At 62.7% G+C, this 101,959-nt stretch carries 97 protein-coding genes, 2 tRNA genes, 1 pseudogene and 1 riboswitch; of the genes and pseudogenes, 40 read left to right on the top strand and 60 right to left on the bottom strand.

The genetic code is table 11. From position 1 onward, the window contains the following. Positions 1–433 precede the first annotated feature (433 nt). Complete coding sequence (gene murA, locus ACFQ6Y_RS29380; RefSeq protein WP_095971611.1) at positions 434–1,693, bottom strand: UDP-N-acetylglucosamine 1-carboxyvinyltransferase; 1,260 nt, start codon at positions 1,691–1,693, stop codon at positions 434–436. A 54-nt stretch (positions 1,694–1,747) separates the two neighbouring features. Between murA and ACFQ6Y_RS29375 the strand changes: the two genes are divergently transcribed. Next, positions 1,748–2,320 (top strand): cob(I)yrinic acid a,c-diamide adenosyltransferase, encoded by a 573-nt coding sequence (locus tag ACFQ6Y_RS29375; RefSeq protein WP_019749169.1) that lies wholly within the window; start codon positions 1,748–1,750, stop codon positions 2,318–2,320. 10 nt (positions 2,321–2,330) lie between these two features. Here the strand turns inward: ACFQ6Y_RS29375 and ACFQ6Y_RS29370 are convergent, their stop codons facing one another. From ACFQ6Y_RS29370 to argS, 22 genes are all read right to left on the bottom strand, one after another. Then, positions 2,331–2,753: a DUF2550 domain-containing protein gene (locus ACFQ6Y_RS29370; RefSeq protein ID WP_276117342.1), complete on the bottom strand. Its 423-nt coding sequence runs from the start codon at positions 2,751–2,753 to the stop codon at positions 2,331–2,333. A gap of 49 nt (positions 2,754–2,802) precedes the next feature. Beyond that, positions 2,803–3,171: a F0F1 ATP synthase subunit epsilon gene (locus ACFQ6Y_RS29365; RefSeq protein WP_003941287.1), complete on the bottom strand. Its 369-nt coding sequence runs from the start codon at positions 3,169–3,171 to the stop codon at positions 2,803–2,805. 6 nt (positions 3,172–3,177) lie between these two features. Continuing rightward, positions 3,178–4,629: a F0F1 ATP synthase subunit beta gene (atpD, locus tag ACFQ6Y_RS29360; RefSeq protein ID WP_003941349.1), complete on the bottom strand. Its 1,452-nt coding sequence runs from the start codon at positions 4,627–4,629 to the stop codon at positions 3,178–3,180. A gap of 3 nt (positions 4,630–4,632) precedes the next feature. Then, complete coding sequence (locus ACFQ6Y_RS29355; RefSeq protein WP_003941320.1) at positions 4,633–5,616, bottom strand: F0F1 ATP synthase subunit gamma; 984 nt, start codon at positions 5,614–5,616, stop codon at positions 4,633–4,635. A 48-nt stretch (positions 5,617–5,664) separates the two neighbouring features. After that, positions 5,665–7,308, bottom strand: coding sequence for a F0F1 ATP synthase subunit alpha (atpA, locus tag ACFQ6Y_RS29350; RefSeq protein WP_007726218.1), 1,644 nt, complete (start codon positions 7,306–7,308; stop codon positions 5,665–5,667). Between the two features lie 62 nt (positions 7,309–7,370). After that, on the bottom strand, positions 7,371–8,195 hold the full coding sequence (locus tag ACFQ6Y_RS29345) for a F0F1 ATP synthase subunit delta (protein ID WP_003941304.1): 825 nt from the start codon (positions 8,193–8,195) through the stop codon (positions 7,371–7,373). A 5-nt stretch (positions 8,196–8,200) separates the two neighbouring features. Next, entirely contained in the window at positions 8,201–8,761 is a 561-nt protein-coding gene (locus ACFQ6Y_RS29340) for a F0F1 ATP synthase subunit B (RefSeq protein ID WP_378640227.1), read from the bottom strand. Positions 8,762–8,768: 7 nt separating this feature from the next. Continuing rightward, positions 8,769–9,011: an ATP synthase F0 subunit C gene (locus ACFQ6Y_RS29335; RefSeq protein ID WP_317555859.1), complete on the bottom strand. Its 243-nt coding sequence runs from the start codon at positions 9,009–9,011 to the stop codon at positions 8,769–8,771. A gap of 83 nt (positions 9,012–9,094) precedes the next feature. Next, a complete protein-coding gene (atpB, locus tag ACFQ6Y_RS29330) occupies positions 9,095–9,922 on the bottom strand; it encodes a F0F1 ATP synthase subunit A (protein WP_042445557.1) in 828 nt (275 codons plus the stop codon). Between the two features lie 280 nt (positions 9,923–10,202). Then, positions 10,203–10,673, bottom strand: coding sequence for a hypothetical protein (locus ACFQ6Y_RS29325; RefSeq protein WP_378449328.1), 471 nt, complete (start codon positions 10,671–10,673; stop codon positions 10,203–10,205). Between the two features lie 32 nt (positions 10,674–10,705). Continuing rightward, positions 10,706–11,893 carry a glycosyltransferase family 4 protein gene (locus ACFQ6Y_RS29320; RefSeq protein WP_378640224.1) on the bottom strand — a complete coding sequence of 396 codons (1,188 nt, stop codon included), beginning with the start codon at positions 11,891–11,893 and terminating at the stop codon, positions 10,706–10,708. Then, positions 11,890–13,215, bottom strand: a complete 1,326-nt coding sequence (gene glyA / locus ACFQ6Y_RS29315) for a serine hydroxymethyltransferase (RefSeq protein ID WP_378640222.1) — start codon at positions 13,213–13,215, stop codon at positions 11,890–11,892. The genes ACFQ6Y_RS29320 and glyA overlap by 4 nt, the downstream gene beginning before the upstream one ends. Positions 13,216–13,217: 2 nt before the next feature. After that, the gene (locus ACFQ6Y_RS29310; RefSeq protein WP_230817059.1) at positions 13,218–13,880 is read right to left on the bottom strand and encodes an L-threonylcarbamoyladenylate synthase; all 663 of its coding nucleotides are present in this window, start codon (positions 13,878–13,880) and stop codon (positions 13,218–13,220) included. Further along, positions 13,877–14,809 (bottom strand): peptide chain release factor N(5)-glutamine methyltransferase, encoded by a 933-nt coding sequence (gene prmC, locus ACFQ6Y_RS29305; protein ID WP_317555854.1) that lies wholly within the window; start codon positions 14,807–14,809, stop codon positions 13,877–13,879. The genes ACFQ6Y_RS29310 and prmC overlap by 4 nt, the downstream gene beginning before the upstream one ends. Positions 14,810–14,886: 77 nt before the next feature. Beyond that, the gene (prfA, locus tag ACFQ6Y_RS29300; protein WP_003941341.1) at positions 14,887–15,966 is read right to left on the bottom strand and encodes a peptide chain release factor 1; all 1,080 of its coding nucleotides are present in this window, start codon (positions 15,964–15,966) and stop codon (positions 14,887–14,889) included. Positions 15,967–16,112: 146 nt separating this feature from the next. Continuing rightward, complete coding sequence (gene rpmE, locus ACFQ6Y_RS29295) at positions 16,113–16,349, bottom strand: 50S ribosomal protein L31 (RefSeq protein WP_003941310.1); 237 nt, start codon at positions 16,347–16,349, stop codon at positions 16,113–16,115. A 226-nt stretch (positions 16,350–16,575) separates the two neighbouring features. Then, positions 16,576–18,732: a transcription termination factor Rho gene (rho, locus tag ACFQ6Y_RS29290; RefSeq protein WP_378539447.1), complete on the bottom strand. Its 2,157-nt coding sequence runs from the start codon at positions 18,730–18,732 to the stop codon at positions 16,576–16,578. A 503-nt stretch (positions 18,733–19,235) separates the two neighbouring features. Next, a complete protein-coding gene (thrB, locus tag ACFQ6Y_RS29285) occupies positions 19,236–20,180 on the bottom strand; it encodes a homoserine kinase (protein ID WP_007726194.1) in 945 nt (314 codons plus the stop codon). 44 nt (positions 20,181–20,224) lie between these two features. Then, complete coding sequence (gene thrC, locus ACFQ6Y_RS29280) at positions 20,225–21,307, bottom strand: threonine synthase (protein ID WP_003941280.1); 1,083 nt, start codon at positions 21,305–21,307, stop codon at positions 20,225–20,227. Next, positions 21,304–22,617 (bottom strand): homoserine dehydrogenase, encoded by a 1,314-nt coding sequence (locus ACFQ6Y_RS29275; RefSeq protein WP_007726192.1) that lies wholly within the window; start codon positions 22,615–22,617, stop codon positions 21,304–21,306. Before ACFQ6Y_RS29275 ends, thrC begins: the two co-directional genes overlap by 4 nt. Continuing rightward, positions 22,614–24,035, bottom strand: a complete 1,422-nt coding sequence (gene lysA / locus ACFQ6Y_RS29270) for a diaminopimelate decarboxylase (protein WP_378449322.1) — start codon at positions 24,033–24,035, stop codon at positions 22,614–22,616. The genes ACFQ6Y_RS29275 and lysA overlap by 4 nt, the downstream gene beginning before the upstream one ends. Further along, positions 24,032–25,684, bottom strand: a complete 1,653-nt coding sequence (gene argS, locus ACFQ6Y_RS29265; protein ID WP_378539446.1) for an arginine--tRNA ligase — start codon at positions 25,682–25,684, stop codon at positions 24,032–24,034. Before argS ends, lysA begins: the two co-directional genes overlap by 4 nt. Before the next feature lie 216 nt (positions 25,685–25,900). Between argS and ACFQ6Y_RS29260 the strand changes: the two genes are divergently transcribed. Together ACFQ6Y_RS29260 and ACFQ6Y_RS29255 are read left to right on the top strand one after the other, a co-directional pair. Beyond that, positions 25,901–26,728 carry a DUF3105 domain-containing protein gene (locus ACFQ6Y_RS29260; RefSeq protein ID WP_378539445.1) on the top strand — a complete coding sequence of 276 codons (828 nt, stop codon included), beginning with the start codon at positions 25,901–25,903 and terminating at the stop codon, positions 26,726–26,728. Further along, complete coding sequence (locus ACFQ6Y_RS29255; protein WP_378539444.1) at positions 26,721–27,440, top strand: DUF305 domain-containing protein; 720 nt, start codon at positions 26,721–26,723, stop codon at positions 27,438–27,440. Before ACFQ6Y_RS29260 ends, ACFQ6Y_RS29255 begins: the two co-directional genes overlap by 8 nt. A 52-nt stretch (positions 27,441–27,492) precedes the next feature. Here ACFQ6Y_RS29255 and ACFQ6Y_RS29250 read toward each other — a convergent pair whose 3' ends face one another. Then, on the bottom strand, positions 27,493–29,862 hold the full coding sequence (locus ACFQ6Y_RS29250; RefSeq protein WP_378640237.1) for a phosphoketolase: 2,370 nt from the start codon (positions 29,860–29,862) through the stop codon (positions 27,493–27,495). A 243-nt stretch (positions 29,863–30,105) separates the two neighbouring features. Between ACFQ6Y_RS29250 and ACFQ6Y_RS29245 the strand changes: the two genes are divergently transcribed. Together ACFQ6Y_RS29245 and ACFQ6Y_RS29240 are read left to right on the top strand one after the other, a co-directional pair. Next, positions 30,106–30,181, top strand: a tRNA-Arg gene (locus ACFQ6Y_RS29245). 122 nt (positions 30,182–30,303) lie between these two features. Next, positions 30,304–30,476: pseudogene (locus tag ACFQ6Y_RS29240) on the top strand (LysR family transcriptional regulator); the annotation flags it as partial. 67 nt (positions 30,477–30,543) lie between these two features. Here the strand turns inward: ACFQ6Y_RS29240 and ACFQ6Y_RS29235 are convergent. Beyond that, positions 30,544–32,073, bottom strand: a complete 1,530-nt coding sequence (locus tag ACFQ6Y_RS29235; RefSeq protein WP_378449319.1) for an MFS transporter — start codon at positions 32,071–32,073, stop codon at positions 30,544–30,546. 85 nt (positions 32,074–32,158) lie between these two features. Between ACFQ6Y_RS29235 and ACFQ6Y_RS29230 the strand changes: the two genes are divergently transcribed. Then, positions 32,159–32,536: a MarR family winged helix-turn-helix transcriptional regulator gene (locus ACFQ6Y_RS29230; protein WP_003941367.1), complete on the top strand. Its 378-nt coding sequence runs from the start codon at positions 32,159–32,161 to the stop codon at positions 32,534–32,536. Between the two features lie 233 nt (positions 32,537–32,769). Further along, the gene (locus tag ACFQ6Y_RS29225; protein ID WP_378640219.1) at positions 32,770–33,921 is read left to right on the top strand and encodes a N(5)-(carboxyethyl)ornithine synthase; all 1,152 of its coding nucleotides are present in this window, start codon (positions 32,770–32,772) and stop codon (positions 33,919–33,921) included. A 9-nt stretch (positions 33,922–33,930) separates the two neighbouring features. Here ACFQ6Y_RS29225 and ACFQ6Y_RS29220 read toward each other — a convergent pair whose 3' ends face one another. The 5 genes from ACFQ6Y_RS29220 to ACFQ6Y_RS29200 all read right to left on the bottom strand — a co-directional run bounded on the left by ACFQ6Y_RS29220 (position 33,931) and on the right by ACFQ6Y_RS29200 (position 39,299). Beyond that, entirely contained in the window at positions 33,931–34,302 is a 372-nt protein-coding gene (locus tag ACFQ6Y_RS29220; RefSeq protein WP_378640216.1) for a limonene-1,2-epoxide hydrolase family protein, read from the bottom strand. After that, positions 34,299–35,453 (bottom strand): 3'(2'),5'-bisphosphate nucleotidase CysQ, encoded by a 1,155-nt coding sequence (locus tag ACFQ6Y_RS29215; RefSeq protein ID WP_378640213.1) that lies wholly within the window; start codon positions 35,451–35,453, stop codon positions 34,299–34,301. The genes ACFQ6Y_RS29220 and ACFQ6Y_RS29215 overlap by 4 nt, the downstream gene beginning before the upstream one ends. Further along, positions 35,450–37,294, bottom strand: a complete 1,845-nt coding sequence (gene cysC, locus ACFQ6Y_RS29210; RefSeq protein ID WP_378640211.1) for an adenylyl-sulfate kinase — start codon at positions 37,292–37,294, stop codon at positions 35,450–35,452. Before cysC ends, ACFQ6Y_RS29215 begins: the two co-directional genes overlap by 4 nt. Continuing rightward, entirely contained in the window at positions 37,294–38,220 is a 927-nt protein-coding gene (gene cysD, locus ACFQ6Y_RS29205) for a sulfate adenylyltransferase subunit CysD (protein ID WP_378640208.1), read from the bottom strand. Before cysD ends, cysC begins: the two co-directional genes overlap by 1 nt. A 143-nt stretch (positions 38,221–38,363) precedes the next feature. Continuing rightward, positions 38,364–39,299, bottom strand: a complete 936-nt coding sequence (locus ACFQ6Y_RS29200) for a helix-turn-helix domain-containing protein (RefSeq protein ID WP_047270168.1) — start codon at positions 39,297–39,299, stop codon at positions 38,364–38,366. Positions 39,300–39,415: 116 nt separating this feature from the next. Here ACFQ6Y_RS29200 and ACFQ6Y_RS29195 point away from each other — a divergent pair, with 116 nt between their 5' ends. Genes ACFQ6Y_RS29195 through ACFQ6Y_RS29185 form a run of 3 tightly spaced genes read left to right on the top strand, consistent with a single transcriptional unit; the run spans position 39,416 to position 42,514 of the window. Continuing rightward, the gene (locus ACFQ6Y_RS29195; protein ID WP_378640206.1) at positions 39,416–40,582 is read left to right on the top strand and encodes a hypothetical protein; all 1,167 of its coding nucleotides are present in this window, start codon (positions 39,416–39,418) and stop codon (positions 40,580–40,582) included. A gap of 2 nt (positions 40,583–40,584) precedes the next feature. Then, positions 40,585–41,367 carry an SDR family oxidoreductase gene (locus tag ACFQ6Y_RS29190; RefSeq protein WP_007726165.1) on the top strand — a complete coding sequence of 261 codons (783 nt, stop codon included), beginning with the start codon at positions 40,585–40,587 and terminating at the stop codon, positions 41,365–41,367. Between the two features lie 7 nt (positions 41,368–41,374). Further along, positions 41,375–42,514 carry a sulfotransferase gene (locus ACFQ6Y_RS29185; RefSeq protein ID WP_020908307.1) on the top strand — a complete coding sequence of 380 codons (1,140 nt, stop codon included), beginning with the start codon at positions 41,375–41,377 and terminating at the stop codon, positions 42,512–42,514. A gap of 73 nt (positions 42,515–42,587) precedes the next feature. On the opposite strand, the gene ACFQ6Y_RS29180 is transcribed toward ACFQ6Y_RS29185, so the two are convergent. Further along, the gene (locus ACFQ6Y_RS29180) at positions 42,588–43,433 is read right to left on the bottom strand and encodes an alpha/beta fold hydrolase (RefSeq protein WP_064113028.1); all 846 of its coding nucleotides are present in this window, start codon (positions 43,431–43,433) and stop codon (positions 42,588–42,590) included. Next, the gene (locus ACFQ6Y_RS29175; RefSeq protein WP_378640202.1) at positions 43,430–45,220 is read right to left on the bottom strand and encodes an amidohydrolase family protein; all 1,791 of its coding nucleotides are present in this window, start codon (positions 45,218–45,220) and stop codon (positions 43,430–43,432) included. Before ACFQ6Y_RS29175 ends, ACFQ6Y_RS29180 begins: the two co-directional genes overlap by 4 nt. Positions 45,221–45,317: 97 nt before the next feature. Here ACFQ6Y_RS29175 and ACFQ6Y_RS29170 point away from each other — a divergent pair, with 97 nt between their 5' ends. Together ACFQ6Y_RS29170 and ACFQ6Y_RS29165 are read left to right on the top strand one after the other, a co-directional pair. After that, positions 45,318–45,965, top strand: coding sequence for a TetR/AcrR family transcriptional regulator (locus ACFQ6Y_RS29170; protein WP_378449308.1), 648 nt, complete (start codon positions 45,318–45,320; stop codon positions 45,963–45,965). A gap of 394 nt (positions 45,966–46,359) precedes the next feature. Further along, positions 46,360–46,485, top strand: a complete 126-nt coding sequence (locus ACFQ6Y_RS29165) for a hypothetical protein (RefSeq protein ID WP_003941303.1) — start codon at positions 46,360–46,362, stop codon at positions 46,483–46,485. A gap of 82 nt (positions 46,486–46,567) precedes the next feature. Here the strand turns inward: ACFQ6Y_RS29165 and dcm are convergent, their stop codons facing one another. Both dcm and ACFQ6Y_RS29155 read right to left on the bottom strand, forming a co-directional pair. Next, positions 46,568–47,863, bottom strand: a complete 1,296-nt coding sequence (gene dcm / locus ACFQ6Y_RS29160; RefSeq protein WP_378640199.1) for a DNA (cytosine-5-)-methyltransferase — start codon at positions 47,861–47,863, stop codon at positions 46,568–46,570. 159 nt (positions 47,864–48,022) lie between these two features. Then, positions 48,023–48,093, bottom strand: a tRNA-Cys gene (locus ACFQ6Y_RS29155). A 233-nt stretch (positions 48,094–48,326) separates the two neighbouring features. Here ACFQ6Y_RS29155 and ACFQ6Y_RS29150 point away from each other — a divergent pair. Beyond that, the gene (locus ACFQ6Y_RS29150; RefSeq protein WP_378539433.1) at positions 48,327–49,613 is read left to right on the top strand and encodes a multidrug effflux MFS transporter; all 1,287 of its coding nucleotides are present in this window, start codon (positions 48,327–48,329) and stop codon (positions 49,611–49,613) included. Here ACFQ6Y_RS29150 and mraY read toward each other — a convergent pair. Next, positions 49,610–50,686 carry a phospho-N-acetylmuramoyl-pentapeptide-transferase gene (gene mraY, locus ACFQ6Y_RS29145; RefSeq protein WP_003941316.1) on the bottom strand — a complete coding sequence of 359 codons (1,077 nt, stop codon included), beginning with the start codon at positions 50,684–50,686 and terminating at the stop codon, positions 49,610–49,612. The genes ACFQ6Y_RS29150 and mraY overlap by 4 nt on opposite strands. 85 nt (positions 50,687–50,771) lie before the next feature. On the opposite strand from mraY, the gene ACFQ6Y_RS29140 reads away from it, so the two are divergent. Next, entirely contained in the window at positions 50,772–51,305 is a 534-nt protein-coding gene (locus ACFQ6Y_RS29140; RefSeq protein WP_054825961.1) for a MarR family winged helix-turn-helix transcriptional regulator, read from the top strand. A 91-nt stretch (positions 51,306–51,396) separates the two neighbouring features. Here the strand turns inward: ACFQ6Y_RS29140 and ACFQ6Y_RS29135 are convergent, their stop codons facing one another. The 11 genes from ACFQ6Y_RS29135 to ACFQ6Y_RS29085 form a co-directional block, all read right to left on the bottom strand. Continuing rightward, the gene (locus ACFQ6Y_RS29135) at positions 51,397–52,173 is read right to left on the bottom strand and encodes an enoyl-CoA hydratase (RefSeq protein WP_003941374.1); all 777 of its coding nucleotides are present in this window, start codon (positions 52,171–52,173) and stop codon (positions 51,397–51,399) included. Next, on the bottom strand, positions 52,173–53,066 hold the full coding sequence (gene mmsB / locus ACFQ6Y_RS29130) for a 3-hydroxyisobutyrate dehydrogenase (RefSeq protein WP_003941308.1): 894 nt from the start codon (positions 53,064–53,066) through the stop codon (positions 52,173–52,175). Before mmsB ends, ACFQ6Y_RS29135 begins: the two co-directional genes overlap by 1 nt. Before the next feature lie 23 nt (positions 53,067–53,089). Beyond that, a complete protein-coding gene (locus ACFQ6Y_RS29125) occupies positions 53,090–54,148 on the bottom strand; it encodes an enoyl-CoA hydratase/isomerase family protein (protein ID WP_378640195.1) in 1,059 nt (352 codons plus the stop codon). Next, entirely contained in the window at positions 54,145–55,305 is a 1,161-nt protein-coding gene (locus tag ACFQ6Y_RS29120) for an isobutyryl-CoA dehydrogenase (protein WP_378539430.1), read from the bottom strand. The genes ACFQ6Y_RS29125 and ACFQ6Y_RS29120 overlap by 4 nt, the downstream gene beginning before the upstream one ends. 14 nt (positions 55,306–55,319) lie before the next feature. Beyond that, the gene (locus ACFQ6Y_RS29115) at positions 55,320–56,870 is read right to left on the bottom strand and encodes a CoA-acylating methylmalonate-semialdehyde dehydrogenase (protein WP_214888709.1); all 1,551 of its coding nucleotides are present in this window, start codon (positions 56,868–56,870) and stop codon (positions 55,320–55,322) included. Between the two features lie 132 nt (positions 56,871–57,002). Continuing rightward, entirely contained in the window at positions 57,003–57,722 is a 720-nt protein-coding gene (locus ACFQ6Y_RS29110) for a copper homeostasis protein CutC (RefSeq protein WP_378640192.1), read from the bottom strand. Position 57,723: 1 nt separating this feature from the next. Further along, positions 57,724–58,503, bottom strand: coding sequence for a glucosamine-6-phosphate deaminase (gene nagB / locus ACFQ6Y_RS29105; RefSeq protein WP_378449301.1), 780 nt, complete (start codon positions 58,501–58,503; stop codon positions 57,724–57,726). Beyond that, complete coding sequence (locus tag ACFQ6Y_RS29100; protein WP_378640189.1) at positions 58,491–59,732, bottom strand: N-acetylglucosamine-6-phosphate deacetylase; 1,242 nt, start codon at positions 59,730–59,732, stop codon at positions 58,491–58,493. The genes nagB and ACFQ6Y_RS29100 overlap by 13 nt, the downstream gene beginning before the upstream one ends. Further along, positions 59,729–61,402 (bottom strand): phosphoenolpyruvate--protein phosphotransferase, encoded by a 1,674-nt coding sequence (ptsP, locus tag ACFQ6Y_RS29095; protein ID WP_378640187.1) that lies wholly within the window; start codon positions 61,400–61,402, stop codon positions 59,729–59,731. The genes ACFQ6Y_RS29100 and ptsP overlap by 4 nt, the downstream gene beginning before the upstream one ends. Then, positions 61,402–61,671, bottom strand: coding sequence for an HPr family phosphocarrier protein (locus ACFQ6Y_RS29090; RefSeq protein WP_019749212.1), 270 nt, complete (start codon positions 61,669–61,671; stop codon positions 61,402–61,404). The genes ptsP and ACFQ6Y_RS29090 overlap by 1 nt, the downstream gene beginning before the upstream one ends. Positions 61,672–61,673: 2 nt before the next feature. Continuing rightward, entirely contained in the window at positions 61,674–63,017 is a 1,344-nt protein-coding gene (locus ACFQ6Y_RS29085) for a PTS transporter subunit EIIC (protein ID WP_378539426.1), read from the bottom strand. A 328-nt stretch (positions 63,018–63,345) separates the two neighbouring features. On the opposite strand from ACFQ6Y_RS29085, the gene ACFQ6Y_RS29080 reads away from it, so the two are divergent. Together ACFQ6Y_RS29080 and ACFQ6Y_RS29075 are read left to right on the top strand one after the other, a co-directional pair. Further along, entirely contained in the window at positions 63,346–63,576 is a 231-nt protein-coding gene (locus tag ACFQ6Y_RS29080) for a PTS glucose/sucrose transporter subunit IIB (RefSeq protein WP_283307394.1), read from the top strand. Next, the gene (locus ACFQ6Y_RS29075) at positions 63,573–64,031 is read left to right on the top strand and encodes a PTS glucose transporter subunit IIA (protein WP_378640182.1); all 459 of its coding nucleotides are present in this window, start codon (positions 63,573–63,575) and stop codon (positions 64,029–64,031) included. Before ACFQ6Y_RS29080 ends, ACFQ6Y_RS29075 begins: the two co-directional genes overlap by 4 nt. Before the next feature lie 54 nt (positions 64,032–64,085). Here the strand turns inward: ACFQ6Y_RS29075 and ACFQ6Y_RS29070 are convergent, their stop codons facing one another. The 3 genes from ACFQ6Y_RS29070 to ACFQ6Y_RS29060 all read right to left on the bottom strand — a co-directional run bounded on the left by ACFQ6Y_RS29070 (position 64,086) and on the right by ACFQ6Y_RS29060 (position 68,571). Further along, positions 64,086–64,835, bottom strand: a complete 750-nt coding sequence (locus ACFQ6Y_RS29070) for a GntR family transcriptional regulator (protein WP_019749216.1) — start codon at positions 64,833–64,835, stop codon at positions 64,086–64,088. A 149-nt stretch (positions 64,836–64,984) separates the two neighbouring features. Continuing rightward, the gene (locus ACFQ6Y_RS29065) at positions 64,985–65,758 is read right to left on the bottom strand and encodes an SWIM zinc finger family protein (RefSeq protein WP_378640180.1); all 774 of its coding nucleotides are present in this window, start codon (positions 65,756–65,758) and stop codon (positions 64,985–64,987) included. Then, a complete protein-coding gene (locus ACFQ6Y_RS29060; RefSeq protein ID WP_378640179.1) occupies positions 65,755–68,571 on the bottom strand; it encodes a DEAD/DEAH box helicase in 2,817 nt (938 codons plus the stop codon). Before ACFQ6Y_RS29060 ends, ACFQ6Y_RS29065 begins: the two co-directional genes overlap by 4 nt. A gap of 63 nt (positions 68,572–68,634) precedes the next feature. On the opposite strand from ACFQ6Y_RS29060, the gene ACFQ6Y_RS29055 reads away from it, so the two are divergent. Then, positions 68,635–69,555: an NADP-dependent oxidoreductase gene (locus tag ACFQ6Y_RS29055; protein ID WP_378640177.1), complete on the top strand. Its 921-nt coding sequence runs from the start codon at positions 68,635–68,637 to the stop codon at positions 69,553–69,555. Positions 69,556–69,635: 80 nt separating this feature from the next. Further along, positions 69,636–70,337, top strand: coding sequence for an HNH endonuclease family protein (locus tag ACFQ6Y_RS29050; protein WP_378640174.1), 702 nt, complete (start codon positions 69,636–69,638; stop codon positions 70,335–70,337). Between the two features lies 1 nt (position 70,338). Here ACFQ6Y_RS29050 and ACFQ6Y_RS29045 read toward each other — a convergent pair whose 3' ends face one another. Then, the gene (locus ACFQ6Y_RS29045) at positions 70,339–71,571 is read right to left on the bottom strand and encodes an amidohydrolase family protein (RefSeq protein WP_378640172.1); all 1,233 of its coding nucleotides are present in this window, start codon (positions 71,569–71,571) and stop codon (positions 70,339–70,341) included. 158 nt (positions 71,572–71,729) lie between these two features. On the opposite strand from ACFQ6Y_RS29045, the gene ACFQ6Y_RS29040 reads away from it, so the two are divergent. Beyond that, positions 71,730–72,365 (top strand): TetR/AcrR family transcriptional regulator C-terminal domain-containing protein, encoded by a 636-nt coding sequence (locus ACFQ6Y_RS29040; RefSeq protein ID WP_378539419.1) that lies wholly within the window; start codon positions 71,730–71,732, stop codon positions 72,363–72,365. On the opposite strand, the gene ACFQ6Y_RS29035 is transcribed toward ACFQ6Y_RS29040, so the two are convergent. After that, positions 72,352–73,926 (bottom strand): molybdopterin-dependent oxidoreductase, encoded by a 1,575-nt coding sequence (locus ACFQ6Y_RS29035; protein ID WP_378549325.1) that lies wholly within the window; start codon positions 73,924–73,926, stop codon positions 72,352–72,354. The genes ACFQ6Y_RS29040 and ACFQ6Y_RS29035 overlap by 14 nt on opposite strands. A gap of 128 nt (positions 73,927–74,054) precedes the next feature. Between ACFQ6Y_RS29035 and ACFQ6Y_RS29030 the strand changes: the two genes are divergently transcribed. Both ACFQ6Y_RS29030 and ACFQ6Y_RS29025 read left to right on the top strand, forming a co-directional pair. Continuing rightward, positions 74,055–74,873, top strand: coding sequence for a shikimate 5-dehydrogenase (locus ACFQ6Y_RS29030; protein ID WP_378640170.1), 819 nt, complete (start codon positions 74,055–74,057; stop codon positions 74,871–74,873). Between the two features lie 12 nt (positions 74,874–74,885). After that, positions 74,886–75,347 (top strand): DUF6328 family protein, encoded by a 462-nt coding sequence (locus tag ACFQ6Y_RS29025; RefSeq protein WP_003941357.1) that lies wholly within the window; start codon positions 74,886–74,888, stop codon positions 75,345–75,347. Position 75,348: 1 nt separating this feature from the next. Here the strand turns inward: ACFQ6Y_RS29025 and ACFQ6Y_RS29020 are convergent, their stop codons facing one another. Both ACFQ6Y_RS29020 and ACFQ6Y_RS29015 read right to left on the bottom strand, forming a co-directional pair. Beyond that, entirely contained in the window at positions 75,349–76,185 is an 837-nt protein-coding gene (locus ACFQ6Y_RS29020) for a sulfurtransferase (protein WP_378640168.1), read from the bottom strand. Positions 76,186–76,207: 22 nt separating this feature from the next. Beyond that, positions 76,208–76,831 (bottom strand): LysE family translocator, encoded by a 624-nt coding sequence (locus ACFQ6Y_RS29015; RefSeq protein ID WP_378539414.1) that lies wholly within the window; start codon positions 76,829–76,831, stop codon positions 76,208–76,210. A gap of 102 nt (positions 76,832–76,933) precedes the next feature. Between ACFQ6Y_RS29015 and ACFQ6Y_RS29010 the strand changes: the two genes are divergently transcribed. The 3 genes from ACFQ6Y_RS29010 to ACFQ6Y_RS29000 are packed head-to-tail and all read left to right on the top strand — an operon-like array spanning position 76,934 to position 79,128. Further along, positions 76,934–77,407, top strand: coding sequence for an Lrp/AsnC family transcriptional regulator (locus ACFQ6Y_RS29010; RefSeq protein WP_003941284.1), 474 nt, complete (start codon positions 76,934–76,936; stop codon positions 77,405–77,407). A gap of 36 nt (positions 77,408–77,443) precedes the next feature. Continuing rightward, positions 77,444–78,682 carry a benzoate/H(+) symporter BenE family transporter gene (locus tag ACFQ6Y_RS29005; protein WP_378549337.1) on the top strand — a complete coding sequence of 413 codons (1,239 nt, stop codon included), beginning with the start codon at positions 77,444–77,446 and terminating at the stop codon, positions 78,680–78,682. Continuing rightward, the gene (locus tag ACFQ6Y_RS29000) at positions 78,679–79,128 is read left to right on the top strand and encodes an acyl-CoA thioesterase (protein ID WP_378549340.1); all 450 of its coding nucleotides are present in this window, start codon (positions 78,679–78,681) and stop codon (positions 79,126–79,128) included. Before ACFQ6Y_RS29005 ends, ACFQ6Y_RS29000 begins: the two co-directional genes overlap by 4 nt. Here the strand turns inward: ACFQ6Y_RS29000 and ACFQ6Y_RS28995 are convergent. After that, positions 79,125–80,153: a phosphotransferase family protein gene (locus ACFQ6Y_RS28995; protein ID WP_378640166.1), complete on the bottom strand. Its 1,029-nt coding sequence runs from the start codon at positions 80,151–80,153 to the stop codon at positions 79,125–79,127. The two genes, ACFQ6Y_RS29000 and ACFQ6Y_RS28995, sit on opposite strands and share 4 nt — an antisense overlap. A 221-nt stretch (positions 80,154–80,374) precedes the next feature. On the opposite strand from ACFQ6Y_RS28995, the gene pdhA reads away from it, so the two are divergent. The 5 genes from pdhA to ACFQ6Y_RS28970 are packed head-to-tail and all read left to right on the top strand — an operon-like array spanning position 80,375 to position 85,532. Next, entirely contained in the window at positions 80,375–81,463 is a 1,089-nt protein-coding gene (pdhA, locus tag ACFQ6Y_RS28990) for a pyruvate dehydrogenase (acetyl-transferring) E1 component subunit alpha (RefSeq protein ID WP_378640164.1), read from the top strand. Continuing rightward, complete coding sequence (locus tag ACFQ6Y_RS28985; RefSeq protein ID WP_378640161.1) at positions 81,460–82,437, top strand: alpha-ketoacid dehydrogenase subunit beta; 978 nt, start codon at positions 81,460–81,462, stop codon at positions 82,435–82,437. The genes pdhA and ACFQ6Y_RS28985 overlap by 4 nt, the downstream gene beginning before the upstream one ends. Next, positions 82,434–83,633, top strand: coding sequence for a dihydrolipoamide acetyltransferase family protein (locus ACFQ6Y_RS28980; RefSeq protein WP_378640158.1), 1,200 nt, complete (start codon positions 82,434–82,436; stop codon positions 83,631–83,633). The genes ACFQ6Y_RS28985 and ACFQ6Y_RS28980 overlap by 4 nt, the downstream gene beginning before the upstream one ends. A 10-nt stretch (positions 83,634–83,643) precedes the next feature. Continuing rightward, positions 83,644–84,849: an MFS transporter gene (locus ACFQ6Y_RS28975; protein WP_378640156.1), complete on the top strand. Its 1,206-nt coding sequence runs from the start codon at positions 83,644–83,646 to the stop codon at positions 84,847–84,849. 29 nt (positions 84,850–84,878) lie between these two features. After that, positions 84,879–85,532, top strand: coding sequence for a hypothetical protein (locus ACFQ6Y_RS28970; protein WP_378539406.1), 654 nt, complete (start codon positions 84,879–84,881; stop codon positions 85,530–85,532). A 359-nt stretch (positions 85,533–85,891) separates the two neighbouring features. Here ACFQ6Y_RS28970 and ACFQ6Y_RS28965 read toward each other — a convergent pair whose 3' ends face one another. The 3 genes from ACFQ6Y_RS28965 to ACFQ6Y_RS28955 are packed head-to-tail and all read right to left on the bottom strand — an operon-like array spanning position 85,892 to position 88,754. Next, on the bottom strand, positions 85,892–87,322 hold the full coding sequence (locus ACFQ6Y_RS28965; protein WP_230817005.1) for an NAD(P)(+) transhydrogenase (Re/Si-specific) subunit beta: 1,431 nt from the start codon (positions 87,320–87,322) through the stop codon (positions 85,892–85,894). Continuing rightward, complete coding sequence (locus tag ACFQ6Y_RS28960) at positions 87,322–87,645, bottom strand: NAD(P) transhydrogenase subunit alpha (RefSeq protein WP_003941319.1); 324 nt, start codon at positions 87,643–87,645, stop codon at positions 87,322–87,324. The genes ACFQ6Y_RS28965 and ACFQ6Y_RS28960 overlap by 1 nt, the downstream gene beginning before the upstream one ends. Then, positions 87,645–88,754 (bottom strand): Re/Si-specific NAD(P)(+) transhydrogenase subunit alpha, encoded by a 1,110-nt coding sequence (locus ACFQ6Y_RS28955; RefSeq protein WP_003941381.1) that lies wholly within the window; start codon positions 88,752–88,754, stop codon positions 87,645–87,647. Before ACFQ6Y_RS28955 ends, ACFQ6Y_RS28960 begins: the two co-directional genes overlap by 1 nt. A gap of 202 nt (positions 88,755–88,956) precedes the next feature. Here ACFQ6Y_RS28955 and ACFQ6Y_RS28950 point away from each other — a divergent pair, with 202 nt between their 5' ends. Then, positions 88,957–89,394 carry a DUF488 domain-containing protein gene (locus ACFQ6Y_RS28950; protein WP_378640153.1) on the top strand — a complete coding sequence of 146 codons (438 nt, stop codon included), beginning with the start codon at positions 88,957–88,959 and terminating at the stop codon, positions 89,392–89,394. A gap of 23 nt (positions 89,395–89,417) precedes the next feature. On the opposite strand, the gene ACFQ6Y_RS28945 is transcribed toward ACFQ6Y_RS28950, so the two are convergent. Then, positions 89,418–90,956, bottom strand: a complete 1,539-nt coding sequence (locus ACFQ6Y_RS28945) for an AMP-binding protein (RefSeq protein ID WP_378640150.1) — start codon at positions 90,954–90,956, stop codon at positions 89,418–89,420. A gap of 191 nt (positions 90,957–91,147) precedes the next feature. Here ACFQ6Y_RS28945 and ACFQ6Y_RS28940 point away from each other — a divergent pair, with 191 nt between their 5' ends. Beyond that, positions 91,148–91,966 carry a maleylpyruvate isomerase family mycothiol-dependent enzyme gene (locus tag ACFQ6Y_RS28940; protein WP_378640148.1) on the top strand — a complete coding sequence of 273 codons (819 nt, stop codon included), beginning with the start codon at positions 91,148–91,150 and terminating at the stop codon, positions 91,964–91,966. 43 nt (positions 91,967–92,009) lie between these two features. Beyond that, positions 92,010–92,633: a Type 1 glutamine amidotransferase-like domain-containing protein gene (locus ACFQ6Y_RS28935; RefSeq protein ID WP_378640145.1), complete on the top strand. Its 624-nt coding sequence runs from the start codon at positions 92,010–92,012 to the stop codon at positions 92,631–92,633. Positions 92,634–92,659: 26 nt separating this feature from the next. Here the strand turns inward: ACFQ6Y_RS28935 and ACFQ6Y_RS28930 are convergent, their stop codons facing one another. Then, entirely contained in the window at positions 92,660–92,986 is a 327-nt protein-coding gene (locus ACFQ6Y_RS28930) for a hypothetical protein (RefSeq protein ID WP_003941297.1), read from the bottom strand. Positions 92,987–93,561: 575 nt separating this feature from the next. On the opposite strand from ACFQ6Y_RS28930, the gene ACFQ6Y_RS28925 reads away from it, so the two are divergent. Both ACFQ6Y_RS28925 and ACFQ6Y_RS28920 read left to right on the top strand, forming a co-directional pair. Next, positions 93,562–93,831, top strand: coding sequence for a GNAT family N-acetyltransferase (locus tag ACFQ6Y_RS28925; protein ID WP_007726096.1), 270 nt, complete (start codon positions 93,562–93,564; stop codon positions 93,829–93,831). A gap of 182 nt (positions 93,832–94,013) precedes the next feature. Beyond that, on the top strand, positions 94,014–95,240 hold the full coding sequence (locus ACFQ6Y_RS28920) for an MFS transporter (protein ID WP_378549480.1): 1,227 nt from the start codon (positions 94,014–94,016) through the stop codon (positions 95,238–95,240). On the opposite strand, the gene ACFQ6Y_RS28915 is transcribed toward ACFQ6Y_RS28920, so the two are convergent. Continuing rightward, on the bottom strand, positions 95,233–96,801 hold the full coding sequence (locus tag ACFQ6Y_RS28915; RefSeq protein ID WP_378640142.1) for a carboxylesterase/lipase family protein: 1,569 nt from the start codon (positions 96,799–96,801) through the stop codon (positions 95,233–95,235). The genes ACFQ6Y_RS28920 and ACFQ6Y_RS28915 overlap by 8 nt on opposite strands. A 130-nt stretch (positions 96,802–96,931) precedes the next feature. Continuing rightward, positions 96,932–97,027, top strand: a riboswitch (TPP riboswitch). Between ACFQ6Y_RS28915 and ACFQ6Y_RS28910 the strand changes: the two genes are divergently transcribed. The 6 genes from ACFQ6Y_RS28910 (at position 97,015) to ACFQ6Y_RS28885 (ending at position 101,849) form a co-directional block, all read left to right on the top strand. Further along, positions 97,015–97,758: a TenA family protein gene (locus tag ACFQ6Y_RS28910; RefSeq protein ID WP_378640140.1), complete on the top strand. Its 744-nt coding sequence runs from the start codon at positions 97,015–97,017 to the stop codon at positions 97,756–97,758. Its footprint overlaps the riboswitch before it by 13 nt. After that, a complete protein-coding gene (locus ACFQ6Y_RS28905; protein WP_378640138.1) occupies positions 97,758–98,786 on the top strand; it encodes an ABC transporter substrate-binding protein in 1,029 nt (342 codons plus the stop codon). The genes ACFQ6Y_RS28910 and ACFQ6Y_RS28905 overlap by 1 nt, the downstream gene beginning before the upstream one ends. Next, entirely contained in the window at positions 98,764–99,567 is an 804-nt protein-coding gene (locus ACFQ6Y_RS28900) for an ABC transporter permease (protein ID WP_378640137.1), read from the top strand. Before ACFQ6Y_RS28905 ends, ACFQ6Y_RS28900 begins: the two co-directional genes overlap by 23 nt. Then, positions 99,564–100,355 carry an ABC transporter ATP-binding protein gene (locus tag ACFQ6Y_RS28895; protein ID WP_378640135.1) on the top strand — a complete coding sequence of 264 codons (792 nt, stop codon included), beginning with the start codon at positions 99,564–99,566 and terminating at the stop codon, positions 100,353–100,355. The genes ACFQ6Y_RS28900 and ACFQ6Y_RS28895 overlap by 4 nt, the downstream gene beginning before the upstream one ends. 288 nt (positions 100,356–100,643) lie before the next feature. Beyond that, a complete protein-coding gene (locus ACFQ6Y_RS28890; protein ID WP_378539397.1) occupies positions 100,644–101,201 on the top strand; it encodes a LysM peptidoglycan-binding domain-containing protein in 558 nt (185 codons plus the stop codon). 165 nt (positions 101,202–101,366) lie between these two features. After that, positions 101,367–101,849, top strand: a complete 483-nt coding sequence (locus ACFQ6Y_RS28885; RefSeq protein ID WP_378640133.1) for a hypothetical protein — start codon at positions 101,367–101,369, stop codon at positions 101,847–101,849. Positions 101,850–101,959 lie beyond the last annotated feature (110 nt).

Below are 101,959 nucleotides of genomic sequence, written 5' to 3'. Positions count from 1 at the left end.
TTCGCGGATGTGAAGTACCAAAAAATTTTGGCACTGACATTCATCGACACACTGTTGAGTTCTCAAAGAACACGCACACACCATCACCACGACCCAATGGCCGCCGCTCCGGGGCAACTTTTCCAGCCTATCCCATCATGATCATCGGCGCAAACCGCTAAACATTCAGGGAAGAACTGGAGGTGAAGCACAACCATACACGATGGAAACTACTTCGAAATTTGGTCAGGCACTTCGTACAACCTCGTGTCACTCGCCGTGAAGCGGGAGTCGGTGTCCGTGTCGCTCTGACTTGGAATAAGTTACGCGAACCTTCAATCAATTCACAAATCGCCTGGTCACTACAGCGAATTGGTCAGCCAAGGCCAGGTCAGACAGTTTTGTCATTCCACCAACGACGACTAGGCCCAAGTGTGACGCCGAGCACCGATACCTATTCGGTGCCCACCCGCTCGATCACTCCCCCGAGTCCACGGAGATTCTCGACGAATCGCGGGTACCCACGGTCGATGTGGAAGATGTCGTGAACTTCGGTGGTTCCGTCCGCGACCAAGCCGGCAAGCACGAGCCCGGCGCCGGCCCGAATGTCCGAGGACCACACCGGCGCACTCGACAACACTGGAACGCCGCGGATCACAGCATGGTGACCATCAGTACGAGCGTCGGCGCCGAGTCGGATCATTTCCTCGACAAATCGGAAGCGTGATTCGAACACGTTCTCGGTGATCATCGACGTGCCCTCGGCAACCGCTGCCAAACCGATTGCCATCGGCTGCAGGTCAGTGGGGAATCCGGGGTAAGGCAAGGTTGCGAAATTGACCGCCTTAGGCCGTTCTCGCTGGATGACACGGAAGCCGTCGACCTCGGGCGTCACCTCCGCGCCGGCTGTCCGAAGCTTGTCGAGGACCAGTCCGAGATGCTTGTGGTTCACCCCGCGAACGCGGACGTCACCCCTGGTCATAGAGGCTGCGACGCCCCACGTTGCAGCGACGATCCGATCACCGATGACACGGTGCGTAGTCGGTTCCAACTTGCGGACGCCTTGAATGGTGAGCGTCGAACTTCCGCCGCCAGATACCTTGGCGCCCATCTCGTTGAGCATGTTGCACAGATCCACGATCTCGGGCTCACGTGCAGCGTTGTCGATCACGGTCTCACCACGGGCAAGGACCGCTGCCATCAAGATGTTCTCGGTTGCACCCACCGACGGGAACACCAGGCGAATGTTAGCGCCGTGCAGGTCATCTGCCTCGGCAACTACACATCCATGTTCGATCTCGCTGCGCGCACCCAACAGGCGGAGCCCGGATTGGTGCATGTCGAGGGGCCTCGAACCGATGGCGTCGCCACCAGGCAAGGCGACAACAGCGCGGCGACAGCGCGCGACCAGCGGACCGAGAACACACACCGACGCTCGGAACTGTTTCACCGCATCGAAGTCAGCGTGATACTTCGGCTCGGCCGGCGTCGTGATCCGCACTTCGGAGTCTTCGAGTTCAACTTCGCAGCCCAGACCTCGCAAGACGTCCGCCATCAGGGGTACGTCGAGAATGTCCGGGCAGTTGGTCACGACAGTTGTGCCTTCGGCCAACAGCGCAGCGGCCATCAGCTTCAACACACTGTTCTTGGCCCCTCCCACCAGTACTTCACCTTCGAGGCGGTTACCCCCGGTCACAAGAAAGTGCTCACTCACGGTTCACAGCCTAGAGCCACAACCTCGTCGGCACCGCGCCGGTACCGTAGCCCTATGTCTGTTCACCTGACGAAGATCTACACCCGGACCGGCGACGACGGGACCACGGGCCTCAGCGATTTTTCCCGCGTGTCCAAGAACGATCCGCGTCTGATCGCCTACGCGGATTGCGACGAGACCAATGCAGCGATCGGTGTGGCCGTTGCCCTCGGTACTCCCCCGGAGAATCTCCTCGCGATGCTGCGCCAGATCCAGAACGACCTCTTCGACGCAGGGGCCGACTTGTCCACCCCTGTAGTCGAGAATCCGAAGTACCCACCACTGCGAGTGACTCAGGCTTACATCGATCGACTCGAAGGATGGTGCGATGAGCTCAATGAGCAACTGGCACCGTTGAATTCGTTCATTCTGCCGGGCGGAACTGCCCTGGGTGCCTTGCTTCACGTAGCAAGAACCGTCTCACGGCGTGCGGAGCGTGCGGCCTGGTCCGCCATCGATGCGAACCCGGAAGACACAAGCGTCCTCCCCGCGAAATACCTCAACAGGTTGTCGGATCTGCTCTTCATCATGGGAAGAGTGGCAAACCCTGAAGGCGATGTGCTCTGGAAGCCCGGCGCCGGGGCTTGAGCGGGACCGGTCAGGCGGTGCGTCGCCTACGGGCGCGCCCGTCCGGCCGCGACTCGACCCAGGACAGGAAAGCTGTCAATGCCCCACTGTCCAAGGCGATTTCGTAGGCCGACGATCCGTCGTTGACCTTCACGACGACAATGTCGTCGCTCATGATGTCGAATTCGGTGCCGGAGGGAGAGCGACGGCTCTCGACCTCGATACCTTGACGATCAATTCTGGAGTCCGGGCCGGGCCGCAGACTCGACAGCTTGAAGAAAACGAAAGTGGTTTCGCCGTAGCGAATGATTCCGTGCCGCCACCCGCTGTCCCCCGGGGATGGCAAAACACGAAGCAGTGCAGCAGTACCGCCTCGGCGCAAAACTACAAGGCGATACAGAAAAGCCGCGACGAGAACCGCGAGCAGCACAACCAGAATGATCAATACAGTCATTCCGAATGTCACTGTTCGTCGGCTCCCGTCGCGGCTTTACTCGAGTAACTTACGCGCGCTCGACGGCCCGGAGCTGACCCTTGGCGACCGCAATCGCTTCGAGGTCGCCCGAGTTCTCGGCCAAGACAGCCTTGGCTGCCTCGACGTCGATGTCCTGTGCCATGTCCGCGGACTCGGCAAGGATCGTCACCGTCGTCGCAGTGACGGAGAGGAATCCTCCGTGTACTGCAGCAACGATACGCTCGCCGTCGACCGAGGTGATCGACACGGTTCCGCCTTCGATCAGCTGACCGAGGACCGGCTCATGCCCAGGCATGATTCCGATTTCACCCTCGGTGGTCTGAGCGCTGACCAGCGTCGCCGAACCAGACCACAAGCGCTGCTCGACGGCAACGAGTTCTACGGTCATCTCAGCCATCGTGGACTACTTCCCGGCCATCTTCTTGGCTGCAGCCTCGACGTCGTCGAGTCCACCGCAGCTGTTGAATGCCTGCTCGGGCAGGTGGTCGAACTCGCCCTTGCAGACGCGGTCGAAGGCTTCGATCGTGTCGCGGAGCGGCACGACGGAGCCGGGCTCACCGGTGAACTTCTCGGCAACGATGAAGTTCTGGCCGAGGAACTTCTGGATACGACGGGCGCGGCCGACGAGGACCTTGTCCTCTTCCTGAAGCTCGTCCATACCAAGGATGGCGATGATGTCCTGCAGTTCCTTGTACTTCTGCAGGATGCGCTTGACCTCGTTGGCAACGCGGAAGTGCTCGGCACCGACGATGCCGGGCTCCAGGATGCGGGAGGTCGAGCTCAGTGGATCCACAGCGGGGTAGATACCCATCTGCGAAATCGGGCGCGAGAGCTCGGTTGTGGCATCGAGGTGCGCGAACGTCGTAGCCGGCGCGGGGTCGGTGTAGTCGTCGGCGGGCACGTAAATAGCCTGCAGCGAGGTGATCGAGCGACCACGGGTCGAGGTGATGCGCTCCTGGAGCTCACCCATCTCGTCCGCCAGCGTGGGCTGGTAGCCCACTGCCGAAGGCATACGGCCGAGGAGGGTGGAAACCTCGGAGCCTGCCTGCGTGAAGCGGAAGATGTTGTCGATGAACAGCAGAACGTCCTGGCCCTGAACGTCGCGGAAGTACTCCGCCATCGTCAGTGCGGACAGGGCGACGCGCATACGCGTTCCGGGCGGCTCGTCCATCTGGCCGAAGACAAGGGCGGTGTCCTGGAGGACGCCCATCTCTTCCATTTCCAGGTGGAGGTCGGTGCCCTCACGGGTACGCTCGCCGACGCCTGCGAACACCGAGGTGCCCGAGAACTCGCGAGCGATACGCGTGATCATTTCCTGGATCAGAACGGTCTTGCCGACGCCGGCGCCACCGAACAGGCCGATCTTTCCACCCTTGACGTACGGGGTGAGGAGGTCGATGACCTTGATGCCGGTCTCGAGGATCTCGGTCTTACCTTCGAGCTGATCGAAGGCTGGTGGCTTGCGGTGGATGCCCCACTGCTCGCCGTCGCGGCCGAGGCCCGGGGTGTCGAGGCAATCGCCCAGTGCGTTGAACACGTGGCCCTTGACGACGTCACCGACGGGAACCGAGATCGGCTTGCCCGAGTCGGTCACTGCAGTGCCGCGGACGAGGCCGTCGGTGGGCTGCATGGAGACGGTGCGGACCAGGTTGTCACCGAGGTGCTGTGCAACCTCGAGCGTCAGCGTCTTGGCGACCGAGGGAAGCGTGATCTCGGCGTTCAGGGCGTTGAACAGTTCAGGAACAGCGCCACGCGGGAATTCAACGTCCACGACGGGACCGATGACCCGCACGACGCGGCCGGCTACGGCCGAAGCCGAACCTGCCCCGTTGTTTTCGGTTACTGCTGCGGTCATGTGCTAGTCACTTCCTGCGCTCGAGGCGAGCGCGTTGGCGCCGCCGACGATCTCGCTGATTTCCTGGGTGATCTGGGCCTGGCGAGCCTGGTTGGCCTGACGGCTCAACGTGTTCACCAGTTCGTTTGCGTTGTCCGTCGCGGCCTTCATAGCTGTACGACGGGCTGCCGACTCCGATGCCGCAGCATCGAGAAGCGACGAGAAGATACGAGTGCTGACGTACTTCGGGAGAAGAGCGCCGAGAAGCTTCTCGGGCTCGGGCTCGAAGCTGAAGTCCGCGACGGGGCCATTGTCATGGTCGTCGTCGTGGCCGTTGGTCAGCATGTCGTCACCGAGTTCGATGCGCTCTTCCGACACGAAGACCTCGAGAGGAGCCATGCGGCGAACCTCGGGAGTCTGCGTCAGCATCGACACGAAACGGGTATAGACGATATGGAGTTCGTCGACGCCCTCGATCGTGCCTTCACCGTTCGGAGCGGCAACCTGGTTACCCGAACCAGCCATGAACAGCTCCACCAGGTGGCGGCTGGCCTTCGCTGCATCCGAGTAACCCGGATCCTGCGAGAAGCCCGTCCACGCAGCACCGATGTCGCGGCCGCGGAACGTGTAGTAGCCGAGCCCCTTGGAACCGAGCACGTAGACGACCGGCTCCTTGCCCTCGCTGCGGAGGAGAGCCATGAGCTCTTCTGCCTGCTTGAGGACGTTGGAGTTGTAGCCGCCACACATGCCGCGGTCACTGGTGACAACAAGCACGGCAGCCCGCTTGGGCTCCGGACGCTCGTTGAGCAACGGGTGATCGAGCGAAGCAGACGCACTCGCCAATTCGGTGAGTACCTTCGTGATCTCCTCGGCATACGGCTTGGACGCGGCGACGCGAATCTGAGCCTTGGTGATACGCGAAGTCGCGATCAGTTCCTGTGCCTTGGTGATCTTCTTGGTCGAGTTGACCGACTTGATACGAGACCGCAATTCGAGAATGCTCGCCATCGATCAATCACTCTCCCTTCGGAATTCGCAGTGTCATGGGCGCGTACGTCACTTGCTGACGGTCTTGCGCTTGACGTTGATCTGCTCGTTCGCGACCTCGTCGGCGCCCAAAGCGTCAGCCTCGGCTTCGTTCACGACCCGGCTTCCGTCGGATGCGATGAAGCCTTCCTTGAACTTGTTCGTTGCAGCGATCAGCTCAGCAGCGTTGTCGGCATCGAGTGCCTTACCGCCGTTGATGCTGGAGTAGACGCCTGCAGCCGAGTGCTTGAGGTCTTCGAGCAGTTCCTTCTCGAAGCGACGGACGTCGCCGATCGGAACGCTGTCGAAGATGCCTTCGCCGGCGAGGTAGATCGAGACGATCTGGTCCTCGACGGGGATCGGGCTGTACTGATCCTGCTTGAGCAGCTCGACCAGACGGGCACCGCGCTCGAGCTGAGCCTTGGAGGCAGCGTCGAGGTCGGATGCGAAGGCGGAGAACGCTTCGAGCTCACGGAACTGAGCCAGTTCCAGACGCAGCGAACCGGAAACCTTCTTCATGCCCTTGGTCTGTGCAGCGCCACCGACGCGGGAGACCGAGATACCGACGTTGATCGCGGGGCGAACGCCCTTGTTGAACAGGTCGGACTCGAGGAACACCTGACCGTCGGTGATCGAGATGACGTTGGTCGGGATGTAAGCCGAGACGTCGTTCGCCTTGGTCTCGATGATCGGCAGAGCCGTCAGCGAGCCACCGCCGAGTGCGTCGGACAGCTTCGCCGAACGCTCCAGCAGACGGGAGTGCAAGTAGAAGACGTCACCGGGGTAAGCCTCGCGTCCCGGCGGGCGACGCAGCAGGAGCGAGATGGCGCGGTACGCCTCTGCCTGCTTGGTCAGGTCGTCGAACACGACCAGAACGTGCTTGCCCTGGTACATCCAGTGCTGGCCGATGGCCGAGCCGGTGTACGGTGCGAGCCACTTGAAGCCTGCGGAATCAGATGCCGGAGCAGCAACGATGGTGGTGTACTCCATCGCGCCCTTCTCCTCGAGGGCAGCCTTGACGCCCGCGATGGTGGAACCCTTCTGACCGATGGCAACGTAGATGCAGCGCACCTGCTTGTTGACATCGCCGGAATCCCAGTTGGCCTTCTGGTTCAGGATGGCGTCGATGCAGACCGCGGTCTTGCCGGTCTTGCGGTCGCCGATGATGAGCTGGCGCTGGCCGCGGCCGATCGGGGTCATGGCGTCGATAGCCTTGATACCGGTCTGGAGCGGCTCTTCGACCGGCTGACGCTCGAGCACCGAAGCAGCCTGCAGTTCGAGTGCGCGGTTTTCGGTGCTCTCGATCTCGCCGAGGCCGTCGATGGGCGCACCCAGCGGGTCGATGACGCGGCCGAGGAAAGCATCGCCGACGGGAACCGACAGAACGTCGCCCGTGCGCTTTACTTCCTGGCCTTCTTGGATGTTCTGGTAATCGCCAAGGATGACGGCACCGATTTCGGTGGCATCCAGGTTGAGCGCGACGCCGACGATTCCACCGGGGAACTCCAACAGCTCGTTGGACATAGCCGAAGGCAGGCCAGAGACGTGCGCAATGCCGTCACTGGTGTCGGTCACTGTGCCGACCTCCTCACGGGAGGCCTCCGGGGAGTAGCTCGCGGTGTAGTTGTCGATCGCGCTACGGATCTCGTCGGAGGAGATCGTCAGCTCCGCCATGTTTTTCCTGCTCTCGGTGTCTGGTCTTCGAAAAGATCTGGAGTATGTGTTCGGCTGAAGGACTACTTGAGGTTCTTCCGCAGTGCTGCGAGTCGACCCGCTGCGCTGCCGTCGATAACCTCGTCGCCCACCCGGACGACCAAGCCGCTGAGGAGTTCTGGATCGACCTCGACGTGTACTGCTACCGGCTTCCCGTAGGTGCGGGTAAGAGTGCTGGCCAAGCGATCCGACTGCTCCGAGCTCAACGCCGAGGCGCTGCGAACGTGAGCAACGGTGGTATCGCGCTGCGCTGCGGCAAGATTCGACAGCTGATCGAAAGTGTCTGCGGGCGCAGACTTCAACCGGCCGACGGCCTGTCCGGCGAGTGCCTCGGTGACCGCGGTGACCTTGCCGTAGAGCAAGCGGGAGAGGAACTCACGCTTGCGGGCTGCGGGAACCGACAGATCCGAGAGCGTCTGCTCCAGGCTGGGATCCCCTGCCACGATGCGGCCGAGACGGAAGAGCTCGTCCTCAACGGTGTCCAACTGGCTCTGATCGGCTGCGGCGCGGAGCAGAGCTTCGCGTCCGAGCAGTTCGAGCGAGTTGACCAAGTCGCGGGCCGCAGACCAGTCCTGGCCTGCAGCTGCCTTCACGGTGGCGAGCGCCTCGGCGCCGACCTTTCCGGAGAACAACTGCTCTGCCAAAGCCTGGCGACCAGCGGCCGGTGCCGAAGCGTCAGCCAGCGCGCTGCGAAGAGCGCGCTGGCCGTCGAGTACCTCGACCACCGAGAAGAGCTCGGACCCAGCCTGAGCAGAAGCAGCAGTTGCGGCTCCTGCAGAGACGGCGCCCAGGGCACTGCTCAGCGCAGAACGAGTCTGCGCCAAGGCTTCACGGCTCGCTGCGTACATGTTGCTCACTTCCTGGCTGAATCAGCGCTGACGGTGTCGAGCTCGTTGAGGAATCGATCAACCGTTCCGGCGCGCTTCACGTCGTCGGCGAGGGACTCACCGATGACCTTCTCGGCCAGGTCTACAGCGGTCTTGCCGAGATCCGAGCGGAGCTCAGCGACGATCTGCTGGCGCTGGGCAACGAGCTGGCTGTGGCCTGCGGCCACGATGCGGTCGCTCTCGTCCTGCGCCTGAACCTTCATGTCAGCGATGATCTGCTGACCCTGGGTACGCGCTTCCTCACGGATCTGCGCTGCCTCGGTACGAGCTTCGGCGAGCTGTGCGCGGTACTGCTCGAGCGCTGCTGCCGCCTCTGCCTGTGCGTCTTCGGCCTTCTTGATGCCGCCCTCGATCTGCTCGGTGCGTTCGGCCAAGACCTTCTGGAACTTCGGAAGAACGAGCTTCCAGAAGACAAAACCGACTACGACGAGCGCAACCGCGGACCACACGATGTCGTATGTCTCGGGCACGAGAGGATTGTGTGTCGTCTCCTCTGTTGCCGCGAGCACTGCGAAGGTGGCTCCCATGTCTGTCTTAGAAAATGAAACCGGCGACAAGGCCGATCAATGCGAGGGCCTCGGTGAATGCAATACCGAGGAACATGGTGGTACGAACCTGGCCGGCCATCTCGGGCTGGCGGACCATGCCTTCGATTGCCTTGCCCACAACGATGCCCACGCCGATGCCGGGGCCGATTGCTGCGAGGCCGTAGCCGATGGCTCCGTAGCCGCGCGCCTTGGTCTCGACAACTTCCTGAGCGAGGTAAGCGATGCTCATGGTGTTCCATTCCCTTTCTGTTGACCTCCGCCGGATTCGGCAAGAGGCTCAGTTCTTGGTGTAGCTGGTGAGGAGGTAAAAGGTCAGTGCTCGTCGGCGTGGAGCGCCAGATCGATGTACACCGCGGTCAGCAGCGCGAACACGTAAGCCTGCAGGAAGATGACCAGCAGCTCGAAGAACGTGAATGCGATACCGGCAATGATCGACGGAACACCGAAGATTGCCTGGAATCCGCCGGACACGAAGAAGAAGTAGTTCGTCGCGCTGAAGAACAGCACCAGCAGGATGTGGCCGGCCAACATGTTGGCCATAAGACGAACCATCAGCGTGAACGGACGCAGGATGAAGGTCGAGATGAACTCGATGGGCACCAACAGGAAGTGCAAGGGCAACGGGACGCCGGGAACGACGATGCTGCTCTTGACGTACTTGAAGAAGCCGTACTTCTTGATTCCCACGTAGTTGAACACGATGTAGGCGAGCGCTGCGAGTACCAGCGGCATACCGATTCGCGCGTTCGGCGAGATGTTCAGGAAAGGAATGATGCTGGCCAGGTTGCTGGCAACCACGATGAAGAAGATCGTCGTGATGACCGGCAGGAAGCGCTTGCCCTGTTCCTTGCCCAGGATCTCCTCGGCGATGTTGATGCGAACGAAGTCGAGCGCAAGCTCAGCTGCGTTCTGAAGTCCGCGGGGAACCAGTCGAGGGCTGCGCATCGCGATCACGAAGAACGCTGCGACCAGCACCGACATCAGCAGACGGATCAGCATCAGACGGTCGAGCTCGAAGGGGCCCGCGTGAATCAACACGGAGGGCGGGAAAAAATCGTCTAGTGACGGCGCATGGAATTCATCCGCGGCCAGGGTGGTGACGCTCAGCGTTCTCTCCCGTAGTCGGTCCGCAGCCATCATTGACTGCGGTTCGATCGGACATTGACGATCTACAAGTCGACAAGTTCGACTCGCGCATTCGTCAGCAGCTGGAGAACCCTAGAGGGGCCTGGCGTCTGTCGGTGTCGGCGACTCTCGTCGACTCAGCGGTCAGAATTTCGACCACCTGCGAGCACATGGCATCGTCGGCTGAGTGTTACTCGGCCCACCATTGCTCTCGCTTGAACCGAACCTTATCAAGTCATCTACGACATTGTGTAGATGGGGTACCTGGAAGTCCGATTAGTTACGTCTTGTAGTACTACTCAGCGTCGTCGACGTTGCTGCTGGGAGTGGGATCGACGTACGGAGTTTTGGTTCCCAGAACACCGTAGGTCTCCGCTCCGAGCACCACGACCAGCGACATGATGATGACCAGGACGAGGGCGGTCTTGTTGTAGAAATCCATGTCCGAAAGGACAAACAGAACCACCATCGCGAGAATCATCTTCAGCAGCCAGGTACCGAGCAGAACTGCGCCGGCCGTGAGCGCGGGTAGCTTTGCCGTGAGCAGCACGCCCAGCGCCGTGAACAGGATGAACCCGCCGCCGACAGCTGCGCCGATCAAAGCGCCGTAGACGCCTTCCTTACCGGCGAAGAGCCCGCCCAGGAGCGCGCCGACCACGGCCAGCGCGATCAGCCCCATGACACCCCACTTCACGGCCGACTTCATGGCTGCGGTCGAATCAGGGATGGGTTGCGAGGCAGGTACAGGCTGCGGCGTGTTCGTCACGATGCCCAAGGGTAATGGATCGGAAAAAGTGGCTAGCGCCGCTGCTGCTTGCGATCGATCAAAGACGGCACAGCGGTGAAGAACAGTGCAAGGACCAAACCTGCCGCAACGAGTACGACGACCAGTTGCCGATTGAGCAGCGACGATCCGACCGCGCCGAAGGCCAGAACGCTGACCCACAGGTAGATGACCAGCACGACTCGTCGGTGCGAGTGTCCGATCTGCAAGAGTCGATGATGCAGGTGCATCTTGTCCGGACTGAACGGACTGACGCCCGCTTTCGTCCGGCGGATCACGGCCAGGAGCATGTCCAGCATCGGGATGAACATCACAGCCCCGACCAGCAACAACGGCGCAAGAAGGCCGACCAGATCCCGGGTTCCGTAGGCAGCAAGCGGAATACGTCCGGACGCGCTGGTGGAGATCGCAGCCAGCATCAGACCGATCAACATCGACCCGGAATCGCCCATGAAAATTCGCGCCGGGTTGAAGTTGTGTGGAAGAAAACCGAGACAAGCGCCTGCCAATGCCGCGGCAATCATCGCCGGCGGGTAGACACTCGCGTCGCCGCCCTGATCGTGCAGTAGACCGATCGAGAAGATGAGGATGGCCAGGGCAGCGATAAGCCCCAACCCGGCGGCCAGCCCGTCGAGACCGTCGACGAAGTTCATGGCGTTGATGGTTGCCACGGCAACAGCAACCGTGAACAGTCCGGATTGAATCTGATCGAGAATGATGGTGGACCCGCCGTCACCGCCGAACGGGTTGTAGATGATGAACCAACTGACGCCCATCACGACAAGAACTCCGGCAGCAGTCACCTGACCCACGAACTTGGTGAGAGCGTCGAGACCCCACCTGTCGTCGATCACGCCCACGAGGACGATGACGGCTCCCGCAACGAGTGCGGCATGAACGTCAGGACTCCCGAAGCCGAAACCCCTTGTGAGCGCGGGCAACTGCTGGGCGAACAGCAGGCCGACAGCCATGCCGATGTACATTCCGACGCCACCGAGACGCGGAATCGGCTCGACATGCACGTCCCGATCACGCGGTATGGCGACAGCGCCGAACCGCAGCGCGAACAACCGGACTGCGCCAGTCGCCAAGTAGGTCACCACCGCCGCCGTGCACAGCACGAGCAGCAGTTCACGGATGGGGACACCTGCTCCCCCGCCCCCCTGTGCAAGATATGAGGTCGCTTCGTAGGTAGTGATCACTGCGCGAGATCACCCGTTTGGCGGGGATAGGCAGGCTTTGCCCGAACCAGTTCGCGAACGCCGTCGGCAACTGATGCCAACTCGGCCTCACCGGACGTAGTGGCGGGGTCCGCGACAACTGCGCGCGCGATCAACTCCCCCACGACGCTCATGTCGGAACGGTTGAAACCCTGTGTCGTCACGGCTGCGGATCCGACACGCATGCCGGACGTGACGGCCGGCGATTGCGGATCGAACGGAATTGCGTTCTTGTTGAGAGTGATCGATGCCAGGCCGCACCTGCGCTCGGCGTCGACTCCGGTGACCCCGCTTGCGCGCAGATCGAGAAGCGCCAGATGGGTGTCGGTTCCACCGGACACGGTGCGCAGACCGCGAGCTTCCAACGACTGCGCGAGCGCCGACGCGTTAGCAACCACTTCCTTTGCATACCAACGATATTCCGGTGTCGACGCTTCTTTGAATGCCACCGCCTTCGCTGCGATCGCGTGCATCATCGGCCCACCCTGGATGAAGGGGAAGACCGCGCGATCGACAGCCGAGGCATGCCGGCTGCGGCACAGGATCATTCCACCGCGCGGGCCCCTGAGGACCTTGTGCGTCGTCGCGGAGACTACGTCGGCATAGGGAAGGCACGACGGTATCGCCTGGCCGGCCACGAGTCCGATGAAGTGGGCGGCGTCGACCCACAGGATCGCACCGACCTCGTCTGCGATCGAGCGGAAGGCTGCGAAGTCAATGGTGCGAGAGTATGCGGTCGCGCCGGCGACGATGATCTTCGGCTTGTGCGCCAGAGCCAGGGCGCGAACCTCGTCGTAGTCGATCAATTCGGTGGCCGAATCGACGTGATAGGGAACGGTGGTGAACCACTGCCCCGAAAAGCTGACCCGAGATCCGTGAGTCAGATGCCCACCGTGCGGCAAACTCATCGCCAGTACGGTGTCGCCGGGCTTGGCGAATGCGGCGTACACCGCGAGGTTCGCAGTGGCCCCCGAATGCGGTTGTACGTTGACGTGCTCAGCGCCGAACAGTGCTTTTGCCCGGTCGATCGCCAGATTCTCGGCTGCGTCGACGTACTCGCACCCGCCGTAGTAACGCCGACCCGGATAGCCCTCGGCGTACTTGTTGCTCAGGGTCGAGCCCAAGGCGGCCAGTACCGCGGGGCTGGTGAAGTTCTCGCTCGCAATGAGTTGAAGCCCGCCGCGCTGACGCTCGAGTTCGGCCAGCGCAATAGCCGCGATCTCGGGATCTGCCGTGGCAAGCTCACCGAAATCCGGTCCCCAGTACGTGGATTCCCCCGCGCGCTCGCCGCCGGCGCCGACCATCGTTACGAAACTCCCTCTACGAGGCTTTCCGGACTGGTGCCCAATACCTCGGCGATGGATTCTGCCGAGACGGCACCCACTCGCAAGATACGCGGTGAATTGCCGGTCAGGTCGACGATCGTGGAAGCAACGGCGTGTTCGGCCTTGCCTCCGTCGAGGTACACGCTGGCAGAGCCGCCTAGCTGATCGCGGGCTTCCTCGGCGGTGGTGGCAGGCGGACGCCCCGAAATGTTCGCGCTCGAGACGGCAAGCGGACCGACATCGCGCAACAATTCGAGGGCAACCGGGTGCAAGGGCATGCGAAGCATGACGGTTCCTCGGGTATCGCCCAGGTCCCAGGCGAGTGAAGGTGCCTGCTCGACGACCAAGCTCAGTCCACCGGGCCAGAACGCGCGGATCAAATCCCGCGCCTGCGGGCGCACGCTGTAGACGAGTCCGTCGATGGTGTTCCACGATCCGACCAGAACCGGGACGGGCATGTCTCGTCCGCGGCCCTTGGCGCGCAACAGACTCGTGACAGCTTCGCTGTCGAACGCGTCGGCGGCGAGTCCGTAGAGGGTGTCGGTAGGGAGAACTACGAGTCGGCCGGCCTTGAGCGCGTTCTTCGCGGCGGCCAAGCCTGCGGTTCGGGAATCTGTCTGACTGCAGTCGTACACGGTGCTCACTCAGCCATCCTTTCACTCTGCGCTTCGGGCGTTCGATTCCGCTGGGCTTCGACGTCGGTGGCGACGCGTCTGGCGACGACGAATCGCGGACGACCGGCAAGATCGGGATGCTGCGCGACCTCGCCGAATACCCGACGCGCCGAGAACAGCGCAGCGACGCCGTCACCGTTGGTGTCGTCGTGCTCGATGCCCGCCGCACCGCCGATGCGAAGCCACCGCGCGATGTTGCTGATCATGGGTTTGATGACGGACAGGCCGTCGGCACCACCGAACAGCGCGGTGTGTGGGTCGTAATCCATGACCTCAGGCTGCAATTGCGCGCCTTCGGGGATGTACGGCGGATTGGACACGACCAGATCGACGCCACCCTCGAGCCCTGGCAACAGGTTCCGATCGGTGACATCGCCCTGATGCAGGTGGATCGGCGTATCACCGGCGGCTTCGCGGTCGGCGGCATTACGACGCGCCCACGCCAGCGCGGCGGGCTCCTTCTCCACGGCGTGCACGACTGCGTCGGGGCGAGCCTCGGCGATGGACAGCGCGAGGACACCCGATCCCGTGCACAGGTCCAGCACTACCGGCGGCTTGCTTCCGCAACCTTCGAGGAACGAGAGCGCCCAACCCATGAGCAGTTCGGTTTCGGGCCGCGGAATGAACACACCCGGACCGACAGCGACGTCGATGTTGCCCATCGACGCGACTCCGATGATGTGCTGCAACGGAATCCGCTTCACGCGTTGCGCAACCAACTCGTCGAACGCCGCGATGACCTCGGGATCGACCAACGGAATCAATCCGAGGCGCGTGCGTTCGACACCGAGCAGGTGGGACGCCAACAACTCGGCGTCGGTGCGTGGGCTGGGCACACCTGCGGCGTCGAGCTGTTTTGCAGCTTCGATCAGCGCCAAACGAAGTGGAAGTCGACTCACGGGTACAGCCTGCCACGCTCGACCGACACGCGGTTCACCGAGTTCCCGGCGGGGTGGAGGTCCGTCATGGTCTGCATCTACTCGGCCGCGAGACGCGCCTCTCGGTCCGCCTTGCCCAATGCGTCGAGGAGTGCGTCGAGCTCACCGTCGAGCACCGCGTCGAGGTTGTGCGACTTGAATCCGATGCGGTGATCGGTGATGCGGTTCTCAGGGAAGTTGTAGGTGCGGATGCGCTCCGAACGGTCCACCGTCCGTACCTGGCTCTGGCGGCCTGCCGACGCTTCCGCGTCCGCGGCCTCCTCGGCGACTACCTGCAAACGGGCTGCCAGCACCTGCATGGCGCGAGCCTTGTTCTGAAGCTGCGAGCGCTCGTTCTGACAGGTGACGACGATGCCGGTCGGAAGGTGCGTGATTCGAACAGCGGAGTCCGTGGTGTTGACGCCCTGACCGCCCTTGCCGGACGAACGGTAGACGTCGATACGCAGGTCACTTTCGTCGATCTGGACCTGCTCGACCTCTTCGGGTTCCGGGTACACCAGAACGCCCGCAGCCGAAGTGTGAACGCGTCCCTGGGATTCGGTGACGGGCACTCGCTGCACGCGGTGAACGCCGCCCTCGAACTTGAGCCGCGCCCACACTCCGTCCGGGGTATCGGACTTGCTCTTGATCGACAGTGTGGCTTCCTTGTATCCGCCGAGATCGGAGACCGTCGCGTCGAGAATCTCGACGCGCCAGCCGTGCCGTTCCGCGTAGCGGACGTACATGCGGGCCAGGTCCGAGGCAAAGAGTGCGGATTCTTCGCCACCCTCACCGGACTTCACTTCGAGGACGATGTCGTCGCCGTCATGCGGATCTCGGGGTGCCAACTGATCGGTCAGCGTCTGCTCGAGTTGCGCGACCTCGGCTTCGAGATCGGGGATCTCGGCGGCGAAGCTGGAATCGTCGGCAGCGAGTTCGCGCGCGGCTTCCAGATCGTCCTGCGCGGCCGTGAGCTTGTTGTACGTCGACATGATCGGCGAGAGCTCGGAGAACCGCTTACCGACGCGCCTGGCAGCAGCAGGGTCGTTGTGCAGCGCCGGATCGGACATCTGTGCTTCGAGACCGGCGTGCTCCGCCAAGATGTCGTCGATGGCCGAGGGCTGGGTTGCGCCTGCCATGGTTCGCTCCGCTCTGAGTTTCGATTCCTACGGTGCGCGCTTGAAGATAGTGCGACGCCGGCACCCGGGAAACGCGCAAACCGAGTGCAGGCACAAAAAAGCCGACGCCCGATCTGCACATGGCAAATCGGGCGTCGGCGGAACAGCTAGGACTCGGTGGCCGGGACCTTGCTGTCTGCACGCTTGCCGTAGCGAGCCTCGAAGCGAGCGACGCGTCCACCGGTGTCGAGAATCTTCTGCTTGCCGGTGTAGAACGGGTGGCACTGCGAGCAAACCTCGACGTTGATGCGTCCGGACTCCTTGGTGCTGTGGGTCTCGAACGTGTTACCGCAACCGCAGACGACGGTGGTCGCTACGTAGGTTGGGTGGATTCCTGCCTTCATGGTGTCCCTTTCAATGGTCGCCGGGTCGACGTCGCCAATCGACATCGTGAACCGGAACCGGACTCGGCCGTTCAGTATGCCAGATGCGGTACTTCACCAGAAATTCCGCGTCTCACACGCCTCGGGGTGGCTGTACGAAGTTGTCAACGCACTGCACCTCGGTTTTGTTCCGTCCACGCAAAAGGCCCACAACCAGCTGGTTGTGGGCCTTTTGACGTCGAGTCGATCAGTCGTCGATCGCACCCGGTGCGGTCTTGGAGACCTGCATCAGGAACTCGAGGTTGTTCTTGCTCTTCTTCAGTCGATCGATCAGCAGATCGATCGCCTGATGCGAGTCCAGACCGGACAGGACGCGGCGGAGCTTGTGCAGCACCGCAGCTTCGTCCGGGCTCAGAAGCAGCTCGTCCTTACGCGTGCTGGACGGGTTGACGTCCACGGCCGGGAAGACGCGGCGTTCGGCGATCTTGCGATCGAGCTTGAGCTCGGCGTTGCCGGTGCCCTTGAACTCTTCGAAGATCACGGTGTCGCCGGTGGATCCGGTCTCGACCATTGCAGTAGCGATGATGGTGAGCGATCCACCGTTCTCGATGTTGCGGGCAGCACCGAGGAAACGCTTCGGCGGGTACAGGGCGGTCGAGTCGACACCACCGGAGAGGATGCGTCCCGATGCCGGCGAGGAGTTGTTGTACGCACGACCCAGACGCGTGATGGAGTCGAGCAGTACGACGACGTCCTTACCCATCTCGACCAGGCGCTTCGCACGCTCGATTGCCAGTTCGGCAACTGCGGTGTGATCTCCCGGCGGGCGGTCGAAGGTGGAGGAAATGACCTCACCCTTCACGCTGCGCTGCATGTCGGTCACTTCCTCGGGACGCTCGTCCACGAGGATGACCATCAAGTAGCACTCAGGATTGTTGGTGGCGACGGCATTCGCGATCGCCTGCAACACGCTGGTCTTACCGGCCTTGGGCGGGCTCACGATGAGGGCACGCTGGCCCTTACCGATGGGCATCACCAGGTCGATGACACGCGTGGTGAGAATGTGCTGCTCAGTCTCGAGGCGCAGACGCTGGTTCGGGTACAGCGGCGTGAGCTTGTTGAACTCGGGGCGCTTCTTCGCGGCCTCGACGTCGCCGCCGTTGACCGTGTCGATACGGACCAGCGGGTTGAACTTCTGACGCTGGCTGCCCTGCTCACCGTCACGCGAGACCCGGACGGCACCGGTGATGGCGTCGCCACGGCGAAGGCCGTTCTTGCGGATCAGGTTCATGGAGACGTAGACGTCGTTGGGACCGGCGAGGTACCCGGACGTACGCACGAAGGCGTAGTTGTCGAGGACGTCGAGGATGCCGGCGACCGGCTGCAGGACGTCGTCCTCACGGATCTCGGTCTCGCGCGAATCGTTGGGTGCGCCACCCTCTCCGCGGTCGCGACCACGGCCACGACGCTCACGGAAGCGGCGTCCGCGGCGTCCGCGTCCACCCTCTTCGTCGTCGTCCGGGCCGTTGTTGCGGTTGTCCGAACGCGGACCGGCGTTGTTCTGGCCTGCGTTGTTCTGGTTACCGCGGTCCTGACGGTCCTGGTTGCCCCGGTTGCCCTGGTTGTCGCGCTGGCCCTGGTTGTCCCGCTGGCCCTGGTTGTCGCGCTGGCCCTGGTTGTCGCGGTTGCGCTCGCGGCGGGGACGCTCGTTGCCCTGCTCGGCGGGAGCCTGATCAGCGTCGGACTTGCCCTCGGTGCGCGCCGGACGCTCGGCCGGAGCCTCAGCCTTGGCGGTCTCGTTGACCTTCGCGGCGTCGGCGGCCTTCGCGGTGTCCGCGGCCTTCGAGGTGTCCGAGTCGGACTTGGCCGAAGGAGATTCCTGCTCGATGCTCAGTTCACCCTGGTCGGGCGAACCTGCACGACGAGCGGCGCCGCGACGCTGACGTCCGCGACGGGGTGCGCTCTGATCGGAATCCTCGGCGGATTCGGTACGCGCAGGCGCTGCCTCGGCAGGAGCGGATTCTGCCGCGGGAGCCGTTTCGGCTGCGGGGGTTTCGGTACGTGCTGCGCGAGTGCTCTTGGCACGGGTGCGCGCTACGGGTGCGTCGTCGAGCGTGAGTTCGCTCTGTGCGGGTGCAGCCTTTGCGCTGCCGCCCTGGCGCTCCTTGATGGCTGCGATCAGGTCGCCCTTGCGCATGCCGGAAGTGCCTTTGATGCCCAGTTCACCCGCAAGAGTGCGGAGTTCGGTGAGCACCATGCCGGAGAGTCCGGCACCACGGCGCGTTTCGGCACGCTTCGTGGAGGTCGCCACCGCACCGTTCGATGCTGAAGATGACGCCTGAGAATTGTCGCCTGATTCCGACCCGGCGGGTGCAGAAGTGGCGATGAGGTCCGTATCGGTCACGGAGGTCCTTTCCTTCCCTCACTCGCACTGCGCAAAGTCGAGGGTTCGTCCCGCAGTTCGATTGAATACCGAACTCGGTGGTGCCGTACGTGGTTGCTGTCCAGAACTGCCGGCTTGTCCGCCGTCACATGATTGTCGGAAACTCTCGCCTCAAACTTTTCATGCGCTCGCAAACCTGCCCAACGCGCCTTCGTCGTCGATTCACTCCCCCGTGTGGTGAACCCCAGAGTTGTGGAACCTCTGAGTGTTCGATCCGCGGAGGATCCAAACCTTCGGAGAAGGTACAAGCGCGAGGATCATGCCTGCGAGAATCATGCCAAGGACTGTGGACCCCGATTGGGAAGGAGTTTTGCCCCCTGGTGATGCACCGGCGACTGACGCGCACGATGTACGGACATAGCCCAGGATAGCGCCCAAACCTGAGTCCGGCAAGAATTTGGACGAGTGGGTGTGTCAGTTCACTACCGATCGGTAGTGCGCGATCACCAGGACCAAGGCGGGGATCAGACCGTGGTCGTGGATACTTCGACGCCGTCGGCGATGTCCAATTCGAGCACACGGAGTCCGTCTGCCCGCGCCGCTTCGGCGAGTTCGACGGGGAAAGGTTCTGTGCTGAGCGCCAACACAGTGGGACCTGCTCCGGAAACGGTCGCAGCGATGCCAGCCTCACGCAGGATGCCGATCCACCGAGTCGTGAGCGGTAGAGCGGGCGCGCGCTGTGCCTGATGCAGGCGATCCTCGGTGGCTGCCATCAACAGATCGGGACGAGCCGTGAGCGCGACGACGGCCAGTGCACTGCGGCTCGCGTTGAACGACGCATCCTGGTGCGGAACCAATTCGGGCAGGAGCCCACGGGTGTGTGCGGTGGACGACCGTTCCTCGGGAACCAGTGCAACGGCACGGATATCGGGATGTACGTCGAGTTTCGCCGCCGAGTAGATCGGCTCGTCGCCTTCGACGGCCGGCGGGCAACTCCACGAGACGACTGCGCCGCCGAGAACACTGGCAGACGCATTGTCCGGGTGACCTTCGAACTCGGAAGAGAGCTGAACCAACTGCTCTTCCGTCAAACCGATCTCGGCATCGAGTGCGCGTGCCAGACCGTTGGCTGCAGCGAGTCCACCGACGGCCGCGGAAGCCGAGGACCCCAGCCCGCGTGAATGCGGGATCGCGTTGCGGCACAACACGTCCAGGCCACTGGCCCACACTCCAGCCGCTTCGAGACCACGCTCGATTGCGCGAACTACGAGATGCGAAGGACCCCAAGGGACGTCGGCGGCGCCTTCACCTTCGACGCGAATCTGGAGACCTGAATCCGTTGTGGTGACCACGATTTCGTCGTACAACCCCAACGCCAGACCGAGGGTGTCGAACCCCGGCCCCAAGTTTGCACTCGAGGCCGGGACGCGAGCAGTCACCGAAAGGCCGATAGGCAGGGTTATAGTCATGTCAGACACCGGATTCCGCGGAGTGGTCGATGAATCCACGGACACTATGCAAGCTCGAGGGCAGCCGCAACGGCAACGGGATCGACACCGATCGGCTCGACGTTCGGCATACCCTTCAAAGCCGTGTCAGGATCCTTGAGACCGTTACCGGTCACCGTGCACACGACGGTCAGGCCCGGCTCGAGCCAGCCCTCTGCACGTGCGGCGAGCAGGCCGGCGACGCTGGCTGCCGACGCCGGTTCGACGAAGACGCCCTCGGTGGCGGCGATCAAACGGTAAGCCTCGAGGATCTTCTCGTCGGTGGCGGCACGGAATGCACCGTTCGACTCTTCCTTCGCGGCGACAGCGCCGTTCCAGGAAGCGGGGGAACCGATTCGGATTGCGGTAGCGATGGTTTCGGGATCCTTGACGGGTGCGCCGTTGACCAGCGGAGCCGCACCGGCAGCCTGAACGCCGAGCATGCGGGGCTTGACCGTGGTCAGACCGTCGGCGTAGTACTCCGAGTAACCGCGCCAGTACGCGGTGATGTTTCCGGCGTTTCCGACCGGGAGGGCGTGCACGTCGGGAGCCTTGCCGAGCACGTCCATGATCTCGAATGCCGCGGTCTTCTGACCTTCGATGCGCACCGGGTTGACCGAGTTGACCAGACCGATGGTGGGGAATTCCGCCGTGGTCTTGCGTGCCAACTCGAGGCAGTCGTCGAAGTTGCCCTGGACCTGAATGATCTTGGCGCCGTGCATGACTGCCTGCGCAAGCTTGCCCATGGCGATCTTGCCCTGCGGGATGAGCACGGCGCAGGTCATGCCGGCCTTGGCTGCATACGCAGCGGCCGAGGCGGAGGTGTTGCCGGTGGACGCACACAGAACTGCGCGCTGGCCACGGGCCAAGGCGTCGGTGACGGCCATAGTCATGCCACGGTCCTTGAAGGAACCGGTGGGGTTGAGACCCTCGACCTTGAGGTAGACGTCGCAACCGGTGATCTCGGAGAGGTGGCCGGCCGGCAGGAGCGGGGTGCCGCCTTCGCGCAGGGTGACGGTCTTCCAGTTGTCACCGATCGCGAGACGGTCCCGGTATGCCTCGATGAGACCCGGCCATGCCTTGTGGACGGGGTTGACGATGCCGGTCATTGTTCAGTGCCTTCCAGTCGCAGCACGCTGGTCACAGCGGTGACGAATTCGAGTTCGTTGAGGGCCGCCACGGTCTCGGACAGAGCCGCGTCGGTTGCTACATGAGTGACGACCACCAGACGCGCGCCGGCGCCGGCGCCCTCCTGGCGGACGACGGAGATGCTCACGCCATGCTTGGCGAACTCGGCGGCGACTGCGGACAGCACGCCTTCCTTGTCCGCGACCTCCATGTTCACGTAGTAGCGCGTGAGGATGTCGCCCATCGGGGCGACCTTGAGCTTGGCGTACTTGGACTCACGGGGGCCGCGGCCGCCGTGAACCTTGTTACGCGCCGCCATCACCAGGTCACCCATCACCGCGGAAGCGGTGGGGGCGCCGCCTGCGCCCTGGCCGTAGAACATGAGTCGGCCGGCGTTCTCCGCTTCCACGACAACGGCGTTGAACGCGCCGTTGACCGAAGCGAGCGGGTGGCTGAGCGGAACCAGCGCCGGGTACACGCGAGCGGAAATCCGCTCCTTGCCCTTGGGCGTGACGATGCGCTCGCAGATCGAGAGCAACTTGATCGTGCAGTCGAGTGCCTTCGCCGACGCCAGGTCGGCAGAGGTGATCGTGGAGATTCCTTCGCGGTACACGTCCGCGGCAGTGACGCGGGTGTGGAACGCGATCGACGCGAGGATCGCTGCCTTCGCAGCGGCGTCGTAGCCTTCGACGTCCGCAGTCGGATCGGCTTCCGCGTATCCGAGGCGTCCGGCTTCGGCCAGTGTCTCCTCGTAGTCGGCGCCGGTCTCGTCCATCGCCGAAAGGATGAAGTTGGTGGTGCCGTTCACGATTCCGGCGACCTTGTTGACACGGTCTCCGGCCAAGGACTGCGTGAGCGGGCGGATCACGGGGATCGCGCCGGCAACAGCGGCCTCGAAGTACAGGTCGACCGAGTTGGCCTCTGCAGCCTCCGCCAATTCACCGGTGTGGTCCGCGAGCAGCGCCTTGTTGGCGGTGACGACCGACTTACCGGAATTGAGCGAGGAGAGAATCAGCTTGCGAGGGAGCTCGATTCCGCCGATCACCTCGACGACGATGTCGACGTCGTCGCGACCGACGAGGGACTCGGCGTCCGTCGTCTGCAGTTCCTCGGGGATTCCGCGGTCCGAGCCGATACGACGAACGGCAACTCCCCGCAGTTCCAACGGGGCGCCGACGCGGGCTTCGAGTTCCTCGGCCTGCTCACGAATGATCCGGACGACCTCGCTCCCGACGTTGCCGAGGCCGAGAACGGCCACACCGATAGCGCGATGCGCCGATTCGCTCGTCACTGCGATACCTCCAAGCTGAGCAGATCTTCCACTGTTTCCCTCCGCAGAATCACGCGTGAGACTCCGTCACGCACCGCCACCACGGCTGGGCGGGTGAGCAGGTTGTACCTGCTCGACATCGAATAGCAGTATGCACCGGTCGCTGCTACCGCTAGTAAATCACCGGGCCCGACGTCCTCGGGCATCCAGGTGTCCCGAATGACCACGTCACCGGACTCGCAGTGCTTACCGACGATACGTGCAACGACGGGATCAGCCTCGGAAGTTCGCGAAACCAACTTGGCTTCGTACTCCGCACCGTAGAGGGACGTGCGGATGTTGTCGCTCATCCCGCCGTCGACGCTGATGTAGCGGCGTGTCAGCGAGCTACCCACCGTGACGTCCTTGATGGTGCCGACCTCGTAGAGCGTCACCGTGCCCGGTCCGGCGATGGCGCGGCCGGGTTCGACGGCAAGCGTCGGCTCCGGCAGCCCGGCCAGTGCGGACTCGTTGCGCACGATGTGACCGAGCTTTGCTGCCAGTTCGTCGACGGGCGGCGGGTCGTCGGACGGGATGTACGAGATCCCCATGCCACCGCCGAGGTCGATGATCGAAATCTGCTTGGTCTTCTCGACGCCGAACTCGGTGACAACCTCGCGGAGCAAACCGATCACGCGGTGCGCTGCCACCTCGAAACCGTCGACGTCGAAGATCTGCGAACCGATGTGGCTGTGCAGTCCGACCAGTCGCAGGTTTTCGGCGGCGAAGACGCGGCGGACCGCGTCGATTGCCGCTCCCCCGGCCAACGAGAAACCGAACTTCTGGTCTTCGTGTGCGGTGGAGATGAATTCGTGCGTATGCGCTTCGACGCCGACGGTCAGGCGGATCAACACGTCCTGAACCACACCGGCCTCTCCGGCGACACGATCGAGTCGATCGATCTCGATCGCCGAGTCGAGCACCACATGCCCCACACCGGCGGCGACACCGGCGGCCAGTTCGGCGACGGACTTGTTGTTGCCGTGCATGGCAATTCGCTCGGCCGGGAAATCAGCGTGCAATGCGATCGCCAGTTCACCGCCGGAGCAGACGTCGAGCGAGAGGCCTTCGTCGGCAACCCAGCGTGCGATCTCGCCGCAGAGAAACGCCTTGGATGCGTAGTGCACCTTGGCATCCGGGCCGAAGGCGCGCGCCATGTCACGGCAGCGCGAGCGGAAGTCGTCCTCGTCGATGACGAACAGCGGTGTGCCGTACTTCTCGGCAAGTTCACTGACCTTGACACCCGCGAGGGTTACTTCGCCGTCGTCACCGCGAGAAGCGTTGCGCGGCCACACCTGCGGTGAGAGTTCGCCGAAGGCTTCGGGGCTGGTTGGACGGTCGGGCAAGCCGGGGGCCTGCAACTGCTCGGCATGCTTGGGGCCGGCGGGGTGCGCGTTCACATTTGCTCCGGTGCGGTGACGCCGAGCAGTTCGAGGCCGTTGGCCAGGACCTGTCGGGTGGCGGCGCAAAGAGCCAGACGCGCGCGATGCACGTCGGTGGCGTCTTCGTCGCCTTGCGGAAGGATGCGGCACGCGCCGTAGAAGCGGTGGTACGCACCCGCGAGTTCTTCGAGGTAGCGGGCAATACGGTGTGGCTCACGCAAATTCGCTGCGCTCGACACGACGCGCGGGTACTCGCCGATCGTGCGGATGAGGTCACCCTCCTGCTCGACGGTGAGCAGGGCGAGGTGGCTCGCGTCGGCCGAGAGTCCGAGGTCTGCGGCGTTGCGGGCGATCGCGGAAAGGCGGGCGTGCGCGTACTGGACGTAATAGACCGGGTTCTCGCTGCTGGTCTTGGTCCACAGGTCCAGGTCGATGTCGATGCTGGAGTCGACCGACGAGCGGATCATGACGTAGCGCGAGGCGTCGACGCCGATTGCCTCGACCAGGTCGTCGAGGGTGATGACGGTGCCTGCACGCTTGCTCATCTTGACGGCGGTGCCGTCCTTGACGAGGTTGACCATCTGGCCGATCAGCACCTCGACGGTGTCCGGATCGTCACCGAAAGCGGCGGCGGCAGCCTTGAGACGGCCGATGTATCCGTGATGGTCGGCACCGAGCATGTAGATGCAAAGGTCGAACCCGCGGGCGCGCTTGTTCTGGAAGTAGGCGATGTCACCGGCGATGTAAGCGGCGTTGCCGTCGCTCTTGATGACGACGCGATCCTTGTCGTCGCCGTAATCGGTGCTCTTGAGCCACCAAGCACCGTCTTCGTGGAAGAGGTTGCCCGAACCCTTGAGGGATTCGACGGCCTTCTCGACAGCACCGGATTCGAAGAGCGAGTTCTCGTGGAAGTACACGTCGAAGTCGACGCCGAAGTCGTGCAGGGTCTGCTTGATGTGCGTGAACATCAATTCGACGCCGATGGCCCGGAAGGTTTCCTGCTGCTCGTCGGCCGGCAGCTCCATGACGTCGGGGCGCTGCTTCAGCACCGAGGCGGCGATGTCGGCGATGTATGCACCGGCATAACCGTCTTCGGGAGCAGGTTCGCCCTTCGCTGCAGCGATCAGCGAACGCGAGAAGCGGTCGATCTGAGCACCGTGATCGTTGAAGTAGTACTCACGTGTGACCAACCCGCCCTGCGCGGACAGAATGCGTCCGAGCGCGTCTCCGACTGCGGCCCAACGGGTTCCACCAAGGTGAATGGGACCGGTGGGGTTGGCCGAGACGAATTCGAGGTTGATCTTCTTGCCGGCGAGGGAATCGCCCGAGCCGTACGACGCGCCGGCTTCGAGAACCGACACGACGATCGCGCCCTGGGCATCCTTGTCGAGCCGAATATTGAGGAAGCCGGGTCCGGCGATCTCGGCGGATTCGATTCCGTCGGCAGCGGTGAGGGCTTCGGCGATCCAGCCCGCCAGCTCGCGGGGATTCGTGCCGACCTTCTTGGCTACCTGCATGGCAATGTTGGTGGCGTAATCGCCGTGCTCGGGGTTGCGTGGTCGCTCGACGGTAAGGGTTTCGGGCAGCACGGATACGTCGAGGCCACGATCGGCAAGGACGCTCGCTGCGGTTCCGCGGAGCAGTTCGGCAAGGTCAGCTGGAGTCACAGGTATTCATCCTATTGCCTGGACACCGGAAGTGGAGACTCGCCTCACGCCTCGCACTCGGCGAAGCTAGTCGAGGCCGCTGTGGCGTGTCGCACGCCACTCTCAAAGTTTGCCCTCAGACTCGGAAAGTACAGTGGTAATGCCCGAGCTACCACCGCGTACCTACATGCGCGGGCGCGCCACACCTCAAGCCCACACACCGAAAGAGCCCAATCGATGCCAAGCGGTTCCGATAGTCGCGGTCCCAACAAGAACTCCGGGGCCAAATCAGCCAAGGCCATCAAGGCCGCCAACAAGAGCAGTCGGCCGGCCAAGAAGGGCAAGGGTGGCGTCCCCGCTCCCCGCCAGATCCCCTGGCTGTCGATCGGCGCCGGTGTGGCTGTGCTCGCACTCATCGCCGTGCTCGGTATCAATCTGTGGCCCAAGGTCGAGGAGCGGCAGGCCCTCGAGCCGTACAAGTACAGCTCGGAGAACAAGGATCCGTCAGACAAGATCGACGGTGTCCTCAAGATCGAGTATCCGGCGGGCCAGCACGTCGATTCCACTCAGCGCGTCGCGTACGACCAGACCCCGCCGTTCGGTGGCCCGCACGACGCCACCTGGGCGAACTGCACCGGAACCGTGTACGCCGACCCGATCCGCACCGAGAATGCCGTCCACTCGCTCGAGCACGGCGCCATCTGGATCACGTACAACCCTGATCTCGTCGATCAGGACCAGATCGACAGCCTTGCCGGACGCGTCAACGGCAAGTCCTACATGCTGATGTCGCCCTACCCCGGCCAGAGCAGCCCCATCTCTCTGCAGTCCTGGGGCCATCGCCTCGAGGTCGACAAGGCCGACGACGATCGCATCGATCAGTTCATCACCGCGCTGAACCAGAACCCGAACGTCTACCCCGAGGTCGGCGCGAGCTGCACCAACCCGCTGTTCACTCCGTCGACGTCGCCGTTCGATCCGACGCCTCCGGGCCCCGGCGCCATTCAGATGGACGGCACGGGCGCTACCCCGGCCACCGACGAGCAGGTTCCTGCCGGTGGATAGTTCACAGACCACCGATCAGTCTTCGAAGCCGAGTCAGCGCACCGCGCTGCTGATCATCGGTCTGATCGGCGCGATCGCCGTCGGTTTTGCATTGGGCGCATTCACCAATCTCCTCGGGCCCGACGCGAAGTCGTCCCTGACCGTTCCGGCATCGGACTCGGTGGACGTCGGCTTCGCGCAGGACATGAGCGTGCATCACAGCCAGGCAGTGGACATGGCGTCGATCGCTCTGACGAAGTCCACCGACAACGACGTGCGCACGCTCGCGTTCGACATCCTGACCACGCAGCAGAACCAGCTCGGTCAGATGCAGGCGTGGCTGACCATGTGGGATCAGCCGCTGTCCAAGGTGGGCCCGTATATGGAATGGATGTCGTCCGATTCGGGCTCCGGCCACGGATCGCACGGGACTTCGGCCACGATGGACATGGCTCATTCGGGCCCGGTCGACACCATGCCAGGCATGGCGTCCCCCGAGGACCTTGCGGCGCTCCGCGCAGCGGAAGGTCTGCAACTCGACACCTTGTTCCTGCAGCTGATGCTTCGTCACCACGAAGGTGGGCTTCCGATGATGGAGTACGCAGCAGCTGACGCCACCGAGGGGCCGGTGCGCAGCCTGGCGCAGACCATGGTCAACACACAGCAGAGCGAGTCGAAGCTGATGACCGACATGTTGGCAGCTCGCGGCGCAGTGCCGCTGCCCATGAACTGAGCAGAACTGAACTGAGAAACTTCAGACCCGAACTGGGCCTGGTCCTGAAATTTCAGGACCAGGTCCAGTTTTCTACCTCCGGCATGTCTTCGAGGTGCTCGACGATGTAGCGCGAGTGCTTCTCGAGCTGGGTGCGGCAGAACTCCGCCAACTCGGACGCGCCGGCGGGCCGACGCTTGGAGCGTCGTAGCGCCTCGATCACCAGGTGGTAGCGGCTCATCTTGTTGAGGACAACCATGTCGAACGGTGTTGTGGTTGTTCCCTGTTCGCTGAATCCGCGAACGTGGAAACGCTCGGGGCTCGGACGCCCGTGAATCAGTTCGTGCACCGCGCGCGAATAGCCGTGAAACGCGAAAACGACGTCGGTCTGCGCGGTGAACAGATCGAGAAAGACTCGCTCCCCGAATCCGTGGGGATGCTCCGTCGGCGTCAGCAGCGCCATCAGGTCGACGACGTTGACGACTCGGGTGATCAGTTCCGGCGTGTGATCGCGCAGCAACTGTGCAGCAGCCAAGATCTCCTGCGTCGGTACGTCTCCCGCCGCGGCCAGGACCACGTCCGGTTCCTGTTCGCGAGCTTCGGTTCCGGCCCATTCCCAGACCGAAGCCCCCGCCGCGCAGTGCTCGTGCGCTTGCTCGAGCGTGAGGTACTGCAGGTGTGGTTGCTTGTCCACGACGATCAGGTTGACGTGGTCGGTACTGCGCAGACAGTGATCGGAGATCGAGAGCAAGGTGTTGGAATCCGGCGGCAGCCACACGCGGATCACGCTGGGAGCCAAGGGAATAACGGCGTCGATCATGCCAGGACCCTGATGAGAGAATCCATTGTGGTCGTTGCGCCAGCACGTACTGGTCAGCAACACGTTGAGCGAAGCGACGGACGCCCGCCAGGGCAGGTCGACTGCGTGTTGGAGCCACTTGGCGTGTTGGATGAGCATCGAGACACTCACCATCGCAAACGCTTCGTAGCTCGCGAACATCCCGTGTCGGCCCGACAGCAGATAACCCTCGAGCCAACCCTCGCAGAGGTGCTCGCTGAGGACCTCCATGACGCGACCGTCCGCGGACAGTCCGTCGTCGTAGTCGGTGATCGGCAGCTGCCAGCAGCGATCGGTTGTCTCGAACACGGCGCCGAGGCGATTGCTCGACGTCTCGTCCGGGCAGAAGAGTCGGAAGATCCCGCCGCCGTCTTCGGTTTCCGTGGCGGCGTAGATGTCGCGCAGAAGCTCGCCGAGCACTCTCGTCGTCTCGTGGAAAGTCGAACCCGGGGATTGGATGGGTAGCGCGTATTTTTCGAGCGGCGGCATCGGGAGATCGACGCGAAGTCGTCCACCGTTCGCGTACGGAGTGCTCCCCATACGCTTGTCCCCCGCCGGCGAGAGCGCCGCCAGTTCCGCGACCAGTGATCCGTTGGCGTCGAACAACTCGTCCGGACGGTACGAGCGCATCCACTCTTCGAGTTGCCGCAGATGCGACTCATTGGTTCGCACGCCGGACAACGGCACCTGGTGCGCACGATGTGTGCCCTCGACCAAAATTCCGTCGACGGTGTGCGGTCCGGTCCATCCTTTCGGCGTCCGCAACACGATTGCCGGCCACGAACCCGTCGACTCCTCTCCGCGGCGTGCGGCACCCTGCATCTCGCGGATCTTCTCGTGCGCCTGCGAGATCGCTTGATACAGCTGAGGGAACACCACGTCGGGATTGTCACCGGAGACGACGATCGGCGCCCACCCCTGTCCACCGAGATAGGCCTGGATGTCTTCGTCGCTGCTGCGTCCGTACACCGTCGGCCCGGCTATTTTGGCGCCGTTCACGTGCAGGATCGGCAGCACCGCGCCGTCGCGTCGTGGATTCAGGAACGCCGGGAGCTTCCACGAACCGGACAACGGCCCGGTCTCCGCTTCGCCGTCGCCGATAACGCAGGCCACCACGAGGTTCGGATGATCGAAGGCAGCACCGGCCGCATGGGCAAGGGCGTAGCCGAGCTCGCCGCCTTCGTGAATGCTTCCGGGTGTCTGCACACTCACGTGGCTGGGCACCCCGCCGGGAGCGGAGAATCGCCGGCACATCCGGTGGATACCCTCGGCGTCGTCCGAGACTTCCGGATAGATCTCCGAGTACGTTCCCTCGAGATACGTCGACGCGACCAGCGCCGGACCGCCGTGCCCGGGACCGGTCACGTAAAGCCAGTCCGCGTCGGTGGCGACGATGTGCCGATTGAGGAGCGTGTAGATCATCGACAAACCGGGACTGGTGCCCCAGTGCCCGAGCAGCCGAGGCTTGATGTGCTCGGCGCGTAACGGTTCCCGCAGAAGCGTGTTGTCTTTCAGATAGATCTGCGCAACGGTCAGGTAGTTGGCCGCTGCCCACCACTTCAGGTCGAGCGCGAGCTGGTCTTCGGAATAGTGGTGATCGGTCATCAACGACTCCCGTACCTCACGAGGGTGCCCGAGCAGTCCGCCCGAGCCTGTGCTCACAGGCGAGCCTAGGCGTAAAAAGCATCCGAGTCAGTCGGTACAGATGATTCGACGACCATGGTCCCCGGCCGCATACTCGACAGCCTGGAGCGAGGACGCCATGCCGAGACGGGGACCGGTTTGGTCCTGTGGCCCCGTGATGCGCTACGCTAACGCAGCCCAATCGGCACACCGAAAGTTCGGTGCGCCCCCGTAGCTCAGGGGATAGAGCGTTCGCCTCCGGAGCGAAAGGTCGCAGGTTCGAATCCTGCCGGGGGCACCACGAAGACACAGGTCAGCGATCCATCTTTCGCCTCTTCACGGTGCCACGTCAAAAGTTTCAGGGTCATCTGCCCGACTGCTGTCGATCTCACACCTCGCATCGATCCTGCTCCCACGTACACGATGCGTCAGCTGCCGCGTTTGTCGCAGTAGCCGAGACCGGGACGACGCGGTAGCCGCGGCTCGAACGCGCGCTCAAAGTTCAACTGTGCGTTCGCCGTCGCTCATTCGGCATTCAACTGACTCTCACCGGCGGATCCGTCCTGGTGCGTGAGCGGGCACTACTTCAGCAAGCCGAAGGCAGCTCGGCCGCGCAGGAGTCTATCCTACGCGGCCGAGCGCATTCGCGGATGAAGCAAGTATTCAGTTGACCTCGGCCAACTCCTTTTCTTCCTCAGCGCGCCTTTCACGCACGGATCTTCCACGCAGCGAGCTCCCACGTACGAGCGGCGAGACGGTGATCGCCAAGCCCACCAGCGCGACCCCGGTGACAAGGATCAGTCCGGGATGGAACTGCTCGAACCCGGCGGTACCGGCGCCGGACGCGGTGTGGGATCCGGCGGTCACGAGGGCAGTAGTCAGGGCGAGCACGAGCGCCGCACCGACCTGAGCAGACGTGTTCACCAGACCCGACGCCAAGCCCTGCTCGGAGTCGTCGACGCCCGAGGTGGCCTGAGCCATGATCGAGGTGTAGCCCAACGCGAATCCGAGTCCGAGCAGGATGACGCTCGGCAGAATCGCCACGACGTACGACGGTGAATCGCTGCCCGCGAAGAGGAACCAGAGGTACCCGACGCTGAGCGACGTCAATGCCGCGATGATGAGCTTGGCACTGCCGTACAGGTCGACCAGCCGTCCGACGAACGGCGATCCGAATGCGACAATGATGCCCGCGGGCAGCAGTGCCATCGCCATCTTCAGGGGCGACCAGCCGAGGGCCGACTGCAGGAAGATCGTCATCATGAACTGGAAGCTCAGGTAGGAACCGAAGAGCGCGATGATGGCCAGATTCGCACGAACGATAGTGCCGACGCGCAGAAGCCCAAGTCGCACAAGCGGATGCGCCACCTTCTTCTCCACGAAGAAGAACGTCGCCAGAAGCACGGCGGCGACGGCGAACGAACCCAACGTCATCGGGTGTGCCCATCCACGGGTCGGAGCCGAAACCATCGTGTACACCGTGAGAAGCATTCCCGTCACCAGGGTGACGGCGCCGACGAGGTCGTGTCCCCCGGTATCTGCGGGACGGTCCCGCGGAATGAGGAAGTACCCACCGATCAGCGCGATGACGGCAAACGGAACCGGCATCAGGAACGTGAATCGCCAACCGGCACTGGTCAGCAGCCCACCGAGGATCAGACCGGACGAGTAACCACTGGCGCCGAATACGGAGAACACCGACAGCGCACGGTTACGGGCCGGACCTTCCTTGAACGTCGTGGTGAGAATGGACATTGCGGTCGGAGCGGTGAAGGCGGCAGCCAAGCCCTTCACGAATCGTGATGCGATCAGCAGTGTTCCGTTGTCGACCAGTCCACCGACCAGCGAGGCGATTGCGAACACGGTCAGCGCGATCAGGAAGACCTTCCTGCGCCCGAGAAGATCGGCGGTACGTCCACCGAGTAGCAACAGGCCGCCGAATCCGAGGACGTAGCCGTTGATGATCCACTGCAGCGAGGTAGTGGACAGGCCCAGTTCATTGCCGATGGACGGAAGAGCGACGCCCACCATCGACACATCGAGACCGTCGAGGAACAACACGAGGCAGAGCACCGCGAGGATGCCCCACAGCTTGAGGGACCAGCCCTCCCCTGTGGCCGGATCCGCGGATTCCGTAGAACCCGGGGATTCCGGCGAATCGAATGGTTTGAGTGTCGAGTCTGTGCAAGTCACGTCAGCGAGAATAGATGCACATGCACATAATGCACAAGCATTTAATGCAATTGCACGTAATCGAGTCTTCAACTAGAATGCGGACGTGACGTCGGAATCCGAATTGCGCAACACCTGGCGCTCGCTGTCGACCAGCTACAACGACATCGCGTGCGAACTCGATCGCCAGATGCAGTCGGCGCATGGGCTGAGCATGAGCGACTTCGAGGCTCTCGACCGGCTCATGGACGCCACGTGCGAACGTCCACGCATGCAGGAGCTTGCCTCGGAGATGTACCTGAGTCCCAGCGCGCTCTCCCGTAGCGTGGCCCGGCTCGAGAAGGCCGGACTGGTTCAGCGAGCACTGTGCGAGGCCGACCGGCGCGGAGTCTTCGTCGATGTCACCGACAAAGGACGCCAGGTACACGCGGACGCCAGCAAAATCCAACTGGCCGTACTGGATTCACGCCTGCGCGAGCAGTAGCCGCACGTCAGAGGAGCACCACACAGCGCCCGGCCACCGGGCGAGGGCCGTTCCGGACTAGACTGAGGGCATACCGACGCGCCTTTCTGTTGCCGTCGGCGATCGACAGCAGCGCAGCCAGCACGCTTTCACGCGGTCCTGGCCGAGGCAATCTGCCAGCGTTTCTGCGGCTTCTGCTAGTCCCTCAGGCTCCTGCCTGACATCTCTACCTGCTCCTATCGAGAGATACACAATTGAACAACGCACGCACCCTTGGAGTCATCGGACAGTCGAGCAAACCGGCAGAACGCCGGTTGCCGATCCATCCTGCGCATTTCGATCGCATCGATGCCGAACTACGTTCTCGGATCTACCTCGAAGAGGGCTATGGCCACCCCTTCGGCTACTCCGACGACTACCTCTCGCGCCTGGTTGCCGGAATCCGCACGCGCAAGCAGATTTTGGCGGAAACCGATGTGGTTCTGCTACCGAAGCCGTTGGTGCGTGACCTCGCCGAACTACGATCCGGTCAGGTTCTCTGGGGCTGGCCGCACTGCGTCCAGGACACCGAACTGACACAGATCGCGATCGACAAGAAACTGACTCTCATCGCCTTCGAGGCCATGAACTTCTGGCACAGCGACGGATCGTTCAATCTGCATGTGTTCCACAAGAACAACGAGCTCGCCGGCTATTGCTCGGTACTGCACGCCCTGCAGTTGATCGGTTCCACCGGAGACTACGGCCGCCGTCTCACTGCTGCCGTGATCGGCTTCGGAGCCACTGCACGCGGCGCGGTCACAGCACTCAAGGCGCACGGTATCCACGAAGTGAACGTCCTCACCCAACGTGGAGTCACCGCGGTCAGCTCCCCTATCCACTCGGCGCGCATGGTCTCGTTCGACAACAACAACGGTGACGTCCGTGGCAGCCACGTGATGCTCGACAACCACAGCGTGCCGGTACCCGGCTTCTTGGCCGAGCACGACATCGTCGTCAACTGCGTACTGCAGAACACCGACGCCCCATTGACTTTCCTGACCGAGGAAGACCTCATGGACTTCCAACCCGGCAGCCTCATCGTCGACGTGTCGTGCGACGAAGGCATGGGCTTCAGTTGGGCTCGCCCCACCTCGTTTGCCGAGCCGACCTTCATCGTCGGTGACAACATCACCTATTACGGCGTCGACCACAGTCCGTCGTACCTGTGGAACTCGGCATCGTGGGAAATCAGCGAGTCTCTTCTCCCTTACCTGCCCACCGTGATGGCGGGAGAGACGGCGTGGAAGGCAGACGAGACCGTCGATCGGGCCATCGAAATCCGTGACGGCATCATCGTGAATCCGGCCATCACACGGTTCCAGCACCGCTCGCCGGACTACCCGCACGCCGTCATCGCGGAGTAGCCGCCCCGATCAGGCCTGGCCGGCTGCCGCGTTGATCGGCGCCATGTCGAAATAGTCGCGCCAGGCGCTGATCTTTCCGTCCGCGACTTCGAATACCCCCATCACCGGGAGCGCTACCTCGGCGCCGTTGATGGTGAAGACGTCGACGCGTTCGTTCATCACGACGCTGCCGTCCGCGACCTGACGCTTGATCTGAAAGTCGATGTTTCCGAAGGCACCGACAAATTGCTCGATGAACGCGCTGACGGCCTCGCGACCGACAACGGGCTCCATCGGAATGTTGTGATAAACGACGTCATCGGTGAAGTACTCGACGATCTTCGCGACATCGGCGTTTGCCCACAATGCGCAGAATTCGGTGACCAGCTTGTCCGGTGTCATTGTGTGCCAGCCTCTTTCGAATTGTCTTCGTAGGGTTCGATGATTGCCATGATGCTTTCGATCTCGCCTGCCGGTATCCCGAAGTACTCGGTGACGAAAACCGTGACGGCCGGCGCCTGGCCAGGTGTTCCGAGATCCAGCAGATACCGCGCTACGACGCTCTCGCCCCACTCGCGCAGCGCGAGTTCACGTATCGCCACGATTCCGCGATACTGCTGCCCCTGCTCGAGCTCGTTGCTGATGAAAGCGCCGGTGTCACCGGTTCGCTGACCGTTCTCGACTCGCCAGGCGTCGGCGGCAAAACGGACCTTCGTTGCGTCATGAGTGAGCAAGGCATTGACGTATTCACGAGCCATGGCGACGCGCCCGCTGACCGCAGACTCCGTGGAGTGCTTGGCAATTGCGCCGAGGATCGACTCAGCCAATTCTGGTCGGCAGATCACGAGGTCTGGCAGGTAGGGGTGTGATTCGTTGTAGAGCAACGGCGAACCGTCGATGCGGCTGCAATGCAGTCCTGCTGCCTGCGCGACGCCGACCGGTGCCGCCGAGTCCCATTCCCACTGCCCACCGGCGTGCAGATACGCATCGACCTCACCGCGCACCACCGCCATCGCCTTGGCGCCGGCCGACCCCATGTGCACAACGTCGGCGCCGAGTTCGGCAGCCACGGCTTCGGTGAATGCGGGCGGCCGCGAGCCACTGACGACTACCCGGAGCGGAGAGTTGGCAGTTATCGAGACTGCCTCGTCGCCACTGGAATAGACGGCGCCGAGCGCGGGCTGCGACACCGCGGCTGCGGTAATCCCGCTATCGCGTTCCCAAAGCGCCACGTGCACTGCCCAATCCGAATGATCCGGGAGTCCGTATTCCTTGGAGCCGTCGAGCGGATCGATGATCCAGACTCGGGACGCCTCCAGGCGACTGCGATCGTCGGCAGATTCTTCCGAGAGCACGGCATCGCCCGGCCGCTCGGCCGCCAACCGGTCGAGGATGTAGGAATCGGCGGCCTTGTCGCCCCGCCGACCCAGCTCACGACCGTCGTCGACGCCCAGACCCTCGGCTCGGATCCCCAGGAGGATCGCACCAGCGGCCTGCGCCAATTCCGCCGCGAGTGCCTCGTCGGCGATTCTGCTGTGTGTGGATTCGCTCACCGGTCCAACACTTCCATAATTCGCAGCGCAAGTTCGGTAGGCGTTCCGTCTTCGGGTCTGATCACCAACTCGGGGCTTGTCGGAGCTTCGTAGGGATCGTCGACGCCGGTGAATCCCGTGATTTCCCCGGCCCTGGCCTTGGCGTACATACCCTTGGGGTCTCGGGCTTCACATTGCTCGATCGGGGTGTCGACATAGACCTCGACGAACTTCAGTCCAGCGGCCTCATGCGCCGCCCGCACTCGATCACGATCTTCGCGGTACGGGCTGATCAGGCAGGCCACTGCCACGGCCCCGGAATCAGCGAACAATTGCGCCACCGAGCCGACTCGGCGGACGTTCTCGGCGCGGTCATCGGCACTGAATCCCAGATCCGCGTTCAATCCGTGCCGGAGGTTGTCGCCGTCAAGGCGGTACGCCGGGATACCCGCGGCCACCAAACGCCGCTCGAGTTCCACCGCGATCGTGGACTTACCCGAGGCCGAGAGACCGGTGAGCCACACAGTCCCGCCGGTAGTCGCACGTTCCTCGCGAGAGACCTCCGAACTGTGCCAGACGACGCGCGATTCCTTGAGTGTCGGTCCGTTGATCATTCCGGCGGCGACGGTATTGCCCGTGGTTTCGTCCACGAGAATGAAGCTGCCTGTCACGCGGTTGCGGCGGTAGGGATCGAACATCAACGGCTGCTGCGTTTTGATCGAGATGCGACCGATCTCGTTGAGGGACAGAGATTCTGCCTTCTCGTCGCGGTGCAGAGAATTGACGTCCAGGCGATAGTCGAGCTTGACGATCTGCGCCTTCGTGGAGCGCGTGGTGTGCAGCAACGAGTAGCGATTGTTCTCCGACAGCGTGGTCTGTTCGGTCAGCCAACAGACCATCGCATCGATTTCCTGCCCGACCTGCGGCCGGTTGTTGAGCCGACACAATTGGTCCCCACGGCTCACGTCGAGATCGTCGGTCAGTTCGATGCACACGGCCGCGGGCGCAAACGCCTCGTCGATCACGTCGCCGCCCGGCCCGTGCACTGCCTTCACCGTCGACGTGAATCCAGAAGGCAACGCCACGATTTCGTCGCCCGGCTTGAAGACGCCACTGGCCACCGTTCCCGCGTAACCACGGAAATCGTGGAGGTCGGCGTCAGTCTGCTTCTGCGGACGGATCACGTACTGCACTGGAAACCGAGCATCGATCAAGTTGCGATCCGACGCGATGTGCACCTGCTCCAGATGGTGCAACAGCGACGGCCCGTCGTACCACGACATGTTCTCGGTCCGCGCAACGATGTTGTCTCCCAACAGCGCCGAGACTGGAATGAACGTCAGATCGTGGACGTCCAACTTGATCGCGAACTGCCGGAATTCTTCCTTGATCTCCTCGAATCGTTCCTGAGACCAGCCCACCAAGTCCATCTTGTTCACACACAACACGAGGTGGGGAATACCCAGGAGAGTCGACAGGAAGGCATGGCGCCGCGTCTGTTCGAGCACTCCTTTACGGGCATCCACCAGGATCAGGGCGAGATCTGCCGTCGAAGCGCCGGTCACCATGTTGCGGGTGTACTGCTCGTGCCCGGGAGTGTCCGCGATGATGAACTTGCGGTGAGGCGTCGCGAAATACCGGTGGGCCACGTCGATCGTGATGCCCTGTTCACGCTCGGCGCGCAATCCGTCGGTCAGTAGCGCGAGGTTGGCGTACTCGTCTCCGCGTTCTCGACTGCTCCGCTCCACGGCCTCGAGTTGATCCTCGAAGATCGACTTGGAGTCGTAGAGCAACCGGCCGATGAGTGTGGATTTACCGTCGTCGACACTGCCCGCCGTAGCGACTCTCAGCAGTTGCGGCATCAGAAGTACCCCTCTTTCTTACGATCTTCCATGCCGGCTTCGGAAATACGGTCATCAGCTCTGGTTGCGCCACGCTCGGTAATGCGGCTCGCAGCAACCTCTTCCACGACGGCGGCCGGATTTTCGGCCGACGATTCGACGCATCCGGTGCACGTTGCGTCGCCGACCGTGCGGAAGCGCACCAACGCCTCGTAAGACTCCTCACCCGCGCGGAGCTCGAGGAAGCGGGTGCGTGCCAACAGCATTCCGTCCCGCGGAACCACCTCACGCCGATGGGCGTAGTAGATGCCGGGAAGGTCGATCTGCTCGCTCTCGATGTACTGCCAGATGTCGAGCTCTGTCCAATTGGAGAGCGGGAAGATCCGAATATGTTCGCCCTTACGGTGTTTGCCGTTGTACAGGTTCCACAGTTCAGGCCGCTGCACCTTGGGATCCCACTGCCCGAACTCGTCCCGGAAGCTGAACACCCGTTCCTTGGCTCGCGCTTTCTCTTCGTCGCGGCGAGCACCACCGAACACTGCGTCGAACTTGTTGTCGCGAATTCCGCGCAGCAACGCGTGCGTCTGCAGGCGATTGCGACTGGAACCGACTCCGGTGTCCTCGATGACGCGACCGGCGTCGATGTCGTCCTGCACGCTGGAGACGACAAGACGCAGGTTGAAGCGATCGACCGTCTGGTCGCGGAATTCGATCACCTCGTCGAAATTGTGACCGGTGTCGACGTGCATCACAGCGAACGGCAGTGGGGCAGGCCAGAATGCCTTGGCCGCTACGTGCAGCATCACGACGGAATCCTTACCTCCGGAGAACAGGAGGACCGGCTTTTCGAAAGTCGCTGCGACTTCGCGGAAAATATGGACCGCCTCCGCTTCGAGTGCTCGCAGATGCGACAACTCGTAGGCGGGCGGGGTCTGGAGTGTTGCCATGTCTTTCGCTCCTGAGCATCACGTACTCCGTGCGGAACACCATTTCCGCATCGGTACATTTATGTACCGGACTGGTTCTAAATTGAACGCAATCACAGAATAGAACTCGTTCTACCCAAAGGTCAATGACCGGCAATAAGACGTCACAGACCGCGAACCGGACTCCTGCCACCAACTTCCGCCGTCACCGCATCCGCCGCCGCAACCAGCACCGCGGCGCGGCGCTCGATCTCGGCGCCCGTGATCGCCCCACCCACATAAAGTGTCAGCACAAGGGCCTGATGCCCCTCGGCGTCGTAGGTCGGGGCCGCGATGAGACTGACGGGATGCTCGTCGTCAGAGCTGATGTCGCGTCCGAGATACACCCTCTCGCCCAGGCTTGAGACCATCTCACCGAGCAGTTCACGCACCTCCGGCGGAAGATCGTGCGTCGCAACGCCCGCCATCAGCGTGTGCAGTCGCTGCCCGACGGGATCCAGACTCTCGACCAGATACCCCGCAGCCCGACACTCGCGGACCACGTTCCACAGACGCTCGCGATCCAAGCGCACCGGCAGGCTCGGCTCTTTGCTCAGCCAACTGTCCATGTCGTGATCCGAACCCCAGAGGACGTACATCAGCCCGACCGGCGGAGCGAACGGGTACACCTGACCGACCTTGGCAGCGCGACGCGCGCCGATCGGTCCGGTCACTTCGAGAACGCTGATCTGATCACCGATCACACCGGACGCCGTGCACGTCGTCCCGAACTCCGTGCTCACTTTCTCCAGATGGGTGCGGGCAATGGGTCCGACGGCAAATCCTCGCTGAGCTGCACGTCCGGCCGCGATCAAGGCCGGACCGAGCCCATAGGTCTTCGACACCTCGTCCCGAGTCAGGTATCCACGATCAGCCAGCGCCGTGAGGATTCCCAAGCAGGTGGGTTTGCTGATCTCAAGCGCGCGGGCCAGTTCCGACAGCCCGAACCGCTGATCAGGGCGGCCGACGAGGTAGTCGAGCACCTGAACCACCCGTTCGGTGGGAGGCGATTGTCTCCCCCTCGGGCGTCCCTCTTCAGGCGTCTTCTCCGGTCCACCCATTGACCACTCCCTAGAACGCGTTCTATTGTCGAAATACCCAACATCTACCAAATAGGTACATATTTGTACCACGACGCTCTGGACCGGCGACATAGTCGGAACTGTGAGGAGCCAGCGTGCTGACGGACCCGTTTGCCGAGGCGATCGCCGAAGCCGAGAAATTGATCGAGACTGCGCCGCACATCAGATCCGAACAGGATCTACTGGAGGGATACCAATATCTGGCCGGCGGAATCATCGCGACGACGCATGCCGCCTGGGCCGGCGAAAAGACCCATCCGAGTTTCATCCAGGGCACCGGACCATTCACCAAGATGGGCCTCGACAACCCCGACACTCTGTACTTCGGCGCCCGAATCAACGACGACAAGGAATACAAGGTCACCGGAAAGCGCGGCACCACAGCCGATCTCAGCTTCCAAGTGTTGAGTGGGAACTACACCAACTCGAACGTTCCCGGAAGCGAAATTGCCTTCGACGACCGCGAGCTGGAGCTAGACGACGACGGCAACTTCGTCGCTTGGTTCGGCCCCGGCCCCGCCGACGGACGAGCCAACTACTACACCCTGGCGCCCGGATCCTCGCAGCTGGTCGTTCGCGAGGTCTACAGCGACTGGAGTCAGCAGCGCGGCGTGATCCGCATCGAGCGCACCGATTCGATCGGGATCGCGCCGCCACCTCTCACCGCCGAAGAGACCGAGAAGCGTTACGCCCGGGCTGGGAAGGCACTGGTCACGCGGGTCAAGACGTGGCTCCAGTTCCCGGAGTGGTTCTACCTCAAGCTCGCGGTCAACACCATGACCGAACCACGCCTGACACCGGGCGGGCTGGCAACGCAGTACTCGTCGGTGGGACATTACGAACTCACCGACGAGCAGGCGATGATCATCACCGTTCCCGCCTCCGACGCACCGTATCTCGGCTTCCAACTGGGGAGCCTCTGGTACATCTCACTGGACTACGTCAATCATCAGACCTCCCTCAACAACGGCCAGGCACAGGTCGATCCGGACGGGATGGTTCGAATGGTGGTCAGCGAGAAGAACCCCGGTGTCACCAACTGGATCGAAACCGTCGGACATCCGCGCGGCATTCTGCAGTTCCGTTGGCAGCGCGTGTCCCGCGAGCTGACGCCGCAGGACGGTCCCACCGTCGAAATCGTCGCCGTCGCAGATATTGCGAAGCACCTGCCGCATTTCGACACCAACGCCATCACCGCCGAGGACTGGGCAGCGCGCATTGCCCAGCGCCAGGCCGCCATCGACAACCGAATGCTGGGGTAATCATGACCGCCTTGCTCGAAGACCGTGTAGTAGTCATCTCCGGAGTCGGCCCGGCACTCGGCCGCGCTCTGGCCCTTCGATGTGCGTCGGCCGGCGCGAGTCTTGTTCTCGCAGCACGTACGCAATCGCGACTCGACGACGTCGCGAAGGAAATCGTCGATGCCGGTGGGCGCGCCGTCACCGTTGCCACCGACATCACCGACCAGGCTTCCGCCGAGAATCTGGTGGCCGAGTCCATTGCCGCCTACGGCAAAGTGGACACTCTGATCAACAATGCATTCTCGATTCCGTCGATGAAACCGTTGGCTCGCACCGATTACCAGCACATCCGCGACAGCATCGAACTGACCGTACTGGGTGCGTTGCGCCTGACTCAGCTGTTCACGCCGGCACTTGCCGAGTCGGACGGCTCCGTGGTGAACATCAATTCGATGGTGTTGCGGCATTCGCAAGAGCGTTACGGCAGCTACAAGATGGCGAAGTCGGCCCTGCTCGCCATGTCGCAGTCCCTGGCCACCGAACTCGGCCCGCAGGGAATTCGTGTCAATTCGATTGCACCCGGCTATATCTGGGGAGACACCCTCAAGGGATACTTCGCGCACCAGGCGGAGAAGTTCGGCATGACCGTCGAGCAGATCTACGAGCACACTGCGTCGAACACCGACCTCAAGCGCCTGCCGACGACGGATGAAGTATCCGACGCGGCGATCTTCCTGGCGTCTCCGATGGCCAGCGCGATCACCGGCCAATGCATCGACGTCAACTGCGGCGAATTCCATCACTAGGAGCACCATGACTGAACGCACTCACGTCGGCACCGTCGAGGATCTCCACGCCTCGGCGACGCGGATGACCGGACTGACGGACTTCGGCGTCGACGATTACACCGAAGCTCTGTCGGTCCTGCTCGAGTCCTACGACCGCGACGAGGATCTGACGCCGTTCGGCAGCAAGATCTCTCGGGTATTCCTTCGCGGCGCCCTGGTGGCACGTCTGCTCAGTGAATCCGCATGGAAGGAGCATCCGGAGCACGCCGACGTCAAGATCGAGCGGCCGATCTTCGTCACCGGATTGCCGCGCACCGGCACCACTGCCCTGCACCGCCTCCTCACGGTCGACCCGGCTCACCAGGGCCTCGAGATGTGGCTGACCGAGTTCCCTCAGCCTCGCCCGCCTCGCGATACGTGGGAATCGAACCCGGTCTTCGCCAAGATCGAGGAGACATTCGGTCAACACCACGTCGAGCATCCCGAATTCATGGGCGTGCACTACATGTCGGCCAGCGAAGTCGAAGAATGTTGGCAACTCTTGCGTCAGACGTTCAAGTCCGTGTCGTACGAGTGCCTGGCGAATCTACCCACGTACTCCGCATGGCTGAAGGACCAGGAGTGGTCGAACGCCTATGCACGACACAAGAAGAACCTGCAGCTGATCGGTCTGCCCGATCAGGATCGACGGTGGGTCCTCAAGAACCCGAGCCACCTGTTCGCGCTCGACGAATTGATGGAGGCGTACCCCGACGCTCTCGTCATTCAGACTCACCGCTCCCCTACGACGATCATTCCGTCGGTGTGCAGCCTGGCCGCCCAGGCGACAGAGGGTTGGTCGAACACGTTCACCGACAAGGTGATCGGCGAAAGTCAGCTCGAATTGTGGGCCAGGGGGCTCGAGCAGTTCGACAGTGCACGCGCACACCACAATCCCGCACAGTTCATCGACGTCGACTATCAGGACTTCGTCACCGATCCGCTGGGAACCGTCGAGAACATCTACACGCACTTCGACATCCCGTTGACATCTACTGCGCAGCAGTCGATGGAGGCCATGCACGAGGAAAGCCGTTCGGGTGCTCGCAAACCGTCGCACAAGTACACGCTCGAGGAATTCGGCCTGACGAAGGAGCAGGTGGAAGAGCGATTCGGAACTCGCTGACCACCGCTGGCCGACGACCTTGCTGACAACTGAAGCCCCGCCGATCGGCGGGGCTTCAGTGATCAAAACGCGGTCAGCTGCTGAGATGCTCACCCAGCAGTCGGTCCAACTCGACCGGCGCCTCGTCCGGAATCCAGTGGCTCACGCCGCTGAGAACTTCGAACCGGTACGGACCGTCGACAAACGCGGGGGTGAGCGCAGAACCCTTGGGCCCGATGGCGGCGTCGCCGTCACTCCAGACGTGCAGGGTCGGCACGGTGACCCTGGCAGTTGCGGGGTTCGGCTTGGTCATCCACATCGCGCGATACCAGTTCAGACCACCGCGCAGGCGGCCGGGAGCCAGCATGGCATTCAGATCGCGCCGTGCGTTCTCCGGCGTCTGTCCGCTCGAGATCAGGAACTTCTCACCCGCCGACGTGGAGGACAGAACTTTCTCGGGAACGAACGGCAATTGGAACGCCCCCATGTACCACGATTTCAGTCCCTGCGTGCTGGTCACCATCGCCTTGACGAACGCCAGTGGATGCGGAACCGACACCGCGGTAACGGTGTTGAGCAAATCGGGCCGCTCGGCAGCGACCTGCCATGCGACTGCGGCACCCCAGTCGTGGCCGACCAGGTGCACTTTGCCCACTGCGAGCGCGTCGATCAGTGCGACAGTGTCAGCGGCGAGTTCGGACCCGCGGTACGCCCAGCGCGCTTTCGGCCTGGCGCCGGGTGAGTACCCTCGCTGATCCGGCGCCACCGTGCGGAAGCCGCGGGTGTGCAGCAGCGGTGCGAGCTGATCCCACGAGCTCGAATCCTGCGGAAATCCGTGCAGGAGAACCACGACCGGACCGTCGGCGGGTCCTTCGTCGCGCACGTCGAAGGTCAGCCCGGACCGGGAGTACGAGGTGAGGCGATCCGCCGGTGTAGTCATAGCGCCACGCTAGTCTTCGCGACACCCGTAACCGGAGCCTTTTCGCCGGCACGCAGGAATTGACCTGTCTTTTCGCTTCCGAATCCCGGGGCGAATTCGCCGTCGCTGTAGACGAGTCGGCCGTTGATCACGGTCGCGACGGCTGCATCGTCGCTGCGGTTGACCATCCGGCTGATTCCGCCGTACTCGGGGACGATTGCCTCGAACAACCCGTCGACCGACTCGTCGAGCCCGGCCGGGTCGATGACAACGAAGTCCGCGCGGTCACCCTGGCGTAGATGCCCGGCATCGATTCCGTACCAGTCCGCCAACTCACCGGTCAGGCGGTGGATTGCGCGCTCGATGGTCAGGAACGGCTTGCGATCACTCTGGGCGTCATTGACGCGCTTGAGGAGTCGCACCGGGTAGTTGTAGAACGCCATGTTGCGCAGATGCGCACCGGCATCGCCGAAGCCCATCTGTACGCCGGAACTCGCGGCGAGTTTCTTGGCGAACTTGGGACGATGATTTGCAATGGTGGTGCGCCAGCGAAGATCTCGCCCGTACTTGACCACCAAGTCGAGGTACGCGTCCACCGGGTGCACTCCCCGGATGTCTCCGACCTGACCGAAGTTCTTGCCGATCAACGTCTCGTCCGGGCAACCGACGATGACGGCGTCGTAGAAATTGCGGTGCCAGATGCGGGGTGAGAACTTGTTGTCGTAGTCCTTGCGGAATGCGCGGCGGTACGACTCGCCCTGGAGCAGCTTGTTGCGCTCCACCTGGTCCTTGAGATGCAACGCGGCGGCGCCGGCACCGAACTCCTCGAACACGACGAGGTCGATTCCGTCTGCGTAGACCGTGAAGGGAACCGGAAGGTGCTGCCACTTGAAATCGGTCTTGGCGAAACGGTTCAGCAGTGGGGCCGCAGCGAGCATGAAGTACACGATCACCGGGTAGGCCTTCGAATCCGCACCGGAGAGCAGCGAAGTCTTGAGCGGCTTCTTGCGTCCGATCGCAGAACTCTCGGCGAAGAACGCCGCAACGTTCGGATGCAGGTTGATGGTCGGAGCGCTCTGCAAGATCTTTCCGCGATCACGAAGGATACGGTTGAGAAATCGGAACTCCTTCCACCGCGCGTACGTCGACGGCAAAGAGCGAGAACGGTATTCGTCGCCGTCGATCTTGTCGAGCGCATTGGTCATCGACGACAGACCCAGCATCCCCGCATCGATGGCGTCCTCGAGCATCGAGCCCATCCGGCCGAGTTCCGAGCGGCTCGGCTTGACCTTCCTGTCTGTGCCTCGCCCCAAACCGAGTACGTGCGTGCGAATGTCGGAGTGACCGATGAATGCTGCGACGTTGGGTCCGAGCGGGAGCGCGTCGAGTGCGGCGGTGTAAGCGGCGGGGCCGCTCCAAGTCTTGTTCGCTTCGAGGATGCTCAGCACCGCATCGTGGGGAACTGCTTCGACTCGGCTGAACAGGTCCGCGATCTCGCGCGGGGTCGAATACACCGTAGACAGTGAGCAATTACCGAGCACGACCGTCGTGACGCCGTGGCGAACCGATTCCGGAAGCCCTGGGCTGACCAAGGCTTCGGCGTCGTAGTGCGTGTGGACGTCGACAAAGCCCGGGAGAACCCACTTGCCGGCCGCATCGATCACCTCGGTGTCCGGTCCGATTTCGAGGCGCGTCGTGGACACCTCCGCGACCGCGCCGTCTCGAATTCCGAGATTTCGACGTAGACCAGGAGCCCCCGTCCCGTCGAACCACAACCCGTCGTTGACCACGATGTCGAAAGCAGACACTGTCGGACTCCTCGCCTCACGTATGTGTTACCTCACGTTATAGACAGCGTTGAGTAAAAGTCAATGAACCTTCCGGGCGAATACATAAGATGTCGGAATGGCTGCAGTCCCCCGCTCCCCCGAAGACCGTCAGAGGCAAATCCTCGAGGTGGCAGTGCACATGTTGCGGACCGAGCCTTTCGATCAGTTGTCGATGGACCGGGTTGCGGCCGAGGCCGGCGTCTCACCGCCGCTGCTGTTCCACTACTTCAAGAACAAAAAGGGTTTCCAGAACGCCATACTCGAGGCCGCCTCGGCCGATCTCGAAGATCGAATGCGGCCGGATCCCGAGCTACCGATCACGTCCCAGCTGCGTTCAGGTATCGAGACTTTCGTCGACGCCGTTATCGAGCACCCCACCATTTACCTTGCCGTTATGCGGATGGCCGGCAGCGGCGACGTCCGGATGCGCACGATCTACCGCGGGATGCGCCGCACCTTCACTACGTGGATCGTCGCCGCGCTCACGGATCTGAGCATCGAGTCGAATGCGACGGTCGAGGCAACCATTGCCGGATGGCAGGCATTCATGGAGGAAATCGTCGTCAACTGGATCGACGAGCCGACCCTCGAACGAGGCGAGATGGTCGACCTCTGCGAACGAATTTTCTACCACTGCCTACCGGCCGCCGGCATCAGCGTCGAGCAAATTGTGGCGGCAACGGTGGCTGCGACAGCTAGCGAGTCCGGCGCAACACAACTGTGATCTGCGCGCCGGGGTTTCACAGGTGGTCACGATTGGGTATCTTGCTTGCAGTGGCGCTGGACCACGACCCCAACACATAAAGGATCCAACATGGAGTCTGTCGAAAACGTATTGCCCGAGGGTGTCAAGCTCGAAGACATCTTGAGTGTCCTCAAGGTCGCAGTTGCGGGCATCGGCCTCATCAGCGCGTTGTCGGCATTCAGCTGATCGCAAAGCGTCATCGACAGGCCGGACTTCGGGGAGTCCGGCCTGTTTTTTGTTTCCGTTCCTGAACAATCCGTGAACTTCTCAGCAACTTCAGCGCAAAGTGGTCATTTCGACCCAAACAAGCGTCCAATTTGCTAATTTGTGTCTGCGACACGAGGTCGCATGGAAACACCACGCAGACACAACCTTGTACATACATACCTGTACATACGACACGGAGGACCGAAACATGGGTTCCATCAACACCCTCAGCGCCGTCATCGACATCATCAAGGTCGTCCAGCCGTTGATCGCCAAGCTCAACCTCAGCTGATTCGCTTGCACCACCCCCCTGCCAGGGCGTAACTCGAAATGGGGCCGACAATGTCGGCCCCATTTTTCGTCGGCGCCATACCTCAGCCGAGCGTCTTCTTGATCTCTCCTGCCAGCGCCAAGGCCAGTTGCGGCGGCACCGCATTGCCGATCATCGTGCGCACCGCTCCCCACTTGCCTTCGAAGACGTAGTCGTCGGGAAAGGTCTGGAGGCGAGCAGCTTCTCGAACAGTCAACGATCGCGTGTGTTTCGGATGCACGTTGCGTGAAGCCGAGATCATCCCGAACGTGGTTCCGACCGTCGACGCCGGTTCGTCCCACCGCAGTCGCTTGTACGTCGTGTTGTATCCGGACGACGGTCGCATGGCCGGATCTTCGTTGTCATGAGCCGACATCCCTTCCGGCACATCACGCAGCCACCGCAGGACGTGCTCGGGATGCTCGACGGCCCAGTGCAGCGGGTCCGTCTCGCAGGCCTGCCCGGATTCCAGCGGAGCCAGGTCGACGGTGGCGTCACGAAAAGTTCGCAGCGGCGCAACACCATTCACGCCGTGAGTCGTCGGCGGAAAACGCAGTGGTCCGATACCACTGTCCCGGTGAGTCGCCACGATGAACACTCGCTCCCGGAACTGCGGGACTCCGTAATCCTGCGCATTGACCGTATTGACCGACGCGTCGTAACCACGTGCAGCCATCTCGCCGAGAATCCGGTCGACGACCATCCCGCCGTCCGGGTCTTTCATGCTCAGCAGCAGCCGAACGTTTTCCATCACCACGACCTTCGGCCTCACCAGATCGGCGAGCTCGAGTAGGTTCCGGAAGAGATGGTTACGCGGATCGTCGCGGTCTCGGCGGCCGGCGAGACTGAAACCCTGACACGGCGGTCCCCCGGCCAAAACATCGATATCCACTTGTGCCAGAAGATCTTTCACACGGGCTTCGTCGATCGCCCGGATGTCCTCTCCGAGGCACTTCGCGCCGGGGAAGTTCCGATCGAAGGTAGCGCGCGCCTCCGGCACGACTTCGATGTATCCCTCTACCGAAAACCCCGCCATCCGAAAGCCTTCAGCCATACCGCCACAACCGGAGAACGCCGTCAATACGGTGGGGCCGCCGCTTCCTGCCCCCGCGACCGCACGCCTGGCCACCGAGGCGGGGTCGTTGACCGGTGTCGCCCGACGCGCACGGGTACTACCGCTCGATCGCTTCCGCGGCGCCGCGTACGTGCCCTCGCGCTTCGCGGATTCCAATGCGGTGAGGGCCGCGAGAACTGCTCGCTCCGCCGGTGGTTTGGGATACGCCTTGTCGAGTTCCCACGCGGAGACGACGGCTGACGAGACTCCAGCGAGGCGGGCGAACTGGAATTGACTGATCCCCACGTCCAAGCGCCGCGATCGCAGGTCCTGTCCCGAAATCAAATCAGTGCCTCACTCATGTGGTCCGCTCGCTCCGGCAGCCCAGACTATCTCAGCCGACGACGCGAACCAGGACTACACAAGAGAGACCGGCAGGCGGTACGCCTGTCGGTCTCCGACACGAGCGGATGACGGGATTCGAACCCGTGTGAACGGCTTTGCAGGCCGGTGCCTAGCCACTCAGCCACACCCGCGTCACTGAGTAACTCTGCCCCGAGTGACGGCGTCGAACCACAGTTCCGCTCAGCATGATTCGAGTGCAATCCCACCAAGCGTTCCATTCTCTGGGAAAACTGCGGGCCCTTCGGGAACAAATCGGTCAGTCTCGATGCTGACTCCCTCGGTGGGCGCAGGTCATTCGATTACGGCCCAAATTTCGACCGAACGACCGAGCAGTTCGCCAGACCCAGACAACCCAGAAGGTTTCATGAGTGCCGAGAACACCGCCGTCGCCCCGCCCGTCAAGGCAGCCCCGCCTGTGAAGGCAGCTCCGCCCTCGGAGGCGGCCCCGCTGGAAACGAGCAGTGTCGACCGCAAGCCGAGTGTCGGCAAGATCCTGGCCCTCGGTTCCATGACGGCGCTCGGGCCCTTCACCATCGACATGTACCTGCCCGCGCTGCCGGATATCGGCGCCGATCTCGGGGTCTCGTCGTCAACGGTTCAGCTGACGATCACCGGAACTCTCATCGGCCTCGCACTCGGACAGCTGTTGGTCGGGCCGCTCTCGGACACTCTCGGCCGCAAGAAGCCGCTGCTTGCCGGAATCGGCGTGCACATCCTGGCGTCGCTGCTGGCGGTCTTCGCACCGAGCATCGCGGTCCTCGGCATCCTGCGGGTCTTCCAGGGCATGGGCGCGGCGGCCGCGGCAGTGGTCACCATGGCGATCGTCCGCGACCTCTACAGCGGTAACACCGTTGCCGTCGTGATGAGCCGGCTGATGCTCGTGCTCGGTGTTGCACCGATCCTGGCGCCCAGCATCGGCGGCGCTCTCCTCGTCGCCCTCGACTGGCGCGGGATCTTCGTCGTCCTGGCATTGATCGGCGTCGGCACGGCGATGATCGGGGCGTTCGGACTCGCAGAAACACTACCGAAGGAAAAGCGTCGCCCGAGCGGATTGAAGTCGGTTCTCCGTACCTACGGTTCGCTGCTCGGCGACCGCACGTTCATGGTCCTGACGCTCGTCTCCAGCGTCGGCATGGCGTCGTTGTTCGCGTATGTCTCAGGCGCGTCATTCGTCTATCAGGACCAGTACGGCCTCAATCAACAGGAGTTCGCGCTGCTCTTCAGCGCAGGCGCTATCGCGTTGATCGGTGCTTCGCAGGTCAACGTCCGACTGCTCGACCGCTGGACTCCTCAGCAGATCACCAAGTGGGCGCTCGTCGCTGCGGTTGTCTCCGGCGCGGTAGTTATCACTGTCGCGGTCCTCGAACTGGGCGGGCTGGCCGGATTCGTGATCGCACTGTGGGTCATGGCAGGCGCCATCGGCTTTGTTCTCCCCAACGCCCCGGCGCTGGCTCTCGCTCGTCACGGCGAAGCGGCCGGTACTGCTGCGGCGATGCTCGGTGCGTTTCAGTTCGGCGTCGGCGCGGCCATCGCGCCCGCCGTCGGCCTACTGGGAAACACCAGCACGGCTCTGGCCGTCACGATGACGGCGTGTGTGTCGCTCGGGCTGATCGCTCTTCTGGCTACGACCCGAAAGAGTGAATCGGTCTAACCGGCAGCGGAGAACCACTCGCTGTAGAAGGTGGCAAGTCCCAGGACACACGAGATCGCGACGAAGATCCAGAATCTTGCGATCACGACGGTTTCCGGCCAGCCGAGTAACTCGAAGTGATGATGGATCGGGGCCATCTTGAATACGCGTCGGCCGGACGATCGGAACACCAGAACCTGGATGATCACCGACAGGATCTCAGCGACGAACAGGGCGCCGATGATGACCATCAGCAGCTCGGTGTGCGTCGTGACGGACAGGCCGACCACCAGGCCGCCGAGCGCCAAGGAGCCGGTGTCGCCCATGAAGATCTGAGCCGGGGCGGCATTCCACCAGAGGAAGCCCAGGCACGCTCCGCCTGCTGCGGCAGCAACGATCGCGAGATCGAGAGGGTCACGAACGTCGTAGCATCCGGCGGCGGGCTCGAGGACACACGAGTTCCGGTACTGCCAGCCGGCGATGACGACGTAGGTCCCCAGGATCATGCCCATCGAGCCGGCTGCGAGACCGTCGAGACCGTCGGTGAAATTGACGGCGTTGGACCAGGCGAACACCAGAATGCAGAAGAAGACCACAAAGCCGATGGCCCCCATCGAGAACACCGAGATGTCACGAACGTGGGACAGATACTGACTGCCTGGTGTGACTCCGTTGTTGTTGGAGAACTGCAGGAACAGAATGCCGAAGATGATAGCGCTCGCCAGCTGACCAACGGTCTTGGCCGTCTTGTTGAGCCCGAGGTTGCGCTTCTTGCGGATCTTGATGAAGTCGTCGAGAAAGCCGACGATTCCCAGTGACGTCGCGAGCGCGAGAACCAACCAACCGGACGCAGACAGCCGCGGTAGCCGCGAGCCGAAACCGATGATGTGTGCCGCCAGGTAGCCCGCCCACATGCCGGCGATGATCGCGATGCCGCCCATCGACGGGGTGCCACGCTTGCCTTGGTGACTCTGCGGGCCCTCGATCCGAATCTCGTGCCCGAGCCCCTGCCGCGAAAGCACACGAATGAGAAACGGAGTCAGGAAGAGGGCGACGAACAACGAGACGCCACCCGCGACGAGGATTGAAATCACCCGTGGGACTCTACAGACGTAAGCGGCTGCGACACACAATCAGACAAGGCACCCGACCGCTTCGGAGCATGGGATGATCGACCTTATGTCTCCCCCCGCACCGCTCCCCCTCGACCCCATCGAAGAGGCGCATCGTCAGTGGACGGAGCACGGGTGGAGCGACGTCGCCGACGGTATGGCTGCGGTCACATCGGTGATGCGAGCCCAGCAGATCATGATGGCGCGGGTCGAAGAGGTACTCAAGCCGCTCGGGTTGACCTTCGCCCGCTACGAATTGCTGACGCTTCTCACCTTCACCAGGTCGGGCGCACTCCCGATGGCCAAGGCAAGTGCCCGCCTCCAGGTTCACCCCACCAGTGTCACCAATGCCGTCGACCGTTTGGAGAAAGCGGAGTTGGTCAGGCGGGTCCCGCACCCCAGTGATCGACGCGCGACGCTCATCGAGATCTCCGACGCCGGTCGCGCACTGGCCCTCGAAGCGACCGAAATGCTCAACAGCAAGGTGTTCGCTCACCCCGGACTCCAGCAGGACAAGCTCGAACAATTGGTGACGATCCTCACTGAGCTTCGCAAGACCGCCGGGGACTTCGACACCGGCGGCGCGCCCACCAAGTGGTGAACCGACCACCCGTACACAAAGAAACTGCCCTCACACTCTCGACGAGTGTGAGGGCAGTTTCAGCGGTCTAGAAGTTCAGCGGTGCTCGAGTTCAGCGGTGCTTGAATTCTGCCGACCGCTTCTCCACGAACGCGGTCATGCCTTCCTTCTGATCCTCCGTCGCGAAGGTCGAGTGGAACACCCGACGCTCGAAGCGGACGCCCTCGGCGAGGGTGGTCTCGAAGGAGCGGTTGACTGCTTCCTTGGCCATCATCGCAATCGGCAGCGACATCTCGGCGATGGTGGTTGCGGTCTTCAACGCGTCGTCGAGCAGATCGGCGGCCGGAACGATCCTGGCGACCAGGCCTGCGCGCTCGGCTTCTTCTGCGTCCATGTTGCGGCCGGTGAGGCACAGTTCCATGGCCTTGGCCTTGCCCACGGCGCGCGTAAGGCGCTGCGAGCCACCGATACCCGGAATGACACCGAGCTTGATCTCCGGCTGACCGAACTTCGCGGTATCCGAAGCGATGATGAAATCGCAGAGCATCGCAAGCTCGCAGCCACCACCGAGCGCGTACCCGGAGACAGCTGCGATCAGCGGCTTACGAGCTGCTGCAACGCGGTCCCACGGGGTGAAGAAATCCTCGACGTATGCGTCCATGTACGTCTTGGACTGCATTTCCTTGATGTCGGCGCCGGCGGCGAAGGCGCGCTCGGAACCGGTGATCAGGATGGCTCCGATGCCGTTGTCCGCTTCGAGGTCGGCAACCGCAGCGACGACCTCGTTCATCAGCTCGGAGTTCAGTGCGTTGAGAGCTTTCGGGCGGTTGAGCGTGATGACGCCGACGCGACCCTTACGCTCGAGGATGATGGTGTTGAAGTCGGTCACTACTGTCCTTCGGTCGAACGGTCACGGATGTCGTTGATGATGGCAGAGAAGTCCTGACCGCCACCGCCCGCAGCATGGAAGCGACTGTAGAGTTCGGCGGCCTTGAGCCCGATCTCCGCATCGACGCCGTTGTTGCGCAGCGCATTTGCAGCCAGACCGAGGTCCTTGTCCATCAGCGCGACAGCAAAGCCGGGCTGGTAGTCGTTGTTGGCCGGGCTGGTGGGGACCGGTCCCGGTACCGGGCAGTTGGTGGTCAGTGCCCAGCACTGCCCCGAGGCGTTGGACGCCACATCGAAGAGCGCCTGGTTGCTCAGGCCGAGCTTCTCGCCCAGCACGAACGCCTCGCTGATCGCGATCATCGAAATGCCGAGGATCATGTTGTTGCAGATCTTGGCAGCCTGGCCGACACCGGCGTCGCCGCAATGAACGACCTTGCGGCCCATCACGTCCAGCAACGGTGACGCGGCCTGGAAGTCCGCTTCGGAACCGCCCACCATGAATGCGAGAGTGCCTGCGGTTGCCCCTACGACTCCACCGGAGACCGGTGCGTCGACGCTGCGGTGACCGGCTGCTTCGGCTTTGTCGTGTGCCTCGCGGGCATCGGCGACGTCGATGGTGGAACAGTCGATGAACAGCGTGCCCGGTGTTGCCACCGGCAGCAGTTCTTCGTACAGACCGAGAACATGCTTACCGCTCGGCAGCATCGTGATCACGACGTCAGCACCGCGAACGGCGTCGACTGCCGAATCCGCTACCGATGCACCGTCTTTGACTGCCTGCTCCAGCGCCGCGGGTGCCAGGTCGAAACCGACGACCTTGTGTCCGGCCTTGACGAGATTGGCCGCCATCGGGCCACCCATGTGACCGAGTCCGATAAATCCAATGGTGCTCATTAGTGATGCTCCTTCGGCGGTGATCAGTTGCCTTGCAGTTGGGGGGCGAGTCCGAGCTCGTTGTCGCCCAGCGGGGCGAAGTAGGCGTCGACGGATTCTGCGGTGACATCGTCGAGAGTTGCCGGCAACCACTTCGGGTTTCGGTCCTTCTCCACGACCTGGGCGCGAATGCCCTCGACCAGATCGTGTGAGGCGAGCGCAGCCGTCGAGACCCGGAACTCCTCGTTGAGGACTTCTTCCAAGCCTGCTGCTTCCTTGGCATGGCGCAGGGACCGCAGGGTCACCGACAGTGCGATGGGCGACTTGCCGAGAATCTGCTCCGCGGCCTTCTCCGCCTCGGGGATTGCACTTGCGCGAAGACGCTCCACGATGGTGGAGACGTCGTCTGCCGAGTACGCGGCGTCGATCCAACTCTGCTGGGCCAACAGCTCCGACACCGGAGCCGGCTCCGCGTATTGCGCCACGGCGTCGGCAACCGAAGAAGAGGCGAGCGCAGCGATGAACGTCTCGATGTTCTCCGACGGGATGAAGTGATCCGCGAAGCCTGCTGCGATGGCATCGCCAGCGCTCAGACGCGCCGTGGTGAGCGCGATGTGCGTTCCGAGTTCGCCGGGAGCGCGCGAGAGCAGGTACGTTCCGCCCACGTCGGGAATGAAACCGATTCCGGTCTCGGGCATTCCGATCATCGAGCGCTCGGTCACGATGCGAATGTCGCCGTGTGCGGACACTCCGACGCCTCCGCCCATGACGATCCCGTCCATGATCGCGACGTACGGCTTCGGGTAGTTCGCGATCTCGGAGTTGAGGATGTACTCCTCACGCCAGAAGTCGAGCGAACCGGTCTTGCCGTCCTTGGCGTCGTGGTAGATCGAGACGATGTCGCCGCCGGCGCACAGACCACGTTCGCCGGCGCCCGTGAGTACGACGGCCTTGACGTCGTCGTCGGACTTCCATTCCTCGAGGGCCTTGGCCATCGCCTTGACCATCGAGTGGTTGAGGGCGTTGATCGCCTTGGGCCGGTTGAGGGTGATGAGCCCCAGCCCATCACGCTTTTCGATCAATACCTCGAGCTCGTCGCTCATGCTGCTCCCTGCTTTCCCTGACCTGATGCGACCACGCTGCGCGCGATGACCACCCTCATGATCTCGTTGCTGCCTTCGAGGATCTGATGAACGCGAAGATCGCGAACGATCTTCTCGATCCCGTACTCAGCAAGATAGCCGTACCCGCCGTGAAGCTGGAGAGCCTTGTTGGCAACGTCGAATCCGGTGTCGGTGGCAAAGCGCTTGGCCATCGCACACAACTCCACGACGTCAGGCGCTCCGTCTTCGAGTGCTGCGGCGGCGCGCCATAGCAGTGTCCTGGCAGCCTCGAGTTCCGTGCGCATGTCGGCGAGCTGGAACTGCAGGGCCTGCGACTCGATCAGTGCCGAACCGAAAGCCTTACGGTCCACCAGATATGCAACGGCCTTCTCCAGCGCCGACTGAGCCCCACCGACCGAGCAGGCGGCAATATTCAGCCGGCCGCCGTTGAGACCCTTCATGGCGATGCGGAATCCGCTGCCCTCTTCACCGAGCATGTTGGCAGCGGGAACGCGCACGTCTTCGAAGATCACCTGGCGAGTGGGCTGCGCGTTCCATCCCATCTTGACCTCGTTGGCACCGAAGGACAGTCCGGGTGAATCCTTGGGCACGATGAACGCCGAAATGCCCTTGGCACCTGCAGAGCCGGTGCGGGCCATCACGACGTACACGTCGGAAGTGCCTGCGCCGGAGATGAACTGCTTGACCCCGTTGAGGATGTAGTCGTCACCGTCGCGAACAGCCTTGGTGCTCAAGCCCGCAGCATCGGATCCCGCACCGGGTTCGGTGAGGCAGTAGCTGCCCAGCTGGTCCATCGAGCAGAGTCCGGGAACCCACTTGTGGCGCTGTTCGTCGTTGCCGAACTGGTCGATCATCCACGTGACCATGTTGTGGATGGAGATGTACGCGGCGATCGACGGATCACCCTTGGCGAGTTCTTCGAAGATCCGGGCAGCGTCGACGCGGCTCAGTTCACTGCCACCCACGTCTTCACGAATGTAGATACCGCCCATCCCCAGGGACGCCGCCTTACGGAGGACGTCCACCGGGAAATGCTTGGTCTGATCCCACTCCACTGCGTTGGGCGCCAGATGCTCGGCCGCGAAGTCGCGGGCAGTGTCACGAATCGCCCGCTCGTCATCGGTCAGAGTAAACATGGAAAGTGTTCCGATCAGTTCATCGTGGGGATGACGAAGTGGTTGTCAGGAGCGGAGTCTACGGAGCGACCCTCCTGACCTGCTTCCTTCTTGCCGGAAGGCCAGCGCTGCGTCACGGTCTTGGTCTTGGTGTAGAAGCGGAAGGAGTCGGGACCGTGCTGGTTCAGGTCACCGAATCCGGAGCGCTTCCAGCCACCGAAGGTGTGGTACGCGATCGGGACCGGGATCGGCACGTTGACGCCGACCATGCCGACGTTGACGCGAGCGGTGAAATCACGCGCGGTGTCGCCGTCGCGGGTGAAGATGGAGACGCCGTTGCCGTACTCGTGTTCGGTCGGCAGACGAAGTGCCTCTTCGTAATCGGCAGCGCGTACCACCTGTAGGACGGGTCCGAAGATCTCTTCCTTGTAGATGCGCATGTCCGAGGTGACGTTGTCGAACAGGGTTGCGCCGGCGAAGAATCCGCCTTCGTGGCCTTCGAGGGTGAAGCCGCGGCCGTCGACGACTGCCGTTGCGCCCTCGTCGATGCCGATCTGCACGTAGTTGTTGACGCGGTCGAGGGCATCCTGGCAGACCAGGGGACCGAAATCGACGCCTTCGTCGTCACTGCGACCGATCTTGAGCTTCGCGACGCGTTCCTTCAGCTTCGCGACGAGAGCGTCCGCGGTCTCCTCGCCGACGGGCACGGCAACCGAGATGGCCATGCAACGCTCGCCGGCGCTGCCGTAGCCCGCGCCGATCAGGGCGTCGGCAACCTCGTCGAGGTCGGCGTCCGGCATGACGATCGCGTGGTTCTTGGCGCCGCCGAAGCACTGTGCGCGCTTGCCGTGAGCTGCGGCCGTCTCGTAGATGTACTGAGCGATCGGCGTGGAGCCGACGAAGCCGACGGCCTTGATGCGATCGTCGGTGAGCAGGACGTCGACAACTTCCTTGTCACCGTTGACCACGTTGAACACACCCGCGGGCAGTCCCGCTTCGAGGAACAACTCGGCCAGGCGCAGCGGCACGGAGGGGTCGCGCTCGGAGGGCTTGAGGATGAAGGCGTTACCGGCGGCAAGGGCGGGGCCGGCCTTCCACAGCGGGATCATCGCGGGGAAGTTGAAGGGCGTGATGCCGGCAACGACGCCGAGCGGCTGACGCATGGAGTACACGTCGATGCCGGTGCCGGCACTCTCGGTGAATTCACCCTTGAGCAGGTGCGGAGCGCCGACGGCGAACTCGATGACCTCGAGGCCGCGCTGGATGTCGCCCTTGGCGTCGGCGACGGTCTTGCCGTGCTCGGACGAGAGGAGGCGGGCCAGGGAATCCATCTCCGCCTGAGCGAGCTGCAGGAACTTCATCAGCACGCGGGCGCGCTTCTGCGGGTTGAACGCTGCCCACACCAGCTGCGCCTCTTCGGCATTGGCGATGATGGCTTCGGTCTCGGCCTTGCTCGCGAGGGGGACGCGGGCCTGCACCTTGCCGGTGTTGGGATCGAACACGTCTGCAAATCGATCAGATGTCCCGGGAACACGCTTGCCACCGACGAAGTGCGTCAACTCGTGAACCGTCGCATTTTCAACCATTGTGCTAACCCGTTCCTTGCTCGTATGGACCGCCGAGGAGGCAGCAGTGAATATGTCTACCATCCTATAGTTGGATGTCCATGTATGTCTAGAGCCCAAGCGCCGTGAGTGGTTAAGGAGTCCCGGGGCTCCCTAAGCACTCACAGCGCGGAGCGCGACTGCCGCTTCCTGCGCGACTACGGCATCGGTGACGTCGTATCCATCCGATCCCCCACCAGGTCCGCCGGACACCGCGACAACCTTGCGTGCCGAGAGATGCACCGCATCGACGCCGACGGCAGCGATTGCCGCAATGTCGTCGACGGTTATTCCGCCACCCGCCATGATCTGGATCCGGCCCGCGGCATGTTCGACCATTCGCCGAATCTCTTCGAGTCCCTCACTGCAAGTGTCCGCTCCACCGGACGTCAGCACGCGGGTCACGCCGAGGTCGATCAGTTCGTCCAGCGCGGTCAGACGGTCGGTCACCACGTCCATCGCACGATGTACTGTCACCTCGACTCTCGCCGGGTCGACGCATCCGATGATGCGGCGCAGCACGACGGTGTCGATCGAATTGTCTTCTGTCAGCGCGCCGATCACGATGCCGGCAGCTCCCCCCGCCACGGCAGCACGGACGTCGTGCTCCATCACCCACACTTCGTCGGGTGAGAACACAAAACCTCCGGCGCGCGGACGGATCAGCGGGTGTACCGCGATCCCCACTTCCGACGCTGCCTCGATCACGCCGATGCTGGGCGTCACTCCCCCCGTCGGGCCGAGGGCCGCACACACCTCGACTCGAGTTGCTCCTACCGAACGCGCGATCCTCGCCCCCCGCACGTCCTGCACAGCCAGTTCCAAGACGGTCATGTCAGAAGGACTGCCACGACGGCTTGTGTTCGAGCGCGTACCGGTAGTAATCGGCAAGCTTGAGCGAACTGGCCGCAGCTTCGTCGATCACGACGGTGACATGGCGGTGCAACTGCATCACCGAGGCCGGGCAGAACGCGGACAACGGACCTTCCACCGCGGCAGCGATCGCATCTGCCTTACCTTCTCCGGTCGCGATCATCACCAGATGCCTTGCATCGCTGATGGTTCCGAGGCCCTGGGTGAGCACGTGGTGCGGGACGTCGTCCACACCGTCGAAGAACCGCGCATTGTCGATCCTGGTCTGTTCGGTCAGTGTCTTCACGCGGGTGCGCGACGTCAAGGACGATCCGGGCTCGTTGAAGCCGATATGGCCGTCGGTGCCGATGCCGAGCAACTGCACGTCCACTCCCCCGGCCGCCGCGATGCTGTGGTCGTACCGGGCGATCTCCTTCTCCGGGCACGGCGCTTCACCGTTGGGGCTGGACACCATCGCCGGATCCAGGTTGACGTGATCGACGAACTCCGACCGAATCACCGAGTAGTACGACTGCGGATGCCGTTTCGGCAATCCGAGGTACTCGTCGAGCAGAAAGGCGCGGGCCAGCGAGAAGTCGAGTTCGGCGTCGCGATGCCGCGCTGCCAGTTCACGATAAGTTCCGATCGGCGACGACCCCGTTGCGAGCCCGAGCGTCGTCGCCCCGGCTCTGACATATCCTTCGACGATGTCCGCGACGGTCGAATCGACCTCCGCGGGTGTCGGCTGAATTACGATTTCCATGATTCTTCCTTTCCGGCGGCCTTTCCGCCGAGTAGTACACGCCCCAGGCGCAATTGACGATCTGTGACCACGATGTCGGCGCGAGCGCCGACGGCCAACGATCCGAGTAGGTCGCCCAGTCCCAGCAGGCGCGCTGGGCTCCGAGTTGCTGCTGCGACCGCGTCTTCGAGAGCGACTCCACCGTCGAATACGGTGCTACGCACCACATCGAGCAATCTTGCAGTCCCTCCGGCGATGGCACCGGAACTGCCGTCGGTGGTCGCGAGCCTCGCGACGCCTTCGTGCACCGTGACGTCGAGAGCGCCGAGTTGGTAGTCGCCGTCGTCCATTCCGGCAGCCGCCATGGAGTCACTGACCAAGGCAATCTGGTCCGGCCCGACCGCGTCGAAGACCATCGACACGGTCTCGGGAGCAAGATGCACTCCGTCCGCGATCAGTTCCACCACCATCTCGCCTCGCGCCGCCGCCGCCAGACACGCCGCTACGGGGCCCGGCGATCGATGGTGCAGCGGCGGCATCCCGTTGAACAGGTGGGTCGCACTGATCTGCCCGGCCCAATTCCCTTGCACTGCAGCACCGATGCGCGCCGACGTCGTTGCCGCGTCGGCATCGGTGTGACCGAAACTCGGCACGATGTTGCGATGTCGCATGATAGCGAGCAACTCTTCGAAGTTCTCGGTCTCCGGTGCCAAAGTCATCGACCGTACGGTGCCCCGCGCGGCGTCACACACGGCTTCGAGCAGATCCGGATCACCGGGAATGATCGCCGCCGGATCCTGGGCACCGCAGCGGACGCCGTTGATGAACGGCCCCTCGAGGTGGATACCCAGAAGTTCTCCGCGTTCTACCAGGTCGGCGAGCATCGTTGATTGCCGCACCAGATCTGCGCGCGGCGCGGAGACCAGGCTGGCCAACATTCCGGTCGTGCCGTGCTCGCAATGATGCGCTGCGGCGCGGCTCGCACCATCGGCGTCGGTGTTCGGAAAACCAGCACCCGCTGCGCCGTGACTGTGGACATCGATCAGTCCAGGCATGATCAACGAGTCGGAACGTTCCGGAATGGCAAAGACGGGCGCCGACGCGACGTAGTCCGCAGCCGAGCCGACCCAGCTGATCTTCTGACCGTCTACGACGACAACGCCGTCGTGAATCTTGCCGATCGGTGACCCGATCACCGTTCCCCGCAGCACAATCGGATCGATTACTGTGGCCGAGCCTGGTGTGCTCATGCGGACTCGCGAATCCGCGCCACGGCTGCTCTACCCTCGATCGGGTTTCGCGCGCCCCGCGCCGCAGCTGCCATGTCCTTGCACACCGCCAGATCGAGTGACGCCAACTGAGCGCGCACGGCGCCCAACGCCGGGACCGACATCGACAGGCTCGTGACGCCCAAACCGACCAGAACCGGAGCCAGCAGCGGATCCGACGCGGATTCACCGCACACGCCAACCGGTTTCCCGGCGTCGGCGCCCGCCTGACCGACCATCGCGATCAGATCGAGGACCGCCGGCTGCCACGGATCGAGCAGCTGCGCCAGGCTCCCGGCCATACGATCCACGGCGCAGGTGTACTGACTCAGATCGTTGGTGCCGATACTGACAAAATCGAGATGCTCGAGGAGGTCCCTTGCCCGCAAAGCGGCAGCTGGAATCTCGATCATCGCTCCCACTTTGCCGATTCCCCGCGAACGCGCAAGTTCTGCAAAGTCTTTCGCTTCGTCAGCCGTGGCCACCATCGGCGCCATCACCCACAGGTCGGCGCCCGTCGCGTTTCCTGCGGCGGCAAGAGCGTCGAGCTGACTGATCAGAGTGTCGGGATAGACCGTGCCGACTCGTAACCCACGGATGCCGAGTGCCGGGTTCTCTTCGACCCCGAGATCGAGAAACGGCAACGGCTTGTCCGAACCCGAATCGAGAGTGCGGACCACGACCTTCTGTCCGGCGAAGTGTTCGAGCACAGACGTGTACGTCTGGGCCTGCTCCTCCACCGAAGGAGCGTCGTGACGCCCGAGATACGAGAATTCGGTACGGAACAGTCCGACGCCCTCACAATCCGCCGCCCCGGCCCGGGCGGCGTCCTCGAGGGTTCCGATGTTGGCCGACAATCTCACCGCGAATCCGTCGCGTGTGCGACCCGGACCATGTGCCGAAGCCAACTGCTCTGCCGCGCAGGATGCTTCGAGGGCTACCCGCTCACACATTTCTGCAGAGGGATCAATGGTGACCGTTCCGGTAGTGCCATCGAGGATGAGGAGTTTGCCCTCCATCAGCAGGTCGGTTCCGGAGCAGTTGACCACGGCCGGGATTCCGAGCGACTTCGCCAAGATAGCCGTATGGCTGGTCGGGCCTCCTTCCGCGGTCAACAGTCCGACCACGTCGCTGTCACCGAGAGTCGCCGTGTCCGCCGGCGCCAAGTCGCGCGCCACGAGGATGTACGGGTGACCCGGAGTGGGGATTCCGGGCATCGGCTCACCGCGGAGCACGGCAACAGCTCGCTGTCCGAGATCACGCAAATCGGTTGCCCGTTCGGCCATGTATCCGCCGAGCGCCGTGAGCTTTTCACAGAACGTGTCGAAGGCGATCGCCACCGAGTGAGCTGTCGGCAACCCGGACTCCAGGTTCGCCTTGGCCGCCTTCACGATGCCCGCGTCGCGCGCCATCGCAGCAGAGGTCGTCAGGATTTCCGCGGGTACACCTTCGACGGACTGTGCACGAGTGAGCAGTTCCTCCGCCACGGCGTCCAGTGCCTCTCGGATTCTGTTCAGCTCCGCCTCGGGACTGCCCGTGACCCGATCCGACGCCGAGGTCGGTTCGGGCGTGGAGAATCGCAGCCACGGCGCACATACCGAACCCGCGCTCACTCCGATACCCGCAATGCGGTTGTCCACACTCGCCGTCATCAGGCTTCGTCCAGTTCCGAAGCGAGAAGCTCTGCGAGTGAACCGACCGCGGCATCGGCGCCGTCACCGTCAGCACGCAAGGTCACCGAATCGCCGAATGCGGCACCGAGAGTCATGACCGACAACATGCTGGAGGCGTCGACGGGTTCGCCGTCGCCGAGCGAGATGGTGACGTCGACCGGTAGGTCGGCCGCGGCGCGCGCGAAGAGCGCTGCGGGTCGGGCGTGGAGTCCGACGCGGGATCCGATTGTCGTGGTTGCGATCGCCATGTTCAGCGTCCTTCCAGTTCCTTGTCGAGCTTGTGTTCAAGTTCTGCGACGAGTGGGGCGTCGGTGCGGGTATCGCCCTCGGCTGCGAGTGCCAATTCGGCCTCGAGCAGCGCGGGGTCGGGCTCACCTGCGGCCACCTCGACCTCTTCTTCTCGTCCCGGCGTGCGCAGGTTCCACTTCTTGATCACGAAACTGAAGAGGAAGTAGTAGATCAGCGCATACCCGAGCCCGATCGGGATCAACATCCAGGCGTTGGTCGCCTTGCCGAAGTTCAACACGTAGTCGAAGAAGCCTGCGGAGAAGGTGAATCCGTCGTGGATCCCCAGCGCATTGACCAGCGCCATCGACGTACCGGTCAACAGTGAGTGGATGACGTACAGCGGCCACGCGACGAACATGAAGGAGAATTCAAGAGGCTCGGTGATACCGGTGAGGAAGGCGGTCAGGCCGGTGGAGAGCATGATGCCGCCGACGAGCTTCTTCTGAGAAGGCTTGGCGTTGCGCCAGATTGCGAAGGCTGCAGCGGGGAGGGCGAACATCATGATCGGGAAGAAGCCGGTCATGAACGTACCGGCGGAGGGGTCGCCGGCGAAGAACCGGTTGAGGTCGCCGCGAACGATCTGACCGCTCGCGTCCTGGTAATCGCCGATCAGGAACCACACGGCGGAGTTCAAGATGTGGTGCAAGCCGGTGGGGATCAGGAGGCGGTTCGCTGCGCCGTAAATGCCGCCGCCGACAACGGTATTGGAAGCAACTGCTTCACCGACCCAGTTGAGGCCGGAGTTGAACAGCGGGTACACGAATGCCATCAGGACACCGACGACAAGACCGGTGATTGCCGTCAGAATGGGAACGAGCCTGCGCCCGTTGAAGAATCCGAGATAATCGGGAAGCTTCGTTCGATAGAACCGCTGCCACAAGATCGCCGACAGCAAGCCCATCACGATGCCGGCGAGCACACCGTAGTTGATCAGGGATTGATCCCCGTTCGGGTCGGTTTTCCCTTCGAGAACGATCGGCGACATCGCCTTGAACACTCCGTCGATCACCATGTAGCCGACGACGGCTGCCAAGGCAGTCGAGCCGTCGGCCTTCTTGGCCCAGCCGATCGCGATACCGACGGCGAAGATCAGCGGCAGCCACGTGAAGACGGCTTGTCCCGCCGCAGAGATCACGGCCGCGGCACTGTGCATCGAACTGAACCGCCCGAGCAGGTCGTCCTGACCGAGGCGGAGCAAAATTCCCGCAGCCGGCAGAACTGCGATCGGAAGCATCAAGCTTCGGCCGAGGCGTTGAACCCCGGCGAACACTTTCGATTCCTTCTTCGGGGTGTCTTCGAGAGTCATCAAAGGACCTTCTTCGTTCGCCGGGCCGCGTCGCGATCGGCCAGTGGTTCTGGAAATTCGGGTGTCGTGCACGTGCAGGTTTCGTGAAAATGCTGGTCACGGTTCATGCTCGGAAGTGAGGCCGAAACCGTTTTGTCGAAACTGTTGTGGAGCCGGACTTCCAACGGGTACTGTCCGGTCATAACCAGTTGTAGTTTTACCTGGTGGAGGCGAGTTGTCAACACCCAAATGTGACATACGTAACCGGGATAGCCTTGACCAGCAACTAGTCAGCCCACCTGTACGACCGTTCAACGATCACGACCAACCCGACAATCAGGAGCAGCAAATGTCGAAAGCGGAAGCAATCATCAAGGGCCTCGGCGGCGCAGAGAACATCGTCGAGATCGAAGCGTGCATCACCCGCCTACGCACCGAGGTCAAGGACGGCGCGAAGGTGAACGAAGCAGCGCTCAAGGCTGCCGGCGCACACGGCGTACTCAAGGCCGGAACGGTCGTCCAGGTGATCGTCGGACCCGAGGCAGACACCCTTGCCGAGGATATCGAGGACATCCTGTGACGGTCGTCCTCGCCCCACTGCCCGGCCGGGTCGTCGCACTGGCAGACGTCCCGGACCCGGTGTTCGCTCAGCAGATGGTCGGCTCGGGCGTCGCCATCGAACCTGCCCGCGATCAGGGGCCGCTCACCGTTGTCGCGCCGATCAGCGGGAAGATCCTCAAACTTCACCCCCACGCATTTGTGATCTTCGGAGAGAAAGCCACCGGCGTGCTGGTCCATATCGGCATCGACACGGTCAAACTCGAGGGCGACGGATTCACGCTGATCGCCGCCGAAGGTGACACCGTCGATGCGGGTGATCCCGTCGTCAGCTTCGATCCAGCGCACATCGACACCACCGGCTACTCGGCGATCTGCCCGGTTGTGGTGATGGATTCCAAGCCGGACACCGTCGAATCCCCTTCGGTCGGTAGCGACGTCACCACCGGCGACACGCTGTTCGACTGGTCGGCGTAACGCAAAGGGCGAGCACACCGGAAGGTGTGCTCGCCCTTTCGCTTCGAACGATGACTACTGGTCGCCGCGCGTTTTGGGCCGCGCTTGACCCTGGACTTCCATCTGCAACTGGTAGCGGTCGGATCGGTACCAACTACGAGTGTGCTCGACCGGTGCGATCTCGCTGAACGACACTCGATCGAAGTACAAGACCGGAGCGCCTTTACGAGTGCCCAGGAGAGTCGCGATCTCCGTACTGGCACCGTCTGCACTGACCGTCTGTTCTGCCCGATCGATCGGCTTGTCGTACTTGTCAGCAGTCGCCCGGTAGATCGACCCCGTCAAGTCCATGTCGAGCAGACCCGGCAACAGTTCAGGATTGAACCAGCCGTCGTCAACGCTCACCGGCTCGCCATCGGCGAGGCGTAAGCGCTTGACGTGATAGCCCTCGGAACCCGGTCGCATATTCAGTGCGGCAGCAGTACTTTCGGGGACAGGACCCTGTTCACTGACCAGGACCACAGTAGTGGGATGGTGCCCCTGGGCACGCATTTCTTCGGTGAACGACGCAAGGTGCAGCTTGGACTGGACGGCACGGTGCGCCACGAAGGTGCCCTTGCCACGCACACGCACGAGATGTCCGTCATTGACCAGTTGTCCGATGGCCTCACGAACGGTGATCCGACTGACGCCGTAGTCCTGCATCAGGTTTCGCTCGCTGGTCATCAAGTCGCCAGGCTGGAGTTCTTGGGTGCACTTGCGCAAGAGAATGGTGCGCAACTGCTCATGTTTGGGTATTGCGCTGTCGCGCAAATGAACGGGCATCACAGCGACTGTCCCTCCGAGAAATGAATAGTCGTCTATTCGCCGACGATATCGATATGAAATCGCGGGCAGGTCCCGACCGGACCGGTCCAATTAACGATACTGGAATTCACGACAGGAAACTAGCACCAGTCCGGAGTTGTCCGTTTTCAACCGTCCAACCGTCGGTAGATGGACCGTATTTCGTCCAAGGCGACGTTCTGCTGAGCCATGTCCAATCCCAGTGCCGCAACCGCCTCGCGCAGCCGTCGGACATCCAGATCGTCGATCGCCGCACGAAAAGGCACCTTCGGTAGCGCCGGCAGCGCGGCCGCGATTCCGAACCAATTCTCGACGTCGAGCGGAACTGTCGACTCGTCTTCCACTCCGCCGATCAACTGCTCCAGGTCGACACCGCGAAGTCTCAGCAACCTCAGCGGATCGGTGTCGATTCGCTCGGCGGTCAAGAACGCCACGGCCGCAGCGTGTTTGCACGGCCAACCGACATCGGGGCAGGTGCAGTCGAAGCGGAAAGCAGACGGGCCGTCCGGTATCAGTTGAGCGGCAAGCATATCGGGGACAGTGCCGGACACCAGTGCGGCAAGGCTTCCCGGCACTCGGCGGATCTTGGTGATGATGTCGTCGATATCCGATTGATCAAGGGTCTCGATCGACAGAGTGGAAACAAATGGCTGCAGTTGACTGCCCTGAACTTCGGCCGTCACCACTCCCGGTTCGATGTCGAGCGCCAAGACCTGGCCCGAACGCGCGTACGTGCGCCCCCGAGTGACACGAGGTTTGTCGCCGATTTCTTCGACGACGCGGACAAAAGCCTTGCCCCAGAACGTCCTCCCGAACGCGGGGCGGGGCTTGACCGGCGCAGGGGCTCGTCGTCGAGGCCCGGTGTACTCACTGAAATCGGGGCCCTTGCCGCGCGCACTCATTCGCCCACCGCGTCGTCGCCGAGTCGCAACAACTCGTCCAGTTGCTCGACGCTCATCTCCGTCACCCAGTTCTCGCCCGTCCCAACTGCAAGTTCAGCGAGTTCGCTCTTACTCGCGATCATCGTGTCGATCCGCTCTTCCAAAGTTCCGACGCACACCATCTTGCGGACTTGCACGTTCTTTCGCTGGCCGATGCGGAACACACGGTCCGTCGCCTGATTCTCCACCGCGGGGTTCCACCATCTGTCGAGGTGAACCACGTGATTGGCCGCTGTGAGATTCAGGCCGGTGCCACCGGCCTTGAGCGAGAGCACCATGATGGGCGGGCCGCCTTCACCTTGGAACGCCTCGACCATGGCGTCCCTTCCGGCTTTCGATACTCCGCCGTGCAGGAACGGAACATCGGTGGTGAACCGGTCGGCCAGGTACGGCACCACTAATTCTCCGAACTCACGAAACTGTGTGAAAAGCAGAACCTTCTCGTCGTCGGCGGTGACCGACTCGACGATGTCCTCGACAAGACCGAGTTTTCCCGAACGGTGTTGCCCGCGGCGCATCATCGGCGATCCGTCGCGCAGGAAGTGCGCCGGATGATTGCATACCTGTTTGAGTTTGGTCAGCGCAGAGAGGACGGCACCCTTGCGCTTCATGCCTTCCGTCCCCTTGATCTGCGCCATCATCTCGTCCACCACCGCGCGGTACAACGCGGCCTGTTCCTCACTGAGATTCGCTCGAACCGTCATCTCCTGTTTCTCGGGTAGATCCGCGATCACGGAGGGATCGGTCTTCACCCGCCGCAGCACAAATGGTGACGTGACGGCTCGCAGTCGCGAGACGGCAAGTTGGTCTTTTTCCCGCTCGATCGGTACGACAAACCGTTTGCGGAACATCTGCTCCGAGCCGAGCACCCCTCGATTGGCAAAGTCGAGGATGGACCGTAATTCGTCCAGTCGGTTCTCCACCGGCGTTCCGGTGAGAGCAACTCGGTGGTCCGCAGGAATGCTGCGAGCAGCGCGCGCCTGAGATGTCTTGGCGTTCTTGATGTGTTGAGCTTCGTCGAGCACCACTCGTCGCCAGTCGAGATCCTTGAGCGCCGCGACGTCGCGAGTCATGAGTGCGTAGGTGGTGATCACCAGATCACTCTCACGAACTGCCTGTTCCAACTCCGCCCCGGTAGCGCGGTCCGAACCGTGATGGACGTAGACACGCAGGCTCGGCACAAATCGCGCCGCTTCACGCTGCCAGTTTCCGACCACCGACATCGGGCACACCAAAAGCGTTGCTGTCTTGGACTTCTCGTGCGCAAGTAGCGCCAACAGTTGCAGCGTCTTACCCAAACCCATGTCGTCGGCCAATACCGCACCGAGCCCGAGAGCGCTCATGTACGCCAACCAGTCGAGACCGCGTCGTTGATACGGACGCAAAGTCGCATTGACCGTCGACGGCACCGCGACCTGCTGCGGAGCCACCGACTGGTCGAGCAAGGCGGAAGCCCATCCGGTTGCCTTCACTTCCTCGACCGGCAGGTCTTTGAGGTCGTCGGCGATCAAGTCCTTGATCAGATCGACAATCGCTCGGTCCCCGCTCGAATGCCGTTGATTGACAAAACGAGCCGCGCGGGCGAGGACGTCTTTGTCTGCTTGAACCCACTCGCCGCGCAACTGGACCAGATCGGACTTCGCGTCGACGAGTCGGGTCATTTCCTCGGCGGTGAGAACCTTGTCTCCGAGCGCCAATTCCCAATCGTATTCCAGCAATTGGTCCATACCGACCGTACGATTCTCCGCCACGATAGGAGATGCCGCCGACGTCACCCGCACACGCAGTGAGGGAGAAACCACGTTCCACGCACGCGGGAGCAGCAGCGTGATCCCTCGCTCCCGCAAGACAATCGCGCCATGTCCGACCAAGTCCATCACGACAGGAGTGGGCAGCAACAGGTCGAGACTGTCTTCGTCTCGCGGCACGTCGCGAAAACGGGGGTAAGCCTTGATCGCCTCTTCCAGCTTCCGACTGCCGAGCTGGATGCGTTTAGGGTCGGCACGGTGAAGTCGAACACGCTCGGGCGCTTCGCCTTCGGGACGCAGGCACACCTGCAGGCGCCACAGCGCATCGTCGTCCGGGTCGGAATTGTCGTCGAGTTCCGGCTCGATCAGCCGCAGAACCAGGTCCGGCTCCCCGGCGGTGAACGTGGATCCCCATTCGGCGAGTCCCTCGGCCGCTCGTACCGACACGTCGTCGAAAGCGTCCCCGGACAACACGGCCTGCCACAGCGGGGTCTGCACCACCGGATGCGAGTCCCCGAGAGCACGACGGACGATCGGGTCCGTGAGTTCGTTCGTGATGTCTTCGATCGTCGCCCGCGGCGAACCGATCGCCCGCTGCACTGGCGGCATCGCCACTACCAGTTCGCCGATCCAGGCGCGCTGGCGTTCCCCCACCGACAACTGCCAGCGTGGCCACCAACTTCCTTCAGCCCGCGTCAGTGCGGGGACCACCCGTCCGGCACGCACCCACTGGTCTATTCCTCGCGCCACATGTACGAGAAAGTGCAGGTCTCCCGCAATTCGCTGATCGTCGGCCTTGAACCGCAGCAGGAGATCGACTGCGTCCGGCGGCGCCAACGCAACAGCTGCGTACTCACTCTGCAAAGGCCCGCCAGGTACGGGCGGCATAGCGACATTCACACGATGACGGAACTTGCGATGCAGGACAGCACTGACCGGATCACGGGGATCGTCGGTCCCGGCACCGTCGTGCCCGTCGACCCACAGTTTGAGCCCCGATCCCGGTGACCAGAGTCCATGCAGCATCCGACCATCCAATCAGGTGCCACCGACACCGCTTCCCGCCTACCGGGCAATAGGCTGGCAGTCATGACGACGGCATACGGCTTCACCGAGTACGGCGGACCCGACACACAGTCCTACTTCGACGTCACCCTGCCACCGCCCGGCGCGGGACAACTGCTGGTGTCGGTCCGAGCTGCGGGAGTCAACCCAGCCGACTGGAAGGTTCGCGCTGGTACCCGAAAAGACACCGTCCCGGTGACGCTGCCTGCGGTTCTGGGCCGCGAAGTGTCCGGTGTTGTCATCGGAGTAGGTCCGCGGGTCACCGAGTTCGAGGTCGGCGACGAAGTATTCGGCGCTACCGCCACCGGCTTCGGCGGCTACGCCGCGTCGACATTGCTCAACGTCTCCTCGACAGCACACAAACCGCCTACCGTGTCCTGGGCCGATGCCGCAGTGCTGACGGTTGCGGCAGGAACGGCCTACGACGCACTCCACGATCTCGGTCTGAAACCCGGGGCGACACTCCTGCTGCTCGGCGCCGGCGGCGGCGTTGGTCGCAGCACGATCGCGCTTGCACTGGCGCGGAGTATCAACGTGATCGGTGTCGCGAGCGAGTCCAAGAGAACCGCGATCGAGGAAGTGGGAGCACGTTGGGTTGCGTCGGGGGACGGCTTCGCAGACGACGTGTCCGCGTTGTCCCCAGCCGGAGTGGACGCGGTTTTCGACCTGGTCGGCGGGGATACTCTCACTCGCGGCGCTGAGCTCGCCCGACCGGACGCGCCGATCCTGAGCATCGCCGATCCTCTCGCGGCAAGCCGGCTCGGCGGCGGCGGAGTCGAACGCCGAAGGACTACAGCAGTATTCACAGAGGTGGCGGCACTCGTAGCCGATGGGACCCTGAACCCGTTTGTGTCGGGTCGCTACCCTTTCTCCCGCGCTGGTGACGCACTCGCTGCAGTCGAAGACGGCCATGCCGCCGGCAAAGTGGTGATCGAGTTCGGCTGATTCCTGTCGGCCCGCGGTGGTTCAATCACCGTCTACGACGGCGGGGGTTCAATCACCATCTACGACGGGCGGGGGCACAGGTGGTTGCACGGTTATTCGCGATCACGTCGATGCTCGTGCTCGTATGTCTCGTCGCGTCCTGCGGATGGTTCGGGGACGAGCGTCTCGAGTCGGCCCCTGGCAGCCCGACGCGATCGGAACTCGAAGAGTTGCTGTCCCGGACCGCGATCGTCGACAAGCGTCCACATCCGGGTGGATACGAGCGCGGCTGCGGTAACGGCGAGGCCTGCGTCTTCGGCCCCGCTTGGTCCGACGACCAGGACGCACCAGGTGGCCACGACGGGTGCGATACCCGCAACAACGTCCTGGCCCACGATCTCTCGGACGTGGTGTTCAAATCCGGTACACGTGATTGCGTCGTGCTGTCCGGAGTGATGACCGACCCGTACTCCGGTGATCACATCGAATTCGAACGCAGCCAGGCCAAGTCCGTCCAAATCGACCACGTCTTCCCGCTCGCCGCGGCCTGGGACTTCGGCGCGAACTCCTGGACTCCTGCGTTGCGGATGAGGTTCGCGAACGACACGTCACTGAACCTGTTGGCCGTCAACGGCCCCGACAACCAGTCGAAAGGCGACAGCACGCCCAGTGACTGGTTGCCGCCCGATCCTGCGTACCGATGCTTCTACGCCGGCAAGTACCTGACCGTCGCGATTTCCTATGGCTTACCGGTCAGCCGAGCTGATCATTCGACCCTGACGGATCTTGCCACTCGCTGCTGATCTAGCGGCAGTCCTTCACCACTCGCCCGCTCTGGATGACGAGTGCGATCCGCTCACGATCGGCAAAGATCGAGGGATCCGTCAACGGATTGCCGCGGAAGGCAACGAGGTCGGCGAACTTACCGACTTCGATGGTGCCGACCTCGTCGGCGATTCCGAGAATGTCGGCGTTGATCCGGGTAGCGGAAATCAGTGCATCCATGGGTGTTTCGACCTTCGCGCGCAGGACCAACTCCATCCCACGGCCCGTTTGATCGGTACCGATGAGGTCGGATCCCAGCCCCACTCTGACCCCGGCATTTCGAGCGGCGAGGAGCCCGTCGATCTGCCCCTGCATCATCTTTCCGATGCGAGCCGAAATCGATTCGGGCAGACCCGCCGACGCCGCACTGTCCGAGAGCGCCTGCACCACAGCCAACGTCGGAACCAAGGCGACGTCGTGCTCGGCCATCAACTTGGCGGTCTCGTCGTCGATATCGGAGCCGTGCTCGACGCATTTGGCGCCGGCAGTGACCGCGTTCCGGATTCCTACGTTGTTGTGGGCATGCACCGTGACATAGGTACCGCGCGCATTGGCTTCCTCGACTGCGACTTCGATCTCGTCGACCGTGAACTGCGTGTCGGTGAGCTTGTCATGAGTCGACACCACTCCCCCGGTGACGCACAGTTTGAGGAAGTCGGCACCTCTACGGAACGTCTCACGAACGTTCTTTCGCATTTCGTGCGGACCGTCGGAAAGCAGAGACATACAACGCAATCCGGGGATGTCGTGATCGGACCAGTCCGAAGTCGGCTCCCACTCCGCTGCCAGATGTCCGTGTCCACCGGTCTGGCACTGGATCGGGCCGCACTGAATGATCCGCGGTCCCGGAATCTTGCCCGAGGCGACGACTCCGGCCAGTCCGCCGTCGATTCCGCCGCAGTCACGAACAGTGGTGAATCCCCCGTCGAGGGTCGACGCGCAGGTCGCGAACATATCGGCAGCAAGCTCGGCTACCGAGATCTGACGCCGCAGGCTCGGTGCGAGATCGCTCGATCCACCGAGATGAACGTGTGCGTCGATGAGGCCGGGCGTGATTGTCAGCCCAGTGCAGTCCAACACCTCCGCCCCCGTGGGTGGCGTGCCACCGAGTGCACTGATGCGCCCGTTTTCCACAGCAACAGCGCAGTTCTCGATCGGGTCGGCGCCCGTCCCGTCGATGATCGTTGCACCGGTCAGCCATACGACAGACATATTGAATGTTCCTCCGACGTGTACCGATCGCCGGAAGGTTCCGCCGACATACCGAATAGGGTTCGGTTAGTATGATGCATATCGGCTCCCGAAATCAAGGAGTTGTCATCAATCGATCAAGTCCGAGATTGCCGACGAATCCCTCACCAGGAGAATCGATGCCGCGTCCCACTCAGCCGATACTGTCCACGCGAAACATCACCGACGCGGCTCTGGATGCTGTCGACGCAACCGGCGACTTCACCATGCCCGGGATCGCCAAGCAACTGAACGTGACTCCGTCTTCGCTCTACACACACATTTCAGGTCGATCCGAGATCGTCGAACTCATGCGCATCCGCGTGATGTCGTCGATCTCTGTCCCCCTTCCACCGGCAGGGTGGAGCGAACGGATCAGCGCGTGGGGGTGGGCCTATCGCCGAGCTGCGGTCGAGCACTGGCGCCTCATCCCGCTGCTCATGACACGAAGCGTCCGCACCGAGGTGACCTTCGCAATCGATACTGCACTGGTTCAAGCATTTTCGGACGGCGGTTTCGATCCGACCGACACTCGTCACGCAATTTCCACACTCGACAGTCTGGTTCTCGGATCAGTCGTGAAACTGTCGACGCCTGACGTCGCATGGACCCAATCCTCCAACCCGAGCGAGATCACGCGCGAGGCTACGACACCACTGCGAACCGACGACACCTTCGACTTCGGCCTGCGAACCCTGATCGCCGGATGGATGGCTCAGCGAGTCGTTCGCCTGTATACCGAACCCCATTCGGATTTTCCCGTCACTTCACGGTGAACGACCTGGTGTGCCATCCCGTGGCTCCACCGGGAATCGGCGGAGTGCGCTCTTCCACCTGAACGTTCCCGTCCAAGTCCGTCGCTCTGACCTGCACCGTGTGCAAGCCTGAGCCCGCGTCCCACATCCAGGACCATTGACGCCACGTGTCGATCGAGTACTCCTGAGCCAGCGTCGCCGGTTGCCATTCACCGTTGTCGACGCGAACCTCGACCTTCTCGATCCCGCGATGCTGAGCCCAAGCAGTTCCCGCCACAAGCACCTGTCCCGGCTCGATCGGCGCCAAAGCTGCCGGTACCTCGATACGCGAGGACGTCTTGATCGGTGCCTGCGCGCCCCAACCGCGCTGGGTCCAATAAGCCTCGACCTTGTCGAAACGCGTCAACTCCCACTCCGTCACCCACTTGGTGGCGGACACGAAACCGTACAACCCCGGAACCACCTGCCGAACGGGATAACCGTGCTCGAACGGCAACGGTTCACCGTTCATCGCCACGGCGAGGATCGCGTCGCGGCCGTCCGTGACTATCTCGACGGGAGTCCCGACCGTGAAGCCGTCGACGCTGGTCGAGAGGAGCATGTCGGCGTCGGGATGGACACCGACTTCGTCGAGCAGATCCTTCATGGGGTAACCGATCCACTTAGCATTCCCGGCCAGAACGCCACCTACCTCGTTGGAAACGCAGGTCAGCGTAATCACTCGCTCTATCGGCGTTCGCGCCACCAGATCGTCGAACGACAACGTCATCTCGCGGTCCACCATTCCGTGAATCCGTAGTTCCCACGAATCCGTCGTCAGTTGCGGAACAAGGAGCGCGGTGTCGATTCGATAGAAGTCGTCGTTGGGCGTGATGTACGTCGATGCCCCCGAAATCCCGATGTCCGCACCCGCCGGAATCGGCGGCGCCGGGTCAGCGGCGGTGGGCACGACGAAGTCTTCACGATTCGCCACCGCGCCGGCGATTCTCTGCCCCACGAACTTTCCGGCCGCGCCCGCTGCCGCAGCCACTGCCAACGCCGCACCCGCGAGCAGAAGGAACTGACGACGAGGCAACCACGAGTCGGCGACGCCCGGCGAGAGCGGCACCTCCAGTTGCGTGATCAACAATCGCAGCGTCGCGACGCCCGCCACCACACCGACCAGCGTCGGGAACACGTACATCGCATCGGCCGTCGGGCGTTGCATCGCTGCATACACACCAACCGCTCCCAGAAGAACGAGGATGACACTACCGATCGGGCGGCGTCGCCGTTCCAGTAATCCGGCCACCGCGCCGAGCAGAACTATCAAGATCGACATTCCGATGAACAGCGCTGGCTTGTCGTTGGTGCCGAAGGTGTCGATCGCGAACTCTCGGGCCCACGCCGGCGTTCGGTCGACGGTGGTTGCACCTACCGCGTAGAACGGCGATGCGTCCGGGTTGATCGGCAGCGCCACCAGTTCACCGATCCCCAGGACGACAGCCGCGGCCAACACTCCGGAGATCGCATGGGCAGCCCACCTACGACGCGGTGGACGAGATTCGGTGCTCGGGTGCTCGTCGATGTTCTGTGTGACCATGTCGTCTCGGCTCTGTCGGTGCGAGTGGTGCTTCGATCGGATACCCGACATTCGGCGCTGCGGGTCATCCGGATGGGTGTCCCTCCTCCATCAAGAACTACCCCGTCGTCGCGATTAGAGTGGGAGCGATGACCGTCGACCTCAACAAGGACACGCTGCTGTGCATGTCGCTCTCCGGGCGACCGAGCAATATCGGCACCAGGTTTCACAATTACCTCTACGAGGAATTGGGCCTGAACTTCGTCTACAAGGCCTTCACCACCGAAGACGTACCCGCAGCGATCGGCGGCATACGCGCACTCGGGATTCGAGGATGCGGGGTGTCGATGCCGTTCAAGGAACAGGTCATCGAGCACATCGACGTCATGCACGATTCGGCCAGTGCTATCGACTCCGTCAACACGATCGTCAACGAGTCCGGAGTGCTGCACGCCTACAACACCGACTATCAGGCGGTCGCCGATCTGCTGCGTGACAACGGCGTCGATACGAGCCTGTCCGTCGCTGTCGCCGGAAGCGGCGGCATGGCGAAAGCAGTCGTCGCTGCGGTGCGCGACACCGGTTTCACCGACGTCACGGTGATCGCACGCAACCGGGAAGTTGGGTCAGCGCTCGCGAAGCAGTACGGCTTCGAGTGGCACGCAGAGCTGGGCGAGTTGCGTCCCGGTGTGCTGATCAACGCGACTCCGATCGGCATGTCCGGCGGCGCGGAAGCAGATGCATTGTCGTTTCCCGAACGAGCAGTGCGCGCAGCCACGGTTATCTTCGATGTCGTCGCGATGCCCGCGAACACACCACTGATCGCGTTGGCAACCGAACTCGGGAAGACGGCGATCACCGGAGCATCGGTCATCGCTCTGCAGGCTGCCGAGCAGTTCGTTCTCTACACCGGTGTGCGTCCGAGCGCGGAGCAGATCCAGCGAGCGTCGGAATACTCACGGGCCTAGGACCACGACGCCGTGAACGAGACCGGGGAGACTCCACCTCAACAACTCGCGCGGAACTTCAACGAGTTGTTGCAAGAACTGCGCGTCGCGCTCTCTGGTGTGCAGATCCTGTTTGCCTTCCTGCTGGCCGTGGCATTCACCGAACGCTACGAGGAAGCGTCGGCGTACATCCGCGGCATCCACTTGGTGACGGTGATCCTTGTTGCCATCTCGTTCGGGTTCCTGATGGCACCCGCGGTCTGGCATCGCATGCTTTTCCGCCGTGGGCACCGCGAGAACATATTGCCCGTGGCCAACCGATTCGCCCTGTGCGGCATAGCCTTTCTGGCCGCCTCCATGACCGGCACGGTCCTGTTGATCGCCGAGGTCGCCGTCGGAGGAGTTGCCGCAAAGGTTTTGGCAGCGTGCGCCGCGATCATGTTCACGGCACTGTGGTTTCTCGTGCCGTCATTCATCGATCGCACCAAGAGCTGACTCAGGCTCCGGTGTCGACGGCGCGAGTGCTGTCGTTGGACCACTGTGACCACGAGCCCGGGAACAGCGTCGCGTCGTAACCAGCGATCGCGAGCGCCGCAATCTCGTGCGCTGCAGTTACTCCGGATCCGCAGTACACCGCCACCTTGTCTCCGGCGCCCAGTCCGACGAACCGCTCACGCAGGCGGGTCGCATCCAGGAACCGCCCGTCGCCGGTGATGTTCTGTGCGGTCGGCGCGCTCACCGCACCGGGGATGTGCCCTGCGACGGGATCCATCTGCTCGACCTCGCCGCGGTACCGCTCCCCCGCTCGGGCGTCGAGAAGCACACCGCCCGCACGCGTCCAGTCGCCGACGCCGTCGATGTCGACCGTCGGCATGTTGCCGCCGGTGAAAGTCACGTTGCCTTCAGTGACCGACTCACCGATACCGGCCGCCAACGGCAGTCCCGCGGACTCCCAGGCCTGTAGCCCGCCGTCGAGCAGTCGGACATCCGAGTGCCCGGCCCACCGCAGCAGCCACCAACCACGGGCAGCGGCCGTGTTGCCGGTGGCGTCGTAGAGCACCACCGAATCACCGTCGTCGATTCCCCAACGACGCGCAGCGTCCTGCAGGTCTGCGAGACTCGGCAGCGGGTGCCTTCCCTTTTCCGGCGACGGCGGCGAGGCAAGTTCCTCGTCGAGGTTCACGAATACCGCGCCGGGAATATGGCCGTCGCGAAAATGTTGCTCGCCGTTCGAATCACCCAGCGCCCATCGGACATCGAGCAATCGCGGCGCAGCGCCGGCCTCGATGAGAGCGGACAGTTCTTCGACGTCGATCAGCACGGGAAGTGTCATGAGCCCATCCTGACACGAACTCTCACGCAACCCCGAAGAAGGCACCGAGGCCCACCAACAACACGCCCGTCACCACATCGATCCTCTTGCCGACGCCAGGGCGACGCAGCTTCTTGCCGGCTCCGGCCGCCAGCACCACCACGATCGCCCACCACAACGCTGCGGCGACGACCGTCGCGCCCGCCAACATCAACGTGCGCAGCCCTGCGCCTTCACCCGGCTCGATGAACTGCGGGAGGAGTCCGAGAAAGAACAACAACGCCTTCGGGTTCAGCAAGTTCGACAGGAATCCGTAGCGAAACGCCGTGGTGGCGGCAATCGGTTCCTTTGCTGCTGGAATTCCCTCGTCCGAGGCTCTGGCTTTGAATGCACTTCGGATCGCCGAGATGCCGAGCCAGGTCAGATATGCCGCCCCGGCGTACGTGAGCGCGGAGAGCAACTGCGGACGCGTCGCGACGAGGGCGGAAAGACCCAGTGACGCCGCAGCGGTGTGAACGAACAGCCCCGAGATCACGCCGGCAGCCACCACCGCGCCGGTCCGACGATCTGCCAGAGAATGACGCAGGATCAGGACAAAATCCGGTCCCGGCGTGAACAGGACGATGGATAGCAGGGAGCCGAAAGCGAGCCATTGACCGACACTCATCCGAAATACCTCACACCCGAGCTGATTCGAGACACATGTTCATGCCAGGAGTGTGCAACTGGATCCGGGAAGTTCAAAACGACTCCGGATATAGTTCGGCAGATGACGAAGAATGAGCCTCTGGATCCGGTGGACTGGAAGATTTTGGCCGAATTGCAGAACGACGCGTCGATCACCAACAAGGTGTTGGCCGATCGAGTCGGTTTGGCGACGTCCTCGTGCCACGAGCGCGTACGACGCCTACGCGCCAACGGGACGATCAGCGGCATTCATGCGGTTGTCGACCCGGCTGCGGTGGGTCGGTCGATGCAGGCGATCATCGCCGTGCAATTGCGACCGCACCGCCGCGACCTCGTCGACCGCTTCACAGCCGACGCGCTCGCATTGCCGGAAACCCTTGCCCTCTTCAACGTCTCGGGCCCTGAGGATTTCTTCCTCCACGTCGCGGTCCGCGACAGTGCTCATCTACAACGAGTACTGATCGACCACCTCGCCGCGCACCCCGAGGTCTGGCACGCCCAAACGCACCTCATCTACGGCAAAGCGGTCACCTCGCCCATCCGACCGGACAGGTAATTCGCGCCCCGAGGTGGTCGGGCAGAATCACTGACCATGTCGGACTCCACAGAAACAACCGAACCGGAAGCCGTTCGCAGCAACTCACAACCGATGAGCGCAGGCATCGTCACGGCCCTCGTCGGCTTCACCAGTTCGTTCGCGGTGGTGCTCACCGGACTCGCCGCCGTCGGTGCGGACGCAGCCGAGGCGGCGTCCGGTCTGTTGGTTCTGTGCGTGACCCAAGCATTGGGAATGCTCTGGCTCTCACGCCGGTACCGGATGCCGATCACCCTCGCCTGGTCGACGCCCGGTGCCGCTCTGCTCGCCGGCGCGGGTGCGGTCGAGGGTGGGTGGCCGGCCGCGGTCGGCGCCTTCGTCGTCGTGGGAATCGCGATAGTTCTGACCGGATTGTGGCCGACGCTCGGAAGAGTCATCTCGGCAATCCCGACGCCCCTCGCGCAGGCGATGCTCGCCGGAGTTCTGATGCCGCTGTGCCTGGCGCCGATCATCGCCGTCCGGGACGCACCGGCAGCGGTCGCACCGGTCATCCTGGTCTGGCTTGCGGCGCAACGCTTCTCCAAGCGATGGGCGGTTCCGCTCGCGTTTCTCACCGCGGCGATCGTGATCGGGATCAGCCTCGTCACGTCGGATCGCGCGCTCGACGCCGGCGCCATGATCCCCCGCATCGATCTCACCGCGCCGTCGTGGACCTGGCAGGCGATGATCGGCATCGCCGTTCCGCTCTACATCGTCACGATGGCTTCGCAGAACATTCCCGGTGTGGCGGTGATGAATTCGTTCGGATACACCGTTCCCTGGCGACCGTCGATGATCGTGACGGGTATCGGCACCATCGTCGGCGCTCCGGCCGGTGGCCACGCGATCAACCTCGCGGCAATCAGCGCAGCCCTGGCCGCCGCCCCCACCGCACATCCGGATCCCAAACGCCGATGGATCGCTGCCTTCACCGCAGGCTGGGCGTATCTCGTTCTCGCTGCGGGCGCGGCCGCCGTGGCCGCTCTGGTAGCTGCCGCTCCGGCCGGCGTCGTGGAAACTGTTGCCGGACTGGCACTCCTGGCAACACTGGCCGGTGCCCTCACTTCGGCGCTGAGCGAGGCGAGTGAACGTGAAGGCGCCGTGGTCACGTTTCTGATCGCCGCATCCGGCGTCAGTATCCTGGGAATCGGTTCGGCATTCTGGGCACTGCTGGTGGGACTGATCGTGCGTGCCGTCCTGCAGGGCACCACCCTGCCCTCACTCTCGCGAAAGTCCTCACTACAGTCGAAGCCGTGAGCACAGCGCAGACGCCCCCGTCGATCAGCGAGTTTCCCGTCCTCTGGCCCGTCCCGACGCGGTGGGACGACAACGATCACTACGGCCACGTCAACAACGTGACCTACTACTCGTACTTCGACACCGCGGTCAACGCCTGGCTGATGTCGTCCACGGGAACTGACATCCGCAACCTGCCTGCTATCGGCGTCGTCGCCGAGACGTCGTGCCGGTACCTGAGCGAACTGTCGTTCCCCGAGCAGTTGCAGGTGGGTATCTCCGTCGAAAAGCTGGGCACCAAGAGCATCGTCTACTCCCTCGCGATTTTTCACGAGGTCGACGGCGGCAATTGGGAACCCGCTGCCAGCGGACGCTTTGTTCACGTCTACGTCGACGCTGACACCCGCAAGCCGGTGGAGATCCCGGCCGCCATCAGATCGGCAGCCGGGACCTTGACCGGAAGCTAGCTCAGACCGAGCTGATCTGCCGTCAAGACGGCGCGTGCAACGATTCCGTCGATCAGCGTGACCGTCGGCCCGCCGTGCTCAGCCTTGTTGCGCGGATCGTCGAGAATGCGTCGCAGCACGCCCTCGGCGATGATCGAGAGCTTCCACAGAGCGAGTACGTGCCAATATCCGACAGCTGACACGTCGCGGCCGGTCGCCTCGACGTAGGCAGCGACCAGCTCGTCACGGTTCGGGAAGCCTTCCAACGTGGACGCCATGAACGGACCGGCAACTTTGTCACCGGCTTCCGGCCAGTACGCGAGGAGCGCACCGAGATCCGCGAGTGGCTCCCCCAACGTGCACAGCTCCCAGTCGACGACGGCAACGATGCGTCCCTCGACCGGATCGGTGATGACGTTGTTGAGGTGGAAGTCGCCGTGGACCAAGGTCACTTCGCTCTGTTCCGGAATGTTTCGGTGCAGAATCTCGGCCAACCGGTCGACGTCGGGAACATCGCGGGTCTTCGACTTCTCCCACTGCGCCGACCACCGTTTGAGCTGACGCTCGGCAAAGGGCTTGCGGCTGGCCAGATCGTCGAGGCCGGTCTCTTCCAGGTCGACCCCATGGATGCTCGCGAGGGTTTTCGGCATCGCCAATCCGACCGCACGACGCTCGTCCTCGGTCAGCTTCTGAGCCACCGGTACGCCGTCGATCACGACGCCGTCGATGTAGCTCATGAGAACCAGCGGAGCGTCCGTGATCTCCGGGTCTTCCGTGATGCCGAGAATCTTGGGAACGGGCACTTTGGTGCCCTGGAGCGAGGACAGAATGCGGTGCTCACGAACGACGTCGTGCGCTGACGCCAACAGCGTGCCCAGTGGAGGTCTGCGCAGTACCCACCGTCCTCCGCCCGCATCTGTCACGGAGTAGGTCAGGTTCGATTGCCCGTTACCGATCCTCTCGAAAGTCAGTGGTGTCGTGGCGCCGACCCCCAGTTCGGCGATCCACGCGGAAACAGCTTCTTCGTTCAAACCGACTGCAGTCACCGCACCGATGCTAGCGGTTGATTTCCGATCGGTTGGCCGTACCGACACGTTTGTTACTCGCCAGTTCGCAATTCCGGCCTTGATACAGCGGTGAAAACACTTGCGGATTTCCCGATCAGGGGGATCCTGATGGTAGAGCGACAACTGCATACAACACATCGGGATTGTGCGGCGTACTCACGAGGCGCGCCGGGCATGAGCAGAAACCGAGGTGAGCGAAGATGATCGACAACCTCGATTATCCGGTCCAACTCATCCAACCGAACGGCGCACGCGTGTGCCGTCCCGAATTCGACCGTCTCATAACAGACATCGGGCCCGACGAACTGCTGTCGTTGTATTGCGATCTCGTCGTGAGTCGCCGAATCGACACCGAAGCTGTTGCCCTGCAGCGTCAAGGCGAAATAGGGTTGTGGGCTCCGATGCTCGGCCAAGAAGCCTCGCAGGTCGGTTCCGCGAGAGCGCTTGCCCCCGACGACTTCGCCTTCACGAGCTATCGCGAACATGCCGTCGCGTACTGCCGGGGAGTTCCCGCCGAACTGCTGACGACCATGTGGCGCGGAATCTCCCATTCAGGCTGGGATCCAGCACAATTCAACGTCACCAATCCGGCGATCGTCGTCGGCTCCCAAGGTCTGCACGCCACCGGATACGCACTGGGCGCGCATCTGGACGGCGCCGAGATCGCGACGATCGCCTACTTCGGTGACGGCGCCTCTAGCCAAGGCGACATCGCCGAGGCGATGGGATTTGCCGCCAGTTTCCGTGTCGGCGTTGTCTTCTTCTGCCAGAACAACCAGTGGGCCATCAGTGAACCGGTATCCCTGCAGTCCCGCACACCCATCTCACATCGGGCGATCGGTTACGGCATTCCGGCGATCCGCGTCGACGGTAACGACGTCCTCGCCGTTCTCGCAGTCACGCGCTCGGCGCTCAATCGCGCACGCGAAGGCAGCGGCCCGACGTTCATCGAGGCGATCACCTGCAGAATGGGCCCGCACACGACGTCCGACGATCCGAGCAGGTACCGCACCGATACGGATATGTCGGAGTGGAGAAACCGCGACCCGCTGGAGCGAATGCGTCTGCTCCTCGGACATCGCGGCCTTCTCGATGAGAACGCCGTCACCACCATCGCGGCGGCCGCCAACGACGTCGCAGCCGGGCTGCGACGCGCAACCATCGCGCTCGCCGATCCGCACCCGTCAGCGCTGTTCGATCACGTCTACGTCGAGGCACACTCGTTGATCGACGCTGAACGCGAAGAGCATCGCGTGTATCTGGGCAGCCTGGAAGGGGCTCTGTCATGACCGTCATGAATCTGGTGACCGCGCTCAACGCCGGCCTGAGACGCGCACTCGAAGACGATCGTCGCGTGGTGATCATGGGAGAGGACGTCGGCCGTCTCGGCGGCGTATTCCGGGTTACCGACGCCTTGCAGAAGGACTTCGGCGATACCCGGGTGATCGACATGCCGCTCGCCGAATCAGGGATCGTGGGAACAGCTTTCGGCTTGGCTTTGCGCGGATACCGTCCGGTCTGCGAGATCCAGTTCGACGGTTTCGTCTACCCGGCCTTCGATCAGATCGTGTCCCAGGTGGCAAAGATCCACTACCGCACCCGAGGTACTGTGACCGCACCACTGACCATCCGGATTCCCAGCGGCGGCGGAATCGGTGCGGTGGAACATCATTCGGAATCACCGGAAGCGTACTTCGCTCACACCGCAGGGCTGCGGGTGGTGTATCCGAGCAATCCGGTCGACGGTTTTCACATGATCCGACAGTCGATTGCCGCGGACGACCCGGTGATTTTCCTCGAACCCAAACGGCGCTACTGGGACACCGCCGACGTGGATACCGATGCCGCGCCTGAGCTTCCGCTCTACCGTGCCCGCGTCGCCCGCTCAGGAAACGACGCGACAGTGGTTGCGTACGGATCCATGGTCACCACCGCACTCGACGCCGCGCGGATCGCCGAAGAAGAAGGCCACGACCTGGAAGTGGTGGATCTACGTTCGCTCTCCCCCGTCGACTTCGACACGATCGAGGCGTCGGTGAACAAGACGGGCCGACTGGTCGTCGTCCACGAGGCGGCGAAGTTTCTCGGCGTCGGCGCCGAAATCGCAGCACACGTCGCGGAACACTGCTTCTACCAGTTGGAGTCGCCGATCCTGCGGGTCACCGGATTCGACATCCCCTATCCGCCCGCCAAGCTCGAGCAGTTTCACCTTCCGGACGCGGACCGGATCCTCGCGGCGCTCGACCGGACGCTGGCGGCATGAGTACAGCGCAGGAATTCCGATTGCCGGATCTCGGAGAGGGCCTGACTTCCGCAGATCTGGTCGAGTGGACGGTCAAGGTCGGCGAGACTGTGGCACTCAATCAAGTTCTCGCCCAGGTAGAGACGGCCAAAGCTCTTGTCGAACTACCATCGCCCTATGTCGGCGTTGTCAGAGAACTCCTCGTCGAACCTGGCACCACTGTTCCGGTCGGCACTCCGATCATCCGTATCGAGGGGCCTGCCGATCCACGTGATCCCCAGTCGCCGAATGTGCTGGTCGGGTACGGACCGACGGCTGAGCAACCGAGTCGGCGACGGAGCAGGATCGCGCCGCACCCGCAGCCCCGGCCGACACCGGAGCGACGGCCCGCAACACCCTCGGCGCGACGCGCGGCGCGTGAAGCAGGAGTCGATCTGAGTGAGATCCCCGGAAGCGGGTTCGACGGCGCCGTCACCGCGGCTGACGTCGCAGACGCGCTTCACTCAAAGGCGCCGTTGGATAAAGCGGCACAGCCGACCTCATCCGGCATACGGAAACAGATGGCGTCGGCGATGGTTGGCAGCACCCGCGCTCCCCAGGCCAGCGTCTTTCTCACTTCCGATGTCACGGCGTCGACGGAACTGCTCGGCAGGCTCCGTTCCTCGGACGCGTTCACCGGGCTGTCCCTCACTCCACTGACTCTCGCGGCCAAGGCATTGGTGACCGCAATCGCGTCGCACCCGATGGTGAACGCGCATTGGGACGAGGCTCGCGGCGACGCCGTCATCGACGATCACGTGAATCTCGGCATCGCCGTGGCCGCCGAGCGTGGGCTGTCCGTGCCCAATATCAAGAGCGCCGAGACCCTGAACCTGGTTCAACTCGCCCGCGCCGTGACCGCACTGACTGTCGCTGCCCGCGCGGGAGTGACCGACGTCCATCACCTGACCGGTGGCACGGTCACGATCACCAATGTCGGAGTCTTCGGCGTCGACGGCGGCATTCCGCTTCTCAATCCAGGAGAAGCCGTCATCCTCTGCCTGGGCTCGGTGAGCGAGCGTCCGTGGGTGATCGAGCGCAAGATCGAAGTGCGGAGCGTCGTGACACTGACGTTGACGTTCGACCACCGCGTGCTGAGCGGTGAGCAGGCCGCGAGATTCCTCTCATTTGTCGCGGAGATGCTCGCAGACCCGGACCTGTTGCTGTCTCACCTGTAAAAAGGAACGAGTGAGCGTCAACCCCACCGACCGCGCAGTCCCCACCTCCGCCCTGGTACGCGCCCGGGCCGGCATCTTCGGCATCTTCGGCATCAACGGATTTCTCCTGGCGATGTGGGTCGTCCACATCCCGTCCATCGAACACCGTGTCGGAATCAGTCACTCGACGCTCGGCTCACTGCTTCTCCTACTCGCTGTCGGAGCCATTGCCGGTATGCAATTGAGCGGCCCGCTCGCCGATCGATACGGCAGCAGGCGCATGGTCATCCTCGCGGGCAGCGGGTTGGCATTCGCCACCCTCGGCCCGGGGTTTGCCACGAACACCTGGCAACTCGGCGCTGCTCTTGTGGTGTTCGGCTTCGCGAACGGCGCTTTGGACGTGTCGATGAACTCGCAGGCCGTTGAAGCCGAACAGCTGTACCGGCGCCCGATCATGGCGGCCTTTCACGGCATGTTCTCCGTCGGCGGTGTGCTGGGGTCCGTCATCGGATTCGGCACTCTCGCACTGGATCTTCCGCCGTACGTCACGCTCAGCATCGCGTCGGCAATCGGTTTGCTGGCGGTCTGGCTCTGCTCGCGCCCCCTGCTCCCCCATGTCCACGTGCACGCAGATACGGCGTCGACTGCAGGAAAGACGCACGGCAGATTCTCGGCTCGCGTGCTCGCGCTCGGAACCCTCGCCTTTGTTCTGATGCTGGCCGAGGGAGTGGCAAACGACTGGAGCGCGCTGCAGGTCAAGGAAGATCTCGGTGTTTCGAATGCCGTTGCCGCACTGTCGTTCGGCGCATTCTCCGCCATGATGACCGTCGGCCGGTTCACCGCGGATCGGATCAGCGCGGCAGTCGGCCCGGTGGCCGTGGTTCGCTACGGCGCATTGCTGTCGTCCGTCGGCATGCTGACCGTCGTGGTATCCGACTGGCTACCGCTGACGCTGCTCGGTTGGGCACTGTTCGGCGCAGGCCTGTCGGGATGTATTCCGCAGATCTTCACCACGGCCGGAAATCTGGGCTCAGGTTCGGCCGGTACCAACATGTCTCGCGTCGTCGGCATGGGATACATCGGATTCCTCGCCGGGCCGGCAACCATCGGGTGGGTCACCAAACTTGTGCCTCTCACCACAGCAATGCTGATCCCATTTGCATGCGTCCTGGTCGCAGCGGGTTGTGCGGGTGTCGTTCGGCGCGATTCTCCGACCGCCTACAGACCTCACAGCTGATCCTCACGATCGGCACAGACTCAACAGGGATGCTGGTACTCGTGACCGTCTCGACCTCCACCCAGCACCCCGCTCCCTCCACAACCACTCGCTTCCTCGTTCTTGCTGCGATCGCCGTCGTAGCGTTAGGCGTCTTGTATTTTGTGCGACCCGCCTCGCCCGGTTTGAGCGTCCCGGATCAGGTGCGCGCACTTGCCGAGTGGACGGTAGGCCGATTCGACGTCACCGCTGTACTCGCAGCCACTACCGCTCTGGCCGTCGTCTCGATGGTCCGCGGACTGCCATACGGCATCGGCGCGATCCTGCTCCTCGGAATGGGCGCCAATCTCACCAACGCGGCATTCGGTTCCTGGCTTCCCGATGTTCCCCAGGACCTACTGCCCAGCGGTCACGTCGCAGCGGCGACCGCGCTGTACGGCTCGGCGATCTTGATCTCCGCCCCGCAGTGGCGTCCGGTGGTCGCCGGACTCGGGTTCGCCGGGGTTGCTGCGATCAGTGCCAGCGCACTGGCCGCCGAGTTGAGCGGCCTTTTCGGCGTGATAGCTGGAGTTCTGATCGCTCTGGTATGGGCCTGTGCCGCAGCCATTTTGATGGCACGATCGCCCATCGCCGCGAAACGTGAAGAGCTACGCCCGGATACGGCTGCAATCGCGTTCTCCAGGCACCGGAGCATCCGACTTTAGTCCTAAATCTTTGGGATCCAGAGATTTTCGCCGATAGCTGGCCCGCCACGCTCGGACATGACGTATGTTCGGAAATGTCCGAATCAAGTAGTTCCACAGCGAAGGAGTCTTTACCGTGAGCCTCGAAGATCTGAACCCGCTCGAACTGATCCAGAAGTTGATCGAACTACTTTCCGGCTTCTCCTCCGACCCCGAAACTCCCGAGGTCCCGTAAAACGTCGCCAGAGGCGCCTGTTCCGAGTTTTGTCTCGGACCAGGCGCCTTTGTCGTTGCAGCACAAGAGGTTGTTGCCGCACACGGCTACGAAGAAAGGCGTCCACTCGCTCTTGCGAGTGGACGCCCCTTTACGAGTGCCAGCGCTACAGCGCCTTGAGTTCCTCGGTAACTTCGGAGACCGACTTCTTGGCGTCACCGAAGAGCATCGAGGTGCCCTCGGCGAAGAAGAGCGGGTTCTCGATACCGGCGAAACCGGAGTTCATCGAGCGCTTGAGCACGATGACGGACTTCGACTGGTCGACGTTGAGGATCGGCATTCCGTGAATCGGTGAGCTCGGATCGTTGCGCGCCGCCGGGTTGGTGACATCGTTCGCGCCGATCACCAAGGTGACGTCGGTACGCGCGAATTCGTCGTTGATGTCGTCCATTTCCTTCATCGCGTCGTACGAGACATCCGCTTCTGCAAGAAGAACGTTCATGTGACCGGGCATACGACCGGCGACCGGGTGAATGGCGTACTTGACCTCGACGCCCTTCGACTCGAGCAACTTCGCCATGTCCTTGACTGCGTGCTGAGCCTGCGCGACGGCAAGTCCGTATCCGGGGACGACGATGACCTGGTTGGCGTAGGCCATCTGGATAGCCGCGTCGGCCGCCGAGGTCGCCTTTGCCGTGCGCACGACACCGTCGGAGGACGGCGCTTCTCCGCCGCCGCCACCGAAGCCGCCGGCGACGATGGCCGGGATGGACCGGTTCATGGCCTTGGCCATGAGGTTGGTCAAGATCGTGCCCGAAGCACCGACGATCATGCCGGCGACGATCATCGCCTGGTTGTTGAGCGCCAAACCTGCAGCAGCAGCCGACAAACCGGTGAGAGCGTTGAGCAGCGAGATGACGACGGGCATGTCCGCGCCGCCGATGGGCAGCACGACCATCAGTCCGAGGATGCCCGAGAGAACGAGCACGCCGACGATCCACAGTGAGCTGGTCGGGCCTTCCGGCGAGATCGCCTTGATACCGATGATCACCGAGAACGCGATAGCGGCAATGAGCAGCAGAGCATTGAGCGGCTGCTGGAGCTTACCGATTCCGATCGGACGACCAGGCAGGGTTTCCTGCAGCTTCAGGAACGCGATCACGCTGCCCCAGAAGGAGATCGATCCGATCACCGCGGCAAAGAGCGACGCGATGACGATATGCACCGTCGGCGACTCACCGTGCTGGAATGCGGTGAACCCGTCCGAGTCCAGGAATTCCGCGTACGCGATCAACGCGACGGTGCCGCCACCCACACCGTTGAACAGTGCGACCAACTGCGGCATGGCCGTCATCTTCGTGCGGAGCGCCGGCGGCACACCGAGCACGACACCGATGACGAGGCCGGCAGCGATGAGGATCCAGTTCCCCATCTCCGCATCACGAATGGAGATCAGAGTTGCAACGACGGCGATGAGCATGCCGACCGCGGCGATCTGGTTGCCGCGGACTGCGGTCTTCGGGCCGGTAAGACCCATGAGGCCGTAGATGAACATCGAGAACGCGACAATGTAGAGCGCATTGACCAGGTATTCCATTACTGGTCACCATCCTTCGACACAGACTTGGCGGCCGGCTTGGCCTTGAACATCGCCAACATGCGGTCCGTGACCACGAAACCACCGACAACGTTCACGGTTCCGAAGACGAGCGCGACGAACAAGATGATCTGCAACCCGATCGAAGGATCGTGCACCTTGCCCAGGACGACCAACGCACCCAGGACGACGATGCCGTGGATGGCGTTCGTACCGGACATCAGCGGGGTGTGCAGGGTGTTCGGAACTTTGGAGATCACAGCGAAACCGACGAATCCGGACAACACCAGGATCGCGATGTTCGCCAGAAGTGATGTGTACATCAGGCGCCCTTCTCTTCACGGGTGACGCACGCACCGGCCAGAACCTCGTCGGAGAAATCAGGCGCCAAGGCACCTTCGACGAGCATGAGTTCGATCAGCGCGGAAATGTTCTTCGAGTACAACTCCGACGCATGCTCAGGCATGGACGCCGGCAAATTCAACGGAGAGCAGATGGTCACGCCGTGCTTGACGACGGTTTGACCCGGCTCGGTCAGCTCGCAGTTACCACCGGTTTCACCCGCGAGGTCGACCACGACACTGCCCGGCTTCATCCCTTCGACCGCGGCTGCGGTGACCAGGCGCGGCGCGGGACGCCCCGGAACCAGAGCCGTGGTGATCACGACGTCGAAGCCCTTGATCGCGTCTTCGAGTGCCTGCTGCTGCTTCGCGCGCTCGTCGTCGGTCAGCTCGCGGGCGTATCCACCTTCGCCGGCTGCATCGATTCCGAGGTCGAGCCACTGCGCACCCACCGAACGCACCTGGTCTGCGACCTCAGGGCGCACGTCGTACCCGGTAGCGCGGCCACCGAGACGCTTGGCTGTCGCCAGCGCCTGCAGACCTGCCACACCCACTCCGAGCACCAGAACGGTCGCAGGCTTCACCGTGCCCGCAGCGGTGGTGAGCATCGGAAAGAACCGCGTCGACTCCGATGCCGCCAACAAAACAGCCTTGTACCCCGACACGTTCGCCTGCGAGGACAACGCGTCCATCACCTGCGCGCGGGAGATACGAGGAATCGCCTCCACGGCGTATCCCTCGATCCCGGCGGCCTTCAATTCGGCGATGCGGTTGTCTGCATTACGCGGATTCAAGAAGCCGATGAGCTTCGCGCCGGTGCTGATCCGGGCGATCTCTTCCGTCGACGGGGGCGCGACCTTGACCACCACGTCAGCAGTCCACGGATCGCCGATCTTCGCGCCGGCAGCGGTGTAGAGCTCGTCGGGAATCAACGCCCCGAGACCAGCCCCGGACTCGACGACTACGTCGACACCTTTGCCGATCAAAGCGGACACAATTTTGGGCACCAACGCGACCCGACGCTCACCGTCACTCGATTCTCGAGGGACGCCGACCGACGGACGCACTTGTGCGCTCTTCGATGTTTCCATTTTCCATTACCTTCTGCGGTTGGTGGTTCGCCTGCTGCGACGAGCGGCAACCAGCATGTGATGAGCGGAAGATGACCCGCTTTTGGGTGAATGGTGACTGATAGTAGCCAGAGTTACCGCGGCGTAGGGAAACCGACGACGCACTTTCTCCATCTGAATCGAGTCCGAACAGTATGTTTGGACATACCCGGAGAAGCCTACTGTGAGGCCGATCACACTCGAATGGCGGGCTATTCCACTATTTGAAACGGCCGAAAGACGTAAAGGCACCACAATGGCGCGCCGAATCATCACCGTCGAGCGAGTTTACGAACCTGCTTCCGAATGTAACGCCGTCCGCCTCCTCGTCGACCGACTCTGGCCACGCGGCGTCAAACGCGAAAACCTGCAGTACGACGACTGGCCGAAGGACTTGGCACCCTCCCCTGAATTGCGAAAATGGTACGGCCACGACCACACCCGTTTCGACGCATTCAAAAGCAGATACATCGACGAATTAGATGCATCTCCAGTTCGCGAATACGTCCAACGCATCGCACCGACATCGGATGCTCGACCCGTTGTCCTGCTGACAGCAAGCAAGGACCTGCCATACAGCCATGCGCAGGTCCTTGCCTACTATCTTGCAGAAATACTCTGATGTCCTAGCATTTCGCCTGAGGGTCAATTGCTCACATATTGAGACCGCAACTTGTGCTTCACGAGTTTTCCTGTCGCGGTCCTAGGCAATTCGTCGGCAAAGTCAATGCTTCTCGGAGCTTTGAAATGTGCAACCTGGCTGCGGACGTATTCCAGCAATTCCTCGGCGACATGGGCGCTCGGCTCGATTCCCTCCGCAAGTTGGACAACCGCCTTGACCTGTTCACCCATTTCTTCATCGGGAACACCGATGACTGCCACGTCGAACACCTTCGGATGCAAGGTGAGGATGTTCTCGGACTCCTGCGGATAGATATTGACGCCGCCAGAGATAATCGTGAATGCCGCGCGATCGGTCAGATAAAGAAAGCGCTCGGAATCGACGTATCCGATATCTCCACTTGTCGTCCACGTCGGATGATCGGGATGCTGCGCGGCAGCCGTTTTCTCGGGATCGTTGTGGTAACGGAACGGCAGAGTCTCTCGTTCCCAGAACACGGTACCGATCTCGCCGACCGGAAGATCGCGCCCACCGTCGTCACAGATGTGCACGATCCCCATCACGCCGTCACGACCGACGGAACCCGGATGTGACAAGGCCTGCTCACTGTTGATGAAGGTGGCTCCCGACCCCTCGGTCGAGGCGTAGTACTCGTGAATCACCGGCCCCCACCAGTCGATCATTGCCGTCTTCACTTCGGGCGGGCAAGGAGCAGCAGCGTGAATTGCGACTTTGACCGTCGAGACGTCGTAACGATCGCGGATCTCCTTGGGAAGTTTCAGCATTCGAACGAACATCGTCGGCACCCACTGACTGTGCGTCACAGCGTATTTACCGATCAATTCCAGCGCAGTCTCGGCTTCGAAGGCATCCATCAAGATCACGGTTCCGCCGACCGAATTGATCACGCCGCAAAAGCGCAGGGGCGCCGCATGATAGACCGGCGCCGGGCACAAATAGACTGTGTCGGAATCGAACCCGTACATCGGCGCAAATACCGCTGTGTACGGATCCATGGTGGTGTCCACCTCACCCTCCGGAAGATCTCCCTTGATCCCCTTGGGCCTGCCGGTGGTTCCGGACGAGTACAGCATGTCCGCCCCACGTGGCTGCGAGTCGAGTGGATCGGCGGACTGAGCGTCGATCGCCTCCTCGTAGTCGTCGAAACCGTCGAGAGTGTCGCCGTACACCAATCGATGACGAACGCGTGGAATCAGCTTCTCGTCCAACGGAACTGCTGCCGACGCCTGCCCTGACGCGACCAGAATTGTCGCCTCGCAGTCGTCGACGATGTAGGCAGCCTCCGAAGCGGTGAGATGCCAGTTCACCGCAGTGATGTACAGACCTGACCTCAACGCCGCCCAATAGACCTCGAACGCCCGCAGATCGTTGTTCGAGATGAGAGCGACGTGGTCCCCTGGCTTGGCACCGACGCTTCGGAAGTACCGCGCCAGCCGCGTCGACCGTTCGTCGAGTTCCCGATAGGTGATGGACTCACCCGTCGCCGGGCGAATGACGGCGGGCTTGTCCGGCGTGGACTGGACAAAATTTCCTGGAAACACGAAGACTCCTCTGTCGGTGACGACAACGCCGCGTGAGCCTGCTTCGGCGTCGACAATCCTGGTCTACCACAGGAACTCTGCCTCCCTCGGATGTTTGGCGACACCGACTCGAAGCCTGGGAATCCCCGCTCACTTATCCGCCGCGACATACAGTGAGGAGAACCGCACCGTCCGAAACAGGAGATGTCCACATGAGTGGTTGGCCCCAGGACTCAGTAGTCGACGCATTGACCGAGGAATGGAGTGTCATCGACGCACTGCTTGCCGAACTCGACGGCGATCAGTGGTTGGCTCCGTCGAACCTACCGGGGTGGACGGTTCACGACATCGTGTCCCACCTGATCGGTACGGAATCACTGCTCGCGGGCATCAATCCGCCGTCGATCAATCTGGACGTGCACGCATTGCCCCACGTCCACAACGAGATTGCGGCGTTCAACGAGCGCTGGGTCGAAGGCCTGAGGCGGACACCGCACGCTGACTTGCTGGCCCGATATCGCGACATCACCGCCGAGCGAACCGAAGCGTTGCGCTCGATGACCAGCGCGGACTGGGACGCCGACACACAAACACCGGTCGGTCTTGCGCCCTATGGCCGGTTCATGCGTATTCGGACCTTCGACTGTTGGATGCACGAACTCGACATCAGAGATGCAGTTGGCATTCCGGGCGAAGAAGGCGGATTGCGCGCGGAGACTGCATTCGGCGAAATCACCAGCGCGCTCGGATTCGTCGTCGGAAAACGAGGAAAGGCTCCAGAGGGAGCACGGATCACTTTCGAACTCGAAGGGCCCCTTGCTCGTTCACTTCACGTCTCGGTCGACGCGCGCGCATCACTCGTCGAGGAACTGGACAGTCCGGCGACAACGACCATCACGATGAGCTCACCGCTCTTCACCCGAATTGCCGGTGGCCGCGTCCACGCGTCGGATCATCGAACCGACATCTCGCTTCGCGGTGACACCACGGTCGGCACACGCGTCGTCGACAATTTGGCGTTCACGATTTGAGGATTCAGCGCGAAGTTCGAGTAGGTCGCGAAGGTGCTGAGAAGTGAAGCTGTTTCTCGCGTCCTACCGATTCGGCGATCACGCCGAGGCTTTTGTCGATCTTGTAGGCCGCGGCGCTCGCATAGCGGTAATCGCCGCGGCTGCTGATTCATGGCCGCTCAATGCCCGCAGTTCGGCAGTCACCAGCGAATTGACCCCATTACGAGCAGCGGGCTTCACAGCGGAGGAAGTGGACGTCCGTGATTTCCTGGGTGCACCGGAAGCACTCGAAGTCCGGCTTCGTGAATTCGACTGCCTGTGGGTCCGCGGCGGAAATACGTTCGTCCTGCGTGCACAGTTAGCCCGAAGCGGCGCAGATCGGGTCATCGAGATGTTGGTTCGTTCCGGTGCTGTGGCCTATGCGGGATACAGTGCGGGAGCGTGCCTCGTGACTCCGACTCTGATCGGGCTGGACGCGTCGGACGACCCCGCTGAAGTCATGCCTACGTGCGGTATCGACCCGATCTGGTCCGGGCTCGCGCTCGTCGACTTCGCGATAGTGCCGCACGGCGGCGATTCGTTACTCGAAGATCCCCAGATAACCGCTCGGACGGTTGCGGCGCTGACCACTGCGGGCGCGCAATTCACCGTGCTCACCGATCAGGACGCGGTTCTAGTCGACGATTGAGCCGTCGACTAGATCACAGCTGAGCGTCAGCCGTGCTCTGCCACCGCGGTTCCGGCCGCCGGCGACTGACGCTCGAGCCTCGTCCACGCAATCTCCCAGCGCTTGACCGAGACCTCGTCGGCGTCCTCGAGTAGAGCGTCGAGGAGCAAGCGTGGATTCTCTCGCCATGCAAGCTCAGCGGCGTGGACCTCTGCAGCGGAGAACAATCCGGAAGCCTCGAGATCGCGAATCCACTCGCAGATCTCACCCCGGTGAATCCGAGCGATGGTCTCGTATCCCAGACCTTCGTCAAGGAAGTCGTACGAAAAAATTGCGGCAAAGTAACTGTTCGACTCACGCTGCCCGAAAATCATGTGCGTTCCTTCCTCGAAGTTGTCCGACGAAGACTCGAAATCGAACCGTTGTTGCGCCGCGCCAAAAGTTCTTCCGGCGAAGGTGTAACGCTTCTTCTATCCCCGACGATTCAAACGCTAACCCCCCGAGCGGGTCTTTGGGATCACGTCCAAGAAACGATCTGATGACCAAGGCAATACCCATGGGGTTTTCGGCACCTTGCACCTATCACCGACACGCGATCAGCGCGCCGCTGACCTGCAAATTGCCCGGTTCAGGCCCTCTTCTTAAAGCATCCGAACAGACGACAAAAAAGTTTGTGACACATCCCACATATTGGGATGTTTACGATCGCAATGCATATGTATCACCGGATGTGGGCATGAAAGCACGGACAAATCGGCACGTACAGACCAGTTTTGTTCGTTCTCCGTGGCGACGAAGGTCCCTTGAACGGTCGTCCAGTTGTAGTTGCGCTAAGTAACGGATCCCACGTCAGCGAATGATATTGCGGGCGGCCTGCCAGGTAGCGTGCTCCAGAGAACGCAGACGCGGCGCGGCGCAGCCGGCCGCCCTTTCGAAACGGAGCCCGAAGATGACCGAGACAGTGGCGCACAATCCCGCGGAAACGCGTTTCGAGATCCGAGTCGACGGCGAACTCGCCGGTTTTGCCGAGTACTCGGACCATTCCGGCGTCCGTGATTTCCACCACACGGTGACCTATCCGCAGTTTCGTGGGCGCGGGCTTGCCGCCATCGTTGTGCGTGAAGCGCTCGATCAGACCCGGAACGAGGGATTGAAGATCCTTCCGACGTGCTCGTACGTCGAGAAGTTTGTTGCAGAGAACCCCGTTTACCAGGCATAACCGAACGAAGACGATCCGCGAAAAATCACTCGCGGACCTGCAGACTCCGCTGCTAGCGTCGATGGTGCCGTCGTCGAACTCGTCGAAATCCGAGTCGAAACCCTGGTCGGCACCATCTCGGGGAAGGAAAGAACGTGGTCGCCTCAGCAGATCGGCGTCCACCTACATCCTCGGACGTAGCTATTCCCAGCTATCTCCCTCTCGTACTGGTCAATCTCGCGACGCTGTTCTCGGCGATCGGCAACGGTATCGCTATCGTCGTGCTCCCCTGGCTGGTCCTCGAACGAACGGGCAGGGCCACCGACGCGGCGATAGTGGCCGGCGCAGCAGCCATTCCGCTACTCGTATCGAGCTTGTTCTCGGGGACATTCGTCGACAAGTTCGGACGTCGTCGTACCTCGATGATTTCCGACGCACTCTCCGCGATGTCGGTAGCAACGATTCCGATCATCGCGGCCACTGCCGACCTGACCATCCCGGTGATCGCGGCGTTGGCCGCGCTCGGCGCCGTGTTCGACCCCGCCGGAATGGCGGCGCGGGAGTCGATGCTGCCCGCCGCAACTCGGGCCGCCAAGTGGAAACTCGATCGAACCAACAGTGTGTACGAGGCCAACTTCAATGTCGCGTACCTGATCGGCCCTGGCATCGGCGGTGTCCTGATCGCAACGATCGGAGCGGTGAACACGCTCTGGGTGACGGCGGCAGGCTTTGTGTTCTCGATAGTCGTGGTCGCCTTCATCCGGCTTCCCGGGGCCGGGGTGCCCGAACACGAACATCGGCCGAAATCGATCTGGCACGGCACCCTCGACGGTCTTCGGTTCGTCTGGAACAACAAACTGCTCCGCACTCTGGCTCTGATCGACATGGCCGTCGTCGCGCTCTACATGCCGGTGGAGAGCGTCGTGTTCCCGGTGTACTTCACCGAGTTGGATCAACCTGCCCAACTCGGATCGGTGCTGATGGCTTTGGCGATCGGCGGCATCATCGGCTCTCTCGCCTATGCCCCACTCGCACCGATCATGTCCCGACGCCTGATCATGATTTTTGCGGTCGCCGTTCTCGGCATCGCAATGCTCGCGATGGCGCTCCTCCCCCCGCTCTGGGTGATCCTCGTACTCGCCGGGCTACAGGGTCTCGTCTACGGACCGGTCGGACCGATCGCCAACTACGCCATGCAGACGCACAGCCCGGAGCACATGCGCGGACGCGTCGTCGGTGTCATGACGTCGACGGCCTACGCCGCCGGCCCGCTGGGCTACCTCGCAGTCGGCCCTCTGCTCGATCAACTCGGAATCGCGTCGACCTTTGTGGCCCTGTCGATTCCGATCATCCTGATCGCCGCCGTCTGTGCTTCCCTGCCGGTGCTACGCGAACTGGATCGTCCGCGGCACTCGACCGACGTCAGTTGAACCCCATCACGTCGTTGCCCCAGGCGACGCGCAGTCCGTGATCGGGGTCGCTGACGAGGGTGTCAGTCGAGTCGATCAACAGCGTCGACCGTTTCTCTTCCTCGTACGGCGCCCAGTGTTTCGAACCGTCGAGAGCTGCCGGCACGGCATGCCTGGCGAAGGCCAGCCATCGCCGTTGAATACGCCCGGCTACCTCCATTGCGGCCCTACGTCCGCCGAGCCAGAACGTGGGATCGACGTTCAGGGTTCCGAAATTACCGAATACATAAGGTAATTCGGTCGCGTGGCCCGCGCCGATCCGTGCCGCTTTGAGCATCGGCGTCGCGTGATCGAAGCGGTAGACCCAGGTGGGGGAATGCCTGCAGTGAGCGTCGGCAATCCACAGGGTCGGCATGCGAAACGCCGCGTCCCGTGAGAGTGCCAGCGCGCCACTCGGTTTCGCGTGGTCGGGGTAGGCCGACATGATCTCGGCCAGTTTGGTCGCGGAGATATCGGGGTGATCATCGGCCAGTAATTGCAGCATGGCCTCGACGGACTGCGCGCTCACCGGCATCAGCGGCGACTTCATGAACTTGAAGATCGACGCCTCGTCCTTGTTGGAACCGATGATCAGCGGGATTCGGTGCGCATAACCCTTCTGGAAAGCCGCAACCGGGTAGTGCGGCACCAGATCGCGATCGACGACGGGTGCCATCGCCAAAGTTCCCGGAATCCGGGTCGGGATTTCGTTGACCAGGTCATCGCTTGCCTTGACGAGCAGTTCGAGATCCGTGGTCAGCAGATCGCCCGCATCTTCGGGCTCGATCGAGAGCAGTTCGAGAAACCGCTCCGCCACGGTCTTGGCGCGCTCGGCCCCGTAGACGGAGGTCGCGGGCGGACTTTGAGCGATCGCGCGGTGGAACAGACCTTCGGCGCTGGGACAGGTCATGAGCGTCGTGATGGATCCTGCGCCGGAGGACTCACCGAAGACGGTCACTGCTCCCGGATCACCACCAAAGGCGTCGATGTTGTCTCGAACCCACTCGAGTGCCGCAATCTGGTCTCGCAGACCACAGTTCGATTCGAAAACGGTATCCGCGGTGGAGAATCCGGACAGGTCCAGGAATCCGAGGGCACCGACGCGATAGTTGAAGGAGACGAGAACAACGTCTCCGGTTTCAGCCAGATGACGGCCGTCGTAGATTGTTTGCGCGGCGGACCCGAGGCAGTAAGCACCGCCGTGAATCCACACCATCACCGGTCGCGGCGTTCCGTCGGGGCGCGGGGCCCACACGTTGATCGACAGACAGTCCTCGTCGATCTTGAAAGCACGGTCGATCGGAACCGCCGGACTCTGCCCTTGCGGCGCGATCGGCCCGAACTCACGACAGTCGCGCACCCCGTCCCACGGCCCTGCGGGTTGCGGCGCGCGGAATCTCCGCTCACCCACCGGCGCTGCTGCGTAGGGCATGCCCTTCCACGCGAACACTCCGCCATCCGGATATCCCCGGGCTTCTCCGCCTCGGGCACGGATCACGAGAGTTCCGTCCTCGCCAAGATTCGGTCGAACGTCGGTCTCCATGTCTGAATCCCCTCCCGACCCGCGCGTGTGGCAAACAAGACCAAACGTACCAACTTAAGGCCGGTGTGCGCCGATTACTCAACTGCCAGGTAGGCGCCGACGAAGGAGAGGCTCGGTGTTAAGGTCGCCTAGTTCTGACACGGGGTGCTCCGCATGGGCGGGGCTGAGAACACACCCGGGAACCTGATCAGGTAATGCTGACGAAGGGATGTCATGGCTACTACGCAGCCTGCATACAATTCTGCCGAAAACTCGGTGGCCACAGCGCCGTCGACGGATCGGTTCACCGATCGACTCTGGGCCGAGACGAAGGCACTCCGCGAGTCGATCGACTCGCTCGAGTTCCTCCGACGCCTCGGCGACGGAACACTGCCTCTCGACGCGTTCCGCACCTACATCGAGCAGGACAAGCTCTATCTCGAGGGATATTCGAAAGCGTTGTCCCTGGTCGCGGCGCACGCACCGGATCCGCAGTCCGCGGGCTTCTGGTCCAATTCCGCGTCCACGGCAGCGACAGTGGAATCTGCGCTTCACGACGGACTGCTCACCGGTGGAATTCTTCCCGCGGGATCGGGAAAACTGGAGCATTCGCAGGCCTGCCTGGGATACGTCTCGTATCTGACGGCGACTGCAGCAACCGCGCCTTACCCGGTCTCCGCAGCGGCGGTACTCCCCTGCTTCTGGATCTACGCCGAGGTCGGCCGCGATCTTGCCGCTTCAGCGCGCGAGGTGCTCGACGCCGATCCGTCACACCCGTACGCGCAGTGGGTCACAACCTACGACGCACCCGAATTTCACGAGTCTGTGGCGCAGGCTCGCGTACTGGTCGACGCGGCCGCTGAGGCAGCCACCGAGACAGAGCGTGAGGCGATGAGTGAAGCGTTCCGCATCGCCAGTCGCTACGAGCTTATGTTCTGGGATTCCGCACTCCACCAGCAGCCTTGGCCGGCGGCGTGATGTCGTTTGCGGCACTACGCCGCACCCTCGCCACCTCTGCCGCGATCGCAGCCGCATTCACAGTTCTGACCGGATGCGCCGCCGACACCGGCTCTTCCGACGGGACCATTCGGTTCGCACTCGACTGGACACCGAACACGAACCACACCGGTTTGTACGTTGCACTCCAAGAGGGCTACTTCGAAGACGCCGGTCTGGATGTCTCGATCCTGCCCTACAACAACACCTCTCCCGACACCCTGGTCGATGCCGGCAATGCGGAGTTCGGCATCAGCACACAGAGTCAGGCCACGTTCGCCCGTGCAGCCGGCGCCGCCACTACGTCCGTCATCGCGCCACTTCAGCACCGCGCCACCGGCATCGGAGTGAAGGCGGATCGTGCGGACATCACGCGCCCACGTGATCTCGACGGGAAGACGTACGCCGGGTTCGGTGATCCCGGCGAAGTCGAAACGCTGCAGCAGATCATCCGCAACGACGGCGGGACCGGGAACTTCACGACGGTCACGCTCGGAACTTCCGCGTACGAAGCCGTGTACTCGGGCCAGGCAGACTTCACCGTCTCCTACTTTGCTTGGGAAGGCCTCGAAGCGGAGCGAAACGGAACTCCGATGCGGTACTTCCAGTACACCGATTACGGCTTCCCCGATGCGTATTCGATCGTGATCAACGGCAACCAGCAGTGGTTGAAGGACCATCCCGACGAGGCACGCAAGTTCGTCAAAGCCGTTCAACGCGGATATCAGACTGCTGCCGACAACCCGGACCAGGCCGCGCAGGATCTCATCGACGCGAACCCCGGAGCTTTCACCGACGAAGACCTCGTGCGTGAGAGTCAGCGGATGCTCGCCGCCGACTACATGAAAGACGCCAACGGCGTCGTGGGCGCCCAGAATCTCGAAACCTGGTCGGGTTATTCGGGATTCCTCTTCGAGAACGGATTGCTCGCCGGACCCGACGGGAAGCCGTTGACCCAGAAGCCGGACTTCTCGGAGTACTTCACCAATGAGTATCTCGACGCGTCCTGACGTGAGCGGACGGTTGGTCTCGACCATGCGGCGGGCGCTTCCCGCGCTCGCCGTGGTGGTGCTCCTCGTGGCGGCGTGGCAGATCAACGTCGAGATCAGTGGGATTCGGCCGCAAGTACTTCCGTCTCCGGGGCGCGTTCTGTCCCAGGGGTGGGACAACCGCGAGATCATCTCCGGCCACGCCTGGTCGACATTGCAGGTCACGTTGGTCGGCTTCACTGTTTCATTGGTGTTGGCCTGGATTCTTGCTGTGGTCGTGGACTTTTCACCGTGGTTGTCACGGGCCCTGGTGCCGCTCTTCGTCGTCTCGCAGACGTTGCCGATCATTGCCATCGCGCCACTGATGATCATCTGGTTCGGCTTCGGGCTGTTGCCGAAGGTGTTGGTGATCGCCCTTGCGACGTTCTTCCCGATGACAATCGGACTCATCGAGGGATTTGCCGCGGCCGACCGGGAGGCGGGTGCTCTCCTGCGCAGCATGGGCAGCACTCGCTGGCAGGAGTTCCGCTACGTCCGCCTACCTTCGGCGATTCCGCGATTCTTCACTGCCCTACGTATCGGCATCACCTACGCGGTGGTGGGTGCCGTGTTCTCCGAATACGTCGGCGCTACTTCCGGTTTGGGCATCTACATGAGCACCCAGAAGAACTCCTTCCGCACCGACCTGGTCTTGGCGGCCGTACTGGTGACGGCATTGATCAGCGTCACGCTGTACTTGCTGACGTTCGCTGTGGAGCGCATCGTTGCACCATGGGCGATGAACGAAAGGTCACGAACATGACTGACCCCATGGTCGAAATCCAGGACCTGACCAAGAGGTTCGACACTGCCGGAGAATCGCGTCTCGTGCTCGATTCGGTGTCATTCTCCGCCGAATCCGGCGAATTCGTGTCAGTGATCGGGCCTAGCGGTTGCGGCAAGAGCACAATCTTCAACGTCCTTGCCGGGCTCGAATCTCCCACCTCCGGTTCGGTCCGTGTGGGCACGCGCGCACCAGAATCCGAAGCAGCCGCCGAGGTACACACCGCGTACATGCCGCAGAAGGATCTGCTGTTTCCCTGGCGCTCGGTCTTGGACAACACGGCCCTCGGTTTGGAAGTGCAGGGAGTCGCCAAGAAGGAAGCACGCGAGCGGGCTCGTGAGTTGTTCCCGGCATTCGGCCTGTCCGGATTCGAGGACGCTCGGCCGTCGCAGCTCTCGGGCGGTATGCGCCAGCGAGCGGCGATGCTGCGCACCGTTGTTCAGGGCAAACCTGTCCTGCTGCTCGACGAGCCGTTCGGCGCACTGGACTCGTTGACCCGCACCGAGATGCAGGCCTGGCTGCAAGACGTGTGGCAGCAGTACCGGTGGACCGTACTGATGATCACCCACGATATTCGTGAAGCGATCTATCTGTCCGACCGCGTGGTCGTTCTGTCTGCGCGTCCGGCCACGGTCAGGTGCGTCGTCGACGTTCCCTTGCCGAGGCCACGCGAGCTGGACATGATCACCACGCCCGAGTTCGCCGACGTCGAGCGTGAACTGCTTGCCGTTCTCCACGACGAGACGCGCAAGTCGCTACGCCCCTAGCGGTTACTGAAAATGCGCTGAGAGCGCGCCGATTTCACCTGCCGTTCAAGAGAAAGTGCATCGCGACGGTGCAACTTCGCGTAGGATGTCGCGGCACTTTCGCCCAAAACGCCTTAATATCAGCAAGATCCGAACGCTCGACACGCAGTCCGTCAACGCTGCACAATTCTCTGTACTCTTCGGTAACGTACACTCGGTCGCCTACGAGACCAACGGCCAGAAGGTAACTGGACGGTAAAGCGGAATCGTGGAGGCACAGTCATCGCAACAGATTTGGAAAGGGACAGCGTGAGCACACTGCAGTCAGGTCAGAGCCTCGGAGTCGGCCAGGAACTCAAGTCCGACAACGGCGCGTACACCCTCAGCTTGCAGGACGACGGCAACCTGGTCCTGTCCGAGGGTGGACAGGCTGTTTGGGCCGCAGGCACCAACGGATCCGGCGCCAACCGCGCCGAGGTGCAGGCTGACGGAAACTTCGTCATCTACAAGGACTCCGACGCCGTGTGGGCATCGCAGACCGCAGGCAACGACGGTGCCTCCCTCTCGGTTCAGGACGATCGCAACGTCGTTCTGTCCGCCGGTGGAAACGCTTTGTGGTCTTCGGACACCGCAATCGAGGCGCCGGCCGCCGAGGCTGCCCCCGAGCCCGCTCCGGCACCGGAGCCCGAGCCTGCGCCCGCCGCTCCGGCAGCGCAGAGCTACACCGTCGAAAGCGGCGACACCCTGTGGGCGATCGCAGAGCGCTTCTACGGTGACGGCAACCAGTACCAGCGCATCGCGGATGCAAACGGCATCCCGAACCCGGATCTCATCAACGCCGGTCAGGTACTGACGATCCCCGCCTGATTCACTGCTTGACCTGGCCCTGGGTGCCGACGTTCGCGTCGACCCCCAGGGCCTTTTGTGTTCTACGCCACACAGATTCGTGTCTCGCCCAGCAGGCCCTGATACTCCATTGCGGCATCTTTTCGCCTACAGTACTTCCGTACTGCTCCCGAAGGACAGGTGTGCATGAAAGACAGAACAGTCATGATCGGCGCTGTCGCAGTGGCCGCTCTCTCTCTGACATCAGGCCTCGTTTTCGGCGGAGCAGCCGGCGCATTCGGTGCCGGCGGCCCTGTGGTGAAGCCTCCCGCTCTGGTCTCCTCGGTTTCCGTGGAGTCCGTCGCCGGGATCGAACCGGCCGCGTTCTACAGCTCGGTGGCAGTTCCTACCGTTGTCATTCCGCCGACGCCGACCTGGCGAATCGCCGACGAGACGACTGCTCCTCGCAATCAGCCGCTGGTGGTGACCGCGACAAGCACGAGTTCTGCCACCTCGACTACTACTGCAACGAGCACGACAACACCGGTCTCGTCCACGACCTCCGCGTCGGCCACCGCGACCACAACACCGACCGCGACAGCCACGACTACCAAGACCAGCACCACCCCAGTGGTCACGACCGGGTCCACGCCGCCCGTCGTCGAAGTCTCGCCCGTTCTCGCCGGATAGTTCTCGCTCATTCGCTCGCGTATTACCTGGCGTGACGGCGGTTACAGGAGCACTTCAGTCGCCGATCCCGAATACGCGGTCTACCTGCGGCGACCTTCCTCGTCCGCACG

The sequence above is a fragment of the Rhodococcus sp. NPDC056516 genome (assembly GCF_042794655.1).
Classification (GTDB): Bacteria; Actinomycetota; Actinomycetes; order Mycobacteriales; family Mycobacteriaceae; genus Rhodococcus_F.
This window is presented reverse-complemented; position numbering and strand designations above follow the sequence as displayed.

What these genes read in the sequence shown, in the direction of transcription:
- ACFQ6Y_RS29375 (WP_019749169.1), top strand. Translation starts at nt 1,748, where the DNA reads ATGTCTGTTCACCTGACGAAGATCTACACCCGGACCGGCGACGACGGG.
- ACFQ6Y_RS29370 (WP_276117342.1), bottom strand. Translation starts at nt 2,753, where the DNA reads ATGACTGTATTGATCATTCTGGTTGTGCTGCTCGCGGTTCTCGTCGCG.
- ACFQ6Y_RS29365 (WP_003941287.1), bottom strand. Translation starts at nt 3,171, where the DNA reads ATGGCTGAGATGACCGTAGAACTCGTTGCCGTCGAGCAGCGCTTGTGG.
- atpD (WP_003941349.1), bottom strand. Translation starts at nt 4,629, where the DNA reads ATGACCGCAGCAGTAACCGAAAACAACGGGGCAGGTTCGGCTTCGGCC.
- ACFQ6Y_RS29355 (WP_003941320.1), bottom strand. Translation starts at nt 5,616, where the DNA reads ATGGCGAGCATTCTCGAATTGCGGTCTCGTATCAAGTCGGTCAACTCG.
- atpA (WP_007726218.1), bottom strand. Translation starts at nt 7,308, where the DNA reads ATGGCGGAGCTGACGATCTCCTCCGACGAGATCCGTAGCGCGATCGAC.
- ACFQ6Y_RS29345 (WP_003941304.1), bottom strand. Translation starts at nt 8,195, where the DNA reads ATGTACGCAGCGAGCCGTGAAGCCTTGGCGCAGACTCGTTCTGCGCTG.
- ACFQ6Y_RS29340 (WP_378640227.1), bottom strand. Translation starts at nt 8,761, where the DNA reads ATGGGAGCCACCTTCGCAGTGCTCGCGGCAACAGAGGAGACGACACAC.
- ACFQ6Y_RS29335 (WP_317555859.1), bottom strand. Translation starts at nt 9,011, where the DNA reads ATGAGCATCGCTTACCTCGCTCAGGAAGTTGTCGAGACCAAGGCGCGC.
- atpB (WP_042445557.1), bottom strand. Translation starts at nt 9,922, where the DNA reads ATGATGGCTGCGGACCGACTACGGGAGAGAACGCTGAGCGTCACCACC.
- glyA (WP_378640222.1), bottom strand. Translation starts at nt 13,215, where the DNA reads ATGGTCGGCGCCGGCGGCGAGCGCGCGGGGGAATCCACGTACTGGGGA.
- prfA (WP_003941341.1), bottom strand. Translation starts at nt 15,966, where the DNA reads ATGGCAGGCGCAACCCAGCCCTCGGCCATCGACGACATCTTGGCGGAG.
- rpmE (WP_003941310.1), bottom strand. Translation starts at nt 16,349, where the DNA reads ATGAAGGCAGGAATCCACCCAACCTACGTAGCGACCACCGTCGTCTGC.
- thrB (WP_007726194.1), bottom strand. Translation starts at nt 20,180, where the DNA reads ATGACTATAACCCTGCCTATCGGCCTTTCGGTGACTGCTCGCGTCCCG.
- thrC (WP_003941280.1), bottom strand. Translation starts at nt 21,307, where the DNA reads ATGACCGGCATCGTCAACCCCGTCCACAAGGCATGGCCGGGTCTCATC.
- ACFQ6Y_RS29260 (WP_378539445.1), top strand. Translation starts at nt 25,901, where the DNA reads ATGCCAAGCGGTTCCGATAGTCGCGGTCCCAACAAGAACTCCGGGGCC.
- ACFQ6Y_RS29250 (WP_378640237.1), bottom strand. Translation starts at nt 29,862, where the DNA reads ATGACCGATCACCACTATTCCGAAGACCAGCTCGCGCTCGACCTGAAG.
- ACFQ6Y_RS29220 (WP_378640216.1), bottom strand. Translation starts at nt 34,302, where the DNA reads ATGACACCGGACAAGCTGGTCACCGAATTCTGCGCATTGTGGGCAAAC.
- cysC (WP_378640211.1), bottom strand. Translation starts at nt 37,294, where the DNA reads ATGCCGCAACTGCTGAGAGTCGCTACGGCGGGCAGTGTCGACGACGGT.
- cysD (WP_378640208.1), bottom strand. Translation starts at nt 38,220, where the DNA reads ATGGCAACACTCCAGACCCCGCCCGCCTACGAGTTGTCGCATCTGCGA.
- ACFQ6Y_RS29200 (WP_047270168.1), bottom strand. Translation starts at nt 39,299, where the DNA reads ATGGGTGGACCGGAGAAGACGCCTGAAGAGGGACGCCCGAGGGGGAGA.
- ACFQ6Y_RS29190 (WP_007726165.1), top strand. Translation starts at nt 40,585, where the DNA reads ATGACCGCCTTGCTCGAAGACCGTGTAGTAGTCATCTCCGGAGTCGGC.
- ACFQ6Y_RS29185 (WP_020908307.1), top strand. Translation starts at nt 41,375, where the DNA reads ATGACTGAACGCACTCACGTCGGCACCGTCGAGGATCTCCACGCCTCG.
- ACFQ6Y_RS29180 (WP_064113028.1), bottom strand. Translation starts at nt 43,433, where the DNA reads ATGACTACACCGGCGGATCGCCTCACCTCGTACTCCCGGTCCGGGCTG.
- ACFQ6Y_RS29170 (WP_378449308.1), top strand. Translation starts at nt 45,318, where the DNA reads ATGGCTGCAGTCCCCCGCTCCCCCGAAGACCGTCAGAGGCAAATCCTC.
- ACFQ6Y_RS29150 (WP_378539433.1), top strand. Translation starts at nt 48,327, where the DNA reads ATGAGTGCCGAGAACACCGCCGTCGCCCCGCCCGTCAAGGCAGCCCCG.
- ACFQ6Y_RS29140 (WP_054825961.1), top strand. Translation starts at nt 50,772, where the DNA reads ATGTCTCCCCCCGCACCGCTCCCCCTCGACCCCATCGAAGAGGCGCAT.
- mmsB (WP_003941308.1), bottom strand. Translation starts at nt 53,066, where the DNA reads ATGAGCACCATTGGATTTATCGGACTCGGTCACATGGGTGGCCCGATG.
- ACFQ6Y_RS29125 (WP_378640195.1), bottom strand. Translation starts at nt 54,148, where the DNA reads ATGAGCGACGAGCTCGAGGTATTGATCGAAAAGCGTGATGGGCTGGGG.
- ACFQ6Y_RS29120 (WP_378539430.1), bottom strand. Translation starts at nt 55,305, where the DNA reads ATGTTTACTCTGACCGATGACGAGCGGGCGATTCGTGACACTGCCCGC.
- ACFQ6Y_RS29115 (WP_214888709.1), bottom strand. Translation starts at nt 56,870, where the DNA reads ATGGTTGAAAATGCGACGGTTCACGAGTTGACGCACTTCGTCGGTGGC.
- ACFQ6Y_RS29110 (WP_378640192.1), bottom strand. Translation starts at nt 57,722, where the DNA reads ATGACCGTCTTGGAACTGGCTGTGCAGGACGTGCGGGGGGCGAGGATC.
- nagB (WP_378449301.1), bottom strand. Translation starts at nt 58,503, where the DNA reads ATGGAAATCGTAATTCAGCCGACACCCGCGGAGGTCGATTCGACCGTC.
- ACFQ6Y_RS29100 (WP_378640189.1), bottom strand. Translation starts at nt 59,732, where the DNA reads ATGAGCACACCAGGCTCGGCCACAGTAATCGATCCGATTGTGCTGCGG.
- ptsP (WP_378640187.1), bottom strand. Translation starts at nt 61,402, where the DNA reads ATGACGGCGAGTGTGGACAACCGCATTGCGGGTATCGGAGTGAGCGCG.
- ACFQ6Y_RS29090 (WP_019749212.1), bottom strand. Translation starts at nt 61,671, where the DNA reads ATGGCGATCGCAACCACGACAATCGGATCCCGCGTCGGACTCCACGCC.
- ACFQ6Y_RS29085 (WP_378539426.1), bottom strand. Translation starts at nt 63,017, where the DNA reads ATGACTCTCGAAGACACCCCGAAGAAGGAATCGAAAGTGTTCGCCGGG.
- ACFQ6Y_RS29080 (WP_283307394.1), top strand. Translation starts at nt 63,346, where the DNA reads ATGTCGAAAGCGGAAGCAATCATCAAGGGCCTCGGCGGCGCAGAGAAC.
- ACFQ6Y_RS29070 (WP_019749216.1), bottom strand. Translation starts at nt 64,835, where the DNA reads ATGCCCGTTCATTTGCGCGACAGCGCAATACCCAAACATGAGCAGTTG.
- ACFQ6Y_RS29065 (WP_378640180.1), bottom strand. Translation starts at nt 65,758, where the DNA reads ATGAGTGCGCGCGGCAAGGGCCCCGATTTCAGTGAGTACACCGGGCCT.
- ACFQ6Y_RS29060 (WP_378640179.1), bottom strand. Translation starts at nt 68,571, where the DNA reads ATGCTGCATGGACTCTGGTCACCGGGATCGGGGCTCAAACTGTGGGTC.
- ACFQ6Y_RS29055 (WP_378640177.1), top strand. Translation starts at nt 68,635, where the DNA reads ATGACGACGGCATACGGCTTCACCGAGTACGGCGGACCCGACACACAG.
- ACFQ6Y_RS29045 (WP_378640172.1), bottom strand. Translation starts at nt 71,571, where the DNA reads ATGTCTGTCGTATGGCTGACCGGTGCAACGATCATCGACGGGACGGGC.
- ACFQ6Y_RS29040 (WP_378539419.1), top strand. Translation starts at nt 71,730, where the DNA reads ATGCCGCGTCCCACTCAGCCGATACTGTCCACGCGAAACATCACCGAC.
- ACFQ6Y_RS29035 (WP_378549325.1), bottom strand. Translation starts at nt 73,926, where the DNA reads ATGGTCACACAGAACATCGACGAGCACCCGAGCACCGAATCTCGTCCA.
- ACFQ6Y_RS29030 (WP_378640170.1), top strand. Translation starts at nt 74,055, where the DNA reads ATGACCGTCGACCTCAACAAGGACACGCTGCTGTGCATGTCGCTCTCC.
- ACFQ6Y_RS29020 (WP_378640168.1), bottom strand. Translation starts at nt 76,185, where the DNA reads ATGACACTTCCCGTGCTGATCGACGTCGAAGAACTGTCCGCTCTCATC.
- ACFQ6Y_RS29015 (WP_378539414.1), bottom strand. Translation starts at nt 76,831, where the DNA reads ATGAGTGTCGGTCAATGGCTCGCTTTCGGCTCCCTGCTATCCATCGTC.
- ACFQ6Y_RS29010 (WP_003941284.1), top strand. Translation starts at nt 76,934, where the DNA reads ATGACGAAGAATGAGCCTCTGGATCCGGTGGACTGGAAGATTTTGGCC.
- ACFQ6Y_RS29005 (WP_378549337.1), top strand. Translation starts at nt 77,444, where the DNA reads ATGTCGGACTCCACAGAAACAACCGAACCGGAAGCCGTTCGCAGCAAC.
- pdhA (WP_378640164.1), top strand. Translation starts at nt 80,375, where the DNA reads ATGATCGACAACCTCGATTATCCGGTCCAACTCATCCAACCGAACGGC.
- ACFQ6Y_RS28985 (WP_378640161.1), top strand. Translation starts at nt 81,460, where the DNA reads ATGACCGTCATGAATCTGGTGACCGCGCTCAACGCCGGCCTGAGACGC.
- ACFQ6Y_RS28980 (WP_378640158.1), top strand. Translation starts at nt 82,434, where the DNA reads ATGAGTACAGCGCAGGAATTCCGATTGCCGGATCTCGGAGAGGGCCTG.
- ACFQ6Y_RS28970 (WP_378539406.1), top strand. Translation starts at nt 84,879, where the DNA reads ATGCTGGTACTCGTGACCGTCTCGACCTCCACCCAGCACCCCGCTCCC.
- ACFQ6Y_RS28965 (WP_230817005.1), bottom strand. Translation starts at nt 87,322, where the DNA reads ATGGAATACCTGGTCAATGCGCTCTACATTGTCGCGTTCTCGATGTTC.
- ACFQ6Y_RS28960 (WP_003941319.1), bottom strand. Translation starts at nt 87,645, where the DNA reads ATGTACACATCACTTCTGGCGAACATCGCGATCCTGGTGTTGTCCGGA.
- ACFQ6Y_RS28955 (WP_003941381.1), bottom strand. Translation starts at nt 88,754, where the DNA reads ATGGAAACATCGAAGAGCGCACAAGTGCGTCCGTCGGTCGGCGTCCCT.
- ACFQ6Y_RS28940 (WP_378640148.1), top strand. Translation starts at nt 91,148, where the DNA reads ATGAGTGGTTGGCCCCAGGACTCAGTAGTCGACGCATTGACCGAGGAA.
- ACFQ6Y_RS28930 (WP_003941297.1), bottom strand. Translation starts at nt 92,986, where the DNA reads ATGATTTTCGGGCAGCGTGAGTCGAACAGTTACTTTGCCGCAATTTTT.
- ACFQ6Y_RS28925 (WP_007726096.1), top strand. Translation starts at nt 93,562, where the DNA reads ATGACCGAGACAGTGGCGCACAATCCCGCGGAAACGCGTTTCGAGATC.
- ACFQ6Y_RS28915 (WP_378640142.1), bottom strand. Translation starts at nt 96,801, where the DNA reads ATGGAGACCGACGTTCGACCGAATCTTGGCGAGGACGGAACTCTCGTG.
- ACFQ6Y_RS28910 (WP_378640140.1), top strand. Translation starts at nt 97,015, where the DNA reads ATGGCTACTACGCAGCCTGCATACAATTCTGCCGAAAACTCGGTGGCC.
- ACFQ6Y_RS28905 (WP_378640138.1), top strand. Translation starts at nt 97,758, where the DNA reads ATGTCGTTTGCGGCACTACGCCGCACCCTCGCCACCTCTGCCGCGATC.
- ACFQ6Y_RS28900 (WP_378640137.1), top strand. Translation starts at nt 98,764, where the DNA reads ATGAGTATCTCGACGCGTCCTGACGTGAGCGGACGGTTGGTCTCGACC.
- ACFQ6Y_RS28895 (WP_378640135.1), top strand. Translation starts at nt 99,564, where the DNA reads ATGACTGACCCCATGGTCGAAATCCAGGACCTGACCAAGAGGTTCGAC.
- ACFQ6Y_RS28885 (WP_378640133.1), top strand. Translation starts at nt 101,367, where the DNA reads ATGAAAGACAGAACAGTCATGATCGGCGCTGTCGCAGTGGCCGCTCTC.